We start from the raw sequence: 113804 nt of genomic DNA on the forward strand, positions 1-113804 counted from the left end.
ATCACGTGGTGCTGGTCACCATGGAAAACCGCTCGTTCGACCACTTGATGGGCTGGGTCCCGAACGCCGAAACTGCACAGGCCGGCCGAACCTTCAAGGATGCGTTCGGCGAAACGCACGCTCCCTTTGCGCTCGCAACGAACCCCGCGTATGGCTATCAGGCATGCTCGTTCGCCGACCCCAATCATTCGTACGACGCTGGACGCATTCATCTCGCCAATGGCGCCATGAACGGCTTCCTGCTGACACCCGCCACGAGCCTCACGCGCGGCGATCTGCTGCCGATCGGCTATTTCCAGTCCGCGGACCTCGACTTCTATCGCGGCGCAGTCACCCAGTACACGGTCTGCGACTACTACATGAGCGGCATTCTCGCCGACACCTATCCAAACCGCGTGTATCTGCACAGCGGGGAAACGGACCGCCTGTCGGACACGCTCGACACGTCGTCGCTGCCGACCATCTGGGATCGCCTCGACGCGAAGGGCATTTCTTCGACCTATTACTTCCACGACGTGCCGTTTACCGCGCTGTACGGCACGCGCTATGTGGGCCGCTCCAAGCTTTTCTCCGGGTTTCTCACCGACGCGGCGGCCGGCACCTTGCCCTCGTTCTGCATGGTCGATCCGAGCTTCGGCGGTGAGGCGCAGGGCACGTCGAACGACGACCATCCTCAGCCGACGTCCGCAACGGCCAGGTGCTGCTCGGTCAGATCTACGACGCCTTGCGCACGAGCCCGAACTGGAGCAAGACGCTGATGATCATCGTGTACGACGAGTGGGGCGGTTTCATGGAACACGTGGCGCCGCCGGTCAAGCCTGTGTCCAGTGCGGAAGCTGCGCTCGGCAACGACGGCCGGCTCGGTTTCCGCGTACCGTGCATGCTGCTCGGCCCGCGCGTGCGCGCCAACTACGTGTCGCGCTATCCGTTCGATCCCAGTTCCATTCACCAGCTGCTCGCCTGGCGCTTCGGCCTCGATCCGCTTGGCGTGCGTGCGAGCGATTCGACGACATTCAATATGGCATACGCACTCGACTTTACCGATCCCGCGCGCACCGACGCGCCGGCCATTGCGGTGACTCAAGGCACGTTCGGTTCTGCCTGCTCCAATATCTCGACGGCGACGTCGGGCGCGAGCGGGATCGCGCAACTGGACAAGAGTCAGTTGGTGCCCAATACGGCGATCAGTGCGCCGGGAGGACGTTTTGCGGAGTTGCGGACCAAAGCGGACGCGTTGGGCTTTCCAGCGCCGAAGTAATCAGTTGCAATTGAGAGGATCGGCTTGCCGCTGCTCGCGCCGCGTCGGAAGTCAGAACAACTGCTTTTGGCCGGACGTGAGCCGTGTAAAGTCGTCGCGCAGCAGCGGCAAGATTGCATCGGCAACGGGTTGCAATTGACGCGTGAGGTAGTGTTCGTAGTCGATTGCGGAACGCAGTGTTTCGAGCGGCTCGGGGCCGGCAATCGTCATCACGTAGCTGATCCAGCCGCCGTTCTGGTATTGCAGCGGACGGCCCTGCCGGCGGTTGAATTCGTCGGCCACGCGGGCGGCGCGCACATGCGGCGGCACATTGCGTTCGTAGTCGCCAAGCGGTCTGCGCAGGCGCTTGCGATACACAAGCTGATCGTCGAGCTTGCCGGCGAGCGTATCGCGCACATAGTCGCGCACGTAGTCCTGATAGGGCTGCTGCGTGAAGATGCGCCTATAAAGCTCTTGCTGGAACTGCTGCGCGAGCGGCGTCCAGTCGGTGCGTACCGTTTCAAGGCCCTTGTAGACGATCTCTTCGTGCCCGTCCGCCGACACGGTGAGCCCGGCATAGCGCTTCTTGCTGCCTTCTTCCGCGCCGCGAATCGTCGGCATGAAAAAACGCCGGTAATGGCGCTCGAATTGCAATTCGAGCGCGCTGTCGAGCCCGAAGCGCCGTTGTAAATCTTGCCGCCACCATGCGTTGATATGTTCAACGAGCGCACGTCCGATGCGGCCCGCGTCGTCTTCGTCATGAGCGTGCCTGAGCCAGACGAAGGTCGAGTCCGTGTCGCCGTAGATGACTTCATAGCCTTCGGCCTGGATCAGCTCGCGTGTGCGGTGCATGATTTCATGGCCGCGCATGGTAATCGACGAGGCCAGACGCGGGTCGAAAAAGCGGCAACCGGTTGAACCCAGCACGCCGTAAAACGCATTCATGATGATCTTCAGCGCCTGCGAGAGCGGTTTATTGTGCTCCCGCTTGGCGGTTTCGCGGCCTTGCCAGACCTGGCCCACGATCGACGGCAGACAGTGGCGCGTGCGTGAGAAGCGTGCGCCGAGAAAGCCCGGCACGGACTCATCGTCGCCGGGATGGAGCATGCCTTCCACGAGCCCGACCGGGTCGATCAAAAACGTGCGAATGATCGACGGATACAGGCTCTTGTAGTCGAGCACCAGGACCGAATCGTAGAGGCCCGGGCGTGAGTCCATGACGAAACCGCCCGGACTCGCGGCGCCGGCCACATCGCCGACGTTGGGCGCCACATAGCCTTGCCGGTGCATTCGCGGCATGTACAAATGCGTGAACGCCGCCACCGAGCCGCCGCTGCGATCGGCGGGCAGGCCGGTTACGGTGGCGCGTTCGAGCAGAAACGGCAGCAGTTCCGTTTTGGCGAAGATGCGCGTGACCAGTTCGCAGTCCTTCAGGTTGTATTGGGCGAGGGCGGGCTTGTCCTCGTCGAAGCGGCGCTGGATTTCATCCATGCGCTGATAGGGATTGTCGATGGATTTGCCTTCGCCCAGCACGGCTTGCGACACATGTTCGAGGCTGAACGACGGAAAGCTCCACGTGGCTGAACGCAGCGCCTCGATGCCGTCGATAATCAATCGTCCCGCGGCGCCCGCGAAATAGTGGTTCTGTTTCAGTCCGTGCTCGCGCCACTCCATCACGGCGCCGCCGCGTCCAAGCCGCAACGGCACGCGGTATTGTTCGGCGTGCTGCTGCAGCACCCGCAAGTCGAACTGCACGAGATTCCAGCCGATGATCGCATCGGGATCGTGCCGCTCCATCCACGTGTTCAATTTTTCCAGCAGCTGTGCGCGCGTTTCACAGTATTCGAGGTCGAAGTCGAGCTTGCCCGCATCGCCGTTCGGCGGCCCGAGCATGTACACCTGGCGCTGGCCGCAACCTTCGAGAGCGATCGAATACAGCTCTGCGTGAACACTGGTCTCGATGTCGAGCGACACCAGCCTCAATGAAGGCCGATAGTCCGCAGCCGGTTTCAGCTCGCCATTCACGAGCGCCTTGTCGCTCTTCCGCTCGCCGCTGAACCATACCGGCGCGGTGATGAAGCGCTCCATCATATAGCGCTCCGGCGGAAAGACATCGGCCTCGTAAACCTCCACGCCGCCTTGCTTCAGGCGCTTCTCGTAGCCGGTCAACTGGCGATATTGCGGGCAGTAAAGTCCCAGCACCGGCCGGTGATGAAAGTCTCGCAGTTCGAGGGAGCGCAGATCGCGCGGTGCCTCGCGGCGCAAAATCGTTTCTGCGCGTTCGCGCTGTTCCGTAGGAATGAATGCAACCGATGTTTGATGGCGCAAACGGATGTGACGGGGCCCGGCGTCCGTTGCCAGCCAGAAATCGACTTCGGTACCGGCGGGCGTGTCCCGCCAATGCCGCGTCAAGATGAAACCCTGCTCGAACTCTGTCAAACCCACCACCTGTGCCATGGAAACGGCGCGTCGTCGCCTGATGCGATTTTACCGCCAGGCGCACACAGCGGCGCCCGGTGCTCGCGGGCGCTCATGTCACCGGGCATGCAGCCGCGCGGCGGAGCCGGTATGATGGTTTCGCAGCGTGTGTTTCGGCGCGATCATGCGCTGGTGAGTCTTCTAAAACAGCGGAGTATATGAAATGACTTTGGGCAAACTTCTGGTGGCGGCTGCGGTGGCCGCAGCGAGCTTCGGCGCGCACGGGCAGGTCGCGGGCACGCAACCGCTTGGCGTGACTGTCGAGCAATCGAATGCGTTGTTAAGCGGGTGGAGCGTGAAAAAGAGCATTCTCGGCAAGGCCGTGTACAACGATCAGAACGAGAAGATCGGTTCTATCCGCGATCTCGTGGTGGCGCCGGACGGCTCGCTGTCCGCAGCGATTGTCGCCGCAGGCGGGTTTCTCGGCGTTGCGTCGCATGATGTAGCGGTGCCGATTGCCGCGCTCGACATTCGTTCGGGCAACTTTTATCTGGCCGGCGCGACGAAGGCGGCGTTGAAGGCCACGCCCGAGTTCCAGTACAACAAGGTACAAACGCCGCCGAAGCCGAAGAAGCTGTCGGCGCAGTGATGCACAGCGCACGGTGACTTCGGAACGGGACCGTCCCGTTTGCAGGCCGGACGCACGCGCCGGCCTGCACGTCTCTTCACGCCTCGAGGGCGAGCGTCGCGAAGGTGCCCAGCCAATGCTCGCCCATGTAGTCTCCGGCCACATGAGGCAGCGCACTTTGCAAATGCCGCTCGGCGGAATCGAGCAGCGCGGCCCGGCGGATGTCGCCCGCGGGCAATGCCCGGGCGAGCGAGCGCTGGCACCAGGCGCGACTCAGATTGAGGCCGTCCAGGTGTGCAATCTTGCCGTCGGTGCGGTCCGTGACGGTGACCGGCTCGAATAACGTAGTGGGCTTTTTCGCGCCCAGATCGGGCAGAAAGCGTCCGAACCAGTCGACGAATTGTGCGGGCGGCAAAACACGCCGCATCAATTCCGCTTCCATCAGCGAGGGCGAGAGGAATTCGTCGCCGGCAGGCTCCCACGCCTGGCACCCCACGTCATGCAAAAACCAGCGCTCCGCGGTGCTGACGATCAACGCCTCCAGCGAGCCGTGCGAGGTTTGTCGCGCGAAATCGAGCGTAAGCGCGAGCGCGAAGGCCATGTTGAAATGCGTGCCCACCCGCAACGGATAAGTGGCTTTGGGCAGGAACGTCTCGAAGCGCTCGACGAAAACCTCGGTAAGCGGCGCAAAGGTCTTCGACCAGCGCGCGCCGTGCGAGAGCTTCAACGCATGCAGTTGGGCGCTGAGCGTGAGCAACCACGCCCAGCCATACGGCCGTTCGAAGCCGAGGTTATGCGGCAGGTCGAGGTAAGCCCGCTCGCCGGCGACGTTCGCAGCCGTGAAGTGCTCGTCGACCACAGCGACGATACGTTCGGCTTCCGGCAGATCCGGAAAGCGCTCGATAAGATGAAGAACCAGCCAGTAGCCATGCACGCAGGAGTGCCAGTCGTAGCTGCCGTAAAAGATGGGATGCAACGCGCGGGGGCTTTGCACATCTTGCGGGCCGGCGAGCGAGTGTGTGAGTTTGTTCGGATATTCGCGCGTGAGGTGAGCGAGCGCGAGATTGGCGAATCTGGAAGCGAATTCGCGGGTGAGCAGGGCGGTCATCGGCGGTTCCTCGAAAGCGGAATACGAACAGGCCACTAGTATCGTATTGGCGGCGCGCAATAGCAAAGCTCTGAACGTTGTGCGCTAGCGGATGCGCTGTCGATATTCTAGTCGCAGCAGCGGGACTGCCGCGATATCGGCATTTGCCGAAGCGAACGGCGCGTAATTGCGGCTAAATCTGCCGTTAGCGTTTTTTGCTGGTGCGCGCGCAAGACTCTCGCGGGAGACGGCGAGCGGATCGTGTTTCTTTCCGGTTCTTTGCGCGGTGGCTGCGGTTTATATGTGCGTGCTATGGTCGCGCTCCGTCCCAAGTCATGCGTCTTTCCGCCGACAACACGAAGATGGAGCAGTTCTTTATGCGGCGCGCGAGCGCCGTCAATTTCCTGCTGGCGCGCCGGCGCGTGTGCCTCGATAAGATTGCGTCCGCAACGAGTCCGGAATGGGAGCGCGAGCGCGAAGTGGAGTTAATCGAGCGTCTCGTACTCGACGTTCGCGCCGGGCGGCTCAGTACTTTCGAAATGATGCATGCAAAAGCGGTGACGGTGGTCGTCACCGATTGAGCGCCCGCTATAGGGGCGGCTTCAGAAGCGATAGCCGACGGAGACAAACGACACGATCGGATCCAGCTTCAGCTTGGTCGTGCTCGTGACCGTGCCGACCGAGGACTTCGTGGTCAGCGTCGCCCGCGTGGAGAGCCACATATACGAGAGCGACAGGTCGACCGACCAGTGCTTGTCGATGTCATACGAGAAGCCCGCATTGACCACTGGTGCGAATGAGCTGCCGAGCCTGGCGGTTGTCGTACCCTCCAGTGCGGTGCCATATGTGGATGAATAAAGGAAGCTGCCGCTCGACACGGCCGGACTCAATTTCACGCCGCTATACCAGACGTATGCTGCCCCAGCGCCGAGATAAGGACGGAACCGGCTCTGCGGATCATTGAAGTAGTACTTCATCAGCAGTGTCGGGCTCCATTCGTATGCGGACCCGATCTGCCCGAGTGCCGCCAGCGAACCGGTACCGGTCAGATTGAACTTCGGCGGAATGCCGAACACGACGGTGGTCGCAATATGATTGGTGAAGAAATAGGTCGCCGTGAGGCCGAACGTGTCCGAATCGTCGACGCTCGCGCCGGTGCCGGTTCTCGTGGCGCTCGTGCCCAACGCATTGACCGTCAGCGGTTTGCTCGAGTCTTGGGGCGCGAGATGGAACCACCCCGCGTTCAGCACGAAATCGCCGGCGCTTTGCGCGTGAGCGGCAGTACCCGTGAACAGTGCGGCGGCCAAACCGAGTACCCGTGTGTGCTTCATCTTCGTCTCCTTCTGTCTGTTATGAGTGGTTCGCCAGGGACGATTCTATGCGTACGGTCGTTCGGTTTGTCGCGTGCTTTATTGAACTTTGCCTCTGTAATCTGGTAAGGATTTAAAGCTCGCAGTCGGTCAGGCCAAAGCCAAAAGCCCACTGGTGAGAGCGGGCTTCCGGTTGCCTTTTTTGAAAGAGAGAAATGCGCTCTCGCAGAGAATAAATCGCGATGACGCGGGGCTATTTAACCCTGCCGCAAACATGCGGCGCAAGCGTTAAAGCAGAGTTCTCAGGCTTGTTTGTCTTTTGTTTTCTTACTTGCTGCGAATGGCGTCAACGAGGTGATTGTCATGCCGGAAGATAAGTCATCCGTGCGTCCAGTACTGAAAGCGGAAAGCAACAGAGCGCCTCGCCTTACGCATTGCCCCGCGAATTGGCCCGCGCCGCGCTGCTGCACGCAAATATGCGCGCAAACAAGCCACGCGATACTTCTTGCGCCTCTGCCGCTTCCATCACATGGCGCCACCAACGCTCGCCGCGATGCGGGGCGGCGAGATCGAGCCGCTCGCCCATGCGCGGTGTCGAAAGCGCGACGCCGCGCGCCGCAGCGAGTCCAAGTACGCGCTCGAACGGCTCATACCACCGGTGCATGGCGAGATCGAATGTGCCGTTGTGAATCGGCACGAGCCAGTGGCCGCGCAAATCGACATGGGCCTGCACGGTGTCTTCAGGCTGCATGTGGACATAGGGCCACTGCGCGTCGTACGCGCCGGTTTCCACGAGTGCCACGTCGAACGGCCCGAAGCGCTCGCCGATCGCCCTGAAGCCGTCGAAGTAGCCGGTGTCGCCGCTGAAGAACACGCGCAGGTCGTCGTCGACAATAACCCACGAGGCCCACAGCGTGCTATTGCCGTCAAAGAGGCTGCGCCCGGAAAAATGCTGCGCGGGCGTCGCCGTGAATGCAATACCGCCGACGTCCACGCTTTGCCACCAGTCGAGCTGACGCACCTTGTTCGCGTCGATACCCCATTCGATCAGCCGGTCGCCGACGCCGAGCGGCGTGACGAAGCGCTCGGTCGTGGCGGCGAGCGCGAGCACGGTTTCGCGGTCGAGGTGATCGTAGTGATCATGCGAAAGAAGCACGCCGGCGAGCGGCGGCAGATCGGCGAGCGCGATAGGCGGCGCATGAAAACGCCTGGGACCGACGCGACGGAACGGCGAAGCGCGTTCCGCGAACACCGGATCGGTCAGCCAGAACCGGCCGCGCAACTTGAGCAACAGGGTCGAATGTCCGAGCCGGTAAAGGCTGCGGTCGGGCGCCGCGTGAAGGTCGTCGCGCGTCAATGCGTCGATGGGTAAGGCGCCTTGCGGCACCGTGCCCGAGGGCTTGTTCAACAGCACATTCCACGCAATGCGTAAGGTTTTGCCGAATCCTTCGACGGGACGCGGCTTCACGTTGCGAAAGCGCTCGCCGTCGTGCTGTGCCGAGAGGCCGGACAGCGCGCGCCCGCGCCTCGCGGCGTGAACCCCCAAGGCACGGCTGATGGAGTCGAGAAACGATGTCATGTACGCCGCCCCGAAGTCAGAAAGTAGACTGAGGAGTGTACTTTATAATCTCAAAAAGTAAACTGCCCGGTGTAAAATTTCTGGATGGACCCCACCGTCACTCATCAACGCCTGACCGACCGCAAGCGGGTCGCCGTGATTGCCGCGGCGATCGACGAATTTCTCGCGGCGGGCTTCGACGGCACCAGCATGGACCGCATCGCCGCGCGCGCGAACGTCTCGAAGCGCACGGTCTATAACCATTTCCCGAGCAAGGAAGCGCTGTTCGCCGAAATCCTGCGGCAGTTGTGGGACGCGAGCCATGCCGGCGACGCGTTTGCCTATCGGGCGACGATACCGTTGCGCGAGCAACTGGTCGAACTATTGATGCGCAAGCTGCGGCTTCTCAACGACGAATCGTTCCTCGCGCTTGCCCGCGTGGCGATCGCCGCGGGCATTCATTCGCCGGAACGCGCGCGGGACATGGTCGCGCGCCTCGGCGAACGCGAAGAAGACATTACCGTATGGATACGCGCGGCCGCAGCGGACAAACGTCTGCGGATTGCGGATCCGGTGTTCGCCTCATCTCAGTTGCAGGGCCTCGTCAAGGCGTTTGCGTTCTGGCCGCAGGTGACGATGGGCCAGCCGCCGCTCAGCGAGACCGAACAGCAGGCCATTGCCGATTCCGCCGCCGACATGTTTCTCGCACGCTATGCCTGAGTATGCCTGAGCACCGGCGCGCTTACGCTTCGTCCTCCCAATCGTGCCATTCGACGCGATAAGCCCGCACATAATCGCTGACTGCGGCACCCACGGTCGGCATGAAACACCGTTCCCCGAGCTGCTCGAAAATGCCGTAGCGTTTGAGGCTGTCCTTGACCGGCCCCTTCAATTCCGCAAAGCAAAGATCGATGTGCATCGCCTCGAGCTGTTCGACGAGTTCGGCCAGCATGTCCGCAGCGGTGATGTCGATGTCGGTCACGGGCTCGGCGGCAATCACGATGCGGCGTGTGGGCGCGGGTGCAGCGTCGATCGCCTGTTGCACACGTTCGCGGAAAATCTGCGTGTTGGCGAAAAAGAGCGGCGCGTCCCAGCGCAGGAGTACGAGCCCCGGCACGCGCCGCGCATCGGGATGCCGCGCGATATCGTGGTATCCCTTCACCCCGTCGAGGCGCCCCAGCACCGCCGCATACGGCCGCCACGCGCGCCACAGAAACATCAGCACGGCGAGCGCCAGGGCGATTCCCACGCCTGTCACGACGCCGGACAGCACGACGCCGAGGAAACAGACGACTGCCTGCACGAGCTCGCCGCGCCGCAGGCGATATAGCCGCAGCACGCCGCGCGTTTCGAGCAGGCTCAGCGAAGCGGCGATGACGACAGCCGCGAGCGCGGCCTGCGGCGTATTGCGCAGTGCCTGCGGCGCGAACAGCAAAAGGCCGGCGACGATTGCGGCGGCCACCAATCCGGTGAGTTGCGTCTTCGCTCCGGCGGCCTCCGCGACCGGCGTGCGCGAGCCGCTTGCGCTGACGGGAAAGCCCTGAAACAGCGCGGCAGCCACGTTCGCGACGCCGATTGCGAAGCATTCCTGATTGCGATCGACGTGTTGCCCGCCGCGCAGTCCATAAGTTTGCGACAACAGGCTGACGTCGGTCAGTGTGACGAGTGAAATCGCCAACGCGGTCGTGCCGAGCACGAGCCACTGGCTCAATGCGAGCAGTGGAAATTCAGGCGCCGGTAGACCGCGCGGCACGCTACCGACGACGGCAATGCCCGCACGTGCCGCCAGATCGGCCCACGATGCGGCCAGCGTGGCCGCCGCGACCGCGATAAGAACGCCAGGCAGTCTGGGCGCCCAGCGCCGACAGGCCAGAATCACGACAAGCGAGCCCGCGCCGATGGCGAGCGCCGCGCCGTTGATCTGGCCCGCCAGTACGCCGCCCGCCAGTTCGTGGACCCGCGCGAGGAACGATTCGCCCTTCACCGGAAGCCCCAATATCTTGGGTAACTGACTAATTATGATGGTCAGCATGATGCCGTTGAGATAGCCGTGGCGTATCGGCGTGGAAAGGAGATCGGCGATATAGCCGAGTTTGAGGAGGCCCACGGCCATGCACAGCAGGCCAGAGAGCAGCGCAAGAGCGCCCGCCAGCATGACCGCCTGCGGGCCGCCGTGCGGTGCGAGCGGTATCGCGGCCGCGAGAATCAGCGCGACCAGCGCGGAATCCGGTCCTACCACGAGGATGCGGCTCGAGCCAAACACGGCGTAGGCGACGAGCGCCGCAAGCGACGCATACAGGCCCGCCACAGAAGACATGCCCGCAGCCTCCGCATACGCCATCCCCGCCGGGACCAGCACCGCGCTCAGCGTGAGGCCCGCGGCAGCGTCGTGCGGCAGGCAGGCGAGCCGATACTCGCGCATCCACGTGAGCGCCGGAACCCAGCGCGCAAGCCGCGCGAGAATGCTGGCGTGACGCCGCGTCGCCGCCGGCTCTGTGTGAACTTTGCCCATCTGCACGCAGAATCACCTCGCAGGTTGCATGTGCGGACGTTCGTCTCCATGCGAGGCGGGCTCAAAACGGGCGCAAGTCATGCATGGGTTAACCGTATGCGTTGCCGTCTTTACCCTGCCATGCGAACTCGCAAGCATTGAACCATCCGCACGAGGTTGTACTGGCGACCTTGCGCTACCCGAAGCAATACCAGGCCTGAGCGCCTACAGCCTACAGATTGCGCTTTTTACATGGCATTGCAAGTTGTACAGGGACAGAAGGCGGTCGCATATTGCGAAGCCGTGCCGTGTCGGCATGCGGGCGATGCGTCTATTTGCAGGCGCTTTTGCGGCAAGTGGCCGATGTGCGCACGATCTGTCGAAGCAGCCGCGCCTCGCCAAGGGCGAAAAGCGTGACATTCGATGCTCACCAGCGATGAGGAGATTATGATGGAACCCGTATTGAGGAAGGCGATGGCCGCCGTATTGATCGCGGCGCTGGCAGGTGGCACTTTGGGCTGCAAACGCTCCGGCTCGAACGATACGGCGGGAACCGCGGGCATGAGCGGGCCGGCTGCGACGAGCAACAGCATGGCGCCGCCAGCAACGGCCGCGTCCGGCGCGAGCCAGTAAGCCGGCAAAGCGGGCCTTGCCTCGCGTGACGCGCCATGCGTCGCGCGCGGCGATCCGCAAGCACTGGGGTTCGACGCCGCGCCATCCGCCATGCAAGAGGGGAATGACATGCGCGCAATGGTGTTCGACGGGACCGCTCCGGTGCTGCGTGAAAGGCAGATGCCCGAGCCGCGGCCGGCCGCGGGTCAGTTGCTGATCGACGTTCACGCATGCGGCGTGTGCCGCACTGACTTGCACGTGATCGACGGAGAACTCGCGCATCCGAAAGAGCCCCTCATTCCCGGACATGAAATCGTCGGGACCGTGGCGGCGCTGGGCGACGGCGTCACGGGCTTCGCGGCAGGCGATCGCGTCGGCGTGCCGTGGACAGGCTTTACCTGCGGCCACTGCCGCTATTGCGCGAGCGGCCGCGAGAATCTATGCGACGAGCCCGGCTTCACGGGTTACACGATCGACGGCGGTTACGCGGAACGCACCGTCGCCGATAGCCGCTACTGCCTGCACCTGCCCGAGCGCTATGCCGATGTCGAAGCCGCCCCGCTTCTGTGCGCGGGCCTGATCGGCTACCGCACGCTGAGCATGGCGGGCGATGCCCGCGCAATCGGCATCTACGGGTTCGGTGCGGCCGCGCATATCGTCGCGCAAGTGGCGCTGCACCAGGGGCGCACGGTGTTCGCCCTGACGCGCCCCGGCGACACCGCCGCGCAGCAGTTCGCGTTGCGGCTCGGCGTGCAGTGGGCCGGCGGCAGCGACGAGACGCCCCCGGAGCAACTCGACGCAGCGCTGATTTTCGCGCCTGCCGGGCCGCTCGTGCCCGCAGCGTTGAAGGCGGTGGCGAAGGGCGGCGTGGTGGTGTGCGGCGGCATCCATATGAGCGATATTCCGTCGTTCCCGTACGCGCTGTTGTGGGGCGAGCGGCGCGTGTGTTCGGTTGCCAACCTCACGCGCGCGGATGGTCACGCTTTCATGCAACTCGCGGCGGATGTGCCGCTCGACATCGAGACCACGCCCTATGAACTCGCGGATGCAAACCGCGCGCTAAACGACCTGCGCGACGGCAGCGTCAACGGCGCGGCCGTGTTGTGTATGCGGTAGGGCGAGCGGGGTACCGCTAAAAAACTAGCGCGGTTCGGCGGCAGGATCATAGGGCACGACGCGTTCGTGTTCGTCTGGCTGATTGCGCGCCACGATTGCTCGCGCGGCGACCCGCTCGTCGAGATTGAACGGCTGGTGCGGCACGCCCGGCGGAATGAACAGAAAATCGCCGGCCTCGGTAATCACGGACTCGCGCAAGCCGGGACCATAGCGCGTCTCGACCCGGCCTTCGAGCTGATAAATCGCCGTTTCAAAGTCGGCATGATAGTGCGGCTCCGCGTGAGCACCCGGCGGCACGACGACCAGGTACATCGACAAACCCGTGGCTCGCGCAGTGCCGGCCGAAATGCCCACGAAATAGGGCAGACGCTGGCTCGTCGCCATCGCGTTGCCGGGACGAACCCTGACGACGGTGGGTTCTGCATCGTGCAGGACGTTCGACATGGCGGCTCCGTTGGCGGGTGCGGGAAGGGTCGTGGTTCAGGCGTGTAGCGAAAAGTCTAGTCGATAGGTGCGGGGTTTGCCGGACCTTCCGCGGGGCATTATCGGCCCGGCGAGGCCCGTTTGCGCTTGCCGCGCGCCGGGTCCTGACTGCGCAGGATGTCCTTGTCGCGAGCCAGTGCGGCGCGCAAACGCGGCACGGTGAAATCGATAAAACTGCGGGTTTTCAGCGGCAATTTTCCCTGACCTGCATGCATGACGCTGACAGGCACGGGCTCGGGTTCGAAGTCGCGCAGCACCCGTTTCAGTTTTCCTTCGCTGACGGCGCCGGCCGCCTGATACGACAGCACGTTGGTCAGGCCGACACCGGCAACGGCGGCATCGATCGCCGCCTCCACCGTGTTCACCGACAGTCGCGCATAAACCTGCACCGTCTGCTGCGGGCCGCGAGCGGACGCGAAATTCCATAGGAATGCAGAAGGCAGCGCGTCCGAAACAATGCATGAAAAGCGCGCGAGATCGGCAGGTGTTTTTGGCTCGCCGGCTTGAGAAAGGTAATGCGGACTCGCGCACACGACGCGGCCAACGGTGCCCACCTCGATCGCGACCATGCTACTGTCGGGCAGCTTGCCGATGCGCAGCGCAACGTCGATATGCTCGTCGAGCAGATGCAGATTGCGGTCGGCCAGCACGAGCCGCACAGTAATCTCCGGAAAAGCCGCGAGAAAATCACTGACGATGGGCAGCATATGCAGCCGCCCGAAGACGACAGGCGCGGTCACCACCAGTTCGCCGCGCGGCGTGCTGTACTCGCCTGCTGCGGCGCTTTCGGCTTCGCTGACCTGCTCGAGAATCTGCTTGCAGGCCGCGAGGTAGGCAGCGCCCGCGTCTGTCAGCGTGAGCTTGCGCGTGGAGCGCACAAGAAGACGCGCGTTCAGATGCGCCTCCAGTTCCGCGACTTTGCGGCTGACGGTGGGCAGCGGCATATGCAGCTTGCGGCTCGCGGCGGAGAAACTGCCGCTTTCCGCCGCGGCGACGAGAATCGACATTGCTTCGAGACGGTCCATGAACCCCCACGCTCATCGAGGAAGAATCGGTGAAAAATACCCGATTGCCGCGCGTTCGGGAAGCGTGCGAACACCTGTGGACCAAGGAGATGCGCGCGGTGCGGCCAATCCGCGCGAGCGCTACAATCGTCATCACCTATCGCGCGATCACGGAGGCACAGCATGGCAACGCTTCAGCCGATCAGCCGCTACCCGGTGCCCGACCCGAGCGAATGGCCCGACGACATCAGCGCGCGGATTCTCGAAGTGCAGCAGAAGGCCGGCTTCGTGCCGAATGTGTTTCTGACGCTCGCGCATCGGCCCGACGAGTTTCGCGCGTTCTTTGCCTACCATGACGCGTTGATGCTCAAAGAGGGCGGCCTCACAAAAGGCGAACGTGAAATGATCGTGGTGGCCACGAGCGCCGTGAACCAGTGCCTCTATTGCGTGGTGGCGCACGGCGCGATTTTGCGCATCTACGAAAAGGCGCCGCTGCTGGCCGATCAGGTGGCGGTCAATCACCGCAAGGCCGACATCACCGCGCGGCAGAAGGCCATGCTCGACTTCGCGCTGAAGGTATGCCGGGAATCGGGCCGCGTGGACGAAGCCGATTTCCAGGCCTTGCGCGAACATGGCTTCTCTGACGAGGACATTTGGGACATCGCGGCAATCACCGCATTTTTCGGCTTGTCGAATCGCATGGCCAATGTGATTTCCATGCGGCCCAACGACGAGTTCTATTTGATGGGTCGCGTGCCGAAACCCGCGCCGGATGCCTCGCAAAAATAGGCGTATTTTTTTTAGCCGCCGTTCATGCGCCTGCAGGTTCTGACTGCAATGCGGGCGTATGCAGCGCGGTGTCGTCGATCGGGAAATGCAATAGCGCCGCGACAAGTCCGCTCGCCACTGTGGCCTGCCACAGCAGCGAATACGAGCCCGTCATGTCGAAGACCACGCCGCCCAGCCATGCGCCGAGAAACGAGCCGATCTGATGGCTCAGGAAGCAGACGCCGAACAGGCTGCCCAGATGCCGCGTGCCGAAAACTTTCGCCACGAGCCCGCTCGTCAGCGGAACGGTGCCGAGCCACGTGAGACCCATCACGGCTGCAAACAGCACGACCGTCATGGCACTTTTTGGCAGTACGAAGAATGCGCCGATCGTCACGCTGCGAATCAGATACAGCCAGCCGAGCACGTAATGCTGCCGGAACCGGCCGCCCAACCAGCCGCACGCCCAGCTTCCGATCATGTTGAACAGGCCGATCAACGCGAGCGCCGTTGCACCGAGCCCGAGGGGCATATGGCAAAGCGACAGATAACCGGGCAAGTGCGTGGCGATGAACGCAAGTTGAAACCCGCAGGTAAAAAAGCCGATTGTGAGCAACCGGTAACCGCGATGTCGCGCGGCTTGTGCGAGCACTTCGCGTAACGGTGTGGCGAGTGCTTCCTGCCGAGGCGCTCCGGTGTGCGCGCGCCGGTCCAGGATCATGCCGAGCGGGGCCACCATCAGCATCAGGAAGGCCAGCACGAAGAGCGAGGTGGCAATGCCCGCATTGAGCCGGATGCCTTGCACGAGCGGGACCATCAACACCTGTCCGGCAGAGCCGCCGGCGCTGACAAGACCCATCGCCATACTGCGTTTTTCCGGCGACGCCACGCGGCCGACCGCGGGCAGCACGACGCCGAACGTGGTGCAACTGACGCCGATGCCGACCAGCAAGCCCATGCCGACGATCAGCAATGGGCCACTCGGCGCCACGGCCGAAAGCGTGAGGCCCGCCGCGAACGTCGTGGCGCCGAAGGCGACCACCGGGGCTGAACCGTAACGGTCCGCCGCCGCGCCGGCGAAGGGTTGCGCGAAGCCCCACACGAGATTGTGCAGCGCAATGGCGAACGCGATGAGCGTGACGGGCAAGCCGCGATCGAATGAAAACGGGCCGATAAAAAGCCCGAACGTTTGCCGGATCCCCATTGCCGCGCTGAGGATGAGCGCGGCGGCGAGAATGACGAGTGTGGTGTGATTGAAAGCGGGCGCGAAGCGCTTGCTGCTGGCGGTCGACATGGCTCTGATCTCCTTTGACGCCATGGTCGCAGCGAGAACCCGAAGCAGCAAAAGAAAAGTTTTTGACGACAGGTGAGCGGGGCTCACCTGCGTGCGGTTACCGCCGGCGCTTATTGCGCCGCGGCCGCATCGACGCTCGTGTCGCACGAGAACTGCGCCGCCTCCGCCAGTATCCATTGCCGGAAATCAAGCAGTTCGGGCCGACGGTCGGCGTTCTCCGCGCTGACGAGCCAATAGGCAGTGGCCGAGTTGACCGTGTTGAATGCGGCTTGCACGAGCGCGCCGCTTTCGAGGTCGCGATTCACCAGCGGCCTGCGGCCGAGTGCAACGCCAAGTCCCATGCTCGCGGCTTCGAATGCGAGTTGGATCGTGTCGACCCGCAAGCCGGCGTCCGGATCCACGTGCTCCGCGCCCGTGGCTTCGAGCCAGGTCTGCCAGTCTTCGCTCGCGGCATTCACATGAATCAGTGTCGCATTGCTTAACAACGGCGTGCCGTGCACATCGCGCAGCGACTCCAGATAGCCGGGACTGCATACGGGTACGAGCTGTTCCCCAAAGAGCCGCGTCCACGCGGAGCCCGCAACCGGAGCGCGGCTCAGGCGGATGGCGAAATCGAATCCGTCAACAGGAAAACCGACCTGACGATGCGACGTGTCGACCGTCACATTCACTTTCGGCCAACGCGCCCTGAAATGCGGCAAGCGCGGCAGCAACCAGCGCGACGCAAATGTCGGCGCGCAACTCAGCGCAATCGGGCGGTTCGCGCGATGATTCGGCAGACGCTGCGTGCCGATCGCGATCAGCGAGAACGCCTCGGAAACATACGACAGATAGTCGGCGCCCGTTGCCGTCAGCGAAATGCCGCGCGGCTCGCGCACGAAGAGTTCGACCCCAAGCGCCTCCTCGAGACCGACAATGCCGTGACTCACGGCACTGGGCGTGACGTTCAACTCGGCGGCGGCGAGCTTGAAACTTTGATGCCGGCCCGCCGCTTCAAAAAAACGAAGCGCGGGCAAGGGCGGCAGACGGAGCGGCATGTTGCATCCTCATATGACGGCGCCACGCGAGCGAGGCCGCGTGCGTGCGGTTTGGCGACAGCATACCGCGACGTGCGGATCATTTTCCGGCGGCTTTTCATTGCAGTGCGCAAAGGCCCGCCTTCAGCGCCCTCGTGAAAAATTCTTCGCGCGGGATGTCGATTCGCTGCAGAGTAGATCGTCGTGTGCATAGGGCGGCTTTGCGCATACCGCGGGCCGCCTGCTTGTTCTTCTTCTCGACAGGAGATGGCAGATGACTCAACCGAACGAAGCCGCACCCAAGCTCAGGCCGGCCCGCGAACTGGCGGACTCGCCGTGCCGTTTCCCCGGCGAAAGCGCCGAATATCGCCGGGCACGCAACGACCTGCTTGCTGAAGAAATAGAATTGCGCCGCCATATCGAGCGCGTCGCCGCACAGCGCCGCGCGCTGCCGCTGGGCGGCGTGGTGCCGGAGGACTACCGCTTCGAAGCCGAGGCGGGACCGGTCACGCTCAGTGAAATGTTCGGCGCTCACGACACGCTCGTCACCTATAACTGGATGTTCGGTCCGAGGCGCGAGCGCCCTTGCCCGATGTGCACTTCGCTGCTGAGCGCTTACGACGGCGAAATGCCCGACATTTTGCAGCGCGTCGCGTTTGCGGTCATCGGCCGCTCGCCTATCCAGAAGCTCGCCGCTTTCGCGAAGCACCGCGGCTGGCGGTATCTGCGGCTCTATTCGTCGGCGGGGAACACGTTCAACCGCGACTATGCGGGCGAAGATCCCGACGGAGACGACGTCCCGGCGTTCAACGTGTTCACGCGGTCCGGCGGCACGGTGCGGCACTTCTGGGCCCAGGAAATGGGCCCGTGGACCGCCGACCCGGGGCAGGATCCACGCGGCGCGCCGGACGTCATGCCTTTGTGGACCGTGCTCGATATGACGCCGGGCGGCCGCGGACGCGACTGGTATCCGAAGCTCGAATACGACGCTGCACCGCGTTAGCCGGCTCGCGGCATCGCGATCAGTGCGGGGCGTCGTTCGCCTGACTTTGTTCGCGCGCCGATTGCAGATAGCTGGAGATGGCGCCCGAACGCATGGGCGGGCTGAACAGATAGCCCTGCACCGCGCGGGCGCCCAGTGCCTTGACGACCTCCGCTTGCGACGACGTTTCGAGCCCCTCCACGACGCATTCCAGCCCGAGGTTCTTGCACAGATCCAGCACCGATTTGACAATCTTCTTCGACGCGCTATTGGAATCGACGTCCGTCATGAAACTGCGGTCGATCTTGATCGAATCGAACGGCAGGCGGTGCACGTAGCTGAGGCTGGAATAACCGGTGCCGAAGTCGTCGAGCGAAACGCGGCAGCCTGCCGCCTTGATCATCGTGAGGGCGGAGCGGGCCTGTTCGAAATCTCGCGTGAGCGCGGTCTCTGTAATTTCGAACGACACGCGGTGCGGCGGCACGCTGCTCGCCGCGACAATGTCGATCAGCCGGCGCGCACGTGCCGACGTCGAAATATCGATAGCCGAAAGATTGAACGACAGATAAAGCTCGGACGGCCAGTGCGGCACTTCCGCGAGCGCCTTGTGCAGCAGCACTTCGGTGATGCGCAAAATGAGTTCGGTGCGCTCCGCGATGCGGATGAACTCCTCCGGCTTGACTGCGCCGAGCCGCGGGTTGTGCCATCGGCCAAGTGCTTCGAGCCCGATCGTGCGTCGCGTCACGACATCCGAGATCGGCTGAAACTCGAGAAACAGTTCGGACTCCAGATCGGCATGACGCAGTTCCTGCGTGACGAGGCTCGAGCGTCGAATGCGCGTTTCGTGTTCGGTCGAGAAAATCACGGCGGTGCCGCGGCGGCTTTCCTTGCCCACGTACATCGCGGCATCGGCGCGCTCGAACACCTGCGTGACCGTCTTGCCTGCGTCCGGAAATGCGGCCCAGCCGATCGTGCCCGACAGTTCCGCAATATTGCCCCCAACGCGATAAGGCTGGCTCAGTGAGTCGCAAATGCGCTGGCCTAATTCCAGCAGCGCATCTTTCGATTGCCGGTCTTGCGCGAGCACGCCGAACTCGTCGCCGCCGAGCCGCGCAAAGAAAATGCCGGGCTCCGCGAGCGCAAGGAGCCGCGCGCCCACTTCCTGCAGCACGAGGTCGCCGCTTGCGTGGCCGTAAATGTCGTTGACCTGCTTGAAGCCGTCCAGATCGATGAGTCCCACGTTGAAGGCCCCGTCCGTCGCGAGCGCCTGCTCGGACAGCGCCCGCAGGGAGGCGAAGAAACTGCGGCGGTTGGGCAGATCGGTCAGACTGTCGATGCTGGCGAGGCGAAAGTTCTCGTCGCTGAGCCTTTGGGTTTTCTCCTGACTCGCCTGCAAATCGCGCTGCGTATGCACGACGCCGGCAAACGACCGGTAATACAGTTCGATGATAAACGCGAGGGCGAGTCCGACGAGCGACATGTCGACGGCCATTGCGATGAAAACCGGAGACCCCGTGAAGACGAGAAACGTCGCAAAGCTGAGAATGACAATGGAGAGCAACAGCAACGCGGCCACGCGCAGGTGCATCAGGCAGAACACGCAGCCCACCACGGTCGTCGCCATATAAAACGCCACCTGTGCCTGTTCGTAGGGCGTGCCGTAGGGCAGCAGCATGAGCGACCAGGCGGTGAACGCAATGCCGAAAATGCCGGCCATCCAGATGAGTTTGCGCAGCTCCGGTACGGCTTTGTCATGAGTGAGCACGCGATTGCGGCCGCGCCACCAGCGCACGCATCGCACGATACACAGCGCGCATAGCACGCCCGGAACGTACATTGTCATCCACGCCGGTGCACTGCGCAGATGCGTGACCGTGACGGCCATCGTATTGACGATCAGGATGAAGTAAAGGAGCGGAATCTGGCGGCCGAATGCCTGCACCTGCGAACGCACGAGTTCGGGGTCTCCTTCGGCAACAGACAACGCTTCCCTCAATCTGGCTATTGCAACCATTCCTGTCCTTTAACGTTTGCGCCGCATACGCAGCTAGATATATCGGCAGGGCCGGTCGGACCTTGAGCGCGCTAGACCCGGTGCTCGGTGTCGGTATTCGGTAATAACGACGCGCGTGTGCCGCGCGGCACCGTGTTATACCGCATCATTTCAGTAAATTTGACCCGTGATGGCGCTCAAAGCGTCGGGCAGGACAGCACGCGCAACGGGCCGAGCGTCGTTCCGGGTTCGCCGTGCGTGGCCGGGCTGCCTTGCGGCGGAGTGGAAACGAGGCGCACGGCATTCTCGCCGGCATTCGCCAGAACATACTTTTCGGCGCTGTTCTCCGGCTGCCAGTAAGCGCGAAATACGCCATTTGCGCCGAACACGAGCAACTTGCCGTGCACCGTTTTCGCCCCGCTTATGAGGTCCACCGCCTCACCGTCGCGCACCTGGAAAGGCTGCGGGGTGCTTGCGGTGCCCGCGCGCGCGAGCGTCGCGCAGCCGTTTTCATCGGCAAAAACGCTCGTGCAAAAGAGCGTGCCGACCAGGACACCTGTTGCAATATGGCGAAATTTCATTTTTTCTTTCTCCCGATTGCCGGCTTGCACGGCGCCTTGCAAGGCGAGTGCCGGCGCTCGCGCGCGGCACGCCAACCCGGTCAAAAAGCGCTGTGCGCGCGCTTTAACGCTCGCTAAAGCCCTGAAATTGCAACGGATTGTGATTCAAGGCTCGTGCCGGTCAAGCCGGAGAAACACGTAAGCGCGCGATTCTTATGGCACTTTGCCCGCGAAAATCGTCAAATCGCCCGTGGACGGGTGAAACAAGGCTTACACGCAGGGTTTGCGCGAAAGCGCGCGGATGCGTTAGTGTGTCGGTCCCGGCGCGACAGATGTAGCGCCGGTTCCATGATTACCATACGGGAAGTGCTATGAACAAACAGGAACTGATTGATGCAGTCGCCGCAGCGACGGGCGAAAGCAAAGCGGCCACTGGCCAAACCATCGACGCTATCGTTGAAGCGGTGACCAAAGCCGTGGTCGGTGGCGATACGGTGCAACTGGTCGGTTTCGGTTCTTTCTCGACCGGCGCGCGTGCAGCACGCGTGGGCCGCAATCCGTCGACGGGCGCCGAGATCCAGATCGCCGCGGCCAAGACGGTGAAGTTCACCGCAGGTAAAGCGTTCAAGGAAGCGGTCAACGCGTCGTAATGCAACGCGCTTCGCGCCGGAGCGTCCGCACTGCCCCCCGCATCATGCTGTCAGGGCACTGCGAGCGACGCCTCGGGTGCGAAGAATCACGCGCTGCCCAGCCCCGATCAGACGAATTCATCGGCGGATGGCGCGGCGCGTGTGCGCGGCTTGTCTCGAGCCGGCTTGCCGCACTCAGGCGGCTTGTGGCATCAGCCCGCGCGGCGCTTGCGGGTCGCCTCGGCGAGGGTTTCCAGCACCGGTTCGGTTTGCGCCCAGCTGACGCAGGCATCCGTAATGGACACGCCGTAACGCAGCGGCTCTCCGGCCTTCAGATCCTGACGGCCTTCTTCCAGATGACTTTCAAGCATCACGCCGATAATGCGGCGCTCCTGCGCCGACAATTGCTGCGCGAGATCCTGAACCACATCCAGCTGACGCAAATGCGATTTGCCGGAATTCGCGTGCGAGCAGTCAATCATTACCTGTTCGCGCAAGCCCGCTGATTTGAGCGCCGCACAGGTTGCGGCCACGGAAGCGCTGTCGTAGTTCGGCCCTTTCTTACCGCCGCGCAGAATCACGTGGGCGTCGTCGTTGCCGCGCGTTTCGAAAATCGCGGCCATGCCCATTTTCGTCATGCCCATGAATGCGTGGCTCGCGCGTGCGGCGACGATTGCGTCAGCAGCGATCTGCACGCCGCCGTCGGTGCCGTTCTTGAAACCGATGGGGCAGCTGAGGCCGGAAGCCAGCTGCCGGTGACTCTGGCTTTCCGTTGTGCGCGCACCGATTGCGCCCCAGGCGATCAGGTCCGCAATGTACTGCGGGCTCAGCAGGTCGAGAAATTCGGTGGCGGTGGGCAAGCCGAGACCGTTGATGTCGAGCAGCAATTGCCGCGCGAGACGCAGGCCCTCGTTAATGCGGAAGCTGCCGTCCAGACGCGGATCGTTGATATAGCCTTTCCAGCCGACCGTGGTGCGCGGCTTTTCGAAGTACACGCGCATGATGATCAGCAGGTCGTCTTTGTACGCATCCGCGGCGGCTTTCAGTTTGTGCGCGTAGTCGATGGCCTGGTCGTGGTCGTGAATCGAGCAGGGCCCGACGATCATCACGAGGCGGTCGTCGCGCTCGTGCAGAATGTCCGCGATTTCCACGCGGGTGTGTTCGACGAGCGATTGCACCGCGGGCGGCACGGGTAGCTCGTCTTGCAAGAGAGCAGGGGAAATCAGCGGGCGGACGGCGCCGATGCGCACGTCGTCGATGCGCGTGGTGTCCTGGGTGGCGTCGGCCGAGCCGACTTCCTGGTCGTGCAAAGGATTGTCGATGGCGCTCAAGGTATTCTCCCGGACTTGTCGATGTGAGCTGGCCTCGCGGCCTTGAATATGAATGGGGTGGCGTGTGATGCGCTGCCGGGATTATGACATTCGCGTGCCGCTGCCGAGAAACGGCGCTGTGCGAGGGTGCTGGGCGCTGCTTAAAGCCGCCCGATTAGCGCCATCGCCGCAGCCGGATTGCGTTCCTTGAAGCCGCTGATCACATAGAGATAAACGTCGCGCGCGGCGGCTTTCGCGGGAGCCTTGCCGCAGGTCTCCAGATCGCCGGGCGTCGTGCCCGCCGCCAGTTGGCGCGCGCGCTCGGCCCATGCGTCGAGCGCTTTGGTTGAATAGCCCATGGCCTGTTTGTCGGTGGTGCCCATGATGCGCGCGTAGACGAACGGCGCGGTGACGTCGGCGATTTGCGGGTAGTCGCTGTCCCCGGCCAGCACCACGGCGACCTTGTATTTGCGTGCCAGCGCGATGAACTCAGGCGTCCTGAAGCTTTCGTTACGCACTTCAATGGCGTGGCGGAGTTTCACCCCTTCGATGCTCGCCGGCAGCAGCTTCAGAAAGGCCTCGAAATCTTCGCTGTCGAATTTCTTGGTTGGCGCGAACTGCCAGTTGATAGGCCCGAGCTTCTGCTTGAGCAACAGCACGCCGCTCGCGAAAAAACGCTCAATGGTCTCGCCGGCGTCCGCCAGCACTTTTCGATTTGTCGCGTAACGCGGCGCCTTCAGCGAAAAGACGAAATTCTCCGGCGTTTCCTGATACCACTTTTCATAGCTCGCCGGTTTTTGCAAACCGTAGAACGTGCCGTTGATTTCTATGGTTGTCAGCTGGCGGCTCGCGTATTCGAGCTCGCGCTTTTGCGTCAGATCCGGCGGATAAAACGCCCCGCGCCATGGGCCATAGGTCCAGCCTCCAATGCCAACCCGGATTCGCGGTTTCGTGGGTGTCGCCATATGCCGTTATCCTCGTAACCCGCGTTGCCTTGGGGCGCTCAGGTGTCGACTACACCTCGATAGCTGTACCGTGCGTCCATGCAGGCATGAGCTGCGGGTCGCGTTAGTGTTACTGCACCGTCTTAAGCTAGCGCCTAGCGTAGCAATCGGCAGTTCGCCATGCAAGCGCGGAACGCTTAAAACAAGGGATATTCTTCGTGGAAAAAGTCAGCGATTGTTTTTCCGACCGTGGGCATGCGGTTCGCTCAGCTATTATGCAGCGACGCTTCCCGTGTATAACGGTCCCAGGACAAGAAAACGGGCATGATCGCGCCTATAGGTCCAGCGATCGACTTGCTAGTCAGCAAGTTTATAGATTGACGGGCTGATGTTTAATCGGACGAAGCACCGACGCCGGACCTGGCGACGTGCGAACCCCGCATAGAGTTGAACAGACTGTTGACGCGAAAACAGAACTATTGCGATGAGTAACCTCGATCTGAACTTGCTGCGTGTGTTCGATGCGATCCTTCGGGAACGGAACGTTCTTCGTGCAAGCGATGCGATCAATCTAAGTCCGTCCGCAGTCAGCCACGCACTGTCGCGTCTGCGAGCATTTCTCGATGATGATCTGTTTGTGCGAACGGCGACCGGGATGGAACCCACGGCCCGCGCGCTGGAGATGGCGCCGCTCGTACGGGACGCACTCGTAGTCATTGAGCGTGCAATCGGACCGAAGCAGTTCGACCCCGCCAGCACGCAGCGGCAATTCTGCATCGCGGCGACCGACTACGTCACCGCGGTGATTTTGCCCAGATTTCTTCGTGCGACGTCGCTCGCCGCGCCCAACGCGGGCATCGCGCTGTTGCCTGCGAGCAGGATCGATCTGACCACTCAGATCGATGTGGGCCGGGTCGAAATCGCACTTGGATCGTTTTCGAATGTGCCACCCCGAATTCAAGAAAAGGTGTTGTTCGAAGAACGGGACATGATGGTGATCGCCTCCGATCACCCGCTCGCGGGATGGGAGATTGGCCTGAAAGATTTCGCCAGTCTGCCACTGTTGGTGGTCTCAACCGGAGTTTCCGAGGATGGCTTCCTCTCCGAGCGCGGACTGACGAGAAGGACAGAGATGTTCGATCGCACCGCGCTGGAAGCGGCCTTCGAATCGATCGGCAAGCGGCCCGACTTCAAGATCGTCCAACCACACTTCCTCGCGATCCCGAGCTTGCTCGCCGGGACGCAAATGGCAGCGATCGTGCCGGCGCCGCTCGCCCGACTTTTCACGCAATCGCGCACGGTCTACGCAGCGGAACTGCCATGGGAACCGACGACGCGCGCGCTGCAGATGATCTGGCACGAGCGGCATACGGAGGATCGGGGTCATGCCTGGCTGCGTGCCATGTTGTTAGACGCGGCCGTGGCGGCGGCCGCGACGAAGGCCGCGTAGCGCGGGTGGGCAGGCTTACAGAGCTGCATGTCATGCATTTAGCTCTTCAGAAAAATGCACTTCTTGGAACCGGGCTGGCCGTGTAGCCTGCAACCAGGTATCCATTGAAGGGCTCTTGACATGTTGACCGATGAAATCGAAACAGCACTTGATTTGACCGAACTCGAAAGAGTCATGATCAGCCGATTTGCCAACCGGTTCTTTCTGAATCGTGAGGTCGACCCGGCAATTGTGAAGGGAATTCTCAACTCGGCGCGTTACGCCGCTACAGGTGCCAACGTTCAACCCTGGCGCGTTCACGTCGCGGCCGGCAGCGCAAGAAGGCAGCTGATTGATGCGATCAGTACTGCGCACGAGACTTCCCCAGGTGATCACTCGTCCGAGTATCGCTACCTTCCGAAGACATTACCTGAGCCGTTCGCGTCGCGTCTACGCGAGTTCGGCGCGGTTTTTTTCGGGTCCCTGGGTATCGGTCGGGAAGACGTTGCAGCCCGCGCAGCCAATACGGCGCGGAACTGCCGATTCTTTGACGCGCCCGTCGCGTTAATCTTTACGATCGATCGGCGTCTGGAGAGAGGCAGTTGGCTGGACCTCGGCATGTTCATCCAGAACGTCATGCTCGCGGCAAAGGCACGGGGATTGGACACCTGCACACAGGAGTTTCTTTCGCGTTATCACGCAGTCATTCGGGAAGAGCTGACTCTCGGCCCCGAGGAGCTGGTAGTCTGCACGATGGCAATGGGTTACGGCGATCCTGACTGGGCAAAGCGACGCCCGCAGATGCCGAAGGTACCCGTTGACGAGTTTGCATCGTTTTACGGGCTCTAACGAGGCAACGAAGCTTACCGCTTGGGAAAAGTCGCTGCTGCCCGACCACGATCGGTTCAGGGCGACGTGTTCGGGACGGCGCCTGCCGAAAACGACGTGGCTTGACGTCGCACCCGATGCGTCTGACGGACATCGGCTACATGCGCGTGATGCGCCAGCCTCTCACGCGCATATGTTTGCTGGTTGCTCGTCGCGGCGTGTATCCACGGCAGCACCACGCCGCAACTGAATGCGCCGTCAACGAACGCGGCGGCCAGCCGCGCGGGAGCGATGACTAGGCGCAAGCGCATGGGCAGGCGGCAGTAGGGTGTCGTGCCCGATTGCCGGCACGGCCATGCCGAAGGCCATGGCGGTACAGGCGGCTCTTGCGATGGATCGAATGTTCATGAAAATCGGGCTCCCGTGTGTGCTTCCGCATTCCCGTGTGTGGGCTGAGCACGCGAAAGCACCAGGAACGAACATTTTCGATGCACCAAGATGCGAGGCAGAGGCAGGTTGTCGCTAGTCCGTCAATGGCGCCCGCGAACGAGTTCCTGCAGGCGGGAACAGTTGGCGGCCAGCGTTGTTTCATCCAGATTTGTCACGCCCAGCAGTAGCCCCTGCCGCCTTGGATCGTCCATGTACCACGGGGAGAGAGGAACGGGAGCCAACCCGAAAGCTCGCGCCCGCAAAGCGATATCGACATCCGATACGGATGGGGCAAGCGCGGCCACGACGGTCATGCCGGCGGCCGCCTGCACCTTGAGGGAATCCGTCGCCTGGTCCTGCAGGCAACGAACGAGGGCCGCCTGCCGGGCAGCGTAGAGACGCTTCATCCGTCGCAGATGGCGGAGATAGTGTCCCTCGTGCATGAACTCGGTGACGGCGTGCTGCACGGATGCAGCCGGGGCGGGCGCGAGGCACGCCGCGACGTCGCCGAAGCGGCGCGCCATGTCCGGCGGGACAATAATAAATCCCAGGCGCAAGGCCGGGCTGATTGTCTTGCTGAAGGTTCCGATGTGCAGCACTCGTCCATCGCGATCGAGCGAGGCCAGCGCCGGTGTGGCCCGTCCTTTTAGCTGGAGCTCGCCGAGATAATCGTCTTCGACGATCCACGCGTCGTGCCGTTTGGCCCAGCTGAGCAGTGAAATCCGTCGAGCGAGGGACATCGTCATCCCGAGCGGCGCCTGCTGACCCGGTGTCACCACCGCGAGGGCGGCTTCGGGCGCGATCCGCGTGCCAGCGTCGATATCGATCCCCTCCGGGTCCACCGGCACCGCTGCCACAGTCATGCCTGCCAGCCCGAGCGCCATGCGCGTCAGCGGAAAGCCCGGGTCTTCCAGCCAGGCCTGTCTGCCTTCCACCCTGAGGGCGCGAATCGTGAGATTGAGCGCGCCGGAGAAACCTGCCGTAACGAAAACCTGGGAGGGACTGCATCGAAGCCCGCGTGAGACACCGAGATATGCGGCGATCTCCCGCCGCAAATCCGGTTCGCCTCGTGGATCGGGGTAGCCGACGGGAGCCGCTGCCGCCCGGCGCGCGGCGCGTGCCTGAATACGTGACCAGAGCTTGAACGGAAAGGCGTCCTGGGAAGGCACCCCCATTTGAAACGCCAAAGGCGCCGAACTGAAATCGTAGAACAGGTCTGGCAGCGGCGGCGCCTCCGGCGACCATCCGGCCGTCGCGGGAACCGGCCGCGCGGCTACACGGGTGCCGGCCGCGCCCAGGCCGATGGCGAACTGCTCGTCGATCAGTCGTTCATAGGCGGCCCGCACGGTGCCCCGGGACACGCCCAGCTGCGCGGCAAGATCCGACCACGAGGGTAGCCGCGCGCCCGCGGCAAGCTGGCCCGATTGGATCGCATCGCGAAGGGAGCCATAAATTTGCGCCGATAGAGAGGTGCGTCCGGAGCGATCCAGGCGGACAGAAAGCGTTGTCATGGACGCGATGGTACATGCGGATCGTTCGAACTTGGGCCTTTTCCATAACCCGACGAAAGCGTAACTTTCTCCGTATAACGCCGCCGGGCAGTTCCCCGGCGGGATCAGCGACGAGGCGGTGAGGTCAGAAAGTCAGGCGTGCTGCAGGAATCGCACGCTCCCTACAGTTGGAGGAGGAATCCGATGAAGCAGGATAAACCCGCGCTGGCGCACGACATGCCCGGCGTCGTCATTCCGGACAGCCAACTGGCGCGCGAGGTAGCCGAGCTCATTCGCGACACCGAAAGCGAATTGCTGTTTAACCACTCGACACGGGTCTACCTGTGGGGCGCGCTGCTGGGAAAACGCAAGAGTATCGCCTTCGATCCGGAGCTGCTCTATGTCGCGGCCATGTTCCACGACATCGGCCTGACGTCGGCCTATCGCGACAGCGAACTGCGTTTTGAAGTCGACGGCGCCAACGCCGCGCGCGATTTTCTGCGCAGTCATCATATCGACGAGGTGGACGTGGCCAGGGTGTGGGCCGCTGTGGCGCTCCACACGACGCCGGGCATTCCCGAGTACATGGACGGTGAAATCGCGCTGGTGCAAGCAGGCGCCGGTATGGATGTGGCGGGACGGGGCTTCGATGCGTTTTCGGAGGAACAGCGCGCGGCGGTGGTCGCGGCCTATCCGCGCGGCGCCGATTTCGCCGGCAAGATGATTGATGCTTTCTACGACGGGATGAAGCATCGTCCGGGCACCACGTTCGGCACGTTCAACGACGATTTTCTGGCGCACAAGGATCCCAGCTTCGAGCGCGTGAACCTGTGCAGCATCATTCTGAATTCCCGGTGGGGTTGACTGGGCCGCAAACGGGCTCAACTCTACATCTATAAGGTTTTGCAATGCCCAAAAGAACATTTTTGGTCACCGGCGCCAGCAAGCTCGTGCCGATGAAGCGTTTCGGCAAGCCTGAGGAACTGGCCGCGTCCGTGGCGTTTCTTCTGTCCGAGGATGCCGGCTTTATCACTGGACAGACCTTATTTGTTGACGGTGGTGCGTCGGTAGGGAAGGCGTCATTCTGACAGCCCCGTTGCTCTCGAATACGCGAGGGCAACGACACCCCCTCGATTCATATTACCCGAAGCGATCTCTACAAAACCGCTTCGGCGACGAGTTGCAAAGCGGGCGCAAGCTTCAGATACACCTCGGGCCGCTCGAGAGCGTAGGTCAGATTGCGTTGCGCGATCTGCACGTGCTCAGTGGCGAGCGATTGCGCCCGCGTGCCTTCGCCGCGTTCCATCGCCTGCACGAGGCTGTGATGCTGCTGGTGTGCCATGAAAAGCCATTGGCGGCCTTCCTCGATCGCGGATTGCATCGGCAGCATTGCGCTGGCTGCGGCAAACGGCAGACGGTTGTTCATGTCGATTGCACGAATCAGCGCCGCGTTGCCCGAACCTTCGACGATCAGCTTGTGAAAACGGTTGTTCATGTCCGTGTATGCAGCGTAATCGTCGAGATCGAGTTCCGACTTCGCGAGCAGGCGGTCGCCAGCGCGCAGACATTCGTTCAGACTGTTCGCTAACTGACGCTGCACGCCGTGCTCGGCGACGAGGCGCGCTGCCATGCCTTCCAGATGTCCACGCACGGCGATCGCGTCGGCGATTTCCGCCGCGGTGATACGCCGCATCACGTAACCGCCTGCGGGCGACGGCTCGACGAGTCCTTCCTGTTCCAGCGTGGTGAGCGCGAGCCGGACCGGCGTGCGCGACGCTTGCAGCCGTTCGGCAAGGGCCACCTCGCCGAGGCGCTCGCCAGGGGCGAATTCACCCTTGAGTATGAGGTCGCGCAGATGCACCAGCACCCGCTCCTGTTGCGTCTCCATTTCTGCTTCTCCTTTGCCCCCGAAGGCGTCGTGCCGTCTTGCGCAGTGCCCGGCTTGCTTTTGCATTGTAGCTGAGCGTTGGTTCAACGGTGAAGACAACTGAAGGGTCATGTTCTTAACTGTATGCAAAGACGGGGAGAATCCTAGGCATTGGCTAGAGAGACTCGCACCAGGGAAAACGACTAATCTGTCAAAAATATACGCAAAATCAATAAATTAAGTGCGATCACGGCCTCAGGGTGCAAGCTGAAAAGCAGTCGCGGGCAAGCAGTAATGTATGCAGGGATTGAAAACGTGGATTCAATGACATAGTCTTTGCATAAATCAAGCGAGACGCTGCATGCAATGCACGATCGTTTGCATCCAACCAAGGAGACAGTGTCATGATGAGTTCCGCGCAAAACGACGCGATCACGCGCGTCGGCAAAGGCACGCCGGCAGGCGAACTGTTACGCAATTACTGGCAACCGGTCGCGCTCGTGGAGGAGCTCCCCGACGTGCGGCCGGTACGCGCGGTGCGACTGATGGGTCAGGACTTCGTCGTATTCAGGGACCAACAGGGCCGTTACGGAATGCTCGACCGGGATTGCCCGCACCGCGGCGCGGATCTCGCCGCCGGCCGACTCGAAGCAGGGGGCTTGCGCTGCGCTTTTCATGGCTGGCTTTTCGACGTCGACGGCCAGTGTCTGTCCACGCCGGGAGAACCGGTTGGGAGTTCGCTGTGCAAGCGGGTTCGTCAGAGCGCGTATCCGGTTATCGAGCGCAGCGGCATTCTGTTCGCCTACATCGGCAAAGGTGAGCCACCGGCATTCCCCCAGTTCGACTGTTTCGCGGCGCCGAACGAGTACACATTCGCGTTCAAGGGACTATTCGAATGCAACTGGTTGCAGGCACTCGAGGTAGGCATCGACCCCGCGCACGCATCGTTTCTTCATCGGTTCTTTGAAGACGAAGATGTGAGCGCAAGCTATGGCAAGCAATTTCGCGGCGCGTCGGCGGACTCGAATATGCCCATTACCAAGGTGCTGCGCGAATATGAATCACCTGAAATTCTCGTCAGCCCCGCCGACTACGGTCTTCGGCTAATCGCAAAGCGACCGATCGACGACGAGCACACGCATGTGCGTGTAACGAACGTCGTGTTCCCTCAGGCCTTTGTGATTCCGATGAGCGCTGAGATGACCATTACGCAGTGGCACGTTCCCGTCGACGACGAGAACTGCTACTGGTACGCGATCTTCACGAGCTTCGGCGCGCCGACGAACAAGCAGCAGATGCGTGAACAGCGGCTCGAACTGTACGAATTGCCCGACTACACATCGCGCAGGAACAAGCGCAACCACTACGGCTTCGACGTGCACGAGCAATTGACGCAAACGTACACAGGTATGGGCTTCGACATCAACGTGCACGATCAGTGGGCGGTGGAATCGCAAGGGCCCATTCAGGATCGCACGCGAGAGCATCTGGGCACGACTGACAAGGGAATCATTGCGTACCGGCGGCTGCTCGTCGACGCAATAGAAAAGACGCAAGCCGGCGAGAAGACGTTGATGGTGATCGATGATGAGGCGGCGGCACATCTGACCGGGCCCGCGTCGATCGACGGCATTGCTCCCGCTGAGCGGTGGGACGAGTACTGGAAGGAAGCAGACGCCAGCCGCCGCGCTGCCGCCCCTTGGCCCACGCCCAAGGCCTGAGCCCCTGTCCCAACCGGAACGGAGCGCGCGGCTTTCAGGCTGCGCGGAAGAGACATGTCTTTCGTTAAAACCCATGGTCTTTGGACCGACGCGCAGAACGCGGCCTTCGCGCAGCTTCTGGAGCGCCTGAAGGAAAGTGCCGTACAGGTCGTGCGATTCTCGTTTCCCGACCAGCATGGACTGCTGCGCGGCAAGACGCTTGTCGTCGACGATGCAATCAAGGCCTTCGAATCCGGCGTGACGCTGACGAGCACACTGCTTGCCAAGGATACGTCGCATCGCACCGTGTTTCCGGTCTTCACCGCGGGCGGTGGATTCGGCATGCCCGAGATGCAGGGAGCGTGCGACACGCTGATGATCGCCGATCCGCAGACGTTTCGAATTTTGCCTTGGGCACCGCATACGGGCTGGGTGCTCTGCGATCTCTACTTCCCTAACGGCAGGCCTGTGCCGTTCGGCACGCGGCATCTGTTTCGTCGCGCGCTGGAGCGGCTCGCGAATCAGGGGTTCGAACTGGTCAGCGGCCTCGAGGTCGAGTTTCATGTGTTCAAGCTCACGAACCCGAATATGAAGCCCGAGCATTCCGGCCAGCCCGGCTTGCCGCCCGATGTCGAACTGCTGTCGCATGGCTATCAGTACCTGACGGAGCTGCGATACGACGCCGTCGATCACGTCATGGAAATGCTGCGCAACGGGATCGACGGACTTGAGCTTCCGGTGCGGTCACTCGAAGTCGAGTACGGACCGAGTCAGTTCGAGTTCACCTTTGCGCCGACGAAGGGGATCAAGAGCGCCGACGACATGATCCTCTTTCGCAGCGCTGTCAAACAGATATGCCAGCGCAACGGCTATCACGCGACTTTCATGTGCAGGCCGCGTATTCCGAACGTGGTGTCGAGCGGCTGGCATCTGCACCAGTCGCTCGTGCATATCGACAACGGCAGCAACGCGTTCATGCCGTCCGATGCGACTGCTCCGCTGTCGTCTGTTGGGCAAGGGTACCTTGCGGGGCTGCTCGCCCATGCGCAAGCGGCGACCGCTTTATCGACGCCCACAATCAACGGTTACAGGCGGTATCGGCCGTATTCAAATGCGCCCGATCGCGCGAACTGGGGATGTGACAACCGCGGCGTCATGCTGCGCGTGCTGGGCGGGGCGAACGATCCGGCGACGCGCGTGGAGAACCGCGTCGGCGAACCTACGGCGAATCCGTATCTGTATTTCGGCACGCAGGTGCTATCGGGGCTCGACGGGTTGCAGCGCAAGCTGGAATTGCCGCCTTCAGCGGATACGCCGTATGAGACTGAAGCGCAATCGCTGCCCCGTTCACTCGGCGACGCGCTCGACGCACTGCGTGCGGACGAATGCCTGCGCGAAGGTTTCGGCAGCGCCTTCATCGACTACTTCTGCAAGCTCAAGGAAGCAGAGATCAACCGCTTCAATCTCGAAGTAACCGACTGGGAACACCGCGAGTACTTCGAAACGTTCTGAGTGCGCTCAATCATCAAGGAGACATGTGATGCCTATCGTCACTTATATTCTGCGCGACGGTCAACGCACTGAAATAGAAGTACCCGCCGGTACCAGCGTGATGGAGGCCGCGATCCATAACAATGTGCGCGGCATCGAGGCCGAGTGTGGCGGGTGCCTGTCGTGCGCGACATGCCACGTCTATATCGACCCTTCTTCGACGGCCGAGCTTGCGGCGCCCGACGATGCAGAGGAGGAACTGCTCGAAGGCGTGGCAGCAGAACGTCGTCCGGAAAGCCGGCTCAGTTGCCAGCTCGTCGTCGCGTCGACGATGAGCGGACTTGTCGTGCGGATCCCCGAAAAGCAGGGATGAGATCATGAAACCCAGGCTTGTGATTGTCGGCGCGTCGTACGCGGGGCTGCAACTCGCGGCATCCGCGAGAGAGTCGGGTCACGACGGCGATATCGTGTTGATCGGCGACGAACCTCACGCGCCCTATCAGCGTCCGCCGTTATCCAAAGGTTTTCTGACGGGCAGCTTCGCGAAAGAACGTCTGCCGCTGCGTTCGCCAGCGTTTTACGGTGAAATGCAAATTCAGTGGATGCCTTCGACGCGCGCACTGCGCATTAACCGCGAACGCAAAGAGATCGAATTGCATGACGGTGCGCGGCTCGCCTACGACCATCTTGCGCTGACCACAGGGGCGCGTGTGCGCAAGCTCGATTGCAAAGGCGCGTCGCACGATGCTGTTTACTACTTGCGCGATCTGCGTGATGCCAGACGCCTCGTTGAGCGCACGCAAACCGCGCGGCGTGCGGTCGTGGTGGGTGGCGGATACATCGGCCTCGAAGCAGCTGCATCGCTACGTCAGAAGGGCCTCGACGTCACGGTCGTCGAGACCGAGGCGCGCGTGCTTGCCCGCGTTGCTTCGCCATCTATCTCCGTCGTCATGCAGCGCGCTCACACGAGGCACGGCGTGTCGCTTGCGCTGGGACGGAAAGTAGTCGCTATTCACGATGTAGCAGACGGCGTCGCCGTCGAGCTGGATGACGGTGCGCGGTTGTCGTGCGATCTCGTCGTGGTCGGCATTGGCGTGCTGCCGAATACAGAGCTGGCTGCGGGCTGCGGATTGGAGGTGGCGGGCGGCATCGTCGTGGATGCGTGTGCGCGCACCAGTGACCCGTCGATCGTCGCCGCCGGCGATTGTGCGGCTTTTGTGCCGTACTGGGCGCCGGCTGGCAGCGCCGCCTGCCGCATCGAGTCGGTGCAGAACGCAAACGATATGGCGAGGACAGCGGCCGCTTCGGTCCTCGGGCGATCCGAGCCCTACCGCGCGGTGCCCTGGTTCTGGTCGGATCAATACGATCTGAAGCTGCAAATGGCCGGTGTCAATACGGGGTTCACCGATTTCGCGGTGCGCGGCTCTATCGACGAAGGCAAGTTTTCGCTGTTCTACTTTCGCGACGACACGCTCGTCGCTGTGGACAGCATTAACCGGCCACAAGACCATATGCTCGCACGCAAGCTGCTCTCAGCCGGTACGCGGCTAAGCGTGGAAGACCTCGCCGACCCTGGGTTCGACCTCAAGGCATTCGCGAACCGCGACGTCGGCGTCGCGCATGGAGCGGCATCATGAGAGCGGGTGAGAGCCATGTCCGCTAACCGGATCGACCTCAATTTGCTGCGCGTGTTCGACGCGGTATTCGAGGACCGCAACCTCGCACTGGCGGGCAAGCGTCTGAACCTGAGCCAGTCAGCCATCAGCCATGCGCTCGCGCGCATGCGTGAGGTAGTCGGGGACGATCTGTTCGTGCGCACCGCGAGAGGAATGGAGCCGACCGTGCGCGCGCTGCGCATGGCAGGCCAGGTGCGCGGCGCGCTACAGCAGATTGTGGCCGCGTTGGGTGTGGATGACTTCGATCCGCAGGTCGCGCAACGCAAGTTTGTCGTGGCTGCGAACGACTACATCACGTCCCTCGTATTGGGGCGGCTGAGTCAGCGCCTATGCGCGGAGGCGCCGCTCGCGGACCTGGTCGTGCGGCCGTCTACGCGGCTCGATCTGGCAGGTCAGATTGACGTAGGCCGAATTGATATTGCAATCGGCATCTTCGCGGACGTACCAGCGCGCTTTCGCTCGATGGCGTTGTGGGAGCAGACAGACGTACTGCTGGTGAACCGCGACCATCCGATTGCCGAGCGGCCGGTTACGCAGCAAGATCTTCTCGCGTATCCACTCGTGGCGATCTCGCAAGGCGGCTCGGAAGAGGGCGCCGTAAGCGGCTTTATTGTCGAACGTGGCCTGGCGCGGCAATCGGAGATGTTCGATCGCGATGCGCTCAACCGGGCGTTCGCCGACACGCCCGACATGCCGCGCATGCGCATGTCCGTCGCGCACTCGCTTGCGATTCCCGCACTGCTTCGCCATAGCGAGATGCTCGCACTGGTTCCGTCGTCGCTCGCTCGGGAACTCGAACGTTATGGCGAACTGAAGATGTGCGCAACGCCCTATGAATGTCCCAACGTGACGGTGCGGGCCGTATGGCATGAGCGCAATGACGCGGATCCAGCGCTGCAATGGCTGAGACAACAGCTTGCGGATGTCGCGCGACAGGTTCGTGCTGGCTGAACCCATTCGTTCAAGATACCTATGCAAACAATTCACGGCTCGCGAGCCGGCGAGCAGTGCTGTGTCAACATCGCCGAGACCCTGCAAAGCGCGGCCTTTTTTTACGCAACGCGCACGCATCGCGCGAACGAATCGGCGATGCGCGTGCTTGCTCATTGCCCCCTTTGCGCGATTTGCCGGGTTGTAGAGGTGTTTTGGCGATCCTAAGCTTGGTCCCCGTCGATACCTGCCATCTCATCAGGTATCGGCATTCTGGCGAACCGCGAGAGCGGATGGCTTTTCAATCAAACCGGCAAGCGTCACAACGAGCGGGCCGCGCCGGCAGTTCAATCTCCGCGAGGACGCAATAGAAGAGACAAGACCAGTCGATGTACAAGTGCTCATCAACGAGCATCCCTTTTCGCCGTTTCAGCGGCTCATCTTTGCAATGTGCTTACTGATCGTGCTGATGGACGGATTCGATACCGCCGCGATCGGTTTTATCGCACCTTCGCTACTGCAGGAATGGCACATCGGCAAAGCAGCGCTCGCCCCGGTGCTCAGTGCGGCACTGTTCGGTCTCGCGTGCGGCGCTGGTTTCCGCGCTGTTTCCGCTTGGCGGCGTAGGCACAGTGCTATGCGGGATGCTGATGGACCGCTTCAACCCCAATCGCGTCGTAGCCGCTGCCTATGCGCTCGGCGCGGTCAGTGTGTACGCGATCGGCCAGGCGGTCGGCAATCTCGGGCTGCTGATGTGCGCGGTGTTCGTCGCGGGCGCGTTAGTGAATACGGCACAGGCGTCGATGCCAGCGCTCGCCGCGGCCTTTTATCCCACAGCGGGGCGCGGGACAGGCGTTGCATGGATGCTCGGTGTCGGGCGCTTCGGCGGAATTGCCGGTTCGTTTCTTGTCGCGGAGTTGTCCCGACAGCAAGTCGGCCTGGAAAGCATCTTTACGGTGGTCGCCATAGCGGGCGCGGTGTCGTGCGTCGCGTTACTGATCAAGCAGGCGACGAGTTCGAGCACGGCCGCAGTGGAATCATCGGAGCGTGAATCGCTTTTACATTGACGGCGGACGGTGAGCGGGAACAAACAGGCGAGCCTCCAGCGAGGCTCGCTTTACTTTATTTCGCCGGCGCATCGTAGTTGTACGAGATGCGGCCTGCCGGCAGGAAAAATAGCGCAATCACTGCGCCGCCTTTCGCCTCGGGATAGTGATGACTGCCCGGCGCGGGCGCCGTCCAACCGCCATAGCACCAGCCGTTCGGCCCGGCGAGTGCGGCGCCTTCGTCGACTGGCACGACCATATTGAACTCGCCATACGGGTGAGCATGATAGTCGCCGCGGAAGCTGTTCTCCGGATTGTTTTGCGTGTTGCCGGTGCTATCCATCAGCACTGCGGTGATGCTGAAGAAGAAAGTAGCCGCGCAAGGATCGACGAGTCGAGCGCGCCGATATCGGGGGCCCGCGATTTCGACGTCGGCGGCCCAACCCTCTTGCACGCCGATCTTGATCAGTCGCGCAAGGTCCTTATACAAATCGCTATCGACCCCATACTTCGAGTTCAGCCATTGCTCGACTTCCGTATTCGTCGTCATGTCTTTCACTTCCTCAAGAAACGGCAGACAGCGCGCGACGAGTTGATCCTTATTGCTGATGGTTGCAGTTTGCGACATTCCAGTTTCTCCTTGAAATGCATGCCGCGTTCACGATGCCATAGGGGAGACGGCTAATAAAGCGAACTTTCTGCAACGCCGGATTGCACGGGATTCATATGAGGCTGAGTGTCTTAAACGTCGTGCGTGAGGCGCGGAACCCATCGATTCACATTGTTCAATATTGGATTGAAGACATTTCAGCGCAGAACTGGAATTGAGGCGTCCTTGGCGGATGTTCGTTTTTTTCATCTGAGATTTTTTGAGTGTTTTGGACCATTGAGAGAAAACCTGGCTTGCCTGCTCCAATCGGAGAAGGATTTGCCCGACGCATTTTTCCTCTTCATTGCGGACGGCCTCTCGCTTTAGGGGTTTCCCCGTTGTCGTGTTCACTGACCGACCTTAATCTCGCCGCCATGCATTCGTGACGAGCAGCTTCGTCATTCAAACATACGAGACGCGGTCGAGGAGACTTCATGAAATGTGGCAGGTCGGCGATATTGGCGGCGGGACTGTTCAGCGCTTCGGCATGTGCACAAAGCAGCGTGACGCTCTACGGCGTGTTGGATACGGGCGTCGAATACGTGTCCCACGCGAATGCTGCAGGAGGCTATGTCGTGCGCATGCCGGGCATCACCGGGGAATTGCCGTCGCGCTGGGGGATGCGTGGTTCTGAAGACTTCGGCAGTGGACTGAAGGCGTCTTTCGTTCTTGAAAGCGGCTTCAACATGCGTGGCGGCGACTCGGGGCAGGGCGGCCGCCTGTTCGGACGACAGGCGTGGGTGGGACTGGAAGGGCCATGGGGTGCGCTGAGTTTCGGCCGCCAGTACACGATGACGTACTGGGCGATCTCCGATGCGGACATTCTCGGTCCCGACATCTATGGCATCGGCGCACTTGACGCGTATATACCGAACGCCAGAAGCGACAACACCATCGTCTACAAGGGCAAGTTCCACGGCTTAACGGTCGGGGCGTCATGGTCGTTTGGACGCGACAGCACGGGCACGGGCAATTCACCCGGGCAAGGCACTTGCGCGGGTCAGGTGCCCGGCGACGTCAACCAGTGCCGGCAATGGAGCGCGATGCTCAAGTACGACGGCACCTACTTTGGCGTCGCGACCGCGTATGACGAGCAGCGTGGCGGCACCAATGCGGCCGCCAGCTTCTTTGACGGCGTAGTGCCATTCAAGACGTCTTCTAGTGGCGATAAGGACGCACGTCTTCAGGCAAATGGCTATGTGAATGTTGCGGGTGTAAAGCTCGGCGCCGGATGGTTAAGTCGTCGCGTGGAAAGCAATGCGCCCGGCGGCGACGTGCACTCAGATCTTTTCTTTATTGGGGCGCAGTACTACGTGACCCCCGCATTTGCGCTTGATGGAGAGGCGTATCGCGTGCTCGTCGAGCAGCACAATGCACGCGCAACCATGGCGAGCATGCGGGCAACTTACTTCCTGTCGAAGAGGACAGCGGTATACGGCAATGTCGCTTATCTGTGGAACAGCGCGCACGCCCGCTATTCGGTCAGCGCGGGCGGCGGCGGGACGACGCCTGCGCCGGGCGTCGGACAGCTCGCAGCAATCGTGGGTATGCGGCACACGTTCTGATCCGGTGCAGTACCTCAACTTTTCACGGTATCGCGATGTGTTCAGTTGCGATGCCTTTTACGAGTGCGGATTCGCATCCATTTATGCAGCCGCCACGCGCTTCGTTATCTGCAAGTGGTGTGGGCGGCACTCTATCAATTGGCATTGACCTATGAGAACCGACCGTAACACCAACCCTGACGCGCGTGTGGTTGACTCGGTGATTCGATCACGCCGGGCCGTCAGGGCTTTTAGACCCGATCCAATTGCGCGACACGTCATTGACCAGATTCTTGAAGTGGCAAGCTATGCGCCGAGCAATTCGAACACGCAGCCCTGGCGGGTCGATGTTCTCGCCGGGCCGGCAAAGTCCGCTTTGAGCGATGTTCTGAAGCAGGCGCACGAAGAGAATCGCCACCCTCCGCTCACGCACATGCCCGAGGTTTTGCCGGAAGCGATGAGAAGAAGGCAGGAAGCATTTGGCGCCGCATATTACGGTGTGCTCGGTGTGCCCAAGCACGATGTACAACAGCGTGCCCGTGTGACTGCGAGAAACTTCGATTTCTTTGGCGCGCCTGTGGGCCTGATCTTTTCAATCGATTCAGCGCTGACAAAGTTCAGCTGGCTGGATTACGGCATCTTTATACAGACCGTCATGGTGGCAGCACAAGCGGTAAGTCTCGACACGTGTCCGCAGGTTTCGTTTGCGAGATTCCAGAAGGTGATTGCGGAACACCTGGCGCTTCCTGCGAACTATGAAGTGGTGTGTGGAATGAGTATGGGATTGTCTGACTGCAACTCCCCAGTCAGCCGTCTGGAAACCGGACGCGAACCCGTTGAGAACTTCGCGCGGTTTCTCGGGTTCGACTCGTAGCTGTTCGTCTGGTGTCGTCGCGCATTCGCCTCGGATGAGGACGGTGGCCTCTGCATACGAGAGGCTGCAGGCGCGCAAATTGGTTCAGCGGGCCACATGGTCAATCTGGTCACAAGCGATCAATCGTCAACACCGAAATGCATGGCATGCAACCCACCATGAATTGAAAAGCAGCCTCTGCAGCGTGACCACATGCTGCGTCCTGCTTGTAAGCCTGCCAGGCCCGCACAAGCCGGCCTTGGCAGAAAACACTGTTTCGTTGGCCGTGTTCCGGGCATCAATCGAATTGAAAGTCGGCTGTCGCAGTCCGATACTTGGCTTGTGGTTTTGCTCTGTCGAAGTACTCGGCAATAGACACACCGGCTGGACAAACGCAGTGAAAGACTCGCAATCCGAACTCCGGGGCAGGCATGTCCCGATTCTCAACATAGCTTGCTGAGCCGCTCATAAGACGCGCGGTTCGACCAGGCAGATATTGGAGCAACGAACATGACGACCATCGCAGGAATCAAGATCCCCGATAGCAAACTGGCGCGTGCGGCCACCGAACTCGTTCGCGACACGGAGTCGGATCTGCTTTTCCACCACTCGACTCGCGTGTTTCTTTTCGGCGCTCTCACCGGTGAGCGCAAGCAATTGAAGTATGACCCGGAGCTTCTGTACATCGGCGCCATGTTCCACGACATGGGGCTTACCGAACAATTCAGGACGTCACAGAACCGCTTCGAGGTGGACAGCGCGAATGCAGCGCGTCGGTTCCTCGAGCAGCACAGTATTCCCGAGGGAGATGTCGACCTCGTGTGGGACGCGATTGCGTTGCATACCACGCCGGGTATTCCGCCATTCAAGAAGCCGGTGGTTCAACTGGTGACGGCAGGCGTCGAGATGGACGTGCTCGGCTTTGCATTTGACGAATTCACCGAGGAACAGCGCAAGGTAGTGGTTGCTGCTCACCCTCGCGGGGAGAACTTCAAGGAGCAGATCATCAACGCCTTTAACGATGGAATGAAGCACCGGCCGGACTCGACCTTTGGCACTGTCAACGACGACGTGCTTGCGCTGAAGGACGTGGGTTTCCGTCGGAAGAACTTCTGCAGCATCATTCTCGGGAATGCGTGGAACGACTCGAATTACGCGTGCACTTGCAACGATCCGGCACATAAGCACGGTTGAACACGCATGCATGACTAACGCGTAGCGCAAGCTTCAAAGCCAAAGAGCCGGCGAGGCGTGTCCCACAACACTCGTCGGCAGGCGATCACCGAGTTATCGGTTGCCTTGATAACATAGAAGATCAAGCGTTGATACAGAGTCGTGCCGCCGGTAACGGGCAAGGACGACACAGCTGCATCTACCGGAGTAAGTCCTTCCGGAAGCCAGGCAAGGACGGTACTCGTGATGCAGCTACCGTCATCCCCGGGTGGAGGTCACCCGGTGTGTCGCCGGATCAATTGGCGCAGCGACACCGCGTGCAACAGGATCGACGCTGGCACGACGAACGCGGGAGTCAACACGGCCGGATAAGCGCCGGCACCGATGCTCGGCATGCTCGGAACCATCACCTGCAATGGTCCAGGTGAAGTGATTATCCCCAAAGTAATCGCGACGGCGAAGTCGGCGAGGCCGTACAGGTTCCAGACGATCGCTGCCTTGCGCCCTTGAGCCGCACCGCTCGCCACGGCGATCGCCGCTGGCACGGCGAACACGCCGGTCAACACATCGCCGATTCCCGCCGGCAACGCGAACACGCCCGGCAGCAAGCCGTGCAGCCACGCAGCGAGCGCCCAACTGCCGAATACGCGGTAGAGCTGAAGAGCGACAAGCCAACTTGCCGGCATCGCGTCCAGCATCGACCCGACCCGCTTTGACAATAGCAGCAGCGGCGCGCCGATCATCACCGGCACGAAGATCGCTAACGGCAAAATCGGCAATGGCGACGCGCCCGCGCGGAAAGCGCCGTTGATCGCCGCGCTCCATGCAACAGCGAACCAGAGCGTGTCCGGGACCATGATCGCCAGCCATGTCGTACGGCGTTGGCCGGGCGTCAAATCGGTGCTTTCGAGGCCGAGCCACAAACCAACTGCGATCAACGCGTGGGCCGTCAACTGGTGAGCCGTGGTCGGAACGCCGCTCGCCGGGATTGCCGGCTGCCAATAGATCAACACGATCCACAGCGCCACGAACAGGATGACCCAAAGCAGACTGCGCCGCGCGTGACCACGGAGGACGATATCGACGGGGGCGGGGACGGTGGTCATCAGCGGTGCTCCAGGTGATTTGCAGCCTTCGGAGATGCGTTCTCGAACACCGCTGTCAATACGCCGAGCCGGCCTTCCATGAGATTTCGGCCCAGGTTCTTCGTGAGCTCGGCGAAGTCCGGCCCAATCACCACGCCGAGATGGGGCGAGGGCGGTGGCCCTGACGCACGCAACTGGGCGAACCAGGCCTTTGCGGTCTCGCTGTCGTCCTGCAATGACAGCGTGCGGAACCCGGCGTGTTCGATCGCCGCGCGCGTTGCCTCGACCGTGAGGAGAAAACTCGTCGTGGGCGTGCGCGCCCAGGGAACGGGATAGAGCGGTTCGCCGCCGTTTGCGACGACGTCGAACGTCGCGAACCTGCCGCCCGGCTTCAGCACGCGTTGGATCTCCCGGTAAAGCCGTGTGCGCTCGGCGATGTTCATTGCGACGTGCTGCATGAATACGGCGTCGAAATGGTCGTCGGCAAACGGAATATCGAGCGCGCTGGCAACACGGAACGACACCTGCTCGCTCTGCTCGGTGCGCTGAGTAAGATAGCGTGCGGCATCCACGAACGGCTCGCTGATGTCGATACCCGTCACCCGGCAGCCATAGGTTGCAGCGAGAAAACGGGCCGGCCCGCCAACCCCCGAACCGACGTCCAGCACGGACATTGCAGCGGTGATGCCAGCCGATCCGGCAAGCTCGGCGGTCGCAGCAAGCCCACGGGTGTGAAACTGGTCGAGACCCGCGAGTTGGAACGGTGTGAGCGGCTGATCCTCCGGTCCGAACGCCGTGAGCGTACTCTTCAGCCGCTCGGTCAGTCCCGTCGCGCGATAGTGATCGCGCACGCCATCAAGTGCATCTTTCATTGCAAGATTCCTCCAGGGGCCTGGCAGATTGTCGAGAGCTTGCGAGCGGGCATTGCCACTACTTTCCGCTCACGGACATAGGTGTACCATCGTCTATCGCGAGCGACTATTCATCACAATGTTGACGGGTCATGAAGCAGATCTTCACAGTCAGGCAGGGCGCACTCGATGGCGTTGAGGCGTTCCTGTGCGTTGCCCGGCATCGCAGTTTTCGCAGGGCGGCCGCGGAACTCGGCGTGACGCCGTCGGCGATCAGCCAGGCGGTGCGTGTGCTGGAAGAGCGCATCGGCGCAGCGCTCTTCGTCCGCACCACGCGTAGCGTAGGCCTGACCGAGGCTGGCCAACAATTTCTTTCGCGCGCAAAGCCTGCCTTCGAGGAGCTCGTCGCCGCCAGCGACGCTGCACGCGATCTCGGCCAACGGCCCCGCGGACTGTTGCGTCTTTCAGTGCCGCGTGCGGTGGTGCCACTCCTGCTTGATCCCCTGATTGCATCGTTCCACGAGGCTTATCCCGAGGTCCAAGTGGAGATCGCCGCAAGCAACCAGCTCATTGATCTCGCGAGCGAAGGGTTCGATGCTGGTATCCGGCTGGGTCAGTTCGTCGAAGCGGACATGGTCGCGCTCCCGTTGACGCCACCGCTGCGTTTGGTCGTCGTTGGGAGTCCAGCTTACTTCACGGGGCGCAGCCGACCCGAGCACACGGATGATCTCCGGCAGCATGCCTGTTTGCGATGGCGCAAATCCAGCGGTGCGCTCGCGCCATGGTCGTTCAACAATGACGGCAACGCAGTCGAGATCGCCGTAAGCGGCCCTTTCATCGCCCACGATTTTCCCACCATGCTGGGTGCGGCAATGGAAGGTATAGGCCTTGCACAGTTACCCGAGCCGATGGTCGCCGAAGGGCTGCAAAGCGGAAAACTGATAGAAGTGCTAAAGCCGTTAGCGCCGGTGATACCGGGCGTGTTTCTGTACTATCCAAGCCGCCGGCAGCTAATGCCGAAGCTGCGCGCGTTCATCGATCATGTGAAAAGCCGTGAGGCGGTTCACGGCAAAGGCCCGCATAACAAATGACGGTTGTGCACCATAACGTTCAGGACAAACAGGTAAGCCCGGGGCACATCAAAAGTCCATCATCGTCCGGACGCCACGGTCCGTGGAAAAAGCTAGGATAGAAGCTGCGGGTTCCTTGGGCGCCAGAGAGCATCTACCTGCGCGGACCGATATGAAATCGCGCGCAGCGCCAGCGCAAGGAATCAAGGAATTCACGAGTTACGGGGCCGACCAATCAAGCAACGTCCGTCTCCTTGCCAAGCCCTTCGAAAAATGGCTCCGCGATCTCCGCGTACAGCGCAAGCGTCAAGGCATTGACGGGCGACCGGTCGAGCGTGACGACCGCCTGTCGCCGTCACTGCGCAACGCCCGGTTGGTTTCTGCGAGGTGCGCTACAGACTCCAGAATCGTGGCTAACGCAGAGTCTCCGATAAGTTCAAGATGTCTGTCGTTGCCTGATTCGTTGACGTCGAGTGAGGCGCTGACGTTTAGCACCGTCCCAGCGCGTCTCGCCCATGTGCGGCACCTGGACGATCCGACCATCGATACAACGCGACAACCACAAGTCCCACCACTGCCAGAGCCACGCCGGCGTACACCGTCGTAAGGGCGCTCACACCGGAGATGGTCAGTCCGCCGAGGAAGGACCCGCCAGAAATGCCGAGGTTAAACGCGGCGACGTTGAGCCCTGCCGCCGTACCGACCGCCTCGGGCGCCACGCGTCGAGCTACGAGCACGACAGTCGCCTCGCCCATGGCAGCCACTACCAGGAACGGCAGCCGCCAGTTCATCAGATCGCCAAGCCATGTCCCGCCGGGGACGCCGGTCACCATCGCGACCGTCAGGCCGCTTACCATGATCGCCACGGCCCTGCCTGACTTTTGCGTCGGCACGAGTGCCATGGCAACGGTTGTCCCGAGGCCGAAGAATACGCCGTGTGCGACCGCCATGACGATCCGGATCGTGAGCAGCGCCGCGAAGGCTGTCGAAAGTCCCGCCCCCAGATTGCACAGCGTGAAGAAGCTCATCAGCGCTAGCAGCAATGCGCGGCGCGGCAAGCGCGCGGTCAAGGCTGACACTACAGGCGTGCCGACCGTAATGGCCAGCGCGTAGAAACTCACCAGCAAACCGGCCGTCGACACGGAGATGCCGAATGCTCTTCCAATGTCAGGCAACAAGCCGACGATGACGAATTCTGTCGTTCCTATTGCGAACGCGGCGCACGCGAGAGAAAACAGTGCTGCGCGCATGATGAGCTCCTCGATAAAATCATTCCGGTTGCTTCGCCGTGATTGGCGCGGACGAATCAGAGCCCCTCTCGCCCGCCCGCGCTCAGCCACGACAACACCGCCTTTCAGAAGTCCTGAACGGTGGGACGAATCACGATTTCATTGACGTCGACAGACCTGGGCTGCTCGATTGCGTAAGCGATGGCTTGCGCGATGGCGTCGGCGGGAATAGCCATCTTGTAGAAGTCGACGACAAAATTGCGGCTGTCGTCATGGCCCGAACCGAACTTCAGCTCCGTGTCAATTGCGCCCGGTGAAATGACGGTCGTGCGAATGTTGCCGCCCACTTCGTGCCGCAGACCTTCGGAGATCGCGCGCACCGCGAACTTCGTTCCCGAATACACCGTGCCTCCAGGGCTGAAGACCTTCAGACCCACGACGGACGCGATGTTGACGAAGTGACCCGACTGCTGCTTTTCGAATACCGGCAACGCCGCGGCGACACCGTACAAGAGGCCCTTGACGTTGATGTCGATCATCCGGTCCCATTCGTCGGTCTTGCGCAGTGACAGCGGCGCGATTGCCATCAGACCAGCATTGTTCACCATGACGTCGAGGCGCCCATGTTGCGACACGACGTCGCTGATCAGGCGGTTGACCTGCTCCTGGTCTGTCACGTCGACCTGATGGACCGATACTCGCCCGCCTTTCGCGAGGATTTCCGCGGCGACGCGTTGCAACTTGTCGAGGCGGCGAGCGGCCAGAGCGACGGTCGCGCCCGTCGACGCAAGACGTTTCGCGGTGGCTTCACCAATTCCGCTCGAAGCACCCGTAATGACGACGACTTTGTTTGCCATGATTTCTCTCCAAAAAGTTGAACTGTGTGAAGAGAAGTGTCGTCCCGATGAGCATTTTTGATTAGACTGGAATGTCTGGAATGTCTTTTCCACTCCTGCAAAAATCGTTAACGAGCCGCACATGACCCAACTAGCCGACCTGAACGACATTGCCGTCTTTGTGCGTGTAGCGCAGTTCGAGAGCTTCAGCCGGGCCGCGCGTGCGCTCGGCATGCCTGTCTCGACCGTCAGCCGCAAGGTGAGCGCGCTCGAGGAACGGCTCGGCGTAACGCTGTTGCAGCGCACGACGCGCAAGCTCAGTCTGACGTCGCAGGGTCGGGCCTACTTCGATCAATGCGGTGAGCCGCTGAGTCACCTGTACGACGCGGAGCGTGTCATCACCCAGACGCAGAAGCAGCCGGAGGGCGTGCTACGCATCTCCGGTCCTGTGATGCTCGAACAGGAGCCGTTCTATGCCTTCCTGTCGGCATTTCTGAAAGACTATCCGCAGATCCAGGTAGATCTGTATTTCACGAACGCGTTCCTCGACCTGATCGCCGAAAACGTCGACGTTGCGATTCGTTTTGGTGAATTGCAGGATTCGAGCCTCGTCGCGCAGCGCGTGGGAAGGAGCGTGCGGCAGCTCGTGGTGTCGGCCGACTATGCGCGCGAGCACACGCTTCCCTCGCGGCCCGACGAGCTGAGCCAGCATCCCTGCGTGCTGATCAACGCCCGCAACAACGAGACGGAATGGCAACTGGTCAGCGGCCGTAAAGCGGCCAGGGTACACGTGAGCGGCCCTGTCGCTGCCCGCGACTTTCACGTCGTCAATGCATTCGCACTTCGCGGGCACGGCATCGCGCTGCTTCCGTCGAGCTATTGCAATCCGCATATCGCGAGCGGAGAGCTCGTCCGTGTGCTGCCCGAGTGGTCGTCACCCGAGATATTCGTGCATGCCGTTTATCCGACGCGGCGCTTCATGCCGTCGAAGTTGAAGGCGTTTCTCGATGCGCTGAAAGCGTGGGAGGGACCGCTTTGGCTTCCGCTGCGCTGAAGCCAAAGCGATCTGGTACTAACGCCAGCCAAGCGCAGGAGCAACGTGCGTAAGGATCGATTCGATCACGTGGGCGCAGTACTCCACGCCGAGCTGATTCGGCACGGTCAACAGTAGCGTGTCGGCTTCCGCAATGGCCTCGTCGGTTGCGAGTTGCGTGACGAGCACGTCCGGCTCTGCCGCATAACGGCGGCCGAAGATCGTCCTGATGTTGCCGTCCAGCAGTCCGATCGTGTCGTCGCTGTTCGCGTCGCGTCCAAAGTACATACGGTCGCGATCGTTCATCAACGCGAAGATGCGGCGACTGACCGACACGCGCGGCACGCGCGCGTGACCTGCCTCCTTCCACGCCTGCCGGTATGTGCGAATCTGCTCCGCCTGCTGGACATGAAGGGGGCGTGGATTGCAGCAGGACATCGGATGCCGAACGCGCAAGCGAATGCGACGAAGCAGACCAGTGGCCAAACGATAGAAAACCGATTTTTTTCATGTCAGTGTCGCGCGCAAGCCTGAAAGGCGATGAGCGTATGTTGCCCGAGTCGGGCAGACGCCGCTTGAACGTGCGCCGTCTGCCCGTTCCTTCTTCGCGGATCAGGAGGGGAAATCAGTGGACGCGGCAAGCGCCTTCCAGGTTTCCGTTTCGGCAGTCACGTACGCGTTTTTTTCCGCGAGCGCCTTGAGCGTGTCCGTGCCGAGCGGCAAACGTAGCGGCGGCGTCTGTGCATCGACGAGCCTGACCATCGCGGTTGCCAGTTTTGCGGGGTCGCCTGGCTGATTATGATTGATCTCGCCTGCGAGGTGCCGCAGTTTGCCCGACGTGTCTTCATAGTCGCCGATGATCGTCTTGCCGACGACTAGCGACGACGCATCCAGAAAGTCAGTGCGAAAGAATCCGGGTTCGATCATCGTTGCATGAATGCCGAGCGGCTTGAGTTCGGCATGCAGTGCTTCGGTGATGCCTTCCACAGCGAATTTGGTCGAGCTATAGACGCCGACGCCTGCCGCCGCCTGATAACCGACGATAGACGACGTGTTGATCACATGACCCGAACGCTGCTTGCGCATCACCGGCAGCACGGCACGTGTGACGTTGAGCAAGCCAAATACGTTTGTCTCATAGATGCGCCGAACCTCGGCATCGCCCGATTCCTCGATGGCCGCGAGCAAACCGAAGCCCGCATTGTTCACCAGCACATCGATGCGGCCGAACCTGTCGATCGCGGCTTCGACGGCCACCTTCGCCTGTGCCTCGTTTGTCACGTCGAGTGACACAGTGAGCAAAGCGGGCGACTCTCCTAAGCGCTCGGTGATCGTGGCAGCGTTGCGGCCGGTGGCGACCACAGCGTTGCCGTCGTCAAGAGCGGCTTGCGCAATCAGTGCGCCCAGACCGCGCGAGGCGCCGGTGATGAACCACACGCGTTTGAACTGCTGGTTTGTGACGTTGTTCATGGCACTTCTCCTTGGTTCATGATGAATGTGAAACCAACTGCATGGAGAGTAGTGTCGGCGTGACAGGGATGTCTGATTAGACGGGTATGGATGGAATGACTTTTCCATCTGCGGAAAAGTCTCGACAGTGAACGCAGAGTGCGCAGTGCTGGGGGGCGATTGACTGAGGGCTTACGAGCGGCCGCTGTTCGACCCTGAGTCGCCTTTCGAACGCCCGACAGCGCGACGGCTGCTTCAGGGGCGCACACTGTCGTCTGTTGTATGGCAATGCCTCGAAGGACCGGGCGAATGGTCTAAACTGCAGAATCGACGGATAGGGCACTCACGCCCGGCTATCCTGCCATGGTGCGCATCTTCTTCGCTGCTTCGATTCAACGGCATATCGCAACGCCCGAGCGAGAGATCGACGCGCGCACGCTCGGCGAAGCACTGGAAGCCGTCTTCGCCGCCCAGCCTCGACTGCGCGGCTATATCCTTGACGACCAGGGATCGCTGCGAAAGCATCTCGCCGTGTTTGTCGACGGTCGGCCGGTGCGCGACCGGCGACATCTGTCCGATGCACTCGGCGAGGAAAGCCGGGTTCACGTCATACAGGCGTTGTCAGGCGGATAAGAAGGTTCCACTTTTACCTCAGGGAGACACCCGACATGAGCGATCGATTGCTTGTCGGCACCCGCAAGGGATTGTTCGTTCTGCAAGGCGACGGCGAGGGCGGCTGGACGCTCGGCGAGCCGCATTTCGTCGGTGAGCCAGTGAGCATGGTGCTGCCTGATCCCCGCGACGGTTCCCTGTATGCCGCGCTCAATCTCGGCCACTTCGGCGTGAAGCTGCATCGGCGGCGTGCGGGCATGAAGGAGTGGGAAGAGTGCGCGGTCCCCGTCTACCCGCCGCAGCCTGCCGATGAGACGCATACCGGTGACGGCGTGTGCACGAGCCCGGACCATGCAAGTGCGACCGTGCCCTGTCCGCCGGGCCCTGCCTGGACGCTCCAACAGATCTGGTCGTTGGAAACCGGCGGCCCAAACGAGCCGGGGGTCCTGTGGGCTGGCACAATTCCCGGCGGGCTCTTCCGCTCGGACGATGGCGGCGACACATGGGTGCTCAACCGTTCGCTGTGGGATCGCCCCGAGCGCAGAGAATGGTTCGGGGGCGGCTACGACGCGCCTGGCATCCATTCCGTGATGGTTGATCCGCGCGACAGCCGGCACGTGACGATCGGCGTGTCGTGCGGCGGCGTCTGGCAAACCATCGACGGCGGCGCGAGCTGGCGCGTAAGTGCAGAAGGCATGGAGGCCGACTACTTGCCTCCGGAGCGGCGCGGCGATGCCAACGCGCAAGACCCACACCGCGTCGTGCAGTGCGCCGCCAACCCGGAGGTGCTGTGGACGCAGCATCACTGCGCGATATTCCGCTCCACTGACGGCGCGGCGCACTGGCAGCGGATCGAAGCCCAGCCATCGAGCTTCGGCTTCGCGGTTGCCGTGCATCCGCACGAGCCGGATACCGCGTGGTTCGTGCCTGCCGTGAAGGATCAGTGCCGGATCCCGGTGGACGGCCAGTTCGTCGTCACACGCACACGCGACGGCGGCCGCACGTTTGAGCGTTTCTCGAACGGGTTGCCGCCTGCACCGGCGTATGACCTCGTGTATCGGCACGGGCTCGCTGTAGATGACTCCGGCACGCGCCTCGCGATGGCCTCGACTACCGGCGCGCTATGGACGTCCGACGACGGCGGTGAAAGCTGGCATCTGATTTCGGCGCATTTGCCGCCAGCTTATTGCGTCAGGTTCGGATGAGTCGCAACCTTGATGGCAAAGGCTGCGCTTGCACGCACTGCGGCTCTAGCCGTGGTTCTAGCCGTGGTAAGTCTTCGCCGGGAAAGATTCGATACTCGCGGTGATAGGTCCGTACTCGCGGCCAGCATATTCATTACCGGGTTACTTGATCGCCGGGCGGATTTCCGCGGTCAGGCTTATCGCTGCACGCTCAACGTGGGAAGCCAGGGGCCCGTTCAACTGCTCGGCGTGACGGCCGCCAACACGTCGCTCGCTCCGGATGCGGGCGGTGGCACGGTGAGCATCACGCATACCGTGTTGCAGGACGCATTCGTCCAGATCAACGACGCCGCACCGTTTTCGATGACCTTCAGCCAGGCCACGCACCTGAACGTCACGCCCATTGTCCGCAATGGCGTGACGACTTATCAGGCCGGCACGAACGGCTACCCGCGCCTGAGCAGGTCGGCAACCGTGAAGGGCAATACGTTTGTCGACTCGGCGGCCTTCGCTTTCGATCCGTCGGTCTTCGTGCAGAACAACCTGTTCATCAACATGGTCGATGCGCTCGTGCTGATCGACGCGTTCCCGGCCAACGGACAGGCGCCCACCGGCATCGCGCAACGCAACTCGTTTCTCTTCAAAGGATTCACCGAATGTGAATCGCATCGTGATCGAGTCACACGGCACTTATGACGCGTCGACGGTTCATTCGCTACGCGCCGCCGCTGCAGAGTGCCGATCCCGCCACACCGGCGGACCCGCAGAGCGTGACGCCGAATATGTAAGCCTGAGATAGCGCGACCGGAGTGGGGACGTGCTGCCGGGAGGGTGTACCGTTGTCCGCACAATTCGTCGGTGACGGGCTTGCCGCGCGTTGCCACTCTGTCAAATGGGCGCGTCCCCCGTACGGTGAATCGACTGCCGTCGAATTGACCCGGGCGACGCGCCTGATCCGCTGAAATGCGCCCCGTCTCATGGCATGGATCGAGGCAGAGTTCCGCCGCTCAGTCGCGGCAGCTCTGTATGAAGCGGTGAGCGCCCCAGATCTGCGCGGCATGGGTTCCGTCAGCCAACGGGACCGGTAGTACCGTCGCCAGGCCGGTACGGCGATGCTGACGACCCGGTTTGTGGCGACTGCGTCGCAGCATTGAGTGGGCGCGTTGGGCGTTTGTCCGCTTAAGGTAAAAGGCGCCTTAAGTTCTGACGCCGCGCGCCGATATACAAAAAAGGAGACAACACCCCGCCGGGTGTGGCATTCGGCGCGATGTCGCGCGCCCATGCGGTCGCCTGTGAACACGCGCGGCGTGGCCATTCCGCTGCCTCAGCCCTCAATGACGCTCGTTCTGTCTTTCCATATCGCCCGGCGTGTCCGGCATCTGTTGCGGCGCAATTTGCTCGCCAACGCCCGCCCGTCTGTGACTGCCGTGCTGGCGCTGCTCGGGCTCGCACTGTTCGCGTTCGCTTTGGCCCATACGGTGGTATGGCGTCACGAGTTGGACGCGCAGCGAAGACATGCGCTGAACGCCCGCAAGGATCTGGATGGCCTGCAGGCCATTTTTCTGCAAGCAAACGCTGATTTTCTGCAAGGATTTGGTAGTACCCGCCTCGCCTCATTCGCATGGCCCGTCTCGCGGGTTGGGGCTGCGGTCGCCTGTTTCCAGCGGCTCGAGCAAAGCTATGCCGCCGACAGCGCAGGCGCCGAGTCCATCCAGTCGCTGCGGCAGGAGACAGCGCGATGGGCGTGGCTCCTGGCGGAGATCGCGGTCAACGCGCGCAGGGCAAACGGTCATGTTTCAGTCGACAGCGCGCAGCTTCTGGAGGCCAACCGCCTGCTCGCCCACATCGCGACCCAGTTGACCCGGCTTCGCGAGGCACAGACCGCCATACTCCGATCCACGTCCGACAGCGCCAGCCGCCGCGCCGCGGTTGAAGGCACGGTCCTCGCCCTGATTACGCTGCTCGCCTGCGCGCTTCTCGGCTTTGCGCTTTCGGCTCGTTTCCGGGCGGGGCTCGAGCGGCAAAGAGTCCATCTGGTGGCCGCGGAGAACGCACGTCGGTTCCAGCAGTATTTTGACCACCACCCGTTGCCGATGCTTATCTTCGACGTCGACACCTTGGCCATCATCACGGCCAATCTTTCGGCAGCGTCCCAGTACGGGTGTACCCGGGATGAGCTCGGGGCGCGAGACATGGCGTCGCTCTATTCACAGGAGGATATGCCTGCATTCCTGCGTGATTTACGTTGCCTTCGGCAGGCCGGAACGGGCAGTGGATCGGCGGGTTTATGCCGGCAACGGCGTAACGACGGCCGGTCAATCTATGTCGAGCTGTCCTATCACTTCCTCACCTATGCAAAGCGCGACGCGTGCTTCATCACCGCCATCGACGTGACCGAGCGCAAGAATGCTGAGCTCGCATTGCGACTGCGCAGCCGCGCCCTCGACGCGATCGGTAATGGAGTGCTGATTACTCGCGCTACGGAGCACGGGGAAGTTTTCGAATATGCCAATCCGGCGTTCGAGCAGATCACCGGCTATGCGAACGCGCAGATCGTAGGCCGTGATCAAGTGTCGCTGTCGCGCGCGAGCCAGCATGGGATTCTGTTTGAGCAGATCCGGGAGGCGCTCGCTGATAAACGCGACGGCGCGAGGCTCGTGCGAAGCCGGCGCGCGGACGGGAGTGCCTTCTGGGGCCAGTTTTATGTGGCCCCCGTACGCGACGAGCTGACCTACCACATATGCGTCGTTAGCGATCTGACGGAGCTCGTCGATTCACGTGATAGGCTTGTGCGGCAAGCGCGGCGAGACGCGCTAACCGAACTTCCCAACCGCGTCGCGCTGCGCGAGTTGATAAAAGAGGCGATCGTGACGCGTCGGGAATTCGCGCTGCTCTTCATGGATCTCGACCACTTCAAGGATATCAATGACAGCCTTGGTCACGCCGCGGGCGACCGTCTCCTGCGAGAGGTCGCCCGACGGCTTCTTGCGGCGATAGGCAACGACGGAACGGCGACGCGCTACGGGGGAGACGAGTTCGTGTCGATGCTGGATTCTCCGCAGGAAAATGGAAGGCTCTCTGCGTTGCTTGGACGCATCGGACAGGCTTTCGAGCACCCGGTGCAGATCGACGATGTGCAACTCCGCGTGCAATTGAGCACTGGCATAGCCTGCTACCCCGCTGACGGGCTGGATGCGGACACACTGCTCAAGCACGCGGACCTTGCGATGTACGACGCGAAGGCGCATGGGCGTAACCGCGTCGAGCGCTTCAAGCCTTCGCTCGCCAATGCTGCCGACCGTCGCATCGCCTTGTCTCACCGCTTGCGCGCGGCGTTGGATCAGAATGCTTTCGAGCTCGTCTACCAGCCCCAGGTCGACGTCCGGACCTACAGGATCAGTGGCGTGGAGGCCTTGCTTCGCTGGAATGACGCCGAGGTCGGCACCATTGGCCCGGCCACCTTCATTCCGCTTGCCGAAGACATCGGGCTGATCGAGCAGTTAGGCGAGTGGGTGCTGCACACCGCCTGCGCACAGGCAAAACGCTGGGAAGAGGCGCAGATCCCGCTGCGCATGTCCGTGAACGTGTCCCCACGGCAGCTCGTAGTCGGTGACTTCTGCGCGGTGGTGCAGCGTACGCTTGCAGCGTCGCGCCTCGCCGCTAGCCGCCTGGAACTCGAGATCACTGAAGGTGCGATGGTCGCCTCTGGGGCATTGCCGGCGTTGCGCAGGCTTAACGAGATCGGTGTGTCCATTGCCATTGACGATTTTGGAACAGGGTATTCAAGTCTGTCGTACCTCCGTGCTTTTCACGCCGACCGCTTGAAGATCGACATGTCGTTCGTCCGTGGTATCGGCGCCAGCCGCGAGGACGAAGCGATCATTCGCGCGATTATCGCTCTGGCCCACAGCATCGGCTTCGAGGTCGTAGCAGAGGGAGTCGAGCGTGCCGATCAGCTGGCGTTCCTGGCGGATGACGGTTGCGCGTTTGTTCAGGGCTACTACTTCTGCAGGCCGCTGGCGGCGGCCGAAATCCCTCATTTCGTCACGCAGTTCGCGCGCAAACCGCGATATGCGCAGCACGTAGGTCACGGATCCTCATGACGGCGGTTTCTTTGCACATGCGCCCCCGAAAAGGATGCGACGGTGCAACCACAACGTCGCTTCCGTCGCGCGACCGTTGTGACGACGGCGCACGATGGCGACCCTCAAAGGCAAGAATCGCAGACGTCGAACAGTTCAAGGACGACTTGGAAAACAACGCGAAGGCCAGATCGGCGGAAGCCGCGGTGACTTCATGGAAGCGCTTGGCGAAGCCGTGTATGCGGGGGTAACTGCGGCTCAACTCAACGGCATCGTTGCAGCCGATTTAACGCTGCAGGATGTTATCGATGCGAAAGTCGACAACCTGGACGAAGAGGCCGATGAGGCAATTGATGGGGCGACGTCCGAGTCTAATGAAACCGTCGGCACGATTCTCGGCGTCTGACGATGTACCAATTCTATCGGCGCGCGAGCTGCTCCCGCCAGGCGGTCATCGCGCGACGCACCACCGACTTCGCATCGCCCGTCAGTACCTGGAAATTTGTCGTCGCTCCAGCCAGGAAGAACCGGATGTCAAAGCGGTGTTGCGTCAGCAGTGCCATAGTATGGCGTGTGGGGAATCAGCTTTAGCTTCGCGAGCTCCCCGAGGCGAAGCTCGTGCATGATCTTGCCAGGTTCAGCGTCGCGATAGTCGTCGCGTTCCGTCGCCTGCACGGAGCCAAGCACATCCAGCACCGCGCGAGCGAAGCCGGGATGGACGAGCGCCGTCTGCAGCGAGGCGATGAGGCTGTCGCGTCCGAACAGGGCCACGAACCACGGCAATGAAATCCCGGTTACGGTACATCGTCGTGAGGCGCTGCTGGTGCTGGGACCAATCGGTGGCAATGCGGCCACGCCGGATCATCGTTCCGGACTTGACGTCGAAGATGTCGGCAAAATCGCTGCGCGGGGCGATCTCAAGATTGATGCGCACCGTCGATCTGCCGTAGTTGGTCAGATCGAGATCCTCGTGCAGCCCGCCGCTCCTGAGCCTATGCCGGATCGGCGACGCCGCCTGATACCGCGCGATCGAACGCAAAACGCGACGGCTGCCGTCAGTGCGCCAGAACCGACGCCGCGATCCGGTCGGCCAGATCGCCGAGACCGTGGCTTAGCGCAGCGGCTTGCGCAATTGCATCGTGCCCGCGGATCGCGGAGTCCAGCGTCACCTGCTGCCGCAGCGCTGCCTCGTCCGGATGACCGGCCAGAAGGGTCCACTGTGCCTGGAGGGTGAGGGTGCCGCTCGCTTCGGCAGTGGCGCTCAGTACGGTGACGACCAGCTTGCGCGTGCCTGGCGGCGCGGGTGCGTCCGGAACGATGAACGTCCCGGGCGGCAGGCGCATGAGCAAGTCCTGCGCGAGCGTGCCGCGTATCATCTGGGCGAGCGGCGCGCCCCAGCGGTCGCTATCGTCGATCGTCAGACGGTTCGGCGAAGCGAGCTTGACGACCTCCAGCCGGTCGAGCACCGCGGGAATATGCACGGCCGTCAACTGAATCGGCGTGATCGACCTGGTGGCGAGCGGCGTCCCGGCGGGCACGGCGTTCAAGGTCACGTAGCGGGTCGGCATGCTGCGTCCGCATCCGGCGAGCGTCATGGCCGCGACCGAGAAGAGCACTGCCGTCGTCCTGGCGCTCGCCGCGATCGATATCGCGAGGCTGCGTCCAACGGCGAACGCGGGCGTCCTGATCATTGCGCCTCCTTCTGTCTGCCCTCGACGAGTGCCTCGGGGTGGCGATCCAGATAGTCGGCCAGCGCCCTGATCGAGCGCGCCGTGTCGGTCAGTTCCTGCAACGTGGCAGGCAGGTCGTTCTGGCTCGACGCATCAGCTCCCAACGTCCGATTGGCCGCAGCGACGGTGCGCTCGGCCGAGCTCGCAGTCTCGCGCAGCTGTGTAACGAGCGGACCGATCTGCGGCGTCACCTGCTGCAGCGTGCGGTCGATCTGCGCGACGGAGTGGTCAATGTGCGTCAGGCTGTCCCTGATCTGCGGCGAGCTACTCAGCGCGTTGATATGCGCGGCGATACTGCGGACCTGTTCGCCGGTTTGCCGGATCGGAAGGTCGTCGATTTTCTGGATCACCTCGTTGGCTTTGGCCATCGTCGTATCGAGGTTCGCGGCCGGGGCGCTCGGGATCACGGAGAGGCCGTCCTCGCTTGCCAGCGTCGCCGCCGGCGCGCCTTGCACGAAATCCAGATTGATCTTGTCCGCGCCGATGACGGGCGGATCCTGCGACAAGCGCGCGCGTAACCCCGTGGAGACGAGGCGGCCGAGCATGCCGTCGACGAGCGGGCGCCAGTCGCCGTTAGCCGGGGGGGGCGCGCCGCCGATGCCTAGCTGCGACGGATTCAACGCGATCTGGACCGGAGTGCTCAGCGCGCCCGTGCGCGCGTCGTAGTTCAGGCGCACGCTGGTGACAGTGCCCACATCGAAACCGCGCAATTGCACCTTGGCACCATTCTTCAGTTCGCCGACCGCACCGTCGAAGCGCACGAGATAAGTGACGATGGGGCCATGCCCCGGCGCGAGCGCGGGACGGCGATCGAGCCCGTCAAAATGCGACGCGGGCTCGCCGGAGCCCGGGTCCACCACGATCTCGGGGCCCGAGAGCATGGCTTTCATCGACGCTGGATCGCTCAGGTCCACATGTGCGCCGCGCAGAAAAAACTTCGTACCGCTACGCAAATATTTTTTTTCGGCGCGATCGATCCTGAGCTCGGCTTGCACGTGCTGACCATCGGGCGCGAGCGCGATCTGAGAAACGGCGCCGACCTTCACGCCGCGCAGCGTGACGATCGTGTCGTCGGGCTTCATGCCGTACGCGTTGTCGAAGCTAACGGTGACAGTCGCGCCCTCGCGCACGAACGCGCGGACGCCGAGCCATCCTGTCACTGCGAAGGCGGCAATCGGCACGGCCCAGATCCAGCCGGGCCACGCGCTGCGCCGCACCTGAGCTTCTGAACGGCGAGCACGCGTGCCGTTCATCGCTCACTCCGGGCGTGGACGTCCCACATGAGGCGCGGGTCGAAGGCGCGAGAGGCAGCCATCGTCAGGAACACGACCAGCGCGAACGCGGGTGCGCCGGTGGCGGGGCGCGCCGAGGCGATGCCGTCGAACTGGATCAGCGGCACAAATGCGGCGATCGTGAACACATCGACATACGACCATCGGCCGAGCTCGTCGATCAGGCGATACAGATGCGCCTTCACGCGCAGATGGCGGCGCGAACGCCGCCGGACGGAGACGACGAACCATGCCATGCCCGCGATCTTCGCCACCGGAATGACGATGCTCGTACAGATGATGAGAATGCCGAGCGGCCACAGGCCCGCGTGAAAGAGCTGGTAGACGCCGTCGATAATCCGGTGCGACTCGGTCCGGCCCAGTTGCAGCGAACTGGTCATCGGAAAGAGGTTGGCCGGGACCGTCAGCACAAGCGCCGCGAGCGACAGCGCAGCCGCGCGCACCACTGCGTCCGTTTTGCGCGCGCGCAGCGTCAGGCCGCAGCGCGGGCAGGGCCGCCCCTCGTGCGACATCGGCATGATCAGATCGCAGACCGTACACGAGAGCGGCGCTTCCCCCTCCGGCAACGCGTTTTCCCCACCGATCGCGCGCCACACGGCTCTGCGATCGAGCGAGGCGCGCGTGAGCATCGACAGCAGCGCCGCAGCGATAAAACAGTAGCCGCCCGAAGCGATCGTGCCGTTCAGATTTTGCGTGACCCGCGCGTAACCGACGAAGCAGCCGACCAGGTACACGTCGGGCATGGTCCAGATATCGAGCGACGTGGTCCAGCGAAACAGCGCGCCCATTCCGCGCGCGGGTCGCCCGAGCCGCAGCGCGGTGAGGACGATCACGAGGCCGCCGAATCTGACGAACGGCAGCACGATACCGAACGTGCCGAGCAGCACGGCAAGAATGACCCAGCCCTCTTTCCACATCGCCACGATGCCCGACGATAGCAGTGACGAGTGCTCGACGCCGAGCATGCGGACGTACATGAGCGGTGCGAGGTTGGCCGGAAACAGCAACGCAAAGGTCGATGCCGCGCACGCGAGTGCCGCATCCTGACTTCGGCCGCTTCGCCGCTCGAGCGGATAGTGGCAGGTCCGGCAGCGCGCGTAGCTATGTGCGGCGAGCGGCGGGATGTCCTCTAGCGCGCCGCATTCCGGGCAGCCGATCGTCATGCGACGTCCTCCGCTGGCCGTACGCTTTCACGGGCGCACCGTTTTGCAAATGAAAGTTTGCCGATCATCTGCTTCACTCCCGCTTGCCGGTTGGTCCGTGTATGCGCGGCAGGCGCCGGGGCATGCGCCTGCGCCGTGTCCTTGTGCCAGCATTGCGCGTTCCCGGGGCCGCAGCGACGCACCCCTAACGGCCGCAACAGGTCATTCGATACAGCTGGGCGATGCTCGACGATTCGGAGATGAGGTCCGAAGCGACAAGCCTTGATCAACCTAAGCACGGTAGATCGGAGATCGCTTGATCCCGATCGCGCAGGAGATCAGGTGGCAGATCGCACCTTCAATCAGAGGAGAATGCAATTGTAGACAGCAGCGCCAGTTCGGCCTGGCGAGAATCGAGGCGTGTGTGCTGTACGACTATAGGAACGTCCGATTCGAACACGCTGGCATACTCGGTGCCCGTCGGGATCGGCTCTGGTTCCCTCAGGTCGTTAAAGCGCATGTGCAATGTCCGTTTCGCAGGAACTGTCAGGTGGTATGGCCCGGCCGGATCACGATCTCCGAATACGATCGTTAACTCGATATGCGCGTCGTCCTCACCTGCGTTCAAGATGCACGCCGCCTCGTGGCTGGTTAGCTCCGGACCTTCGCCCGTGCTGTATTGGGGCAGATAGCCCTCAGCGATCGCCCATCGGGTTTTTCCAATTGCCTGCATGACCCCTCCCACTTCCTGACTCTGTGACTCTGCGATGTCGCGCGCCCCTGCGCCGTTCAGGTCGCGCAAGCACCATGCCCGACGGGCATGGGCCAACCGCGAGAGTCGCTGAGACTCCCATCACCCGCGCGTCGCAATGGAAGCGGCAAGCCACACCACTGTCGCCGGTTTTCGAAAACCAACTCTCGCCCAGAATCGCATTTTTAGTCGCAGCGTCAAGGCCACCGATGAACGGAGCGGCCGTGCTCGTTTCCACGAGGGCCAGTCTCGACATGCCGCCCTAATCTCCCCACGGCGAAAGGTTTTCGGTTTGTGGGCACGACAGCGTGCGCGTTGCGACGCAGGAGCCCTGTGTCGTCCCGCAAGGTTTCCCCGAGGACAGGAACACCGGCTGCTGACGACGATGTCTCGAGTTGCTCGGCTTTTTGCAGCTCGCCCCCCTGGTTCCCATGAGACAGTTCGATGAGCTATAGAACGTTTCCGGTCTGGCTGCACAGCCTTTCAATCGCGTGGCTGGCGCTCGGCGCGCTCTGCGCCGTTGTCATCGCGGTTGATGAATTCCGCTGTCCACAGAAAATGTGGGTGATGAATCTGGTATGGCCCCTGACCGCATTATTTGGCACCCTTCTTTGGCTGGCTGCTTACTATGCGTGGGGCCGTAACGCACCGGAGGCGGGAAACAGGGCCAGCGACCCAGCCTTTCCACCCATGGTGCTTAAAGGCACTAGCCACTGCGGTGCCGGGTGCACCCTGGGCGACATCATTGCCGAATGGACGGCATTCGCCTTCCCGAAGGTAGCAGTGTGGTTCGGCTGGCAGACGCTTTTCGCCGAGAAGACATTTGCAGTCTGGATCATCGACTTCGTCGTAGCGTTTCTTCTGGGTGTCCTATTTCAGTACTTTACTATCAAGCCGATGCGCGAGCTTTCCGTCCGTCAAGGCGTGGTTGCCGCGCTTAAAGCCGACATTGCCTCGATAAGTGCATGGCAGATAGGCATGTATGGGGTGATGGCGGTCATTCAGTTTGCGTGGTTCAGGTCGAGCTATGGCAGCCTCGCAAAGGTCGACAGCCCGGAGTTCTGGTTTGCAATGCAGCTTGCGATGCTGGCGGGTTTTGCCACCAGCTATCCGGTCAACTGGTGGCTGATCCGCGCGGGCGTGAAGGAAAAGATGTGAGGCGATGACGCGGCGCAAGATCCGATGGGCCCGGACTTACGTCTGCCGCTTAAAGCGGTGCGTCAGCCGAATGCGGGCTGGCTACCCACCATCATCGCTCGCGGAGGGCTTTAATTACAATCCGTTTGAAAAAATGGCATGACGTGACATATATGCCCGGAGCGCCGTGGCGCACAACCGCATGAGAGGGCGCTCGCGCTCATCGCCATGGACTTACGACTTGGAATGTACTTTGCTGCGCGGAGATTCGCCGCGGCCACACAGGGCTCGGGGTGAAGGGCATTTGTACATCGTGCGCAGGGCGCCGCAGTGCAAAGCTGCCGAGCCGTATGCGCATTTGCATTCTTAAATGAATGCAAATGAACGCGTCGCACTTGCCATTTGTGCTTTCGCCTGCATTGGCAGCCAGGAGGGCCGCTTTGACTCTAACTGCCGCACCGGTTCTTTGGCCCGCGCACGATGCGGTCAATCCACGCAGATGCGTCACGCTGCATACGGCCCTACCTGAAGGAGAAGATGTGAATCGTGCGCGCCGACTTTCGCTGCGCTCTGGGCAGGCGGTAGTGACGCTCGCGCTGCTGCCGGCTGTGCGGTACGCGTGGGCAGATGCCGTTGTCGCGTCTTCGACGGGCTCCACTGCGAACGACGCGCCACCGCTTGCCTATTTTCTGCGCGGCGTGGGCCCCGCCGCGAAGCCGGTGTTGCACCTCGGCTGGGCGCTGGCTGCCGTTTGCTGCTTCGTCTGCATCGTGATCGCCGTGATGCTCGGCATTGCATTGTTTCGCCGCCGCAGGCGTCAGGATCACGAGGCGCTCACTTCGGGCGGTGGGCTGCGCTTCGTGTACGTCGGGACGGCGCTCTCTACCGTCGCGCTCCTCGCCATTGCGGTTTATATGCTGGTCGTGCTTGCACAGGTCGCCGACCCGCCGCGGGAGCCGGCGCTCACCGTCACGGTCACGGCTTACGACTGGTGGTGGAAAGTGGACTATGGAGACGGTGATCAGCAGTTCAGTACAGCGAACGAGATCCACATTCCAACCGGGGTGCCCGTGCTGGTGATGCTGAAAAGCGCCGATGTCATCCATGCCTTCTGGGTTCCCCAGCTTTCCGGAAAGACACAAACCATTCCTGGTGTCGTCAACCGTCAGTGGATCCAGGCAGACAAGCCAGGCATTTACCGCGGTCAGTGTACGCAGTATTGCGGCGTGCAACACGCACACATGGCCTTCGAAGTATTGGCGCAGCCGCAAGCGGATTTCGAGCGTTGGTACTCAGCGCAGCAGCGGACCGCTCCCGCGCCGGCCACGGCGCGAGCGGCGCGGGGCGCGAAGCTCTTCGAAGAGCGCTGCTCGGGCTGCCATGCGGTCCGGGGCAGCAAGGCCGCTGGTGTTCAGGCGCCGGATCTCACGCACGTCATGTCTCGCCGACTTCTCGCGGCCGGTACGCTCGTCAATTCGCCCGAGAACCTGATGAACTGGATCCAGCATACGCAGGAGATCAAGCCGGGTGCGCTGATGCCGGACATGAAGCTATCACCGGCGGAGGCGGGCGACCTCTTCGCCTATCTCTCTACTCTCAGGTAAGGAAAGACGATGTCGACGACCGGTGATCGAAGCGTGGGGCAACCGGGCCGGATGGCGTTCCGACGAGCGCCCGACTTTGGAAGCGTTCCGCAAGGCTCCGAGGCTGAGAAGCGCTTGCGCGAAATCTGGGAGGGCGAGTCCGGCTGGCGCGGCTTCCTCACGACCGTCGATCACAAGAAAATCGGCCTGCGCTACATAGTGACAGCCTTTGTGTTTCTGCTGATGGGAGGCGCCGAGGCGCTCGTCATGCGCTTGCAGCTTGCCCAGCCGAACGAGACCTTACTCACGCCGGAGCAGTACGCGCAACTCTTCACGATGCACGGCATCACCATGATATTTCTGTATGCGCTGCCCGTATTGAGCGGTTTCGCCAACTTCCTGTGGCCGCTCATGCTGGGATCGCGGGACATGGCGTTTCCGAGGCTGAACGCGCTGTCTTACTGGGTGTTTCTATTCGCCGGCATCTTTCTGTATAGCAGTTTTCCGCTTGGCGAAGCCCCCAATGCGGGCTGGTTCAACTATGTGCCCTTTGCGTCGCTGGAATACAACCGCGGGCCGAACATCGACGTCTATTCGCTCGGTATGGTGCTGCTCGGCATTTCCACCACCGTCGGTGCGGTCAACTTCGTCGTCACGCTGTTCCGGATGCGCGCAGTCGGCATGTCGGTGGACCGCTTGCCTATCATCGTCTGGGGCACGCTCACCATATCGTTTGCCAACCTGTTCGCGGTGCCCGCGGTCAGTCTCGCGTTTTTGCTGCTGTGGATGGACCGTAACATCGGCACACACTTCTTTGACGTCGCGAGCGACGGCCGGCCGCTGCTCTGGCAACACCTGTTCTGGATGTTCGCCCACCCATGGGTGTACGTGGTCGTGCTTCCTGCGATGGGCATCGTCTCCGACGCGCTCCCCACGTTTTGCAGGCGGCCGCTCGTCGCCTACGCGGCAGTCGCGATGTCGACGGTCGCGACGATGATCATCGGCTTCGAAGTGTGGATCCATCACATGTTCGCGACGGGAATTCCGCCGCTGGCACTCGCATTCTTCGGCGCGGCAAGCGTGTTGATCTCGATTCCGAGCGCGGTGGCCGTTTTCGCGTGGATAGCGACGATCTGGACCGGGCGACCGGTATTTACCGTACCGTTCCTCTACTTTGCGAGCTTCGTGTTGATGTTCGTGGTGGGGGGGGTGTCGGGCGTGATGACCGCGGCGGTGCCGCTCGACTGGCAACTCAACGAGACCTACTTCGTGGTCGCGCATTTGCACTATGTACTGCTGGGAATCAATGTATTTCCCGTGTTGGGCGGCATCACATACTGGTTTCCGAAATTCACAGGGCGTTTGATGAACGAACGAGTGGGGAAGGTCGCATTCTGGATCGTGTTCATCGGTTTCAATCTGGGCTTTTTCCCGATGCATATTTCCGGCCTGCTCGGCATGCCGCGGCGCGTGTACACCTATCCCGACGGAATGGGATGGGACACATCGAATCTCATTACGACCATTGGTTCATTTCTGCTCGGCGTGGGCGTGCTGCTATTCGCGATCAATGCGTTGATGTCGGCGAAGCGTGGACGACAAGCACCGCCGAATCCATGGGACGCACCCGGTCTGGAATGGTCCACCGCGTCTCCGCCGCCGCCCTACAACTTCGCGGTGCTGCCGGTTATCGAGTCCCGGCATCCGATGTGGGAAGACCGACTGCAACCGTCAGGTCGTCGTTCGAGTCTTGAGTCGGGCTATCTGCTGCATCAGGGGCGCGAGGCGCTCGGCGTGAATCCGTTAAGCGGCAAGGCGGATGTCATCCTCAAGATGCCCGAAGACGCGTGGTCGCCGTTCTTTCTCGGGCTCTTCGCCGCTTTCATGTTTTTTGCCATGCTGCTGCATTCGCCGACGCTGACCGCCGTGGCACTCGTTGCGTGCGGCGCTACGCTGATTGCATGGCTGTGGCCTCGGCGTTCCCTCGCACAGCGCGAGCCGCCGACGCCGAAGCAGATCGTGCCCGCACATGACGAACAAAAGCAGAACCTGTTGCCGGTTGGCAGCGCGGGCGAGCATTCGGGCGGATGGTGGGGCGTGCTCGCGCTCGTGCTCACTGAGGCCAGTCTGTTTGGCTATCTGATCTTCTGTTACTTTTACTCTGAATCGCAGACGACGCTCGCGTGGCCGCCGGAAGGCATGCCGAAGATCGGTGTCGGCGGTCTCAGTACGGGGGTTCTCATTCTGAGCAGCGTGTTCGCGTGGCTCGCCGAGCGCACGCTCAGAAAAAGCCGCAGGTGGCGAGCCTTGGCATGGATGCTGGTCGCTATCGTGCTCGGCTGCCTGTTCGTGGGTATCCAGATGAAGGAGTGGCACGATCACCCGTATGGCATTTCGGCCCATCTATACGGGTCCCTCTATTTCACGATCACGGGCTTTCACATGGCCCACGTGGTGGTCGGCCTCGTCATTCTCGTTGTACTCGCCGTATGGATCGCGCTTGGCTATTTCGACGAGAACCGCACTGCACCGATGCGGATCGGCGGCCTGTACTGGCACTTCGTCGACGTGGTGTGGATTTTCATTTTCACGTCGCTGTATGTCACGCCGTTCTGGCTGAGGGGCCACTGATGGAAGCTCGTCCGCAGAACGAAGCCCGGTTGAGTAGTGGTGAACGGCGGCGGCTGATGCTGTGTGCGTGCGCCGGGTTCTTTCTATCGCCCGGCGCGTGGCTCCTGCAGGTCATTATTTCGGAAACCGTTTCGGCCCAGGAGTGCTACGGCGTATCGGCTCCACGGGCGAGGCCGCTGTTTGCTCATTTGCATGCACTGCTTTATGGAATTTCCGCGGCGGCTGTGCTTGTTTCGCTCGTGTGTGCCGCGTTGGCAACGCACGGTCTGCTTTTTATTGCAAGAAAGCAAAAGCGGATAAAAGCCGCCCGCGAAAACGCCGGCGATCAGCAGAAGGCTTCGCGCGATGAAGAACGGGTGGCCCGCATGCGCTTCATCGCGGTGTGCAGTTCATTGATTGGCTGGGGGTTCTTCATCGGGCTGGGGTTTACGATTCTGGCTGAAGTCTTTGTCACTTCCTGCGATCCATGGCACTGACTATGAACACCCCTCGAAGAATGAGCCGGCTTGCCGCATGCCTGCTTGCCATCGTCGTCGCGCTGGGCGGATGCTCCGGCGGCGAATCGGACAAGATTCCTGATAACGTGACGGCGCAGTCGCCCCTCGTGAGCGATCCGAAACTCATCGCGCGCGGCGAGTACCTTGCCAAAGCGGGCGATTGCAGCGCCTGCCACGATGCTGCGGACCATTCGCCGCTCGGCGGCGGAATGCCGGTCAACTCTCCGTTCGGGCCCATTTACGCAAGCAACATCACGCCGGACCCGACCTACGGCATTGGACGCTACACCCTTCGCGAATTCTCCGATGCGATGCGTTTCGGCAAACGCCGCGACGGCAAGCGACTGTACCCCGCCATGCCGTACCCCTCGTTCGCCAATCTGACCGACGACGACGTCACCGCGCTGTACGCCTATCTGACGCATGGCGTGATGCCGGTGGCGAGGCGCGCGCCCGAGACGCACCTGCCGTTTCCGTTCAATCTCCGATGGGGCATGCTCTTCTGGACACTGATTGTCGGTAATCGGGATCAGTACGTGCCCGATCCGAAGCGCAGCGTACAGTGGAATCGCGGCGCGTACCTCGTGCAAGGGCTCGGGCATTGCGGCGCATGTCATACGCCGCGCGGGCCCGCGTACAACGAACTCGGCTACAGCGAACGCTCGCGCTGGTATCTGACCGGCGGCGTGAACGATCATTGGCTCGCGCCCAATCTGACGGGCGATCCCGCAAGCGGTCTGGGTCGCTGGTCGACGGACGACATTGTCAAGTTTCTGCGCACGGGCCACGGCGCCGGTGCGATCGCATTCGGTGCAATGGCGCCCGTCGTCGGCGAGAGCACGCAGTACCTGTCCGACGACGACCTGCGCTCCATCGCCGTCTATCTGAAAGCACTGCCGCCGCATGAAACGAACGGCACCTTCGCCAACACGGAGCACGCCAGAACGCTGACCATGCGCAGCATTGAAACCGGGGAAACGGAGCGTCACGGGGCAGGTATCTATCTATCGTTCTGTGCGCGTTGCCATCAGGCGAATGGGCAAGGGCAGCCCGGCAAAGTAGCGGCACTTGCAGGAAATCCGCTTGTACTCGCGGCCGATCCGACTTCCGTCATGCGCATCGTGATCGAAGGCAGCAAAAGCCCGACGACGGACACAGGCCCCGCGCCGCAGAAAATGCCGGGCTTTCACGGGCAATTGACCTCGGCACAGATTGCTCAGGTCGTCAGCTTTATCCGCAACACGTGGGGAAATCACGCGGCGCCGGTCTCCGATCGTGAAGTGGAGCGGTTGCGTGCAAAGATCCACCAATAGCGGCAGCGTTTCAGCGATGTGACAGGCGCGTCGCGGCTGGCATCACGCAATGTCGTACCATGGCCGCGTAGGGCGGAACCGTCAGGCGGCGCTCGAAGTACTCCACTACCGTGGTGCCGGAGCGCTTCTTCAGTCTCACGCCAATGTTCACGCCTCTATAAAAGGATTGCGCCTGCAAATCGATGGTGTCGCCGATGCAGCTCGAATGCAGGTGGCGGGCCGCGGTCCTCCATCTCGATGCAATGCACTGGTAAATCGAATCGACGGACACGTGCGAATGCAAGGTGAAGATCGGCGGGCCGGAAAAGAGGCGATCTGTCTGCGAGCAGGCAGTGGCAATAACTGACGAAACCCCGAGGACCAGGAGCAGACGATACGTCGGTCGGGCTCCTCGAAACATTGCAGGGCTCTCGCTGACAGGGATGGCTCGCCGCAAGAAAGTGCATGTCTGGGCAGTTTACCCGCCGCCGCGTTGCAAGGTGGGTCCGCACAATCCCAGCGCCGTGTTGACTACCGCAAGGTGCGTTAGCGCCTGAGGGAAGTTGCCGGCCATCTGGCGATGCTGCGTATCGTACTGCTCGGAAAAGAGGCCGAGATCATTAGCCACTGTGAGCACGCGCTCGAACTGCTCGCGTGCTTCCGAATCGCGGCCTTGCATACGCAAGCAGTCTGCCATCCAGCAGGAGCAGGCCAGAAACACTCCTTCGTTCCGGGCGCCAGGCGCCTTCTTGCGACGCCGGATCAGACCGTCGTCGTTCAACTCGCGGCGAATGGCTTCGATAGTCGATGCCATGCGGGGATCGTCAACTGGTAAAAAGCCGATGAGCGGCATTAGCAGCAGGCTCGCATCGAGCGTATCGCTGCCGTAATACTGCGTGAACGTCCGGAGACCTTCGTTCCAGGCCTCGCGGCAGACCTCTTCGTGAATCGTTTCCCGCAGAGCGCGCAGGCGCTCGTCAAGCGGTGACGCCGCGTTGTCACCGGCTGAACGGTGCGCGATGAATCGATCAACGGCGACCCAAGCCATGACGCGAGAATACGTGTAGTGACGAGGTTCCGAGCGCGACTCCCAGATGCCCGCTCCGCGCGTGTTCCATACGGTCTCGACATGCGCGACGATCAGTCTTTCGATCTCCTCCTCGTGACTGGACGACGGCAATCCCGCACGCCGCGCGACGGAGAGGCAGTCGATGATCTCTCCGAGGATGTCGACCTGATGCTGCGCCGCTGCCGCGTTACCGACCCGTACCGGGCTTGCATAACGGTAGCCTTGCAGCCAGTCGATAGTCCGCTCATGCAGATGGCGGTTGCCATCGACGCGATACATGACGCGAATATTTTCGGGCGCACCGCTAATTGCCAGTAACAACCAGTCGCGCCACGCGATTGCCTCTTCATGGAGCCCAGCATTGAGCAATGCGACTAACGCGAAACTCGTATCGCGGAGCCAGCAATAGCGGTAGTCCCAGTTGAGCTGTCCAGCCGGAGCTTCCGGGAGGGACGTCGTCGGCGCGGCGACTATCGCGCCTGTCTTCTGGTAGATCAGCGCTTTGAGCGTTAACAGGGAACGCCTGACCTGGTCCGGCCACGCGGTCCTTGTGTTGTCAAACTGGCCGATCCACTCACGCCAGTGGCGTTGCGTAGCGAGCAGCGCGGATTCCGCGTCGAGAGGTCCGGGTGCGGGCTCGTGCGAAGGACTGTAGCTGGCGCAGAACGCGACCCGCTTTCCCGCTTCGACCTCAAAAACGGCGTCGACCGACTTGTTGTTCACGTCGAGGCCGACGTCTGAATGCAATACGACAAGGTCGGGCCCCACGCGGGCCTGCACCGTCCCATTGACTTGCTCGATCCACGGCGATAACAGGCCATAATCAAAACGTAGTCGAAGTTGTGACCGCATCCTTACGACGCCGCGCAGTCCGACTACAATTCGCACGAGCGAGCTTGGTCCGTCGCCCACGGGCATAAAGTCGATCAACCGCACTGCACCGTCGTCCAATTCGAAGTCAGTTTCAATGATGAGCGTGTCTTGCTGGTAGCGGCGCCGCAACTGGGCGACGCGGTCGACCGGCGCGATTGCCCAGCAGCCGTTCTCGGCAGTGCCGAGCAGCGCGGCAAAACAGGCGGCGCCGTCGAAACGCGGCCAGCACAGCCAGTCTATGGAGCCGTCCCGACTCACCAGCGCAGCCGTCTCACCGTCGCCAAGCAGCGCATAGTCTTCGATCGCGGCGCGGCTCATCGCGGTGCGTCCCGTCGACGCGCAACGGCAGCCACCGCTATGGCGACCGCGCTCGCGCCCAGGACCCCGAGCAAAGCTGGTCGATGGCGGTCCACAAACATCGACCAACTGCGCTCCCTCGCCTCGCTATCGAACCGTCCGTGCGCGCCGTAATCGCCAGACACCGGCTGAAAGAGGTTGCTCGGCGCGCCTGGCGGCAGGGGGTCCTCAGTAAGTTGCCCGCTATATCCGGAGCGCGCGAGATATCGATCGATGAGTGCGGGCGCGACGCGATCAGCAAGTATCGCCTTGGCGGTCGAGAACCCCACCCATAGTTGACGGCGCCGATGTGTCGCGGCATAGAATATCGCGCGAGCCGCAACCTCTGGCTGATAAACCGGCGCGACAGGCCGCGCGCAATATCCCATTCTGTTGGCCGACCAATCGAACTGCGGCGTGTTCACCGCGGGCAAGTCGACCATCGTCAAATGGATTTTCAGTCGGTCATGCAAGATCTCCGACCGAAGTGCGTTCGTGAATCCGCGGATCGCGAACTTTGCGCCACAGTAGATCGACTGAAGCGGCACCGAACGGTAGCCCAGTGCAGAGCCGACATTCACGATGGTCCCCCGATTGCGTGTGCGCATACGCGCCAGCGCCGCCATCATCCCATGCACCTGCCCAAGGTACGTTACTTTTGTGCCCCGCTCGATTTCTTCCGCTGTGAGCAGTGAAACGGGCGCGAAGACAGTCGCCATCGCGACGTTCACCCATACGTCGATGGCGCCGAGGGTCTTTTCGACGCGCGAGGCGGCAGCATCAACGGCTTGCGCGTCCGCGACGTCGGTCGGGATCGCAAGCGTCCGGACGCCATGCTTGCTGCTGAGTTCGGACGCTGCGTGATCGAGCCGTTCAGGATCGCGCGAAATGAGCGCGACCTGGTAGCCATTCCGCGCGAATTCTTCGGCCGTCGCACGGCCTATCCCGGCGCCGGCACCTGTGATAACCACGATCTTGGACATTGGGCTGGCCTTATCTAGCTGAACATCGTTGCGCTGTCGGACACCGCTCGGTGAGCTCTCAGCGACGCCAGAGCGGACTGCTGTGCACGCTCGTGAAAAATGTGGGCTGCAGCGGTTGCGCCTATCGATAGGCCGAGGCAAGTACCGCTCGTTCGCGATGCGCGCCTGGTGGACGAAGCGATGCTGGAACTCCCTTGGCGCCATGCTAAATCTCCCCGCGAGCGGCGAGCGCCTCAATTCGGTCGGCAGTACGGAGCGCGATTGCCTGAATGGTCAGCGACGGGTTAACGCCGCCTACCGTCGGGAACACCGAGCCGTCGCAGATCCACAGGTTGTCGATGTCCCAACTGCGGCAATCTGCATTCACGACGCTCGTTGCCGCACTGTCGCCCATGCGCGCGGTGCCGTGAAGATGCGCGGTGTCGTCGGTCTGCATCCATAGATCCCGGCCGCCAGCCGCTTCCATTGCCGTGCTCATAAACTTCAGCGAATGCGCGATCAGACGGCGATCGTTGTCGCAGTAAGAATGCGTGACGCGGGTAACCGGCAGCCCGTACTCGTCTTTTTCATCGGCGAGCGTCACCTGATTGCGCTCCTGCGGCAACGTCTCGCCGACAATCCGTAAGCCCGCCTGATGGTTGTATTTCTTCATCTCGTCGATCAGCGCGCGGCCCCACAGGCCGCGACCATTCTGCACGGCAGCCCATGCAGACGGCAGCGGTCCCTGGCTCATGAATGCATAGCCGCCAAAAAAGTCCTTCCCTCGGTCCTCGTAATTCCAGTGCTCCGTGAGTGCGAGCGAGGGCGGCCCCTTGTACCAGCGAATTTCTTCATCCATGGTGGCCCAGACTGCCTGGTTGCTCTGCACCATCAGGTTCTTGCCGACGAGGCCCGAGCTATTGGCGAGCCCGTCTGGGTAGCGGTCAGTCGCGGACATGAGCAGCAAACGCGGCGTTTCGATCGCGTAGCCCGCCACCACGACATGGCGCGCGCGCTGGAATTGCCAGCGTCCTTCGCGGAAATATTCGACGCCGCTCGCGCGGCCGTCGTCGCCCATGACGACGCGGCCCACCATCGCAAGATCGCGAATTTCAGCGCCCGCGCGCACGGCGCGCGGAATCCAGGTGACGAGCGCGCTCTGCTTCGCGTTAGTCGCGCAGCCGGTGACGCAGAAGCCGCGATAGACGCAGGGGTGCGCCTCGCCGCGCGGCGCGGAAATGGTCGCGAGCGGCGTCGTGGTCCACGGAATGCCGAGCGCTTCGCATCCGCGCGCCAGCACCAGTGCAGCGGCGTTAGGCTCATGCGGCCGATAGGGATAGCGCGGGCGTTTCGGCCCCCACGGATAGTTGACAGGCCCGGCGATTTTCAGCGCGTTCTCGACTTCCCCGTAGTAGCGCCACATCTCGCGCCAATCGAGCGGCCAGTCCGCTCCGTAACCGAGCAAGGTGCGGGACTTGAACCATTCCGGGCGAAACCGCAGCGACACCATCGCGAAATGAACCGTGCTGCCGCCGACTGCCTTGCCGCTGTTATTCTTGCCGAGCTCCAGCGGATCGTCGCCGTCGCAGAGGCGCTCGTCGGTCCAGTACAGCTTGCTTTGATGCGTTTCGTCCGACGCGAATTCTTCAAGCGGGCGCCACCATGCGCCGGCATCGAGCGCGACGACCTTGAAGCCTTTCTCAGCGAGCCGGCAAGCCAGCGTGCCGCCGCCTGCGCCGGTGCCGACTATCGCAAAGTCGACAGCCTCGTCCTGCCTGTATTCGCGCATCGGCAGCCATGCGCCGGGGCGCATCACATCGGGCGCGCGTCCGTTCTTGCCGCGCGGGGCCTCGCGCGCGTCTTCGTGCGACGCTCCCGTCTCCTTGTGCTTCTCAGCGGACACGGCCATTCTCCTTGCGGGCTTTGTCCTCGTGACCGGCCTTTGCTTCCGCGGCTTCCCATGGATCGCGCCGGTCGAAGTACAGGCGCACGTAGCCGCGCGGATTCGCGGGGCCCCCAAAGCCGATCTCGCTCCACGCATGCGGATGCGCGTAATACAGGGTGCAGATGTCGTGCAGCACGCGCTTCGAGAAAAAGAGCGCCGGTGGCATGCCCTGCCATGCTTCGCCGCCCAGCTTGCCTTGCTGCATATCGGTGAGGAGTGCGATGCGTGCCGCCTCGTCGAGGCTGGCAAACGGCAGTTCATGGCGGGCGCGGCTTTCGGCATCGATCGCTGCGAGGCCGATGCGCCAGGCGTCGCGCATGGGCGGCAAGGAGGCATTGCGATAGCCGTCGCGGCCATTTTCGAACAGGCGGGCGTCCAGCAGAGCAGCGGCCGGCACTTGTGGACGCTGCGGATCCTGCGGCACGATGCACGCGCACACTACGCACAGCGCACGCCACTCGACGGCATTCAGGAAGCGTGGCTCGCATGGGGTCGCGAGTCGTTCGTCGATGACCTTGCGCGTGATGTCGTCCCATGACGGCGTATCTCGCTTGTCGAGCACGTCGTAGCCGGGATACGTGGGGGAGCGTGGCACGTCGGTCATCGTTCTGTCTCCCGCAGGCGTAGCGCGGCCAACCCCGCGAGCGCGAGCGCGGAAAAGCTCGGCGGCGCGGGCAACGGCGGGCCGTTGAAGAGATTCTGGCTCCAGTTGCGCCAGCCGCCCTGATTGCGCGCGATCCCGCGCGCATGGAAGCCGACACCAGCGAAACCGAGCGCGGTCGTAATGCGTAGCCAGACGCGCGAGAACCATCGCGGCTGGGGCGCGGCGAGCGCAGTATTGAGCAGCAGCGCCGACGCGACCGGGGGCACGAGGATGGGCGCGTACATCACCGGGTTGTGGAACGCGCCGCGAAAATGCAGAAGCGCAACTTCGCCCACGGTGCCGGCCAGGCCGGCACTGGTCACGAGCGCGAGCGCTTGCCCGGCGGGCAGACCAAAGAGCCGCGGCTCACGCGCGGGCTGCTCGCGCAGCTTTTCGGCGACTGCGCCGAGCGCGCCCGACAGGAGCAGCGCCATTGGCGCACCGATCGGTGCGGCGTAGAAAAGATTAGGCCAGCTCCATCCACCGGGGCGCTTCGTGATGTTGTACAGGTGAAAGCCCGTGCCCGCCACACCGGTCAACGCCGCACCGAGATAGATCGGACTGCGTAACGGATGGCGAGCCGACTCGCGGTCCGAGCCGCCATGCAGGCCGGCGAGCAACGACAGAGAGGAAACAATCAGCGGCGCGTACATCGCGGGGTTGTCGAACGAGCCGCGGTAGTGTTCCATCGCGCTGTCGGCGAGCACGGACAGCGCCAGCAAGGCCGAACTGCGGTTGAAGGTACACGCCGTGTCGATATGCGTCTGAACCGCCGTGCCATGCCGGTCGCGCCGGCTCGCGAAGAACGCGAGGGCGCCGGCGGCGAGTCCGCAGGCGAGGGCGATTGCGCCCGCATCGCTTGTCGTAATCTGCTTCATCGATCCTCAGCGTGAGTGTTCGCAGCGTTCGAATGCTTACACCGCGTATTGCTGCGCGTCAGCCTGCTTCAGCTCGAGACCGCAGCCGGGACGCGTGAGGTCCGGCGCCATGGCGCCGTTCTTCACACAGGGCGCACCGTCGAACAACATCTGCTCGATGCGCACGTGATCATGAAACCATTCCTGATGCCGCAGGCGAGGCGCCGCGCAGGCCGCATGGAGATGCAGGGCCGGCGCGCAATGCGCGGACAGCGGTGTATGGAAGGCTTCGCAGAGCGCCGCCGCGCGCAAAAAGCCTGTCACTCCGCCGCAGCGGGTGAGGTCCGCTTGCAGAACGTCGACAGCCTCGTGGGCGAGCAGCGCGCGAAAATCGTCGAGCGTGTAGCCGTATTCGCCAGCGGCCAGTTCCATATGCGGCGGAAGCGCACTTCTAAGCGCCGACAGGCCGCCGAGATCGTCCGATGAGACCGGCTCTTCGAACCATTCGACACCGTGCTCGGCGAAACGCGTTGCGTAGAACAGCGCCTGCTTCCGATCCAGCGCGCCGTTGGCGTCGACGAACAGACCCGCATCGTCGCCAATGGCCTCGCGCGCGACGCACACCCTATGCGGATCGCGCGAGGGCTCGCTGCCGACCTTGATCTTGACCCAGCGGCAGCCGTTCTCTTCTACCCAGCGCGTGAGCTGAGCGCGGATCTCGTCGTCGCTGTAGGTCGTGAAGCCGCCGCTTCCATAAACCGGAACGCGTCCACGCATTGCGCCGAGCAGCCGCACGAGAGGTACGTCCGCGAGACGCGCCTTGAGATCCCACAGGGCGCAATCGACCGCCGAGATCGCGTTGGCCGCGAGCCCCGAGCGGCCGAGATTGCGCACCCGCCGCTGCATGCGCAGCCAGAGGGCGTCGATGTCGAGCGCGTCCTGGCCGCGCAGCGTTTCGGCCAATGCGCCTTCGATCAGTTTGCCGGCGCAAGCATCGGTATAGGTGTAGCCAATGCCGGTCTGGCCCGCTGCGTCGACTTCGGCGATGACCAGCGTCGTCGAGGTCCACGCGAAGGTGCCGTCCGCCTCGGGACGATCGGTGGGAATGGTAAAGGCGCGCGCTCGTATCGCGTCGATGGGCGCCTCGGGAAGGGAGTGCGGCATGGCGCGCTACCTGTCTTTGTGCCCGGGCAGCACCGCGCCGAGCACCTGCTTCGCGGTATCGATCAGCACGCTGCCTTCGTTCGGATCGCCCTTCATCAGCGTCGACGCAAACGCCTTCGCCTGCGTAAGCGTGATGTGCGGCGGCAGCGGCGGCACATTCGGGTCGGCTTTGACCTCAATCACGACGGGCCGGTTGGCGGAAAGCGCTTCGTCCCACGCCGCACCCATCTGCTGCGCGTCGTCGACGTAAATGCCTTTTAGACCGATCAGTTCTGCGAAGCGGTGATATGGCACCGAAGGTATGTCCTGCGAGGCCTCGAACTTCGGATCGCCGCTCATCACGCGCTGCTCCCACGTGACCTGGTTCAGATCCTCGTTGTTTAGCACCATGCAGATCCAGCGCGGATCAGCCCAGCTTTTCCAGTACTTCGATACGGTAATAAGCTCGGCCATATTGTTCATCTGCATCGCGCCGTCCCCGACCAGCGCGATCACCGGCCGGTTCGGATGCGCGAACTTCGCGGCAATCGCATACGGCACGGCCGCGCCCATCGATGCGAGCCCGCCGGAGAGCGAGCACATCATGCCGCGCTGAACTTTCAGATCGCGCGCGTACCAGTTGGCGCATGAGCCCGAGTCGCTCGTGACGATTGCGTTCGCCGGCACGCGCGGCGACAGTTCCCACACGGTGCGCTGCGGATTGACGCATCCTTTGGAGGGTTCCATCGCGCGCTTCTCGAGCTTTTTCCACCAGTCGGCGTTCCAGCTTTCGATATCCTCGCGCCAGGCCCGGTCGGTTTTTTGCTGCAGTAGCGGCAGCAGAAGACGCAATGTTTCCGCGCTATCGCCGACGAGGTTCACTTCCATGGGATAACGCAGGCTCAGCATGTCCGGCTTGATATCGATCTGAACGCCGCGCGCAGCACCGTCCTTCGGCAGGAATTCGGCGTAGGGGAACCCTGAGCCGATCATCAACAAGGTGTCGCATCCGGTCATGAGCTTATAGCTCGGCTCGGTGCCGAGCAGGCCGATAGAGCCGGTCACGAACGGCAGATCATCGGGAAGGGCAGCCTTGCCGAGCAGCGCTTTGGCGACGCCTGCACCCAGTTTTTCGGCGACGGCGATGACCTCGTCCGTGGCGCCGAGGGCGCCCGCGCCTACCAGGATCGCGACCTTCCTGCCCGCGTTGAGCACGTCGGCCGCGCGTTGGAGATCGTCGGGGTAGGGCACGGTTTTTGGCGCACGGTATCCGACGCCGGAGTGCAGCGTGCCGTGCTTGCGCCCGGGCGGCTCATAGTCGAGTTCCTGCAAATCGTTGGGCAGAATGATCGCCGTGACTTTGCGCTCACCGAGCGCGGTGCGCACTGCGCGATCCACGAGATGGCGGATTTGCTGCGGCACACTCGCCTGCTCCACGAAAGCACCGGCGACGTCCTTGAACATCGCCGCGAGATCGAGTTCCTGCTGATAGTGTCCACCGAGCCCGGCGCGCGCCTGCTGACCGGTAATTGCCAGCACCGGCATATGGTCGAGCCGCGCGTCATACAGACCGGTGAGCAGGTGCGCTGCGCCGGGCCCCGAAGTCGCGATGCACACGCCTAGTTCGCCGGTAAATTTCGCGTGCGCGGATGCCATGAATGCGGCCATTTCCTCGTGACGCGTCTGGATGAATTCTATCTTGCCTTCGGCGCGGTTCAGTGCACCAAACACACCGTTGATTCCGTCCCCGGGATAGCCGTAGATGCGGCGGACACCCCAGGCGTGAAGCCGTTCGACAAGAAAGTCGCCAACTGTGGCTGCCATTACTCGATCCTCCGGCGGATACCCGCGATGGCACTGCCGCCGCATTTTTTGGGCCACACGGTCGCCCGTCTACTGTAACGGGGGCCTGTCGCGCCAAATGAGCATGGAGCCAGATCGCGCACCCAGCGGCCTCTGCGCCGGATGCCGCTCGATGAGCAAGTCGCGACGCCCGACGGCGCTTGACGCGCTGCCCAGCGGCGGAGCGGGGACGTGCGAAAGGCGCGCTTTTTTCAAACGATTGAAAAAACGGCATACTGTGACATGTTTGAAGAGACGCAACCCGGAGGCTGTCGGCGGCTCGTCGCGAGCATCATCTTAATGCTCGTGCCAGAGGCAGATAGGGACAGGTCTCTGTCATTCAATTTCGGGCGTTCCTTGTCACTAAGTTAAACAAGGCCATTCGTTTTACATCACCCAATGCGTTTCCGGTCAAGGCGTTTCAGCTTCCAGCCATTATCAACGAGGCCTGGCCGACTGCCGCGATTGCGCTCGCGTGTGGTGGGAGGGGCATTCTCCATCGGGTTTGCCGTCCTTGCCGCGCGTGCAATGTGGGTACAGGGCATCAACGACGGGTTCTATCAAAAGCAGGGTGAACTCCGGCAGGTGCGCGAATTCCCCATTCATGCCATGCGCGGACGAATTCTGGATCGCGATGGCCGGGCGCTTGCGGTGAGCCTGCCGACACGTACATTGTGGATGGATGCGGCCGACGGGGACGCCGTCTCGTTCGAACAGGCATCTGCAGTCGGCAAGTTGCTCGGCATCGACGCAGAGTCGATCGAAGCGATCGTAGCGTCCCGGAAATCATTTGCGTATCTCAAGAGGCAGGTACCCGAGCACATCGCGCAGGAGGTGATGCGGCTCGGCGTGCCAGGCGTCTACGCTCAACCCGACTACCGCCGGTTCTATCCGGAGGGCAACATCGTCGCGCAGGTGACGGGTTTTGCCGGCGTCGACGGCAGCGGCCTCGAGGGGATCGAAAAAATCGACGATGGTGTACTGACGGGCCGCGATGGAAGTCACCGCGTATTGCGAAACGCGGGAGGGCAGGTCATCGATACGCTCGGACTTCGGGCTCCTGCGGCGGGCAAAGACGTGAAGCTCACGATTGACCAGCCGATCCAGTATGCAACCTTCAAGGCGCTGCGTGAGGCCGTGCAGCGCACGGATGCCCGGTCGGGTTCTGCGGTCGTTCTTGACGCGCACACCGGTGAAATCCTCGCGATGGCGAACTGGCCGAGCTTCGATCCAAACAGCCGGGCCAGAAGAGCAGGAAACGCAGTACGCAATCACGCGGTCACCGATGTGTTCGAACCGGGCTCGGTCATGAAGCCGGTGACCATCGCCCTGGCCTTGCAGCGCAACGCTGTGTCGCCCGAGTCGCTCGTCGCAACGAACGGTGGAAAGCTGCATCTCGACGGCGCGGTGATCCACGACGATCGCGATTTTGGCACGCTGACCGTGGGCGGCGTCGTGCAGAAATCGAGTAACGTCCGCGACACACGCTGCCCGTGCGTGGCCGCCGCATTTTTTCTCCGCGCGTCGCGGCGCAGGTGCTCACCATGCTCGAGTCGGTGGTCTCAGAGGACGGCACCGCACCCGAGGCGTCGGTGCTGGGCTATTCCGTCGCAGGCAAGACCGGAACGGCTTATCGCTAGACTAGCCATGGCTACAACCGCAGTCAGTATCGGGCGTCCTTCGTTGGAATCATTCCCGCCGAAAGTCCGAAAGTCGTCATCGCGGTGTCGATCGACCGACCGCGACGAGGTTCGCATTTTGGCGGGGCTGCCGCAGGACCCGCCTTCTCGGACATCGCAGCGCAGACGATGAATCTGCTCGGCGTGACACCGGATCGCCCTGGCTTGCCACTCGTGCAAGGCGAGCGAACGCCGGTCATCTAGACCGGCTGCCGGGCCTGACCTAATAACGGTAGAGAGTACTCATGCATCCAGTTCGCAAGCAGATGTGAGCCTGTCCGCCTCCCGAATGCGGGTACAGTCGCGCTGCCGGAGCACAGAGCGTGACAGCCAGCCGACCCAGGCCACGCTTCAATTCAGGCACGAAGTGACGTATTTTCAATGGTGATGGCGGTCGCAATGGGAGGGGCAATGGGTTCTCGCAAAGCAGCAATGGTTCCGGGCAAAGAAGATCTGGAGGCGATGTCTGAGTTCCGTTATCAGCTACGGCAATTTTTGCGGTTTTCCGAGGAGATTACTCATGCAGCGGGAATCACACCGTTGCAGTACCAGTTGCTGCTTCACGTACGAGGGTTTTCTGGGCGTGAGTGGGCAACAGTCGGTGAACTGGCGGAGAGGTTGCAGGCTGCTCCAAACGGCACGGCGGCCCTGGTCTCACGATGCGAAGCGGCCGGCTTTGTAACGCGTAAGCCGGGACGGGTGGATCGTCGTCAGGTCCAGGTGCATCTCACGGCTAAAGGGGAGCGGTGCCTGCTCAAGCTGGCGGCGCTTCACAAGTCGGAGATGGAATCGTTCGGATGGGCCTTCGCCGGAAGAGTCAGGCAATAGTGCTGCATCCGCTTCGGCCGCGCCAGCGCGGGGAACAACGGGGCTGGGCTTCGCGCGTATCTCATGGGGTGCCAGACAGTTCCCCGATTGTTTTGAGCGCTCGGTGACCGGGGGGCGCCGAGGGCAAGCAGGGACCTGCAGTTTGTGCACTGCCTGACGCCCGTTCCATGACGGTCAGGACAGCTTTCGGCCACTCATAGGCGTCCATTGACTTCATTGGTCGCGATCTGTTTGTGCTGGACGGGTTTCAGGATCGGAAGTTTTCCTTTTTGGGCGCGTTCATCGGTTACGTACTAGGATGTAATAGCACCGTAGCTCCTTCCTGGAACTAATCGATGACAGACGAAACAACCCAGCCTGAGCGGGGCACTGGCAGTGGTGATCACCATGTCAAGGTCGCGCCGGTGCAGCCGCGGCCGCTCACCTACGAAGAGGGCGATTCGGCCGTGCAGGTTGCGCTGTACTGGCTATGTTTCCTCGCGTTCATCGTCGGGATCGTGACCGGCCTCGGCGCCGTAGTGTTTCGTGGGCTGATAGGGCTGGTGCACAACGCGTTTTTCCTTGGACATCTCTCGTTTGAGTACGACGCCAGCCGTTTCACCGCCCCTGCCCCGTGGGGTGTGTTCGTGGCGCTGGTGCCCGTCGTAGGCGGACTCGCCGTTACCTGGATTGTGAGCACATTCGCGCCCGAGGCGAAAGGACACGGCGTGCCCGAGGTAATGGACGCCATCTACTACAAACGCGGCGCGATCCGACCGGTCGTGGCGGTCGTAAAATCTATTGCTTCCGCGCTAGCGATCGGGTCCGGCTCAGCGGTCGGCAGGGAAGGGCCGATTATCCAGATCGGGTCTGCGCTCGGGTCGACCCTTGGCCAGTTCGTAGCGATGACGGCAGGCCAGCGAATTACGCTGGTTGCGGCCGGAGCCGGCGCAGGCATAGCGGCGACTTTCAACACGCCGATCGGTGGAGTGCTTTTCGCCACTGAACTGATGATGCCGGAGATCAGCGTCAACACCTTTTTGCCGGTAGCGATTGCGACGGGCACGGCGACTTTCCTTGGTCGACTCTTCTTCGGCGCGGCGCCGGCGTTCTTGGTACCGGCGCAACTTGGAGCAATTCCGAACCAGCCGGGCAGCGCGCTCACATTGATGCTTTATGCGCTACTGGGTGTCGTGGCGGGGGCCGCGGCCGCGCTATTGATCCGCGCGCTGCATTGGGCCGAAGATGCATTCGAAAGGATTCCCGGGCGATACGGCCGTCACGCCCTTGGCATGCTGATTGTCGGTGTGACCATGTATCTCCTGTGGCGCTACGCGGGTCACTATTACGTCGAAGGCGTGGGCTACGCAACAATTCAGGCGACACTGTATGGACAGTTGAAGGGCGGGATCTTCCTTTTGCTGTTGGCGCTTTGCAAGACACTGGCAACATCGGTCAGCCTGGGCTCCGGCTCTTCAGGCGGCGTCTTCTCGCCATCGCTGTTCATCGGCGCTACGCTGGGAGCGTCATTTGCATCGGTTGTCGCAATGGTGTTTCCGCACGCGCCCATCAGCGCTCCAGCGTTTGCGATGGTGGGTATGGGGGCGATGGTCGGCGGGGGCACGGGTGCCGCCATGACTGCGGTCGCGATGGTCTTCGAAATGACTCGGGACTATGACATGGTGTTGCCCATGATCATCGCGGTCGCGTTTAGCTTGGGCGCCCGGCGGCTACTGTCACCGGAAAGTATTTATACGCTCAAACTGGTGCGGCGCGGACACCCGATTCCAAACGCTTTGCACGCGAACATGTTCCTCGTACAAAACGCGGCCCAGATTATGGAGACCGATGTCTTGGTGCTCGATGAGCATGTACCGTTCAGTGACGTGCTTGTCGGGTCGGAAGGCGCGGCGTTCCGCCATGTCGTCGTCACAAGGGCGCATGAGATATACGGCGTTATTCGACTCAACACCGGCCTGCGACGTGCGGTTAGCCGCGGCGCGCCCGACATCCCCGTCGGTGCACTCGCGCAGCGCAATTTTGTTGTCGTCCAGGCAAATGATGTCGCTTTTGGCGTCATTACACGCCTTTCGCAGAGCCATGCAGCGATGGCAGTCGTGATAGGGCGGCAGCAAGGCGTTGGCCCAGCTCGCGTGCTTGGCGTGATCGCGAAAGAACATATCGCCGACGCTGTCGCCAGCAGCATTCGGGTCTTTCCGGGCCAGGCTGAGGATCGGCCGGGGCGCAACACTGTTTGGCCGTTCGACCGCAAAGCTAAGAAGTGATGGAAGGGCGCCGGCGGCAATGGAGCAAGAAATGAAGCTGACACGTGAATTGAGCGGCCTGCGAGACCGTTTGGGCAAGGCGCTCCGTCTCGACGGCATCGAACAAGTATTTGCGCGAAAGGGCTTAGCCCACGCCGAGGATGCACCGCAATGGGCGATCGTGTACCGGACTGCTAACGGTTTCTGCTGCGTTTATCGGGGGCAAGCCGTTGAGCTTCCAGAGATGCTCGATGTACAGATCTGGGCCGAGGAGATGGATGTGCAGACCTGGTTCATTGGTCTTTGATCGCCTCCTATTTCCACCTTCGCCCGACATGGGTGAGCGCCGCGGGGCCGCCAGGGCTTTCGGTTTGGCAGACGCGCAGCTGCAGTTGATGGCGGTCGCTGGTCGTTTGTCCGCCGCAGCCGTTAGTAGTCGCCTGGGCCTGTCCCTTCCGGAACTTGCGGCTTTTGAGCCGCGAGCCGCAGTCTGAATGTGGAATAGGCGCAGCGGGCGTCGAATCGTTCAAGGGAAGTCTTCCTCGTGCCCTAGGATCGGCGCAGCCGTCGCTTTAATGAGTCACGGGCATGCTCTAGGGCCTGACCTAGCGCTGCTCGGTCGATGTCTTCGGATTGGCCCAACCCCGGGAACGGTTCGACGCATGCATAGATGGTTTCGCCGGATACCGCGTGCCTCACCACAGTGTCGACCCAAACGCATGCGCCGACCGCGCATCCTTCTTCTCTTGTCTCACTGATAATTTCAAAATCAGCGTAGACGACCGACTCCTTCATATCGTCTCCACCACGAGGAAACTGGCTGGCTGCCGCCAGCAAACGCGCAGGCCGGAGATGCTTCGCCCGTCGATCCGTACGCTGTCGAGCCACTGTCCAGCCGGACGCCCCAAAATGGCCCGCTGCGGCGCACAGTCGGCCGCAGCGCTCACCCATTGCACAAAACCGCTGTGCAACGGCGGTTCATGTCTCAGTGACACCTTACTCTTAATTATGTCACCGTGTGCCATAAATTTCTCAACTGTTTAGCGTCTGTTTTAAGTAACAACGAAGGCGCCACCGCCGCGATGCAGAGGGACGGTCAATGAATTCGGTAGCCAGTGCGTGCGTCGACTGGTTGTGTTTCTGCGCGACCGACGGCTCGAGCACAGTGGCGTGGCGAGGAATCCACGACAAGAAGGGGCATTATTGAGTGAGATGCGGGCCGCGCCACGGCGCGTAAGTCCAGCCGCCTATGCCGATGCTGATCTTGCCGGCTTTTGCGGAGCGGGAGCTTGTCGTGTTCGTCGATGATGTTGCGGCTTTCGCGGGCTTGGAATCGGCCACCTGATGTTCTCCTTCAGGCTGCGCCGGAGCTGACGGTAGACGCGTAGATTAGCGTTTTTTGCCGCGCCGGGCAGAGCCTAAGAAAAGCATAGCGGCGACACCCGGTGGTGCCCATTCGCACCTATTCGCCGCGAGCCGGGTGAGCGGCGTGGGCGGACGCTTCACGCGTAGCATCTTCAAAGCGCCGGCTCGCTTCGGCGACTTCCGCGCGAAACTGCTGCAACGCATGGACTGCGGGGTTCTGAGGCGTCAACGCGGCCCACAGTACTTCGATCAATTGGTCGGCGGTTGCCTCGATGTCGGTATGCCGGTTGGCGAGCGTGGCGTCCCACAACACGTGTTCCATGGGGCCGAACACCATGGAGCGCAGCAGACGCAGCGGCATGTCCGAGCGAATCTGGCCGCTTTCCTGGCCTTGCGCCAATACGCGCATCAATGGTGCGGTGTAGCGGCGCTGCAATTCGGTGAGCGCCTCGCTCAACTCGTGATGGCGCGCGCGTCCTTCCGAGAGCACGAGCGCGCACAGGTCGGTACCGTTCACGAGCATGAGGCGCAAATGCGTCCGCACAATGAACGCGAACTGTTGGCGCACACTGCCGTCGCGCGGCAGCCCAGACTCTATCGCGTCGATGATTTCGTCATACCAGTCGCCGATCACTCGCGCGCACAACTCGCGCTTGCCGCGGAAATAGCTGAACACCGTGGCTTCGGACACGCCGAGGCGCTGGGCGATCTCCGCGGTGGTGGCGCGTTCATAACCCTTTTCGGAGAACACGTCGCGGCCCGCCTGAAGAATCTCCTTCACGCGCTGCTGCGACTTGCGCCCGGCGGGCTGGCGCCGCGACGCGGGCAGTTCGGGCTTGAGAGCGACCGTCATATGAGTTGAAGTCAAGTTTGTCGGCGGATCGGGCGGTGAAAACCCCGTGGACTCGATGCTATCACAGTACCGGCGGCAATAAACCGGGTGGATCTACTTTCTGAGTATCACTCAAAAATACCTATTGACGCTTACGTAAATCTGGCGTGAAATGCGCGTTGAACGAATTCGCCGGCAGCCATGCGCCGGCCGTCAACGAACTCTGGAGACACCGCAATGAGCAACCTGCCCGGTTTGCAATTCCCGCTCGGCGAAGAAGTCGAAATGCTGCGCGACAGCCTTGCCGGCTTCGCTGCGAAAGAAATCGCGCCGCGTGCCGCTGAAATCGATCGCACGGATCAGTTTCCGATGGACCTGTGGCGCAAATTCGGCGATCTTGGCGTGCTCGGCATGACGGTCTCCGAGGAATACGGCGGCGCGAACATGGGCTACACCGCGCATATGGTCGCGATGGAAGAGATTTCGCGCGCGTCGGCCTCGGTCGGTCTCTCGTATGGCGCGCATTCCAATCTGTGCGTGAACCAGATTCATCGCAACGGCACCGAAGCGCAAAAGCAGAAGTATTTGCCCAAGCTGGTATCGGGCGAGCATGTGGGCGCGCTCGCCATGAGCGAGCCGAACGCCGGCTCGGATGTGGTCAGCATGAAACTGCGCGCGGACAAGAAGGGCGACCGTTACGTGCTGAACGGCACGAAGATGTGGATCACCAACGGGCCGGATTGCGACACACTGGTCGTCTACGCGAAGACCGACATCGAAGCCCAGTCGCGCGGCATTACGGCGTTTATCGTCGAAAAAGGCATGAAGGGTTTTTCCGTTGCACAGAAGCTCGACAAGCTCGGCATGCGCGGCTCGCATACGGGCGAACTCGTATTCGAAGACGTGGAAGTGCCGCAGGAGAACATCCTCGGGCAACTGAACGGCGGCGTGAAAGTGCTGATGAGCGGGCTCGACTACGAGCGCGCGGTGCTCGCGGGCGGCCCGACCGGCATCATGGTCGCGGTGATGGACGCGGTCGTGCCGTATATCCACGACCGCAAGCAGTTCGGCCAGTCCATCGGCGAATTCCAGCTGATTCAGGGCAAGGTCGCCGATCTCTACACGACCTTGCAGGCGTGCCGCGCCTACCTGTATGCGGTGGGCCGCCAGTTGGATACGCTCGGCAAGGAACACGTGCGCCAGGTACGCAAGGACTGCGCGGGCGTGATTCTCTATACGGCCGAAAAAGCCACTTGGATGGCCGGCGAAGCAATCCAGATTCTCGGCGGCAACGGTTATATCAACGAGTATCCCGTCGGACGCCTGTGGCGCGACGCGAAACTCTACGAGATCGGCGCAGGCACGAGCGAGATCCGTCGCATGCTGATCGGCCGCGAGCTGTTTGCGGAAACGATGTAAGCCGAGCCACGAACAGGAGAACGACGCGATGCCCGTCATCGAATCGAGGTTGAATCCGCGCTCAGACGATTTTCGCGCGAACGCCGCGGCGCTCGAGGCGTTGGTCGACGATCTGCGCGCGAAGGTCGAGAAACTCGCGCTCGGCGGCGGCGAGGCCGCGCGTCAGAAGCACACCGGGCGCGGCAAGCTGCTGCCGCGCGAGCGCATTGAGAAGCTGCTCGATCCGGGCACGCCGTTTCTCGAGTTCTCGCAACTCGCGGCGTACGGCATGTACAACGACGACGCGCCGGGCGCGGGCGTCATCACGGGTATTGGACGGATTGCGGGTCACGAATGCGTGATCGTCTGCAACGACGCGACGGTCAAGGGCGGCACGTACTACCCGATCACGGTGAAGAAGCATGTGCGCGCGCAGGAAATCGCCGCGGAAAACCACTTGCCGTGTGTGTATCTCGTCGACTCGGGCGGCGCCAACCTGCCGAATCAGGACGACGTCTTTCCGGATCGCGATCACTTCGGCCGCATCTTTTACAACCAGGCGAATCTGTCGGCCGCGGGCATTCCGCAGATCGCCGTCGTGATGGGTTCGTGCACCGCAGGCGGCGCGTATGTGCCGGCCATGAGCGACGAGTCGATCATCGTGAAGAACCAGGGCACGATTTTTCTCGGCGGCCCGCCCCTCGTGAAGGCCGCAACCGGCGAGGTGGTGAGTGCCGAAGACCTGGGCGGCGGCGACGTGCACACGCGTCTGTCCGGCGTGGTCGATCATCTTGCGCAGAACGACGCGCATGCGCTCGCCATCGCGCGCAGCATCGTCGGCAACTTGAATCGCACGAAGCACGTACCGGTTTTGCTGCAGGCGCCGAAGCCGCCGCGCTACGACGTGAAGAGCATATACGGCGTGATTCCCGTGGATACGAGAAAGCCGTTCGACGTTCGCGAGGTGATCGCCCGCATCGTCGACGATTCGGCATTCGACGAATTCAAGGCACGCTACGGCACCACGCTTGTGTGCGGCTTCGCGCATATCTGGGGGCATCCGGTCGGCATCATTGCAAACAACGGCATTCTGTTTTCGGAGTCCGCGCTCAAGGGCACGCACTTCATCGAACTGTGTTGCCAGCGCAAGATTCCGCTCGTGTTTCTGCAGAACATCACCGGCTTCATGGTGGGCCGCAAGTACGAAAACGAAGGCATTGCGCGTAACGGCGCAAAGATGGTGACGGCCGTTGCCACGGCGAAGGTGCCGAAGTTCACGGTGATTATCGGCGGCTCGTTCGGCGCGGGCAACTACGGCATGTGCGGCCGCGCGTATTCGCCGCGCTTCCTGTGGATGTGGCCGAATGCGCGCATCTCGGTCATGGGCGGCGAGCAGGCGGCCTCGGTACTCGCCACGGTTCGGCGCGACGGCATCGAGAGCCGCGGTGGATCATGGAGCGCCGAGGAAGAAGAAGCCTTCAAGCAGCCGATTCGCGAGCAATACGAGCACCAGGGGCACCCGTACTATGCAAGCGCGCGCTTATGGGACGACGGCGTGATCGACCCGGCGCAAACGCGCGATGTACTCGGCCTGGGTTTGTCAGCCGCCATGAACGCGCCGATCGAAGACACGCGCTTCGGTGTGTTCCGGATGTGACAGCGCGCGACGCATGGGAGCCGCCACGATGCAATACGAAACACTGAACGTCGACATCGCGGGATACGTCGCCACCGTCACGCTGAATCGCCCGGACGTGCGCAACGCATTCAACGAAACCATGATCGCCGACATCACGTCGGCCTTCACCGCGCTCAACACGCGCGACGACGTGCGCGCAGTCGTGCTCGCCGCAAACGGCAAGGCGTTTTGTGCCGGCGCGGATCTGAACTGGATGAAGAAAATGGCCGGTTACTCGGACGACGAGAACCGCGCCGACGCCATGTCGCTCGCCAACATGCTGTCGTCCATTTATCGCTGCAACAAGCCGGTGATCGCACGCGTGAACGGCGATGCCTACGCGGGCGGTATGGGCCTCATTTCCGCGTGCGACATTGTCGTGGCCGTAGAAAGCGCGCGCTTCTGCCTGTCGGAGGCGCGCCTCGGCCTGATTCCGGCGACCATCGCACCGTATGTGATCCGCGCGCTGGGCGAGCAGGCGTCGCGCCGCTATTTCATCACCGCCGAGCAATTCGATTGCGCGACGGCGTTGCGCCTCGGCCTCGTGAGCGAAGCGGTCAGTGCAGAGCAACTCGACGCCACCGTCCAGCAGATCGCGCAAACGCTGTGTGCAAACGGGCCGCAGGCGGTGTGCGCCTGCAAGCAGCTCGTGCAGGACATGGCCGGCCGCGAGCTGAACGGCGCATTGATCGAAGACACGGCGGCGCGCATTGCCCGTACGCGAGCCGGCGCGGAAGGCCGCGAAGGCGTCGCGTCGTTCCTCGAAAAACGTAGTCCGGCCTGGCGCGACTGACACCAGAAAAATATCCCGAGATCGAGACAACTCATGTTCAACAAGATCCTGATTGCCAACCGGGGCGAGATTGCGTGCCGCGTCGCCGCAACCTGCAAACGGCTCGGCATCGCGAGCGTCGCCGTCTATTCGGATGCGGACGCCAATGCCAAGCATGTAAGCGCATGCGACGAAGCCGTGCATATCGGCGGCGCCACCGCGGCGGAAAGTTATCTGCGCGTGGAGCGCATTATCGAAGCGGCGCGCGCGAGCGGTGCGCAGGCCGTGCATCCCGGCTACGGCTTTCTGTCGGAAAACGAAGACTTCGCTCGGGCCTGCGAAGCAGCGGGCATCGTGTTCATCGGACCGCCCGTCGACGCGATTGCAGCGATGGGTTCGAAGGCCGCCGCGAAGGCGCTGATGCATGCGGCAGCGGTGCCGCTCGTACCCGGTTATCACGGGGATAATCAGAACCCCGAATTATTGCATCGCGAGGCCGATGCGATCGGCTACCCGGTTCTGCTGAAGGCGAGTGCGGGCGGCGGCGGCAAGGGCATGCGCGTGGTCGAGCGCAGCGACGATTTCCTCGCGGCGCTCGCGTCGTGCAAACGGGAGGCGGCGAGCAGCTTCGGCAACGACCGCGTGCTGATCGAAAAATATCTGACGCGGCCGCGCCACGTCGAAGTGCAGGTTTTCGCGGATCGTCATGGCGGCGCGGTTTATCTGTTCGACCGCGACTGCTCGGTGCAGCGTCGTCACCAGAAAGTGCTGGAAGAGGCGCCCGCGCCCGGATTGCCGGCGCAAATCAAGCGCGAGATGGGCGAGGCCGCGGTCGCCGCCGCGCGCGCGGTGAAGTATGTCGGCGCGGGGACCGTCGAGTTCATCATGACGTCCACCGGCGAGTTCTATTTCATGGAAATGAACACGCGCCTGCAGGTCGAGCATCCCGTTACGGAAATGGTCACCGGCCAGGACCTGGTGGAATGGCAACTGCGCGTGGCCGCCGGCGAACCGTTGCCGCTTACGCAGGAACAGCTTAGGATCGACGGGCATGCCATCGAGGCGCGGATTTACGCGGAGCATCCGGCGCGCGGCTTCCTGCCGTCCACCGGCACGCTCAAGCATTTGCGCATGCCGGAAGGCGTGGAATTCGTAATCGACGCCGCCGGTCTCGGCGAGCCGGGCCGCAAGGCGCCGGTGCGCATCGACAGCGGTGTGCGCGAGGGCGACACGATCACCCCGTTCTACGATCCGATGATCGCGAAGTTGATCGTGCACGGTGCGACGCGAGAAGAGGCGCTCGCGCGAATGAGCCGCGCGCTGCATGCTTGCGAAGTGGTCGGCCCGCATACCAACGTGGAGTTTCTGCAGCGTATTGTGCAAAGCGAGCCGTTTGCGAGCGGCGATCTCGATACCGGTCTCATTGAACGGCATCATGACGCGTTGTTTGCGCCCGTCAAGAAGCCGTTCAAGGAAGCGTTGGCGCTCGCGTGCGCCGCGCTGCTCACACGCGAGGGCGGCACCGCGCACGGCGCGTCGCCGTGGGACGCACTGTCGCACTGGCGGGTCAATGGCGGCTACACGCAGACGCTCGGCTGGCGCAATGTCGAAGACGAGAGCGTATTCACGGTCACGTTCGCGCGCGACGGCGCCACGCAAACCCTGGAACACGACGGTGTGCGCGAAGGCTTCGCGTGGTCGAGCGGCGCCGGCCTGCACGAATATCGCGCGACGATCGGCGATGCGCGAGCCACGGGCCGCGTGTTCATCGACGGGGATACGTTCCATGTGTTCTGCCTCGGCCACGCGCTGGCGTTCGAATGGCAGAACCTGCTCGCGCACGCCGCGGATGTCGAACATGGTGAAGGCCGCCTGACCGCGCCGATGCCGGGCAAGGTCATCGCCGTGCTCGTCGAGCCGGGCACGGTGGTGGAAAAGGGCACGCCGCTCATCGTGATGGAAGCGATGAAGATGGAGCACACCATCGGCGCGCCGGCAGCCGGCATGGTGTCCGAGGTGCTGTATGCGGTGGGCGATCAGGTCGCCGACGGCGCGCAGCTTCTGGTGCTGGACGTGCAGTAGCCGGCCGCGCCCTCAACCGAGCCGCGTGTAGCCCACTGCACGCGCCTCGTTTTCCAGCTGAGCGATGCGCTCGTAGTCCGCGAGCGTCAACGCGGAAAACCCCTGCAGACGCAGGCGTTTTGCGCGCTCGGGATGCACGGCGAGCGCTTCGTTCAGCGCCTCGCGCAGCGCGCCCACGGTTGCGGCGGGCACGGTGTCCGAGGCGATCAGCGGCAGGCCCGGCGACGCGGCCGTCATGCCGATGCGCCGCACGCGAGGCGCCAGCTCCGGCATTTCATCGCAGACGAAAGCGAACGTTACGCAGTCTATTGCGGCGACGTCGGCGCGATTGTCCGCGACCGCCTGCAAGGAACCGACATGTGAGCCGGTGCGCAGCGCCGCGCGGAAGAACGCGCCTTCCTGCGCATACGGCGCGACGGCGTGGCGCAGCGCATTCATGCCGCTGTTCGAGTCGTCCTGATTGTAGGCAACGCGTGCGCCGCGGCATGAGGCGAGCGTATCGAACGGTGCGTCGGCGCGCGTGACGATCACGCTCGCGTAATCCGCACCTTCACAGCCGGGCGCGTCGAAACGCGGCGTCGCGATGAGTTGCACCTGTTCGCGCAAACCGTGCATCAACGGGTAGCCGCAGGTTTGCGACATCAGCAGATTCGGGCGCCGCCAGAAGCCGTGCAATTCCTCATCCGGCTCGACGATGCGGCACGCCGGCTTGACCATGCGCAGCACGTCGGCGAGCCACCCGCGCCATTCGCTTTCCAGCGAAGGCGTGACGTTGTACATCGGCAAAGCGGCGATCCAGGTCATGATGCGGTGCGGGCATGGCAAATGGGCAGACTAATGCATGATCATACGGAATTCGTCGACGCCGAGCCGCACCGGCTCCGTCGGCCGGAACGTCCACTTTCGCGCGGCCACCGTGAGAATCTCGCTTTGCGCGCCCTCGAAAGCGAGCAACAGATCCTTCTTGCGGGCGCTCGCCGCGCCGCAGTAGGCGATGAGCGCGTCCGCACTGACTTCGAAAATCTGGGCCCGATCGTCGCAGCACACCCTGAACGCGACCGTTGCGCACTCCGTGACACAGGGCCGGAATCCTTCATCCACATAGACCGACATGGCGACCTCCTTTCGCGCGCGCGCCTGAGTCGTCAGCATGACAAGCTGAGCGCCTCCGGTATGTGGGAGAGCCAGCATTCGCCGCAAAGTGGCTGTGCATGCGCCCCGGCGCGCGTCGCCGATTGTTGCGGCGAGGCAAGGTTTTGTAACCGCAGCCGCTTTCGCAGCCGGTATTCGACCGTTCGCCTCGTGACTTGCTGACTACGCTCGCCTTGTTCGATCCATCAAGACGGGGAGAAGATGTCCGATACCAGCCGACCCAATCATGCGATGCCGCTCGCAATCCGGCAGGCGACCCTCGTCGCCGCAATGGCGGTGCTGCTCAGTCTGCAGGGCTGCGCAACCTCGCTCGAAACCTTCGGCCTGGGCGCAGGCGTGGGAATCGTCGGCGCATTCAGTCTGCTCGGCTGCGCAATAGGGTGCCATTGAAGAAGCGAAGGCCTGAAATAGTCAGAAAGGGAAGCTCGCATTAATAATCTGAAATAAATAACGCTCTATTAAGTTTTGGAAAAGATTACGAAAGGCAGGTCAGTCGTTAATGACTTGACTCGGCGCCTTCTGCGCGGGATAAATCCCGCCGTTCGGTTCTTTCTCCGTGTCTCCACGCAGGGAAAGTCGTTGCGCCGGACTCGGGGCTATGTGTTCGCACATGGCCCCTCATTACTCGTGTATTAATCTGTCATGCTAATGGTGTGGCAATCTGCAAACACTTTTATTGTATTTTTAATTGATCGATGTATGCTGCGCATCCCTAATGCCTTTCTCAACCTGAATAAAGGAATAACAAGGATGAAAAAAACAGCATTGACCTCGGCGTCTCTCGCACTGCTCGTCGCGACGGGGTCCGCGCATGCACAAAACAGCGTGACGTTGTATGGCGTGATCGACGCCGGCGTCGGCTACGTGCATAACGCCAGCTCCAGCAGCAACCTCGCCGGCATGCTCAACGGCAATCTCAGCGGCGACCGCTGGGGCCTGAAGGGGCAGGAAGAACTGGGCGGCGGGCTGAAGGCGATCTTCACGTTGGAAAACGGCTTTGACGTCGGCACCGGCAAGCTCGGGCAAGGCTCGCGCGAGTTCGGCCGCCAGTCGTTCGTCGGCCTGACGGGCGCGACGTGGGGCACGGTCACGGCAGGCCGCCAGTACGACCCGATCACGGACATGGTGCAGGGCGTCACCGCGGACAATTTCTTCGGCTCCGCGTTCGCCACGCCGGGCGACGTCGACAACAACGACAACAGTGCTCGCGTGTCGAACGCGATCAAGTACGTGTCGCCGAACTACGCCGGCCTGCAGTTCGAAGCGCTGTACGCATTCAGCGGCGTCGCGGGTCAGGCGGGCCAGGGCTACACCTATAGCGGCGCGGTGTCGTACACGAACGGTCCGTTCTCGCTGGCGGGCGGCTACCTGCGTGCGACCAACGCATCGGCCACCGCCGCGCGTTCGAGCTGGGCAAGCAGCACGACCGATTCGATTTTCGACAGCCATATCAACGACGGCTACGTGACGGCGAAATCGGTCAGCATTGCGCAGATCGGCGGCCAGTACGTGGTCGGTCCCGTGACGCTGGGCGCTTCGTACAGCAACACGCAACTGAAGAGCGACGGCGCGTCCAGCTTCACTGGCACCGAGAAGTACAACAGCGGCAAGGCTTTCGTTGCGTATCAGGCGACGCCGGCACTCGTCGCGGGTCTGGGTTACGCGTACACGGCCGCGTCCGGCGACACGTCGGCGCATTATCACCAGTTCAGCCTGGGCGCGGACTACTCCGTCTCCAAGCGCACGGACTTTTACGCGGTCGCGGCGTATCAGCATGCAAGCGGCACGCAGCGTCTCGCCAATGGCACGACGCAGGACGCGCAGGCGTCCATCGGTTCGTATGGCTATAACGGCACCGACTCGCAGGCGCTCGCGATTGTGGGTATCCGTCATAAGTTCTAACGTGAATCGTGCTGCGATAGCTGCCGGCCGGCGGCTTCCCGCGCAGTAGAACAGGCGATGACCCGGATGCGCGAGCCTCCGGGTCGTTGTCATTGCGGCGGCGAAAACGGCAAAGCCGGATCGGCAATCACGCGCTCGTCCTGCGACGCAAGCAGCTCGGGCAACTCCATGAACGAGTCGATCGAGGCATCGCTTTGCAAAGCCGCCGCGCCCTCCGGCCCGCCATAGCCATAGCTCACGATCCACACCGGCATGCCTGCGGCGCGCGCCGCGCAGACGTCGACCGGCGAGTCGCCCACCATGACGCTGCGCCCCACCTCGACGCAGAGCAATCGGCACGCGTGCCACAGCGGTTGCGGCGCGGGTTTCATGCCGTCGATCGAATCGCCCGCAACCAGCACGTCCAGATAGCTCGCCAGCGCAGTGATGCGCAGCAGCCGAGCGGCCAGCGCCTCCGGTTTGTTCGTGACGCACGCGAGCCGGTAGCCGAGCCGCCGAAGCTCGCGGAGGCCCGCCTCGACATGCGGATAGACATGCCCGAAGCGCCCGTTGGTCTCGTCATAGTGCCGATGAAAGACCGCGAGCGCCGCCTCGCGGTCCACGTGTCCAGCCAGGGCCGCCGCTTCGAGCGTGCGCGTCACGAGATTCGGCACGCCCTTGCCGATAAAACCGCTGACGACGTCGAACGGTAGCGGCGCCTCGCCGAACTCGGCCAGCATGCGGCTCGCTGCTTCGACGATATCCGGCGCCGTGTGGACCATCGTGCCGTCCAGATCGATCAGCACGGCACGCGTCAAGGCGCACGCCAACTCCGCGCTTCGCGGCGAAAGAAGCGGCTGCATGCTCATGCCGCGGCGGCTTCGCTCGACGCCTCACGATGCCAGCGGCGCAACGTGTCGAGGGTCACCCACGCGGGCCGGTCATGGGCGGGGCTGGACGGGAGGGGCGCATCAGGGTCGCCGAGATGACAGAGCACGGCGAGCGCGCCCTCGAACGAATGATGCGCTGTGTACGCGGTCGTCGTCACGACTGTCGGGACGAGCGCCGCACGCGCGGCACGCAAGCCGTTGGCGGAGTCTTCGAACGCAATACACTCCGGGCCTTTCAGGCCGAGTTGCCGGAGCACGTCGAGGTAGACGTCAGGTGCGGGCTTTTTTAACTGCGTCGTGCTCGCATCGCAGATGGCGGCAAAGCGGCGGCGCCATTGCGGGCCGAACGGCGCGTGCAGGAGCGCGTCGAGGTTGGCGGGCGTGGTGGTCGTCGCAATCGCGACGGGAAGGGAGGCCGCGCGGGCTTCATCGATCAAGCGCGCGATGCCCGGCCGCAACGGCAAGCCGCCCCCGCGCACGCGGGCTGTGTAGTGGCGCGTCTTGATCGCATGCACCGCGTCGATCACGCGGCTCACGCCGGGCCCCTGTGCCTCTTCCGGATCGGCGATACGCCAGTAATGCAATAGACGCTCCTTGCCGCCCGGCACGTCGAGCAGACGCGCGTAGAGCGCTTCGTCCCAATGCCAGTCGAGCCCAGCCTCCACGAACGCCGCATTGAACGCGTGCCGGTGCGCGCTTTCGGTATCGGCAAGGGTGCCGTCCACGTCGAAGATCAGGGCTTGCATGGGGCGCTCCGGAACTGATGCGAGGCCGGCTTCCTGTTTGCCGGCGGTTTGCAATCACGATAGCGGAGCGAGCCTGAGAGTTGAATTCAGAGATTCTTTGAGGGGCGATAACGCATCGTTTAACGGTTGCGTGCAGGCGGCCGGAACCCGTGGTTCGTCACGCGTGCGGCAACTGCAGCCCCGTCACGAAGTACGCGTGCAGTCCATGCGCAAACCGCTTGAGCCGCGTGACGATCGACTTGTTCGCGCGCGTGAGGCCGTTATAGCCGAGCACGGCCGGTATCGCGACAAAGAGCCCGAAGGCGGTCATGATCAAGGACTCGCCGACCGGTCCGGCGACGCGATCGATAGAGGCCTGCCCCGTTTCGCCGATCACGATCAGCGCGTGATAAATGCCCCACACGGTGCCGAACAGGCCGACGAACGGCGCGGTGCTGCCGATCGAGGCCAGCACCGCGAGGCCGCTTTGCATGTGCGCCACGGCGTCGTCGATGCTGCTTTGCAGGCGGCGCGCGATCCAGTCGGACACGTCGATGCGGTCCTGCAGATGCGGTTTATTGTCCCGGTGATGCGCGGCCGCCTCGGCCGCAGCCATCGCAAGCGCGAGCAGCGGATTGTCGCGCAGCGCGGCCGCGGACGCTTCATCACTGCAGCCGCCGCGGCCGCCGTGATTTGCGTGGCCACTGCCGCTGCTCAGCCCGCCCAGGTTCTGAAGCCCGTGTTCGAAACTGTCGGCCTGCCAGAACTGCGCGTCGGTGCGGCCCGTCAGCCGTTTGATGCGCAGCACGTTCCACAGCTTCACGACAATGACCGTCCATGACAGCACCGACATGACGAACAGCAGGCAGAGGATCGCGCGCGTAACGAGATCGCCGCTTTGCCAGACATTCGCGAGACCATAGTGCTGCATGAACGTTTCCTTCGGCTCGACGAGCCGCCGCCTTCATTGTCCGCCACCAGGCAGCGTTTTAGAACCGTCGCCCGCGTGGGCGCGTCAATTCGGGAAAATCTCCCGCCCCTTCGCCGTTGTCAAACAATCCTCTCATGAACTACTTTGCCTGAATGCCGGACTCGCGCGACGTCGCGCTTACATAACGGAGCACAACCCATGCTGGAGACACGCTTTCGCAACGCAACACGGGGACGTCCCCTTGTTTTAGCCGGAATTGCAGCGGTGGTGCTGGCGGCCATGGCGGCAACCCGGCCGGGTTGGGCGCAGGCCGCGGTGCCGACGGCCTATGTGACGAGCGAGAAGGCCGGCGTCGGCGTGATCGACCTCGAGCAGATGACGCTGTCCAGAACCTTCCCGGTGGGCGCGGCGGGCCCGCGCGGCCTGAGTCTCAATGCGGACGGCTCGCGCCTGCTCGTGGCCAACAAAAACACGGGCGACCTCGCGGTGATCGACACGGCTTCGGGCGAAGTCGTGCAGCGCGTGAAGATCGGCAAAAACCCTGAGTTTGTGCGCGTGCACAACGGCTACGCCTACGTGACCTACGAGCCGGGCGAAGAAGGCGGCCCGCCCGCTACCCCACCGCAGGCCGGAAAGCAAACGGGGCAACCGCCCGACCAGCACGCCAACGAGGCCGGAGAGGCCAGCAAGCCCCACGCCGACGACGATGACGACGCCAACAAGCCGCCAGCGGAAATCGCGCTCGTCGATATGAAAACGTGGCGCGTGGTGCGCTCGGTGACGAGCGGGCACGAAACCGAGGGCATCGAATTTTCGCGCGACGGCAAGAACATGCTCGTCACGAACGAAGGCGACGATACCGTCTCCGTCTATCACGCGCGCACCGGCGCGCCGGTGAGGACAGTGAAGCTCGCGCCCGGGGGACGTCCGCGCGGCATTCGCCTGTCGCCGGACGGCAAGGAGTATGTGGTGACGCTGGAGTCGCTGAGCAAACTCGCCGTGATCGACGCGCGCACGTTCAAGGTGCTGAAGACCGTCGACACGAAGCTCGGCCCTTACGGCGTCGCGTACAGCCCGGACGGTAAACGGCTCTTCGTTGCGGCGGCGCGCGAGCAGACGGTGCAGGTATTCGACGGCCACAGCTACGAACATCTCGCCGACGTGCCGGTCGGACAGCGTTGCTGGCACTTCAGTTTCACGCCGGACGGCGCGAAGCTGCTCGTCGCCTGCGGGCGCTCCGACGCCGTGTATGTGCTCGACGCGCGCAGCTATCAGCCGATTACGCAGATCGGCCAATTGCCGCTTGCATGGGGCATCGTCACCTATCCGCCCGGCGACGGCTCGATCGAATCGCGTTAAAGCGGAGCGTGGCCCAAGTGAGTCATGCGCGAGGCGGGCAGGCCGCGCCTCGTCGCATGAGGACGTTCATTTCCACGCGTAGCGCAAGCCGACCCAGAAGCCGCGCGGCGCGCCCGGTCCGACGAACTGTTCGTTGATCGGGTTCGCGCCGTCGAAGGTATGGTTCGGGCCGTTAAAGAAGTTTTCGCCGAGTGTGCCGAAGCTCGCGTAGCGCTTGTCCAGCAGGTTCGTTACGCTGGCAAAGACCTGCAACTGCTTGCTGATCTGATAGGACGTGTCGAGGTCGACCAGCATATAACCGGCGATCTTGCCATTGACGTCCTGATTGTTTTCGTCGCCCTGTGCATAGATGCTGCCCCGCCAGGTGACGTTCGCGCCGACCTGCCATTTCGCGGTGGCCGCATAGTCGAGCTGCAGCTTCACCGTGTGCGCCGGAATGCCCGGCACATGGTCGCCGGGCTTCACGCTGATATTGCCGGTTGCGTCCGCGCTGGAGTTGCTCGGGCTGTTTTCGGTCCATGCCGAACGGTAGGTGGCGTCGATATAGCTGTAGCTCGCCGTCACCGTAAGCGGCCCTGGCTGGCTGCGTGCCGACAGTTCGAACCCTTGCCGGCGCGTGCGCCCCACGTTCTGAAAAAAGCCCCTATTGCTCGCCGCGCCGTTGCTGGCGATGAATTCGATGTCGTTATCGAGCGTGGTTCGGTAGACGGCGGCGCTCCAGCTCGTCGCGTGGCCGATTCGCCCGCGTGCCCCAATTTCGAAGGTTCTGGAAATGACCGGTTGCAGCGACGGGTCGGATACGAAATCGTTCGGCAGCGAGCACGGCGCGGCGGGGTCCGCGCACGCGAGTTCGATTGCGGTCGGCGAGCGCATGCCTTCGTTGTAGGTGGCATAAGCCGTGAATGTGGAGGTGGGATTCCAGTTGATGCCGACAGCCGGATTGAAGCGCGAAAACGTATGGTGACCGTTCAGTTGGGGCTGTACGCCGCTTTCGTCGCCGATGGTCGCATCCGCCCAGTTATAGCGTCCCGCGAGCGTCAGCGACCATTGCTTCGTTAGCGATAAGGTGTCCTGCAGATAAATGCCGTAGTTGCCGTTATGGGTTTTTGCCGCGGTTTGCTGGGTGAAATCGTCAATGCCGACCGTCGCGCGCGAAACCGTAAACACCGCGTCCTGCGACGATTGCGTGTAGCGCGAATTGGCAATGTCCGCGGACACGCCGGCAACAAACTGATTCTCCATGCCGCCGAGTTTGCCTAGCAGCGTGAGCTGCAGGCTCGCGCCGTAGCTGTCGGTGGCAACGACGGATTGTTCGTTGGTCGCCTGGGTGGTGTCCAGGTTACCGTTGTCGTCGACGGAGCCGAAGTTCGGATTGACGTTGCTGCTCAGGTTGCTATTGCGGAAGTGCCGGTAATACGCATTGCCGCTTAACTGCACGTTATCGTTGAAATAGTGCTCGCCCGCCAGCGTCACATAGCCCGCGCTGTTCAGGTTCTGATCCGGGTACGTGTAAGGCTGCTTCGGATCGCCAAGGAATGAGCGCGGAATGGTCTGTGCGCCATGCAGGTCATTGTCCGCGCCGCCCGCCGACAGCGACAGCGTGGTGTCGGCGTCGGTATAACGCAGTTTGCCGAAAATCTGCCGTACGCGGCTCGCGTTCTGCTCGGCCCAGCCGTTGTCGTTGGCGACGTTGCCGGTCACGTAGTAGTCCAGATTGTGACCGATGGTGCCGCCCTGTTCGATCTGCGCGGTCTTGCGGCCCCAGGAGCCGAGCGCTACTTCGGCCTCGCCGCCGGGGCTCGTCTTGCCGTCTTTTGTCGTGATGGCCAACGCGCCGCCGAGCGTGTTCAGCCCATAGGTCGGGTTCGAACCGGGGATCAGTTGAATGGTGTCGATAGCCTGTTGCGGCAGCACGTCCCAGTTCACCACGTCGCCGAACGGCTCGTTCACGCGCACGCCGTCGACGAACACCGAAATGCCTTGAGGCGTGCCGAGGAGCGGCGACGCGGTGAAGCCGCGATAGTTGACGTTCATCTGATACGGATTGCCCTGCGCATCGGCGATATCGACGCTCGGCAGGTTCTTCGCGAAGTAGTCGGTCAGCGTATTGCGGTGCTGCGCCTCGATGTCGCGCGCGCGCACGGTCTGGACATTGGCCGGCACCTGCGCGAGCGGCGTGCCGATGCCGAGAAGCGGCGTCGTGCCGATCACTACGACGGGTGCAAGCGTGGTGGACGGCGTGTCGTTGGCGGCATCGGCGGTTTCCGCGGAGGGCGCTGCGGGCGGCGACGCCGCCACCGCGGGCTCTGCCTGTGCCCATGCGCCCGCTGACAGGCTCGCGAGCGCGCTGCCGAAGCCGAGCGTGATGCGGGCGCGCCGCCGCAGGCTCAGAGCGGGCTTCGCACGGCGCGTGCGGGACGAGAAGGTCATGGGTATGTCTCCTGCCGGTTGGACGCTTTGTTCGTGGCGCAGCCGCGGGCGGCATACGTAGCGCTTTTTTTCAAGGTGTGCAAAGCTTCGCATGCGCCGCCGCGCGAAAGCTCGGGAGCTTTTCCCGAAATCGCGAGGAAGCGTGCCCAAACGCGTTGCAATGACGCTTCGTGTCCGACCGGCCTGAGTAGAATGCAAACGTGATGTCGAGCGAACCCGTCCAACCTTCGTCAGTGCGCCGCGATCCGCCGTCCTCGGCGGTTCCGCGCGATCTCGCCTGCGTGCTCGCGCTGACCCTGCTCGCGGCCACGCTCGGGTCGCTGTTCGATGTGAGCGAGCGCGCGTACCGGTGGACGCGCGGGCTCGAGCGCTTTCAACTGGACGAGTTGCCGCTGACGCTCTGCGTGCTGTCGTTGGGGCTTGCATGGTTCGCGTGGCGCCGCTATCGCGAGACGCGCCGCGAACTCGCGCATCGCCGCGTGCTCGAGCAGGAGGCCGAACGCCTGCTCGCGGACAACCGGCGCCTCGCCACAGAAGCGTTGCAAGCGGAGGAACTCGAGCGTCGCCACCTCGCGCGCGAACTGCACGACGAACTCGGCCAGTATCTCAACGCCATTTCGCTCGACGCCGCGCGCATCCGCGATCTGTCCGATGCGCGCGAGCCTGAGATCCATCGCATCTCGCTCGCTGTGATGCAAAGCGCGAGCCACGTGTACCGGCAGATCGGCGGCATGATCCGCCGCTTGCGGCCCACCGGTCTGGACGAGTTCGGCTTGCCGAGCGCGCTCGAACATTGCGTCGACGGCTGGCGCGAGCGGCTGCCCGAGGCGTCGTTCTCGCTGACGATCGAAGGCGATTACACCGGACTCAGCGACACGCTCACCATGACGCTTTACCGGCTCGTGCAGGAAGGGCTGACGAATGTCTCGAAGTTCGCGCGCCGCTCGCGCGTGGAAGTGTTCATGGTGCGTGCGCCGCGCGAGGCGCAGTCGCCCACAAAAAACGTGGGGAAAACCGTGCCGATCGACGAAATCGTCGTGACCATGGCCGACGACGGCCCCGGCGTGGACCTCGATGCGCCGCGCGCGGGGTTGGGTCTCATCGGCATGCGCGAGCGCGTCGAGGCGCTCGGCGGCGAGTTTCATGTTGCGAGCAAGCCCGAAGGCGGCTTCCTCTTTTGCGCGCGCTTGCCCGCTCACGCGGGACTGGCGGACCCGGTGAACTGAAGGCCGAGGCGGCTCGCCATTTGCGCGAGCTGCACGCCGTTGTCCGCGCCGAACTTCTGCCGGATCACCGACTGATGATTGGCCACCGTTTTCTGGCTGAGTCCCAGCTTTTCCGCGATGCTCGGCAGCGTATAGCCTTGCACGAGCAGGCGCAGCACCTCGAATTCGCGCGCGGACAGCTGCCGGCCAGGCGGGCCCTCACTGAAAGCATTGCGCAACGCAAGGGCCTGCGAAATGTCGGGGCTCAGATAACTGGCGCGCCTCGCGATGGTGCGCACCGCTTCGACGAGCACGTCGGGCGCGCTTGCCTTCGTCACGTAGCCGAGGGCGCCCGCGTCGAGCGCGCGGCGCACGAAGATCGCCTCTTCGTGGACACTAAAAATCAGCACGCGCGCATCCGGCTCGCGCGCGAGCATGCGCCGCATCGCTTCGATCCCGCTTGCGCCGGGCAACGAGACGTCCATGACCACGACGTCGGGCCGCAGTGCGCAGAAGCGCTGATAGGCCTGCGCGGCGTCGGCTGCTTCGCCGCACACATGCACGTCGACGTTCAGTTCCAGCAGGCGGCGGTAGCCCTCCCGCACCACGGCGTGATCGTCGACGAGCAACACTGAGATGTCCGCCGTTGTCATGCTCAGTCTCCTGTGGGGCCGCCGTTGTTCGGCGCGCTGTCTGGTGCGTGATGGGCCAGATTGTCAGCCGCTTGAGCCGCTCGCGCGGCCGTCAGCTTGCGCGAGTTCGCATCGTTACGGAACACAATGGGCTGCTCGCGCGGCTCACGCGCCAGAGCGGCGAGGCGTGTCACATCGACTACTTTTTCGTGCGACGGCGACTTGTCGCAGACGGGGTCCGCATTGGCCGCATCGCCCGTGAGCAGGTACGCCTGGCAGCGGCAGCCGCCCAGGTCGCGCTCTTTTTCCTCGCAACTGCGGCACGGTTCTTTCATCCATTGCAGGCCACGAAAGCGGTTGAATGCATCGCTCTCATACCAGATGTCGGAGAGCGGCGTGTCCTTCACATTCGGCAGCACGAGTCCGGGCAGCGCGCGCGCCGCATGACAGGGCAGCGCCGCGCCATCCGGCGCGACGCCGAGAAAAACCGCGCCCCAGCCGTTCATGCAGCGCTTGGGGCGCCGTTCGAAATAGTCCGGCACCACGAAGAAGATCTTGCAGCGCTCGCCGTGCGTTCGGCGATAGCGTTCGACCACCGCTTCCGCTTCGTCGAGCTGTTCGCGGGTCGGCATCAGTTGCGCCTGATTGTGATGCGCCCAGCCGTAATACTGCGTGTTGGCGAGTTCCAGATATTCGGCGCCCATGGCGAGCGCCATCTCGATGATCTTGTCGACATGCGGCAGGTTATAACGATGCAGCACGCAGTTGAGCACCATCGGAAAGCCATGCCGCTTGATCGACGCCGCGACGCGTTGCTTGAGGTCGAAGGTGCGCGTGCTGCTCAGAAAGTCGTTGAGCTCCTGGGTCGAGTCCTGAAACGACAACTGGATGTGATCGAGGCCAGCGGCTTTCAGGTCGCCGAGGCGTTTATCCGTGAGACCGATGCCCGAGGTGATCAGGTTCGTGTAGAAGCCGAGCGAGCGTGCTTCGCGCACCAGCACTTCGAGATCGTCGCGCATGAGCGGCTCGCCGCCCGAAAAACCCAGTTGCGCGGCGCCGAGCGCGCGCGCCTCGCGCAGCACGCGGAGCCACTCGTCCGTGCTCAGTTCGCGGTTATGCCCGGTATAGTCGACCGGGTTGTAGCAGAACGCGCAATGCAGCGGGCAGCGATACGTCAACTCCGCGAGCAGCCATAGCGGCGGCGCGACGCCGCCCGGCGCGGCTGCCGGCTGTGCGTCGGCAACGGGTTGCGAGAGATCGGTCATCGCGCTACTCCAGCCATCCGCGCGAGTGTGCTTCGGTCACGAAGGCGCGTACTTCGGGACCGAGCCCGCTCGCGTTGAACGCCTGTTCCAGGTCGGCGATCAGCGCGTTCATGTCGCGCGTGCCGTCGCAACGTTTGAGGATTTCCGCCGCGCTCTGGTTGAGCTTCACCATGCCTTCTGGATAGAGCAGCACGTGAGCGTTCTGCGCGGGTTCCCATTGCAGACGGAAGAGCTTGTTGAGCGCGGGACGGTCGGCGTTGAGCATGTCGTTCATTGCGGAAAAGCCTTTTCGATGGAGTCCAGCATGGTCCACAGAATGTCGAGCTTGAACTGCAGGATCTCGAGCGCGCGTTCCTGCTGTTCGCGCCGCGTGAAGTAATCCAGCGTGACTTCCAGGCCGTGCTCCACGTCGCGCTGCGCGAGCGTAACGCGCGAGCGGAAATACGCGAGACCGGACGCCTCGATCCACGGATAGTGTTCGGGCCAGCTCGCGAGCCGGTCGCGGTGCACTTGCGGCGCGAACATTTCCGTCAGCGACGAACACACCGACTCCTGCCACGGCGCGCGCCGCGCGAAATTCACGTAGGCGTCCACAGCAAAACGCACGCCGGGCGTAACGTGCCTGAGCGACCAGAGTTCGTCGCGCGACAGGCCGACCGCGTCGGCGAGGCGGGCCCACGTTTCGATGCCGCCTTCCTCGCCGCCGTAGCCGTCGTGATCGAGAATGCGCTGCACCCAGCGGCGCCGCGTTGCGCGGTCGGGACAATTGGACAGCACCGCCGCGTCCTTCAGCGGAATATTGATCTGATAGTAGAAGCGGTTCGCGACCCAGCCGCGAATTTGTTCGCGCGAGCATCCGCCGCTATTCATCTTCACATTGAACGGATGATGAATGTGGTACGCGGTGCCCTTCGCGCGCAACTGCGCTTCGAACTCCTCGCGCGTCCATGCGGGTTGGCCGGCGCTGTCGCCGCTGGGCGCACTGTACTGTGCCGCTGTGCCCAAGGTGTCTTTCGCGTTCATGCAATCTCCAGTTCATGCGCGGCGTGCGCTGCGTGCGCGCGCCTCATAGTTCGAAGGTCATGCCGTCGTGCGCGACTTCAATGCCGTGCTCGCCAAGAATGCGCTGCTCCGGGCCGTCTTCGACGAGAATCGGATTCGTGTTGTTGATGTGGATCAGGACCTTGCGTGTGTCCGGGGTGCCGAGCGAATCGAGTACTTCGATCATGCCGCCGGGTCCCCATTGCTGCAAATGTCCCATATCCGCAGAGGTTTTCTTCGAGAGCCCGAGGCGGATCATTTCGTCGGCAGTCCACAATGTGCCGTCGACAAGCAGCAGATCCGCTTTGCGCATCGCCTCGAGCACATGGGGTTCGATCGCGCCGAGTCCAGGCGCGTAGAACGCGCGCTTGCCGGTCTGCCGGTTCGTGAAGAGGAGTCCGATGTTATCGCCGAGCTCGGGCGCGTTGCGATGCGGCGAATAGGGCGGTGCCTTGCTGGACAGCGGCAGCGCGTCGATCTGCACGCCGGGCAGCGCATCCACGGCGAGCGGCGCGCCGTCCAGCGCAATGCGGCGATGCTCGACGCCGCAGTAGTGCGAGAGGATCGGCGCAATGGGAAAGCCGCTTGTGAGGTCCTGCCAGACGGCGTCGGTCGCATGGAGCGGCAGCGGCGTGTCGCGCTCGCGCAGCATCAGGAGTCCAGTGACGTGATCGATCTGCGCGTCGATGACGAGCACGGCTGCAATGCCGCTGTCGCGCGCGCGGCGGGCCGGCTGCAATTCCGGGTTGGCGGCGATCTGCGCGAGCAGGTCGGGCGACGCGTTCACGAGCAGCCAGTCCTCGCCGTTCTCGCTCACCGCAATCGACGATTGCGTGCGGCGGGTGGCCCTGACGGTGCCGCGCCGAACGCCGTCGCAATTGCTGCAGTTGCAGTTCCACTGCGGAAAACCGCCTCCCGCCGATGAGCCGAGTACCTTGATCTTCATGCCGCGCGGCGCAGCGTGCGCCCCTCGTGAGTGGTTGAAAGAAACAGCGTGGCAAGCGCGCGGGCCACGCCTGCGTGCAACGCGGGGTCGCTGGCGAGATGGCCGCCCTGCACGCATTCGATATGTGCAGCCGGAACCGCCCGCGCGAGGCGTCGCACGTTATGTGGCGGACACACCGGATCGCGCGAGCCGTGCACCGCCGCAAGCGGCACGCCGGCCGCGGCGGCGCGGCGCGCGAGCGACAGCACGCGCGTTTCTCCGAGCCAGCAGCGATGCATCAGGTAATGCGCCTGAATGCGGTACTTGTCGACGAGTTTGCGCGCATCCTTGAGCGAAAGCCTCGCAGGCGACAGCTTGCGGCGCGTGCCTGCACTCGCGAGCACGGCGTTTTCATAGCCGCGCCATGCGAGGGCGAGCACGCGTTGTTGCGCGTCGCTCGCGCCGCCGCGTTGCAGCCGCGCATGGCAACGCGCGAGCAAAGCCGCGGGCCGCCAGCAGCGCGCGGCGGCGCGGAGTTTTGCAAAGGCACGCGGCGCGCGCTTGCGCGACGTGACGAAGAGTCCGCGAACTTCGCGCGTCGACGTGAGAAAGAGGCCGCGCAGCACCACGCCTGTTACTGCTTGCGCATGCCGCCCCGCATACGCGAGCGCGAGCGCGGCGCCCCATGATCCGCCGAGCACGCCCCAGCGTTCGATGCCGAGGCGCAGCCGCACGGCTTCGATGTCTTCGATCAGCCGGTCGGTGCGGTTGCGGCGCACGCCGCCGCGCGGCGTCGAGCGGCCGGTTCCGCGCTGGTCGATCAGCACGACTCTGAAGCGCGTGAGATCGAAGAGCCGCGTCGCCTCCGGCTGGCTGCCGCTGCCCGGGCCGCCGTGCAGGACGACAACCGGCACGCCGTCGGCGGCGCCCGTAACCGCGAACGCCACACGGTGAGCGTCGCGCGTGCGCAGTGTGCCGTGCGTCAGCGTCGGCGCCGGCACACGCGCCTCGCGCGCTTGCGGCTGGCCGGCAGACGAGCCCGCGCCCGCGCCCGCGCCAGAAGCTTTGCGCGCGCGTCTCACGGCAACATCCTCGCGAGCAGATTGTCGCGGTCGATCCACTGATGCTTAAGCGCCCCCGCCACATGCAGCACGATCAGCGCGATCAGCACGTAGGCTGCAATCTCGTGAATGCCGAAGAACAGTTCGCGCAGACCCGCGTCGTCCCAGCCCCACTTCGGCAGAGGAAGTCCCCAGAAGCGCGTCCCATAGCGATTGAACGACGAACCGAGATAGCCCGACACGGGCATCGCCACCATTGCTACGTATAAAAGACCCTGCGTAGTGCGCGCGGCGGCGCGTTGCCACGGTCGCATCGGCGGCAGCGGCGGCCGGTGAAAGGCCGCACGCGCCGCGATGCGCAGAAGCACCAGCAGGAAAACCGTCAGTCCGATGGATTTGTGAAGGTTCAGCAGAGTCGCCTTGACCGGCAAACCCTTCGGCAGTCCGACCATATAGAGCCCGAGTGCGAGCAGTCCGATGATGCCGAACGCAATCAGCCAGTGCAGCGCGATCATCGAGCCGGCGTAGCGCGGCGCGGATGCGTCGGCGCGACGCTCGGGGCAAGAAGTAGGCACGGTCGTCATCTCTGTCTCCCTGGTTCGCCCACCACGAGTATTTCGCCGCGCCCGTCGACGGCGGCGTCGCCCGCATAACGTCGCGGCAGCGCGGCCGCGCGCCACTGCGAGAAGGGCGCGATTTCGCCCGCGAGGCTCCGGACGAGCAATGACCAGAACACGTCGAAGCCGCAGCCGCCGTCGGCGAAGGTCGGCGGCAGATAAGTGGGACGCTGCGCAAGCAGCAGGGTTCCGCGTCTCATACCGTACGCATAATGCGCGCCCACCCGGCCGGCGATGCCGACAGTGCCCGCCACCAGCCGCGACGCCGCGAAGTCGCCCGCATCGCCGCCCACCAGCACGAGCCCGCGACGCATCCGGTCCGCGAGGCGCGCACCCGCGTTGCCGTGGATCGTCAGCGTGCCGCCCGTCATCCCTTCCATGTCGCCGGCAAGCGCGCCTCCCGCGAAGTCGCCGCAGTGGCCCGCCACCGTGAGGCGTCCGCTGCGCATTTCGCAGGCGGTGAAGTGACCGGCGTCGCCGTCGATACGCAATACGCCGCCTGCCATCTGGAAGCCGCTTTGATCGCCCGCTGTGCCGCGCACGATCAGATGGCCGTGCGTCATGTGCGCGCCGAGACGGTCGAGCCACGGCACCGCATCTTCGATCACGAGCGCGGGCTCGGCGCCCTGAGCGTCGGGCGCCGGGTCGCCGCTGCGCGCCACGTCGAACAGATCGGCGACGACGCAACGATCGTTGCCGGCAGGCAGCACCATGCGTTCGATTTCGGCGACGGCAAGCGCCGCGAGCGGCGCCGGCAGCAGCGCCGACGCATCGACGCGAAAACCAGGAGCCGTCTTCACGCGCAAGGTGGTCACGACGCTCATGCGCTGCTCCCGCCGAGACCGGCCGCCAATTGGTGAAGGTGGAAGTGATGCGGGCCGAGCTTGCCGCCGTAATTGCCCGCGGAAATGCGCAGCAAACCGCCCGCGTGCCCGCGCCCCGCAGCGGCGAGGATGCCTGCCGTCATCGCCGCCCCGACGTCCGCTTCAGTGAGTCCGTCGATCACGATCTCCAGCACGCAGCCCACGTCCGCGCCCAGTTCGCTGCGCGGCGAGAGGCCGGTGAGCGTGGGGCAGAACGCGTCGTTGGTGGATGCGCTCGCGCCTTGGTACTTCGACCCGACTTTCGATCCCGAGCGCACCACGCCGCCGGGAAACGGCAGAATCACGTTCGGCAGCCTGCGCATGGCGGCGACGGCGGCCTCGGCGGCGGCGAGCGCCGCGTCCATGTCGCGCGCGAGCAGGATCAGGTTGCCGCCGCCCACCGCCTTCACGGTGGGCGCGGTTTCTTCGCAGACGAACTCGCCGTCCATGACCGGCACGCGCCAGTAGCGCGTGTCGCCGAGCATCTTCGAAATTTGCCAGCCGTCGCCGAAAAAGCGCAGGTTTTTGCCGAGCGGCGCGAGGTCCGACAGCGGCGCACGGCTTGTTTGCGGATCGATGCCGCGATACACGGCGGTGGTCGGGCACGTCAGCACGCATTGGCCGACGCGCCGCTCGATCTGCCTCGCCAACTCCTTCGACGACACCGCAAACAGCAGCACTGCAACGCCGGGCCGGCCGTCCGGCGTTTCCTCGTTTTCAAGCGTGCGTTCGACGCCGGCCTCGCAGCCGCAGCCGATCACCGAGGTCGCGAAACCTGTCAGCGAGTGCGCGGCCTGCATCGCCCACGCCGGCGTATGCGCGGTGATGACGAGCCGCGTCGCCTTCATCGGGAACGCTTCCGCGAAGGTGGCGTCGATCGTCGTGCCGTTGATCTGCAGGGTCGGCGTGTCGCTCATCGTGTGCGGGTCACCGTTTGGGGCAGCGAGTTCAGCCATATCAGGCGTGCGCGAAGCATTCGACCGGCAACAGCTTGCCGCCGCGGCAGCACTGGCAAATCTCGTCGTTGCTGATTGCGGCATGGGCGAAATTGCTCGCGAGATTCGCTTCGCTGTAGGCGCGCACGCGCTTTTCGATGCCGCGGTCGAAGGCCGGCGAGACGAAATGAATGCCGCCTGTCGGCGTGGCCACGAGCGTGCCGTCGCGCGCCACCAGTTCGCCGTCCTTGAACACATAGGCGGGCGATGTGAACATCCGCTCGCGGTCCGGCTCGTCGCGATACACGGCAATGTCCGCCGCCGCGCCCACTCCCAGATGGCCGCGGTCGCGCAAGCCAAGCAGACGCGCCGGTCCCGCGCGCGTGATGATCGCGATCTCGTACAGCGAGAATTCGCGCGTCAATTGCGGCAAAGCGCTTGCTACCTGCGCGTCGGCGTGCAGCTTCGAGAGCTGTTCGTCGCGAAACGACTTGTCCATCAGAAGGCGGATCAGATGGGGATAACTCGTGAAGGGGCCGCCGTTCGGATGATCGGTCGTCATCGCGACGCGCCACGGGTCGTCGACCAGCAGAAAGATTTCGAGCCCGATGATCCACTGCAACGCATTCACATAGCTCTGCTCACGATAGCGGAACGGCACCACGCCGCAGCCCGCGTCGCATTCGATATCGCCGACCACCCACTTGTGCGGCCGCGCAAGCGGCGCATTGCGGAACTGCATCATCGTGTCGCTGGACGCGGTAACCGTCTGTCCAAAGATGATCTGGCCCACGTCGATCGACACATTGGGCCGCCCGTTCACGGCTTCTGCAATACGCCGCGCGCCCGACGAAAATTTGAGCGGCCCCTCGGTGCCGTAGCTATGAAACTGGATATGCGTGAGATGGACGGGCAGGCCGTCGGCGGCGTCCATTGTCGCGATGGTCGAATCGATATTGCCCGGCACGCCGAGGTTGCTCGCGTGCACATGCAGCGGATGCGGCACGCGCAAGTCGGTCAGCGCGCGCGTCAGCGTGTGCAGCACTTCGCGCGGCGTGATGCCGTAGTGCGCGTGCGGTTCGTCGACATCGAGCGAACGCTGGTTGAACTTGAACGCCGAAATGCCGCCCGGATTGACGACCTTCACGCCGAGCGCCTTGCTGGCATGAATCGTCCAGCCGACGTAGTCGCGCAGACGCTCGAAGTCTTCGCGCGCGGCCAGCATCTGCAGGAACAGTTCGTCGTTGCCGAGCATCACGTACGCGCCGTGGTCGATGATCGGCGTGTCGCCCATTTCGAGGTGCGTATGGCGCGCGTTGGACGGCATCATCGCCGGTTCGAATGCGGCGGTGTAGCCCATTTCGGCATAGCGGTAGCCGGTGGCGAGCGTGCCCGGCGCGCACACGCCGCAAGAGGGCAGCCGCAGGTAGCGGCCGTCGGCGTCCTGCACGGATTCGTAGGCGGCATCGCGTGCGGGATCGTTACGATGATCTTCGGGCAGCAGGAGCCGCGACAGATTGGTCTTGCCGCCGCCGATATGCGAATGCATGTCGATGCCGCCCGCCATCACGATCATGCCGGAGGCGTCGTATTCGCAATCGGCCGGGACGTTCGCGGGCACATCGACGATGCGGCCGTCGCGGATTGTCAGATCGCGGCGTTCGCCGTCCACGCCGTTAGCCGGGTCGAAGAGCGTGCCGCCTTTGAGCCGGACGAGCGTCATGGCCGCACCTGCGCGGAGGAGGGGGGCGAAGCCGCCGACTGTGCAGCCAACTGCGCAGCGGACAGCGCAACAGCACAAGGCGCCGGGAGCCGCGCGGCAAGTTGCGCGGCGACGGTGGCGACCGACGCAAGCCCGGCGCCGCGCGCGGCGGCAAGCGGCATCACGACGGAACTGTCGACGCGAAACAGATGCCCGCCGCTGTCGATGCCCGGCGTCGCGACCGGAATGAACACGGTGCCCTTGCCGCGTGCCGCCGCCGTCTGCGCAAGCGCCGGGTGGCCGAGCACGATGGCCGGCAGGCCGTCGGCGAGGCCTTGCGGCCAGGCGGGGGGCGCAAAGCTCGCCACCCACAGGAGCGCGTCGATTGCGCCATCGGCGAGGAGTTTTTCCGCGCGATAGCGATACGGATCGTGATCGAGCGGGGCGCTCCCTGCCATGCGCGCGGGTGTCGACACACGAGTCCGTAGCGGCAGGCCCGACAGCCACGTCACCGTCTGGTTGACCGTCAAGGCGCCGTCATCGCCGCCGAGCGCGAGGCCGCCTGCGCGCGTGGTCAGATTCGACGCCTTGACGATCCGGTTCAACGCTTCGATCAGCAACGCGGCGTGCGGGCCGGGCAGCGAAGCGGGCTCATAGACGAACACCGTGTAGCGTGCCGCGTCGATGCGAGCCTGCAGCGCCTGCAATACGGCGAGTGTCTGCTGCACGTCCGATGCATGCGCGACATCCTGATGCAGCGCGGTCGGCGGACGCCTGTCGCTCACCGTGGACCACAGCGCGAGGGTGTCGAACGGATCGGCGTTCGCCAGGATCGACTCCACGCGCACGTTCTCACGGCCGCTCGCCGCCGGGTCCGCTTCGCAGCCGATGAACACGAGTTCGCGCGGCGTCGCCGTTGCGTCGATGGTGCGCGCATAAAAGCGCGGATAGCGCCGCGACGCCTGGCAGCCGAAGAACAGCAGCAGATCGGCGCGCGCGCGTACTTCGGAAAGCGTCGTGAAGAACAAGCCGCGGTCCTGAAACGCAAGCGTCGCCGCACTCAGCGCGTCGCCATGCTGGTGATCGAGTATCGCGCCGCAGCCCGCGGCCAGCGTGTACAGCGCGCGCGCGCCGGCCACATCGGTCGCGAGGCCGCCGAACAGGGGCCGCCGCGCCGCCGACAGCAGGTGCGCCGCGCGCGAGAGCGCCGCGTCGAGTTCCACTTCGTCGCCGTCGACACTCGCGGGACACGACGCGTCGCCCGCACCGTAGCAGCCAAGCGCCTGCGCAAGGCGCGGGCAGTCGGTGTTGTGCGCGCAGAGCGTGGCGTCGTCGTGCGATTCGATGGTCAGGTCATCGCACAGCAGCGGACAGAAGGGGCAGGTCCAGTCGCGTGTGACCGCTGAGGCGCCGGCGTGGGGCGCGCCCGCGGGGCTGGTCGTCGACGGATCGGTGGGCGAGAGGTGCATGGGCCGACTTTTAGCAAGCTCCATGCCGATGAGTTTCGTCGCCCTGCCCGAACGTGCTGTCGAACGGGGCGCGTCAATGTGATGCCGCGCTTAAACCATTGCACGTGATGGGCAGCGCGTGCCGGTGCGCTGCGCCAGGTCGACGCTGTACCGCCGCGCCACTGCGTCAGTCTGGCGCAGCGCACAGGTTGTGTGTCGTTCTGGAGCAGAGTGTCACGCGCGGCTTGCCAAAGGGCGATAAAGCTCGCCGGTGGTTTACCGCGACCCGTTATCCGCCGATTGGCATAGAACTTGTTTTGCTGGCCTACGTCGATGCGGCGAGCGGGATGCCGATGCGGCGGTCGTGCAGCGCGGACGCCACAAGCCACGCGCTTGCGCCGGTGCGCGCCGCGGCCGCCATGTCATCGGAATCGCGGATGCCGCCGGCGCCGATCACCTCGGTATCGGCGGGCGCGTTGGCACGAATGTGTTCGAAGGTCACGAGATCCGGGCCGTCGTAGCTGCCGACGTGGTCGAGCGTCATGGCGATGACCCGGCGCGGCCACCACGTGCGCGCGGGCCCGGCACCATCGTGAAGGTCGGGCGCGCCGAGCAGCCGGCCCGCGCGATGGTCGAGCGAGAGGATCGGCGAGAAGCCCGCGGCTTGCGCGGCACGCGGCGCACGAATGTCTTGCAGCGATTCCGTGCCGAAGACCGGCACGAGCGTCGCGGCGGCGTGCGGCGCGGGCGGGCCGCTGCCGTCGATGCGCGCGAACAGCGCCTGCATCGACGGGGAGTCGGCATAACCCGCGTCGAGCCAGATGTCGATGCCGGGCAGCGCGGCGCGCAACGCAGCGAGCGTTTCCACGTGAGCGCGCTGCTGAAGGATGGCGCCGAGGTCGGCGATATAGAGCGTGCGGGCGCCGCTGGCCGCGAGCAGCGCGCGGGCGATGGCAAGCGGCTCGCTGCCGGCGGCCAGCGACGAACGTATCGGCAGATAAGCGGCCCGTTCGCCGCGCACGGCGCGCACGACGTGGCCGTCGAGCAGATCGAGAACCGGTATCACCTGCATAGGGGCGCATCCTTTGACCAAGATCTTTGTCTTCGAGTATCTCACCGGCGGCGGCATCGACCCCGCGCTGGCCGACGCGGGGAGTCTGGCGGACCTGAGCGCGCTGATCGTCGAAGGCCGTGTGATGCGCGACGCGCTCGTCGCGGATCTGCGCAAGCTCGACGGTATCGACGTGAGCTTTGCGAGTTCGCGCTTCGAAAATGTCGATCCGGCGCTTGCTCATTGTAGGGCCGCGCCCGGCGAATCGATGACGGCCTTTGTCGCGCGCGCGGCTCGCGAGCACGACTATGCGTGGATCGTCGCGCCCGAATGCGACGGCTTGCTGCTGCATCTTTACGACGCGGTCGGCGCGGCGCGCTGGCTCGGTTGCGCGAAGGAGGCGATCCGCGTCGCGTCGAGCAAGAGCGCGACTGCCGCGTGTCTCGCGGCGCACGGCATTGCGACGACGCCGGCCATCGAGCCCGGCGAGGCGGCGGCCTACACGGACAGCAAGTGGGTCGTCAAGCCGGACGACGGCGCGGGCGGCCTCGACACCTTCGTATTCGACGATTTCAGCTACGCGTGTGCCGAATACGACGCGCGCGCGGCGGCCGCGCGCAATCCGGTGCTGCAGGCGTGGGTCGACGGCGAGCCGCTGAGCCTTTCGCTGATCTGCGACGGCGCGCGAGTCGAACTCGTCAGCATCAACCGGCAACGGATCGGTCTGTCCGAAAGCAAAGGGCCGGGGCTGCACGCGAGCATCGTCGAATTCGACGGCGTGACGGTCAATCAGGTCGACAGGGCAAGCGACCAGGGCAAGGCGCTCGGCGAGCTCGCCCAGCGCGTCGCGAAGGCGCTACCGGGGCTGCGCGGCTTCGCCGGAATCGACGTGGTGTGGCATCCGTTGCGCGGGCCGGTCGTCATCGAGGTCAATCCGCGCCTGACGGTCGCGTACGCGGGGCTGTCTGCCGCGCTTGGGCGCAATCTGTCGGCGAGCTTGCTGGCGGCGCACGGCGTGCGCATTCGGGCGCGCGAGTCCGCGCAAACGCGTGACTCCGGCGAGCCGCCCGCTGCGGCGGCGCGCGCCTTCGAAACTCAGTCCGCTTGCGGAGCACAGCCATGAACGCACCTCGCATGGAATCCATGGGCCGCTCGCCGGTATTCGGCTGGGACGTCGGCGGCGCGCACGTGAAGGTGTCGGTGACCGGCGCGGGCGGCGGCGTCCTCGATGTCGCTCAGTGGGCGTGCCCGTTGTGGCAGGGCCTCGAACATCTCGAACGCACGATCGATCTCGTCTTCGAGCGCTGGCCGGTCGCGAAGACCTACGCGGCGCGCCATGCCGTGACGATGACGGGCGAGATGGTCGACCTGTTCGAGGACCGCGCGCAAGGCGTGCGCGCGATTGCCGCGGCGCTCGCGCAGCGGCTCGGGCCGCGCGTCGCTTTTTATGCGGGCGACGCCGGCTGGTTGACGTCCGAGACCTGCGCCGCCGGCTGGCGCAGCGTCGCCTCGGCGAACTGGCTCGCTACCGCGTGCTGGGTCGCGACGCGCGTGCCGAACGCGCTGCTGGTCGACATCGGCAGCACGACCACCGACATCATTCCGATTGCCGACGGCCGTGTGGTTGCGCGCGCATCGACCGATGCCGGGCGCCTTGCGACCGGCGAGCTCGTCTATCAGGGCGTGGTGCGTACGCCGCTGTGCGGGATCGCGCGGCGCGTCGAATTCGGCGGCGCGGCGGTCAATGTCATGAACGAATGGTTCGCGACCACGGCCGACATCTACCGGCTCACCGGCGAACTCGCGCCGCAATACGACCTGTACCCGAGCGCCGACAATGGCCCGAAGACCGAATTGGCGAGCCGCAGGCGGATTGCGCGGATGATCGGCCGCGACGCGCATGAAACGAGTCCCGCCGAATGGCGCGCGTTTGCGCTGCGCTGGCGCGAACTGCAGTTGCGCGAGATCGGCGCGAACCTGATGCGCGTGACGGCCGCGCATCCCGATCTGGCGGCCGCGCCGCTCGTGGGCGCCGGTTGTGGACGGTTTCTCGTGGCGGCGCTCGCGCGGGAGGAGGCGCGCGGTTACCTTGATTTCGGGGCGCTGGCGGCGGGCTGTTCAGAAGGGCCAGGTGCGGCAGCAGGGGCAGAGAGAGCCGACCGGGACGACTGGGCGGCGACCTGTGCGCCGAGCATCGCGGTGGCGTTGCTTGCAGCGACGCGTCATGTCGAGGCCGGCGAGGGGGCTCATCACGCGGACGCGGCGTTTCGGACGGCGTAAGGAGGCAAGCGCATCAGCGAACACGCAGGGACGCGGACAAGCAAACGAGGTTAATCGCAAACGAGGACAACGATCATGTGGGTGGTCAAGATCGGGGGCAGCCTGAGTCACGAGCCGGCGCTGCGCCAGTGGCTCATGGAGCTGTGCGAGGTGGGGGGCGGGCGCATCGTCATCGTCCCGGGCGGCGGCGATTTCGCAGACAAGGTGCGGCAATACCAGAGCGAATGGTGTTTCGACGATCTCGCCGCACACAACATGTGTCTGCTGGCGATGACCCAGTACGCGCTCCTCATGCAAGGCGTGCTGCCCGAACTCGTGCTTGCGTCGAGCGAGGCAAAGATCCGCCGCGCGCTGCGCGACGGCCATGTCGCCGTGTGGGTGCCGACGGCGTTGATGCGCGACACGCCCGACGCGATGAGCAACTGGGACACGACCTCGGACAGCCTCGCCGCCTGGCTCTCGACCATGCTCAACGCCGAGCGGCTGATCGTGGTGAAGTCGTGTCCGATAGCGGGCAACGAGCGGCTCGACACGCTCGCGGCCGCGGGCGTGGTGGACCGCCGCTTCGTCGATTACGTGAATGAAGCCAACTACGTGGTCGAGCTTTTCAACAAGGACAATGTCGAATTGATGCGCGACCGGCTGTTGAATACGCCGGTGATTTGAAGGGAAGGTGCGCTGGCGGCCGTGAAGTGATGAGGCCGCGGCAGCATGCGTCGCAAAGGAGGGCGGGCGCGCCTGTCGCGGGCAATGCGCGTGCAATGCGCCCGATAAGCACCCGCTAGCCACGCGCGAGGCGCGCGAGAGCGCCTGGAGCGAAGCGCCCGCAATTT

At 63.2% G+C, this 113804-nt stretch carries 101 protein-coding genes and 5 pseudogenes (1 of these 106 running past the window's edge); 50 read left to right on the forward strand and 56 right to left on the reverse strand.

Annotation, left to right across the window (positions count from 1 at the left end):
• A pseudogene (locus HV711_RS01840) lies at positions 1-1258 on the forward strand (alkaline phosphatase family protein) (it extends 235 nt beyond the left edge of the window).
• A gap of 51 nt (positions 1259-1309) precedes the next feature.
• Here the strand turns inward: HV711_RS01840 and HV711_RS01845 are convergent.
• The gene (locus tag HV711_RS01845; protein ID WP_175144965.1) at positions 1310-3694 is read right to left on the reverse strand and encodes a DNA polymerase II; all 2385 of its coding nucleotides are present in this window, start codon (positions 3692-3694) and stop codon (positions 1310-1312) included.
• A 184-nt stretch (positions 3695-3878) separates the two neighbouring features.
• On the opposite strand from HV711_RS01845, the gene HV711_RS01850 reads away from it, so the two are divergent.
• Positions 3879-4304, forward strand: coding sequence for a PRC-barrel domain-containing protein (locus HV711_RS01850; RefSeq protein ID WP_028360776.1), 426 nt, complete (start codon positions 3879-3881; stop codon positions 4302-4304).
• Positions 4305-4380: 76 nt separating this feature from the next.
• Here HV711_RS01850 and HV711_RS01855 read toward each other — a convergent pair whose 3' ends face one another.
• Positions 4381-5391: a DUF2891 domain-containing protein gene (locus tag HV711_RS01855; RefSeq protein WP_013590576.1), complete on the reverse strand. Its 1011-nt coding sequence runs from the start codon at positions 5389-5391 to the stop codon at positions 4381-4383.
• Positions 5392-5705: 314 nt separating this feature from the next.
• Between HV711_RS01855 and HV711_RS01860 the strand changes: the two genes are divergently transcribed.
• Positions 5706-5951, forward strand: a complete 246-nt coding sequence (locus HV711_RS01860; protein ID WP_244142618.1) for a hypothetical protein — start codon at positions 5706-5708, stop codon at positions 5949-5951.
• A 21-nt stretch (positions 5952-5972) separates the two neighbouring features.
• Here HV711_RS01860 and HV711_RS01865 read toward each other — a convergent pair whose 3' ends face one another.
• Both HV711_RS01865 and HV711_RS01870 read right to left on the reverse strand, forming a co-directional pair.
• On the reverse strand, positions 5973-6701 hold the full coding sequence (locus tag HV711_RS01865) for an OmpW/AlkL family protein (protein WP_035480305.1): 729 nt from the start codon (positions 6699-6701) through the stop codon (positions 5973-5975).
• A gap of 406 nt (positions 6702-7107) precedes the next feature.
• Positions 7108-8259, reverse strand: coding sequence for an MBL fold metallo-hydrolase (locus HV711_RS01870; protein ID WP_035480307.1), 1152 nt, complete (start codon positions 8257-8259; stop codon positions 7108-7110).
• Between the two features lie 84 nt (positions 8260-8343).
• Here HV711_RS01870 and HV711_RS01875 point away from each other — a divergent pair, with 84 nt between their 5' ends.
• Positions 8344-8958 carry a TetR/AcrR family transcriptional regulator gene (locus tag HV711_RS01875; protein WP_013590572.1) on the forward strand — a complete coding sequence of 205 codons (615 nt, stop codon included), beginning with the start codon at positions 8344-8346 and terminating at the stop codon, positions 8956-8958.
• Positions 8959-8980: 22 nt separating this feature from the next.
• On the opposite strand, the gene HV711_RS01880 is transcribed toward HV711_RS01875, so the two are convergent.
• Entirely contained in the window at positions 8981-10750 is a 1770-nt protein-coding gene (locus HV711_RS01880; protein ID WP_035480310.1) for a SulP family inorganic anion transporter, read from the reverse strand.
• Positions 10751-11152: 402 nt separating this feature from the next.
• On the opposite strand from HV711_RS01880, the gene HV711_RS01885 reads away from it, so the two are divergent.
• Together HV711_RS01885 and HV711_RS01890 are read left to right on the forward strand one after the other, a co-directional pair.
• Positions 11153-11362: a hypothetical protein gene (locus tag HV711_RS01885; RefSeq protein ID WP_244142619.1), complete on the forward strand. Its 210-nt coding sequence runs from the start codon at positions 11153-11155 to the stop codon at positions 11360-11362.
• Positions 11363-11470: 108 nt separating this feature from the next.
• Positions 11471-12457 carry a zinc-dependent alcohol dehydrogenase family protein gene (locus HV711_RS01890; RefSeq protein ID WP_035480312.1) on the forward strand — a complete coding sequence of 329 codons (987 nt, stop codon included), beginning with the start codon at positions 11471-11473 and terminating at the stop codon, positions 12455-12457.
• Positions 12458-12481: 24 nt separating this feature from the next.
• Here HV711_RS01890 and HV711_RS01895 read toward each other — a convergent pair whose 3' ends face one another.
• Together HV711_RS01895 and HV711_RS01900 are read right to left on the reverse strand one after the other, a co-directional pair.
• Positions 12482-12901: a cupin domain-containing protein gene (locus tag HV711_RS01895; protein ID WP_028360783.1), complete on the reverse strand. Its 420-nt coding sequence runs from the start codon at positions 12899-12901 to the stop codon at positions 12482-12484.
• Positions 12902-12999: 98 nt separating this feature from the next.
• The gene (locus HV711_RS01900; RefSeq protein WP_035480313.1) at positions 13000-13965 is read right to left on the reverse strand and encodes a LysR family transcriptional regulator; all 966 of its coding nucleotides are present in this window, start codon (positions 13963-13965) and stop codon (positions 13000-13002) included.
• A gap of 162 nt (positions 13966-14127) precedes the next feature.
• Between HV711_RS01900 and HV711_RS01905 the strand changes: the two genes are divergently transcribed.
• Positions 14128-14733, forward strand: a complete 606-nt coding sequence (locus tag HV711_RS01905; RefSeq protein WP_035480314.1) for a peroxidase-related enzyme — start codon at positions 14128-14130, stop codon at positions 14731-14733.
• A gap of 22 nt (positions 14734-14755) precedes the next feature.
• Here HV711_RS01905 and HV711_RS01910 read toward each other — a convergent pair whose 3' ends face one another.
• Positions 14756-16006, reverse strand: a complete 1251-nt coding sequence (locus HV711_RS01910; RefSeq protein ID WP_035480315.1) for an MFS transporter — start codon at positions 16004-16006, stop codon at positions 14756-14758.
• A 110-nt stretch (positions 16007-16116) separates the two neighbouring features.
• Positions 16117-17043, reverse strand: a complete 927-nt coding sequence (locus HV711_RS01915) for a LysR substrate-binding domain-containing protein (RefSeq protein ID WP_028360787.1) — start codon at positions 17041-17043, stop codon at positions 16117-16119.
• Positions 17044-17296: 253 nt separating this feature from the next.
• On the opposite strand from HV711_RS01915, the gene HV711_RS01920 reads away from it, so the two are divergent.
• Complete coding sequence (locus HV711_RS01920; protein WP_028360788.1) at positions 17297-18025, forward strand: DUF899 family protein; 729 nt, start codon at positions 17297-17299, stop codon at positions 18023-18025.
• 19 nt (positions 18026-18044) lie between these two features.
• On the opposite strand, the gene HV711_RS01925 is transcribed toward HV711_RS01920, so the two are convergent.
• Complete coding sequence (locus HV711_RS01925; RefSeq protein ID WP_035480316.1) at positions 18045-20018, reverse strand: putative bifunctional diguanylate cyclase/phosphodiesterase; 1974 nt, start codon at positions 20016-20018, stop codon at positions 18045-18047.
• A gap of 176 nt (positions 20019-20194) precedes the next feature.
• A complete protein-coding gene (locus HV711_RS01930; protein WP_035480354.1) occupies positions 20195-20578 on the reverse strand; it encodes a hypothetical protein in 384 nt (127 codons plus the stop codon).
• A 350-nt stretch (positions 20579-20928) separates the two neighbouring features.
• Between HV711_RS01930 and HV711_RS01935 the strand changes: the two genes are divergently transcribed.
• Positions 20929-21207, forward strand: coding sequence for an HU family DNA-binding protein (locus HV711_RS01935; protein ID WP_006049832.1), 279 nt, complete (start codon positions 20929-20931; stop codon positions 21205-21207).
• Positions 21208-21398: 191 nt separating this feature from the next.
• Here HV711_RS01935 and HV711_RS01940 read toward each other — a convergent pair whose 3' ends face one another.
• A complete protein-coding gene (locus HV711_RS01940) occupies positions 21399-22517 on the reverse strand; it encodes a 3-deoxy-7-phosphoheptulonate synthase (RefSeq protein ID WP_028360791.1) in 1119 nt (372 codons plus the stop codon).
• Between the two features lie 140 nt (positions 22518-22657).
• Positions 22658-23461 (reverse strand): DUF72 domain-containing protein, encoded by an 804-nt coding sequence (locus HV711_RS01945; protein ID WP_035480318.1) that lies wholly within the window; start codon positions 23459-23461, stop codon positions 22658-22660.
• A 463-nt stretch (positions 23462-23924) separates the two neighbouring features.
• On the opposite strand from HV711_RS01945, the gene HV711_RS01950 reads away from it, so the two are divergent.
• Together HV711_RS01950 and HV711_RS01955 are read left to right on the forward strand one after the other, a co-directional pair.
• On the forward strand, positions 23925-24890 hold the full coding sequence (locus HV711_RS01950) for a LysR substrate-binding domain-containing protein (RefSeq protein WP_035480320.1): 966 nt from the start codon (positions 23925-23927) through the stop codon (positions 24888-24890).
• Between the two features lie 120 nt (positions 24891-25010).
• Positions 25011-25718 carry a nitroreductase gene (locus HV711_RS01955; protein WP_035480321.1) on the forward strand — a complete coding sequence of 236 codons (708 nt, stop codon included), beginning with the start codon at positions 25011-25013 and terminating at the stop codon, positions 25716-25718.
• A 509-nt stretch (positions 25719-26227) separates the two neighbouring features.
• Here the strand turns inward: HV711_RS01955 and pdxR are convergent.
• Complete coding sequence (gene pdxR / locus HV711_RS01960) at positions 26228-27637, reverse strand: MocR-like pyridoxine biosynthesis transcription factor PdxR (protein WP_035480322.1); 1410 nt, start codon at positions 27635-27637, stop codon at positions 26228-26230.
• Between the two features lie 183 nt (positions 27638-27820).
• Between pdxR and HV711_RS01965 the strand changes: the two genes are divergently transcribed.
• Both HV711_RS01965 and HV711_RS01970 read left to right on the forward strand, forming a co-directional pair.
• On the forward strand, positions 27821-28480 hold the full coding sequence (locus HV711_RS01965) for an HD domain-containing protein (RefSeq protein WP_082201449.1): 660 nt from the start codon (positions 27821-27823) through the stop codon (positions 28478-28480).
• Positions 28481-28563: 83 nt separating this feature from the next.
• Positions 28564-28704 (forward strand): annotated as a pseudogene (locus tag HV711_RS01970) (SDR family oxidoreductase); the annotation flags it as partial.
• Between the two features lie 68 nt (positions 28705-28772).
• Here HV711_RS01970 and HV711_RS01975 read toward each other — a convergent pair.
• A complete protein-coding gene (locus HV711_RS01975) occupies positions 28773-29504 on the reverse strand; it encodes a GntR family transcriptional regulator (protein WP_014972101.1) in 732 nt (243 codons plus the stop codon).
• 383 nt (positions 29505-29887) lie between these two features.
• On the opposite strand from HV711_RS01975, the gene HV711_RS01980 reads away from it, so the two are divergent.
• The 6 genes and pseudogenes from HV711_RS01980 to HV711_RS02005 all read left to right on the forward strand — a co-directional run.
• On the forward strand, positions 29888-31204 hold the full coding sequence (locus tag HV711_RS01980) for a Rieske 2Fe-2S domain-containing protein (protein ID WP_035480323.1): 1317 nt from the start codon (positions 29888-29890) through the stop codon (positions 31202-31204).
• A gap of 54 nt (positions 31205-31258) precedes the next feature.
• The gene (locus HV711_RS01985; protein ID WP_014972099.1) at positions 31259-32695 is read left to right on the forward strand and encodes a glutamine synthetase family protein; all 1437 of its coding nucleotides are present in this window, start codon (positions 31259-31261) and stop codon (positions 32693-32695) included.
• A gap of 28 nt (positions 32696-32723) precedes the next feature.
• Positions 32724-33047, forward strand: a complete 324-nt coding sequence (locus HV711_RS01990) for a 2Fe-2S iron-sulfur cluster-binding protein (protein WP_028360799.1) — start codon at positions 32724-32726, stop codon at positions 33045-33047.
• A 4-nt stretch (positions 33048-33051) separates the two neighbouring features.
• Positions 33052-34311, forward strand: a complete 1260-nt coding sequence (locus tag HV711_RS01995) for an NAD(P)/FAD-dependent oxidoreductase (protein WP_175144967.1) — start codon at positions 33052-33054, stop codon at positions 34309-34311.
• Between the two features lie 15 nt (positions 34312-34326).
• Positions 34327-35301: a LysR family transcriptional regulator gene (locus HV711_RS02000; protein ID WP_035480326.1), complete on the forward strand. Its 975-nt coding sequence runs from the start codon at positions 34327-34329 to the stop codon at positions 35299-35301.
• Between the two features lie 566 nt (positions 35302-35867).
• Positions 35868-36347 (forward strand): annotated as a pseudogene (locus HV711_RS02005) (MFS transporter); the annotation flags it as partial.
• A 55-nt stretch (positions 36348-36402) separates the two neighbouring features.
• Here the strand turns inward: HV711_RS02005 and HV711_RS02010 are convergent.
• Positions 36403-36954, reverse strand: coding sequence for a 4-hydroxylaminobenzoate lyase (locus HV711_RS02010; RefSeq protein WP_035480328.1), 552 nt, complete (start codon positions 36952-36954; stop codon positions 36403-36405).
• Positions 36955-37409: 455 nt separating this feature from the next.
• On the opposite strand from HV711_RS02010, the gene HV711_RS02015 reads away from it, so the two are divergent.
• The 3 genes from HV711_RS02015 (at position 37410) to HV711_RS02025 (ending at position 40566) form a co-directional block, all read left to right on the forward strand.
• Complete coding sequence (locus tag HV711_RS02015) at positions 37410-38540, forward strand: porin (protein WP_013590548.1); 1131 nt, start codon at positions 37410-37412, stop codon at positions 38538-38540.
• A gap of 151 nt (positions 38541-38691) precedes the next feature.
• The gene (locus HV711_RS02020) at positions 38692-39393 is read left to right on the forward strand and encodes a nitroreductase (protein ID WP_035480330.1); all 702 of its coding nucleotides are present in this window, start codon (positions 38692-38694) and stop codon (positions 39391-39393) included.
• A gap of 489 nt (positions 39394-39882) precedes the next feature.
• The gene (locus HV711_RS02025; protein WP_035480332.1) at positions 39883-40566 is read left to right on the forward strand and encodes an HD domain-containing protein; all 684 of its coding nucleotides are present in this window, start codon (positions 39883-39885) and stop codon (positions 40564-40566) included.
• A 254-nt stretch (positions 40567-40820) separates the two neighbouring features.
• Here the strand turns inward: HV711_RS02025 and HV711_RS02030 are convergent, their stop codons facing one another.
• Complete coding sequence (locus tag HV711_RS02030; protein ID WP_035480333.1) at positions 40821-41651, reverse strand: DUF8737 domain-containing protein; 831 nt, start codon at positions 41649-41651, stop codon at positions 40821-40823.
• The gene (locus HV711_RS02035; protein ID WP_035480334.1) at positions 41651-42502 is read right to left on the reverse strand and encodes a class I SAM-dependent methyltransferase; all 852 of its coding nucleotides are present in this window, start codon (positions 42500-42502) and stop codon (positions 41651-41653) included. The genes HV711_RS02030 and HV711_RS02035 overlap by 1 nt, the downstream gene beginning before the upstream one ends.
• A gap of 131 nt (positions 42503-42633) precedes the next feature.
• On the opposite strand from HV711_RS02035, the gene HV711_RS02040 reads away from it, so the two are divergent.
• A complete protein-coding gene (locus HV711_RS02040) occupies positions 42634-43572 on the forward strand; it encodes a LysR family transcriptional regulator (RefSeq protein WP_035480335.1) in 939 nt (312 codons plus the stop codon).
• 467 nt (positions 43573-44039) lie between these two features.
• On the opposite strand, the gene HV711_RS02045 is transcribed toward HV711_RS02040, so the two are convergent.
• Together HV711_RS02045 and HV711_RS02050 are read right to left on the reverse strand one after the other, a co-directional pair.
• On the reverse strand, positions 44040-44801 hold the full coding sequence (locus HV711_RS02045) for an MFS transporter (protein ID WP_035480336.1): 762 nt from the start codon (positions 44799-44801) through the stop codon (positions 44040-44042).
• 104 nt (positions 44802-44905) lie between these two features.
• Entirely contained in the window at positions 44906-45637 is a 732-nt protein-coding gene (locus tag HV711_RS02050; RefSeq protein WP_028360808.1) for an SDR family oxidoreductase, read from the reverse strand.
• A gap of 121 nt (positions 45638-45758) precedes the next feature.
• On the opposite strand from HV711_RS02050, the gene HV711_RS02055 reads away from it, so the two are divergent.
• Positions 45759-46670 (forward strand): LysR family transcriptional regulator, encoded by a 912-nt coding sequence (locus tag HV711_RS02055; protein ID WP_035480337.1) that lies wholly within the window; start codon positions 45759-45761, stop codon positions 46668-46670.
• Between the two features lie 18 nt (positions 46671-46688).
• On the opposite strand, the gene HV711_RS02060 is transcribed toward HV711_RS02055, so the two are convergent.
• Together HV711_RS02060 and HV711_RS02065 are read right to left on the reverse strand one after the other, a co-directional pair.
• Positions 46689-47087 (reverse strand): hypothetical protein, encoded by a 399-nt coding sequence (locus HV711_RS02060; protein ID WP_244142620.1) that lies wholly within the window; start codon positions 47085-47087, stop codon positions 46689-46691.
• A gap of 174 nt (positions 47088-47261) precedes the next feature.
• Positions 47262-48119, reverse strand: coding sequence for an oxidoreductase (locus HV711_RS02065; RefSeq protein ID WP_035480338.1), 858 nt, complete (start codon positions 48117-48119; stop codon positions 47262-47264).
• A 342-nt stretch (positions 48120-48461) separates the two neighbouring features.
• On the opposite strand from HV711_RS02065, the gene HV711_RS02070 reads away from it, so the two are divergent.
• From HV711_RS02070 to HV711_RS02090, 5 genes are all read left to right on the forward strand, one after another.
• On the forward strand, positions 48462-48731 hold the full coding sequence (locus tag HV711_RS02070) for a MoaD/ThiS family protein (protein WP_028360812.1): 270 nt from the start codon (positions 48462-48464) through the stop codon (positions 48729-48731).
• 35 nt (positions 48732-48766) lie between these two features.
• On the forward strand, positions 48767-49915 hold the full coding sequence (locus HV711_RS02075; RefSeq protein WP_013590539.1) for a WD40/YVTN/BNR-like repeat-containing protein: 1149 nt from the start codon (positions 48767-48769) through the stop codon (positions 49913-49915).
• A gap of 195 nt (positions 49916-50110) precedes the next feature.
• Positions 50111-50590 carry a hypothetical protein gene (locus tag HV711_RS02080; RefSeq protein WP_244142621.1) on the forward strand — a complete coding sequence of 160 codons (480 nt, stop codon included), beginning with the start codon at positions 50111-50113 and terminating at the stop codon, positions 50588-50590.
• A 638-nt stretch (positions 50591-51228) separates the two neighbouring features.
• Positions 51229-53997: a putative bifunctional diguanylate cyclase/phosphodiesterase gene (locus tag HV711_RS02085; RefSeq protein ID WP_035480635.1), complete on the forward strand. Its 2769-nt coding sequence runs from the start codon at positions 51229-51231 to the stop codon at positions 53995-53997.
• Positions 53998-54091: 94 nt separating this feature from the next.
• Complete coding sequence (locus tag HV711_RS02090) at positions 54092-54382, forward strand: hypothetical protein (protein WP_244142622.1); 291 nt, start codon at positions 54092-54094, stop codon at positions 54380-54382.
• A gap of 13 nt (positions 54383-54395) precedes the next feature.
• On the opposite strand, the gene HV711_RS33355 is transcribed toward HV711_RS02090, so the two are convergent.
• The 7 genes and pseudogenes from HV711_RS33355 to HV711_RS02115 all read right to left on the reverse strand — a co-directional run bounded on the left by HV711_RS33355 (position 54396) and on the right by HV711_RS02115 (position 58873).
• Positions 54396-54539 carry a hypothetical protein gene (locus tag HV711_RS33355; protein WP_244142623.1) on the reverse strand — a complete coding sequence of 48 codons (144 nt, stop codon included), beginning with the start codon at positions 54537-54539 and terminating at the stop codon, positions 54396-54398.
• Entirely contained in the window at positions 54511-54759 is a 249-nt protein-coding gene (locus tag HV711_RS33360; RefSeq protein WP_035480638.1) for a hypothetical protein, read from the reverse strand. Before HV711_RS33360 ends, HV711_RS33355 begins: the two co-directional genes overlap by 29 nt.
• Positions 54760-54805: 46 nt before the next feature.
• A pseudogene (locus HV711_RS33365) lies at positions 54806-55015 on the reverse strand (glycogen debranching N-terminal domain-containing protein); the annotation flags it as partial.
• 16 nt (positions 55016-55031) lie between these two features.
• Positions 55032-55667: a PqiC family protein gene (locus HV711_RS02100; protein ID WP_035480639.1), complete on the reverse strand. Its 636-nt coding sequence runs from the start codon at positions 55665-55667 to the stop codon at positions 55032-55034.
• Positions 55664-56959 carry an MlaD family protein gene (locus HV711_RS02105; RefSeq protein WP_035480641.1) on the reverse strand — a complete coding sequence of 432 codons (1296 nt, stop codon included), beginning with the start codon at positions 56957-56959 and terminating at the stop codon, positions 55664-55666. Before HV711_RS02105 ends, HV711_RS02100 begins: the two co-directional genes overlap by 4 nt.
• Positions 56956-58161, reverse strand: coding sequence for a paraquat-inducible protein A (locus tag HV711_RS02110; protein ID WP_035480643.1), 1206 nt, complete (start codon positions 58159-58161; stop codon positions 56956-56958). Before HV711_RS02110 ends, HV711_RS02105 begins: the two co-directional genes overlap by 4 nt.
• A 337-nt stretch (positions 58162-58498) precedes the next feature.
• Positions 58499-58873 (reverse strand): sensory rhodopsin transducer, encoded by a 375-nt coding sequence (locus HV711_RS02115; protein WP_028359653.1) that lies wholly within the window; start codon positions 58871-58873, stop codon positions 58499-58501.
• 462 nt (positions 58874-59335) lie between these two features.
• On the opposite strand from HV711_RS02115, the gene HV711_RS02120 reads away from it, so the two are divergent.
• The 5 genes from HV711_RS02120 (at position 59336) to HV711_RS02140 (ending at position 66052) form a co-directional block, all read left to right on the forward strand.
• Positions 59336-60049 (forward strand): DUF4396 domain-containing protein, encoded by a 714-nt coding sequence (locus HV711_RS02120; RefSeq protein WP_035480645.1) that lies wholly within the window; start codon positions 59336-59338, stop codon positions 60047-60049.
• Between the two features lie 518 nt (positions 60050-60567).
• Positions 60568-61632 (forward strand): cytochrome c oxidase subunit II, encoded by a 1065-nt coding sequence (coxB, locus tag HV711_RS02125; RefSeq protein WP_035480646.1) that lies wholly within the window; start codon positions 60568-60570, stop codon positions 61630-61632.
• A gap of 9 nt (positions 61633-61641) precedes the next feature.
• Positions 61642-64242 carry a cytochrome c oxidase subunit I gene (gene ctaD, locus HV711_RS02130; protein ID WP_051224150.1) on the forward strand — a complete coding sequence of 867 codons (2601 nt, stop codon included), beginning with the start codon at positions 61642-61644 and terminating at the stop codon, positions 64240-64242.
• Positions 64242-64718, forward strand: coding sequence for a hypothetical protein (locus HV711_RS02135; protein WP_014972078.1), 477 nt, complete (start codon positions 64242-64244; stop codon positions 64716-64718). The genes ctaD and HV711_RS02135 overlap by 1 nt, the downstream gene beginning before the upstream one ends.
• Positions 64719-64720: 2 nt before the next feature.
• Complete coding sequence (locus HV711_RS02140) at positions 64721-66052, forward strand: c-type cytochrome (protein ID WP_035480649.1); 1332 nt, start codon at positions 64721-64723, stop codon at positions 66050-66052.
• Between the two features lie 10 nt (positions 66053-66062).
• Here HV711_RS02140 and HV711_RS02145 read toward each other — a convergent pair whose 3' ends face one another.
• From HV711_RS02145 to HV711_RS02180, 8 genes are all read right to left on the reverse strand, one after another.
• A complete protein-coding gene (locus HV711_RS02145; RefSeq protein ID WP_175144969.1) occupies positions 66063-66323 on the reverse strand; it encodes a hypothetical protein in 261 nt (86 codons plus the stop codon).
• Between the two features lie 186 nt (positions 66324-66509).
• A complete protein-coding gene (locus tag HV711_RS02150) occupies positions 66510-68291 on the reverse strand; it encodes a glycoside hydrolase family 15 protein (RefSeq protein WP_035480652.1) in 1782 nt (593 codons plus the stop codon).
• On the reverse strand, positions 68288-69292 hold the full coding sequence (locus HV711_RS02155) for an SDR family oxidoreductase (protein WP_035480653.1): 1005 nt from the start codon (positions 69290-69292) through the stop codon (positions 68288-68290). Before HV711_RS02155 ends, HV711_RS02150 begins: the two co-directional genes overlap by 4 nt.
• 205 nt (positions 69293-69497) lie before the next feature.
• On the reverse strand, positions 69498-71084 hold the full coding sequence (locus HV711_RS02160; protein WP_244142632.1) for a GMC family oxidoreductase: 1587 nt from the start codon (positions 71082-71084) through the stop codon (positions 69498-69500).
• 79 nt (positions 71085-71163) lie between these two features.
• Entirely contained in the window at positions 71164-71820 is a 657-nt protein-coding gene (locus HV711_RS02165; protein WP_035480656.1) for a gluconate 2-dehydrogenase subunit 3 family protein, read from the reverse strand.
• The gene (locus HV711_RS02170) at positions 71817-72737 is read right to left on the reverse strand and encodes a hypothetical protein (protein ID WP_035480658.1); all 921 of its coding nucleotides are present in this window, start codon (positions 72735-72737) and stop codon (positions 71817-71819) included. Before HV711_RS02170 ends, HV711_RS02165 begins: the two co-directional genes overlap by 4 nt.
• Positions 72738-72773: 36 nt before the next feature.
• Positions 72774-73880 (reverse strand): enolase C-terminal domain-like protein, encoded by a 1107-nt coding sequence (locus HV711_RS02175; RefSeq protein WP_035480659.1) that lies wholly within the window; start codon positions 73878-73880, stop codon positions 72774-72776.
• Positions 73881-73886: 6 nt separating this feature from the next.
• The gene (locus HV711_RS02180) at positions 73887-75683 is read right to left on the reverse strand and encodes a thiamine pyrophosphate-requiring protein (RefSeq protein WP_035480662.1); all 1797 of its coding nucleotides are present in this window, start codon (positions 75681-75683) and stop codon (positions 73887-73889) included.
• Between the two features lie 627 nt (positions 75684-76310).
• Here HV711_RS02180 and HV711_RS02185 point away from each other — a divergent pair.
• The 5 genes and pseudogenes from HV711_RS02185 to HV711_RS02200 form a co-directional block, all read left to right on the forward strand.
• Positions 76311-77117: pseudogene (locus HV711_RS02185) on the forward strand (peptidoglycan D,D-transpeptidase FtsI family protein); the annotation flags it as partial.
• A 275-nt stretch (positions 77118-77392) separates the two neighbouring features.
• Positions 77393-77584: a hypothetical protein gene (locus HV711_RS34060; RefSeq protein WP_425195014.1), complete on the forward strand. Its 192-nt coding sequence runs from the start codon at positions 77393-77395 to the stop codon at positions 77582-77584.
• A gap of 207 nt (positions 77585-77791) precedes the next feature.
• Positions 77792-78208 carry a MarR family winged helix-turn-helix transcriptional regulator gene (locus HV711_RS02190; RefSeq protein WP_013590520.1) on the forward strand — a complete coding sequence of 139 codons (417 nt, stop codon included), beginning with the start codon at positions 77792-77794 and terminating at the stop codon, positions 78206-78208.
• A 335-nt stretch (positions 78209-78543) separates the two neighbouring features.
• Positions 78544-80472 (forward strand): chloride channel protein, encoded by a 1929-nt coding sequence (locus HV711_RS02195; protein WP_244142626.1) that lies wholly within the window; start codon positions 78544-78546, stop codon positions 80470-80472.
• Positions 80473-80503: 31 nt separating this feature from the next.
• Positions 80504-80758 (forward strand): hypothetical protein, encoded by a 255-nt coding sequence (locus HV711_RS02200; protein ID WP_013590518.1) that lies wholly within the window; start codon positions 80504-80506, stop codon positions 80756-80758.
• Positions 80759-81913: 1155 nt separating this feature from the next.
• Here the strand turns inward: HV711_RS02200 and HV711_RS02205 are convergent.
• Entirely contained in the window at positions 81914-82669 is a 756-nt protein-coding gene (locus tag HV711_RS02205) for a TetR/AcrR family transcriptional regulator (RefSeq protein ID WP_028359669.1), read from the reverse strand.
• 216 nt (positions 82670-82885) lie between these two features.
• Here HV711_RS02205 and HV711_RS02210 point away from each other — a divergent pair, with 216 nt between their 5' ends.
• The 4 genes from HV711_RS02210 to HV711_RS02225 are packed head-to-tail and all read left to right on the forward strand — an operon-like array spanning position 82886 to position 88578.
• Positions 82886-84067 carry an isovaleryl-CoA dehydrogenase gene (locus HV711_RS02210; RefSeq protein WP_028359670.1) on the forward strand — a complete coding sequence of 394 codons (1182 nt, stop codon included), beginning with the start codon at positions 82886-82888 and terminating at the stop codon, positions 84065-84067.
• 28 nt (positions 84068-84095) lie between these two features.
• Positions 84096-85703: a carboxyl transferase domain-containing protein gene (locus HV711_RS02215; RefSeq protein WP_014972062.1), complete on the forward strand. Its 1608-nt coding sequence runs from the start codon at positions 84096-84098 to the stop codon at positions 85701-85703.
• Positions 85704-85731: 28 nt separating this feature from the next.
• Entirely contained in the window at positions 85732-86517 is a 786-nt protein-coding gene (locus HV711_RS02220) for an enoyl-CoA hydratase/isomerase family protein (RefSeq protein ID WP_035480741.1), read from the forward strand.
• A 33-nt stretch (positions 86518-86550) separates the two neighbouring features.
• Entirely contained in the window at positions 86551-88578 is a 2028-nt protein-coding gene (locus HV711_RS02225) for an acetyl/propionyl/methylcrotonyl-CoA carboxylase subunit alpha (RefSeq protein ID WP_035480665.1), read from the forward strand.
• Between the two features lie 12 nt (positions 88579-88590).
• Here HV711_RS02225 and HV711_RS02230 read toward each other — a convergent pair whose 3' ends face one another.
• The gene (locus HV711_RS02230; RefSeq protein WP_014972060.1) at positions 88591-89382 is read right to left on the reverse strand and encodes a phosphate/phosphite/phosphonate ABC transporter substrate-binding protein; all 792 of its coding nucleotides are present in this window, start codon (positions 89380-89382) and stop codon (positions 88591-88593) included.
• Positions 89383-89412: 30 nt separating this feature from the next.
• Complete coding sequence (locus HV711_RS02235) at positions 89413-89691, reverse strand: DUF1488 family protein (protein WP_013590509.1); 279 nt, start codon at positions 89689-89691, stop codon at positions 89413-89415.
• A 240-nt stretch (positions 89692-89931) separates the two neighbouring features.
• Here HV711_RS02235 and HV711_RS02240 point away from each other — a divergent pair, with 240 nt between their 5' ends.
• A complete protein-coding gene (locus HV711_RS02240) occupies positions 89932-90120 on the forward strand; it encodes a hypothetical protein (protein WP_035480669.1) in 189 nt (62 codons plus the stop codon).
• Positions 90121-90480: 360 nt separating this feature from the next.
• Complete coding sequence (locus HV711_RS02245; RefSeq protein WP_028359676.1) at positions 90481-91632, forward strand: porin; 1152 nt, start codon at positions 90481-90483, stop codon at positions 91630-91632.
• Positions 91633-91721: 89 nt separating this feature from the next.
• On the opposite strand, the gene gph is transcribed toward HV711_RS02245, so the two are convergent.
• The 3 genes from gph to HV711_RS02260 form a co-directional block, all read right to left on the reverse strand.
• Entirely contained in the window at positions 91722-92480 is a 759-nt protein-coding gene (gene gph / locus HV711_RS02250; RefSeq protein WP_035480670.1) for a phosphoglycolate phosphatase, read from the reverse strand.
• Complete coding sequence (locus HV711_RS02255; RefSeq protein ID WP_035480673.1) at positions 92477-93247, reverse strand: HAD-IA family hydrolase; 771 nt, start codon at positions 93245-93247, stop codon at positions 92477-92479. Before HV711_RS02255 ends, gph begins: the two co-directional genes overlap by 4 nt.
• Before the next feature lie 157 nt (positions 93248-93404).
• Complete coding sequence (locus HV711_RS02260) at positions 93405-94157, reverse strand: MotA/TolQ/ExbB proton channel family protein (RefSeq protein WP_035480676.1); 753 nt, start codon at positions 94155-94157, stop codon at positions 93405-93407.
• Positions 94158-94355: 198 nt separating this feature from the next.
• Between HV711_RS02260 and HV711_RS02265 the strand changes: the two genes are divergently transcribed.
• Positions 94356-95516: a YVTN family beta-propeller repeat protein gene (locus tag HV711_RS02265; protein ID WP_035480680.1), complete on the forward strand. Its 1161-nt coding sequence runs from the start codon at positions 94356-94358 to the stop codon at positions 95514-95516.
• Positions 95517-95582: 66 nt separating this feature from the next.
• On the opposite strand, the gene HV711_RS02270 is transcribed toward HV711_RS02265, so the two are convergent.
• Positions 95583-97946, reverse strand: coding sequence for a TonB-dependent receptor (locus HV711_RS02270; protein WP_035480682.1), 2364 nt, complete (start codon positions 97944-97946; stop codon positions 95583-95585).
• A 203-nt stretch (positions 97947-98149) separates the two neighbouring features.
• On the opposite strand from HV711_RS02270, the gene HV711_RS02275 reads away from it, so the two are divergent.
• Positions 98150-99172 (forward strand): histidine kinase, encoded by a 1023-nt coding sequence (locus tag HV711_RS02275; protein ID WP_035480686.1) that lies wholly within the window; start codon positions 98150-98152, stop codon positions 99170-99172.
• On the opposite strand, the gene HV711_RS02280 is transcribed toward HV711_RS02275, so the two are convergent.
• The 12 genes from HV711_RS02280 to HV711_RS02335 form a co-directional block, all read right to left on the reverse strand.
• The gene (locus HV711_RS02280) at positions 99142-99804 is read right to left on the reverse strand and encodes a response regulator (protein WP_013590500.1); all 663 of its coding nucleotides are present in this window, start codon (positions 99802-99804) and stop codon (positions 99142-99144) included. The genes HV711_RS02275 and HV711_RS02280 overlap by 31 nt on opposite strands.
• A 2-nt stretch (positions 99805-99806) precedes the next feature.
• Entirely contained in the window at positions 99807-101048 is a 1242-nt protein-coding gene (gene pqqE, locus HV711_RS02285; RefSeq protein ID WP_035480689.1) for a pyrroloquinoline quinone biosynthesis protein PqqE, read from the reverse strand.
• 4 nt (positions 101049-101052) lie between these two features.
• Positions 101053-101322 carry a pyrroloquinoline quinone biosynthesis peptide chaperone PqqD gene (gene pqqD, locus HV711_RS02290; RefSeq protein WP_013590498.1) on the reverse strand — a complete coding sequence of 90 codons (270 nt, stop codon included), beginning with the start codon at positions 101320-101322 and terminating at the stop codon, positions 101053-101055.
• On the reverse strand, positions 101319-102071 hold the full coding sequence (gene pqqC, locus HV711_RS02295) for a pyrroloquinoline-quinone synthase PqqC (RefSeq protein WP_035480692.1): 753 nt from the start codon (positions 102069-102071) through the stop codon (positions 101319-101321). The genes pqqD and pqqC overlap by 4 nt, the downstream gene beginning before the upstream one ends.
• A gap of 43 nt (positions 102072-102114) precedes the next feature.
• Positions 102115-103035, reverse strand: a complete 921-nt coding sequence (gene pqqB, locus HV711_RS02300) for a pyrroloquinoline quinone biosynthesis protein PqqB (RefSeq protein ID WP_035480695.1) — start codon at positions 103033-103035, stop codon at positions 102115-102117.
• Positions 103032-104096 carry an alpha/beta fold hydrolase gene (locus HV711_RS02305; protein ID WP_175144971.1) on the reverse strand — a complete coding sequence of 355 codons (1065 nt, stop codon included), beginning with the start codon at positions 104094-104096 and terminating at the stop codon, positions 103032-103034. Before HV711_RS02305 ends, pqqB begins: the two co-directional genes overlap by 4 nt.
• Entirely contained in the window at positions 104093-104659 is a 567-nt protein-coding gene (locus HV711_RS02310) for a cytochrome b (protein ID WP_028359687.1), read from the reverse strand. The genes HV711_RS02305 and HV711_RS02310 overlap by 4 nt, the downstream gene beginning before the upstream one ends.
• On the reverse strand, positions 104656-105516 hold the full coding sequence (locus HV711_RS02315) for a formylmethanofuran dehydrogenase subunit C (protein WP_035480697.1): 861 nt from the start codon (positions 105514-105516) through the stop codon (positions 104656-104658). The genes HV711_RS02310 and HV711_RS02315 overlap by 4 nt, the downstream gene beginning before the upstream one ends.
• Positions 105513-106472, reverse strand: a complete 960-nt coding sequence (gene fhcD / locus HV711_RS02320) for a formylmethanofuran--tetrahydromethanopterin N-formyltransferase (RefSeq protein ID WP_035480743.1) — start codon at positions 106470-106472, stop codon at positions 105513-105515. The genes HV711_RS02315 and fhcD overlap by 4 nt, the downstream gene beginning before the upstream one ends.
• A gap of 40 nt (positions 106473-106512) precedes the next feature.
• Positions 106513-108213 carry a formylmethanofuran dehydrogenase subunit A gene (locus HV711_RS02325; RefSeq protein ID WP_035480701.1) on the reverse strand — a complete coding sequence of 567 codons (1701 nt, stop codon included), beginning with the start codon at positions 108211-108213 and terminating at the stop codon, positions 106513-106515.
• Positions 108210-109661 carry a molybdopterin-binding domain-containing protein gene (locus tag HV711_RS02330; protein WP_035480704.1) on the reverse strand — a complete coding sequence of 484 codons (1452 nt, stop codon included), beginning with the start codon at positions 109659-109661 and terminating at the stop codon, positions 108210-108212. Before HV711_RS02330 ends, HV711_RS02325 begins: the two co-directional genes overlap by 4 nt.
• Positions 109662-109965: 304 nt before the next feature.
• On the reverse strand, positions 109966-110712 hold the full coding sequence (locus HV711_RS02335) for a HisA/HisF-related TIM barrel protein (RefSeq protein WP_035480708.1): 747 nt from the start codon (positions 110710-110712) through the stop codon (positions 109966-109968).
• A gap of 13 nt (positions 110713-110725) precedes the next feature.
• On the opposite strand from HV711_RS02335, the gene HV711_RS02340 reads away from it, so the two are divergent.
• The 3 genes from HV711_RS02340 (at position 110726) to HV711_RS02350 (ending at position 113637) form a co-directional block, all read left to right on the forward strand.
• The gene (locus HV711_RS02340) at positions 110726-111814 is read left to right on the forward strand and encodes an ATP-grasp domain-containing protein (RefSeq protein WP_035480713.1); all 1089 of its coding nucleotides are present in this window, start codon (positions 110726-110728) and stop codon (positions 111812-111814) included.
• Entirely contained in the window at positions 111811-112971 is a 1161-nt protein-coding gene (locus tag HV711_RS02345) for a hydantoinase/oxoprolinase family protein (RefSeq protein ID WP_035480716.1), read from the forward strand. Before HV711_RS02340 ends, HV711_RS02345 begins: the two co-directional genes overlap by 4 nt.
• 75 nt (positions 112972-113046) lie before the next feature.
• Positions 113047-113637, forward strand: coding sequence for an amino acid kinase family protein (locus HV711_RS02350; protein WP_014972040.1), 591 nt, complete (start codon positions 113047-113049; stop codon positions 113635-113637).
• Positions 113638-113804 lie beyond the last annotated feature (167 nt).

Origin of the sequence: Paraburkholderia phenoliruptrix, from assembly GCF_902859825.1 — a bacterium.
In the GTDB taxonomy this organism is placed as follows: domain Bacteria; phylum Pseudomonadota; class Gammaproteobacteria; order Burkholderiales; family Burkholderiaceae; genus Paraburkholderia; species Paraburkholderia phenoliruptrix.

What these genes read in the sequence shown, in the direction of transcription:
- HV711_RS01845 (WP_175144965.1), bottom strand. Translation starts at nt 3,694, where the DNA reads ATGGCACAGGTGGTGGGTTTGACAGAGTTCGAGCAGGGTTTCATCTTG.
- HV711_RS01850 (WP_028360776.1), top strand. Translation starts at nt 3,879, where the DNA reads ATGACTTTGGGCAAACTTCTGGTGGCGGCTGCGGTGGCCGCAGCGAGC.
- HV711_RS01855 (WP_013590576.1), bottom strand. Translation starts at nt 5,391, where the DNA reads ATGACCGCCCTGCTCACCCGCGAATTCGCTTCCAGATTCGCCAATCTC.
- HV711_RS01860 (WP_244142618.1), top strand. Translation starts at nt 5,706, where the DNA reads ATGCGTCTTTCCGCCGACAACACGAAGATGGAGCAGTTCTTTATGCGG.
- HV711_RS01865 (WP_035480305.1), bottom strand. Translation starts at nt 6,701, where the DNA reads ATGAAGCACACACGGGTACTCGGTTTGGCCGCCGCACTGTTCACGGGT.
- HV711_RS01870 (WP_035480307.1), bottom strand. Translation starts at nt 8,259, where the DNA reads ATGACATCGTTTCTCGACTCCATCAGCCGTGCCTTGGGGGTTCACGCC.
- HV711_RS01875 (WP_013590572.1), top strand. Translation starts at nt 8,344, where the DNA reads ATGGACCCCACCGTCACTCATCAACGCCTGACCGACCGCAAGCGGGTC.
- HV711_RS01880 (WP_035480310.1), bottom strand. Translation starts at nt 10,750, where the DNA reads ATGGGCAAAGTTCACACAGAGCCGGCGGCGACGCGGCGTCACGCCAGC.
- HV711_RS01885 (WP_244142619.1), top strand. Translation starts at nt 11,153, where the DNA reads ATGCTCACCAGCGATGAGGAGATTATGATGGAACCCGTATTGAGGAAG.
- HV711_RS01890 (WP_035480312.1), top strand. Translation starts at nt 11,471, where the DNA reads ATGCGCGCAATGGTGTTCGACGGGACCGCTCCGGTGCTGCGTGAAAGG.
- HV711_RS01895 (WP_028360783.1), bottom strand. Translation starts at nt 12,901, where the DNA reads ATGTCGAACGTCCTGCACGATGCAGAACCCACCGTCGTCAGGGTTCGT.
- HV711_RS01900 (WP_035480313.1), bottom strand. Translation starts at nt 13,965, where the DNA reads ATGGACCGTCTCGAAGCAATGTCGATTCTCGTCGCCGCGGCGGAAAGC.
- HV711_RS01905 (WP_035480314.1), top strand. Translation starts at nt 14,128, where the DNA reads ATGGCAACGCTTCAGCCGATCAGCCGCTACCCGGTGCCCGACCCGAGC.
- HV711_RS01910 (WP_035480315.1), bottom strand. Translation starts at nt 16,006, where the DNA reads ATGTCGACCGCCAGCAGCAAGCGCTTCGCGCCCGCTTTCAATCACACC.
- HV711_RS01915 (WP_028360787.1), bottom strand. Translation starts at nt 17,043, where the DNA reads ATGCCGCTCCGTCTGCCGCCCTTGCCCGCGCTTCGTTTTTTTGAAGCG.
- HV711_RS01920 (WP_028360788.1), top strand. Translation starts at nt 17,297, where the DNA reads ATGACTCAACCGAACGAAGCCGCACCCAAGCTCAGGCCGGCCCGCGAA.
- HV711_RS01925 (WP_035480316.1), bottom strand. Translation starts at nt 20,018, where the DNA reads ATGGTTGCAATAGCCAGATTGAGGGAAGCGTTGTCTGTTGCCGAAGGA.
- HV711_RS01930 (WP_035480354.1), bottom strand. Translation starts at nt 20,578, where the DNA reads ATGAAATTTCGCCATATTGCAACAGGTGTCCTGGTCGGCACGCTCTTT.
- HV711_RS01935 (WP_006049832.1), top strand. Translation starts at nt 20,929, where the DNA reads ATGAACAAACAGGAACTGATTGATGCAGTCGCCGCAGCGACGGGCGAA.
- HV711_RS01945 (WP_035480318.1), bottom strand. Translation starts at nt 23,461, where the DNA reads ATGGCGACACCCACGAAACCGCGAATCCGGGTTGGCATTGGAGGCTGG.
- HV711_RS01950 (WP_035480320.1), top strand. Translation starts at nt 23,925, where the DNA reads ATGAGTAACCTCGATCTGAACTTGCTGCGTGTGTTCGATGCGATCCTT.
- HV711_RS01955 (WP_035480321.1), top strand. Translation starts at nt 25,011, where the DNA reads ATGTTGACCGATGAAATCGAAACAGCACTTGATTTGACCGAACTCGAA.
- pdxR (WP_035480322.1), bottom strand. Translation starts at nt 27,637, where the DNA reads ATGACAACGCTTTCTGTCCGCCTGGATCGCTCCGGACGCACCTCTCTA.
- HV711_RS01965 (WP_082201449.1), top strand. Translation starts at nt 27,821, where the DNA reads ATGAAGCAGGATAAACCCGCGCTGGCGCACGACATGCCCGGCGTCGTC.
- HV711_RS01975 (WP_014972101.1), bottom strand. Translation starts at nt 29,504, where the DNA reads ATGGAGACGCAACAGGAGCGGGTGCTGGTGCATCTGCGCGACCTCATA.
- HV711_RS01980 (WP_035480323.1), top strand. Translation starts at nt 29,888, where the DNA reads ATGATGAGTTCCGCGCAAAACGACGCGATCACGCGCGTCGGCAAAGGC.
- HV711_RS01985 (WP_014972099.1), top strand. Translation starts at nt 31,259, where the DNA reads ATGTCTTTCGTTAAAACCCATGGTCTTTGGACCGACGCGCAGAACGCG.
- HV711_RS01990 (WP_028360799.1), top strand. Translation starts at nt 32,724, where the DNA reads ATGCCTATCGTCACTTATATTCTGCGCGACGGTCAACGCACTGAAATA.
- HV711_RS01995 (WP_175144967.1), top strand. Translation starts at nt 33,052, where the DNA reads ATGAAACCCAGGCTTGTGATTGTCGGCGCGTCGTACGCGGGGCTGCAA.
- HV711_RS02000 (WP_035480326.1), top strand. Translation starts at nt 34,327, where the DNA reads ATGTCCGCTAACCGGATCGACCTCAATTTGCTGCGCGTGTTCGACGCG.
- HV711_RS02010 (WP_035480328.1), bottom strand. Translation starts at nt 36,954, where the DNA reads ATGTCGCAAACTGCAACCATCAGCAATAAGGATCAACTCGTCGCGCGC.
- HV711_RS02015 (WP_013590548.1), top strand. Translation starts at nt 37,410, where the DNA reads ATGAAATGTGGCAGGTCGGCGATATTGGCGGCGGGACTGTTCAGCGCT.
- HV711_RS02020 (WP_035480330.1), top strand. Translation starts at nt 38,692, where the DNA reads ATGAGAACCGACCGTAACACCAACCCTGACGCGCGTGTGGTTGACTCG.
- HV711_RS02025 (WP_035480332.1), top strand. Translation starts at nt 39,883, where the DNA reads ATGACGACCATCGCAGGAATCAAGATCCCCGATAGCAAACTGGCGCGT.
- HV711_RS02030 (WP_035480333.1), bottom strand. Translation starts at nt 41,651, where the DNA reads ATGACCACCGTCCCCGCCCCCGTCGATATCGTCCTCCGTGGTCACGCG.
- HV711_RS02035 (WP_035480334.1), bottom strand. Translation starts at nt 42,502, where the DNA reads ATGAAAGATGCACTTGATGGCGTGCGCGATCACTATCGCGCGACGGGA.
- HV711_RS02040 (WP_035480335.1), top strand. Translation starts at nt 42,634, where the DNA reads ATGAAGCAGATCTTCACAGTCAGGCAGGGCGCACTCGATGGCGTTGAG.
- HV711_RS02045 (WP_035480336.1), bottom strand. Translation starts at nt 44,801, where the DNA reads ATGCGCGCAGCACTGTTTTCTCTCGCGTGCGCCGCGTTCGCAATAGGA.
- HV711_RS02050 (WP_028360808.1), bottom strand. Translation starts at nt 45,637, where the DNA reads ATGGCAAACAAAGTCGTCGTCATTACGGGTGCTTCGAGCGGAATTGGT.
- HV711_RS02055 (WP_035480337.1), top strand. Translation starts at nt 45,759, where the DNA reads ATGACCCAACTAGCCGACCTGAACGACATTGCCGTCTTTGTGCGTGTA.
- HV711_RS02060 (WP_244142620.1), bottom strand. Translation starts at nt 47,087, where the DNA reads ATGTCCTGCTGCAATCCACGCCCCCTTCATGTCCAGCAGGCGGAGCAG.
- HV711_RS02065 (WP_035480338.1), bottom strand. Translation starts at nt 48,119, where the DNA reads ATGAACAACGTCACAAACCAGCAGTTCAAACGCGTGTGGTTCATCACC.
- HV711_RS02070 (WP_028360812.1), top strand. Translation starts at nt 48,462, where the DNA reads ATGGTGCGCATCTTCTTCGCTGCTTCGATTCAACGGCATATCGCAACG.
- HV711_RS02075 (WP_013590539.1), top strand. Translation starts at nt 48,767, where the DNA reads ATGAGCGATCGATTGCTTGTCGGCACCCGCAAGGGATTGTTCGTTCTG.
- HV711_RS02085 (WP_035480635.1), top strand. Translation starts at nt 51,229, where the DNA reads ATGACGCTCGTTCTGTCTTTCCATATCGCCCGGCGTGTCCGGCATCTG.
- HV711_RS02090 (WP_244142622.1), top strand. Translation starts at nt 54,092, where the DNA reads ATGGCGACCCTCAAAGGCAAGAATCGCAGACGTCGAACAGTTCAAGGA.
- HV711_RS33355 (WP_244142623.1), bottom strand. Translation starts at nt 54,539, where the DNA reads ATGGCACTGCTGACGCAACACCGCTTTGACATCCGGTTCTTCCTGGCT.
- HV711_RS02100 (WP_035480639.1), bottom strand. Translation starts at nt 55,667, where the DNA reads ATGATCAGGACGCCCGCGTTCGCCGTTGGACGCAGCCTCGCGATATCG.
- HV711_RS02105 (WP_035480641.1), bottom strand. Translation starts at nt 56,959, where the DNA reads ATGAACGGCACGCGTGCTCGCCGTTCAGAAGCTCAGGTGCGGCGCAGC.
- HV711_RS02110 (WP_035480643.1), bottom strand. Translation starts at nt 58,161, where the DNA reads ATGACGATCGGCTGCCCGGAATGCGGCGCGCTAGAGGACATCCCGCCG.
- HV711_RS02115 (WP_028359653.1), bottom strand. Translation starts at nt 58,873, where the DNA reads ATGCAGGCAATTGGAAAAACCCGATGGGCGATCGCTGAGGGCTATCTG.
- HV711_RS02120 (WP_035480645.1), top strand. Translation starts at nt 59,336, where the DNA reads ATGAGCTATAGAACGTTTCCGGTCTGGCTGCACAGCCTTTCAATCGCG.
- ctaD (WP_051224150.1), top strand. Translation starts at nt 61,642, where the DNA reads ATGTCGACGACCGGTGATCGAAGCGTGGGGCAACCGGGCCGGATGGCG.
- HV711_RS02135 (WP_014972078.1), top strand. Translation starts at nt 64,242, where the DNA reads ATGGAAGCTCGTCCGCAGAACGAAGCCCGGTTGAGTAGTGGTGAACGG.
- HV711_RS02140 (WP_035480649.1), top strand. Translation starts at nt 64,721, where the DNA reads ATGAACACCCCTCGAAGAATGAGCCGGCTTGCCGCATGCCTGCTTGCC.
- HV711_RS02150 (WP_035480652.1), bottom strand. Translation starts at nt 68,291, where the DNA reads ATGAGCCGCGCCGCGATCGAAGACTATGCGCTGCTTGGCGACGGTGAG.
- HV711_RS02155 (WP_035480653.1), bottom strand. Translation starts at nt 69,292, where the DNA reads ATGTCCAAGATCGTGGTTATCACAGGTGCCGGCGCCGGGATAGGCCGT.
- HV711_RS02160 (WP_244142632.1), bottom strand. Translation starts at nt 71,084, where the DNA reads ATGCGCCCCGGCGCATGGCTGCCGATGCGCGAATACAGGCAGGACGAG.
- HV711_RS02165 (WP_035480656.1), bottom strand. Translation starts at nt 71,820, where the DNA reads ATGACCGACGTGCCACGCTCCCCCACGTATCCCGGCTACGACGTGCTC.
- HV711_RS02170 (WP_035480658.1), bottom strand. Translation starts at nt 72,737, where the DNA reads ATGAAGCAGATTACGACAAGCGATGCGGGCGCAATCGCCCTCGCCTGC.
- HV711_RS02175 (WP_035480659.1), bottom strand. Translation starts at nt 73,880, where the DNA reads ATGCCGCACTCCCTTCCCGAGGCGCCCATCGACGCGATACGAGCGCGC.
- HV711_RS02180 (WP_035480662.1), bottom strand. Translation starts at nt 75,683, where the DNA reads ATGGCAGCCACAGTTGGCGACTTTCTTGTCGAACGGCTTCACGCCTGG.
- HV711_RS02190 (WP_013590520.1), top strand. Translation starts at nt 77,792, where the DNA reads ATGGGTTCTCGCAAAGCAGCAATGGTTCCGGGCAAAGAAGATCTGGAG.
- HV711_RS02195 (WP_244142626.1), top strand. Translation starts at nt 78,544, where the DNA reads ATGACAGACGAAACAACCCAGCCTGAGCGGGGCACTGGCAGTGGTGAT.
- HV711_RS02200 (WP_013590518.1), top strand. Translation starts at nt 80,504, where the DNA reads ATGAAGCTGACACGTGAATTGAGCGGCCTGCGAGACCGTTTGGGCAAG.
- HV711_RS02205 (WP_028359669.1), bottom strand. Translation starts at nt 82,669, where the DNA reads ATGACGGTCGCTCTCAAGCCCGAACTGCCCGCGTCGCGGCGCCAGCCC.
- HV711_RS02210 (WP_028359670.1), top strand. Translation starts at nt 82,886, where the DNA reads ATGAGCAACCTGCCCGGTTTGCAATTCCCGCTCGGCGAAGAAGTCGAA.
- HV711_RS02215 (WP_014972062.1), top strand. Translation starts at nt 84,096, where the DNA reads ATGCCCGTCATCGAATCGAGGTTGAATCCGCGCTCAGACGATTTTCGC.
- HV711_RS02220 (WP_035480741.1), top strand. Translation starts at nt 85,732, where the DNA reads ATGCAATACGAAACACTGAACGTCGACATCGCGGGATACGTCGCCACC.
- HV711_RS02225 (WP_035480665.1), top strand. Translation starts at nt 86,551, where the DNA reads ATGTTCAACAAGATCCTGATTGCCAACCGGGGCGAGATTGCGTGCCGC.
- HV711_RS02230 (WP_014972060.1), bottom strand. Translation starts at nt 89,382, where the DNA reads ATGACCTGGATCGCCGCTTTGCCGATGTACAACGTCACGCCTTCGCTG.
- HV711_RS02235 (WP_013590509.1), bottom strand. Translation starts at nt 89,691, where the DNA reads ATGTCGGTCTATGTGGATGAAGGATTCCGGCCCTGTGTCACGGAGTGC.
- HV711_RS02240 (WP_035480669.1), top strand. Translation starts at nt 89,932, where the DNA reads ATGTCCGATACCAGCCGACCCAATCATGCGATGCCGCTCGCAATCCGG.
- HV711_RS02245 (WP_028359676.1), top strand. Translation starts at nt 90,481, where the DNA reads ATGAAAAAAACAGCATTGACCTCGGCGTCTCTCGCACTGCTCGTCGCG.
- gph (WP_035480670.1), bottom strand. Translation starts at nt 92,480, where the DNA reads ATGAGCATGCAGCCGCTTCTTTCGCCGCGAAGCGCGGAGTTGGCGTGC.
- HV711_RS02255 (WP_035480673.1), bottom strand. Translation starts at nt 93,247, where the DNA reads ATGCAAGCCCTGATCTTCGACGTGGACGGCACCCTTGCCGATACCGAA.
- HV711_RS02260 (WP_035480676.1), bottom strand. Translation starts at nt 94,157, where the DNA reads ATGCAGCACTATGGTCTCGCGAATGTCTGGCAAAGCGGCGATCTCGTT.
- HV711_RS02265 (WP_035480680.1), top strand. Translation starts at nt 94,356, where the DNA reads ATGCTGGAGACACGCTTTCGCAACGCAACACGGGGACGTCCCCTTGTT.
- HV711_RS02270 (WP_035480682.1), bottom strand. Translation starts at nt 97,946, where the DNA reads ATGACCTTCTCGTCCCGCACGCGCCGTGCGAAGCCCGCTCTGAGCCTG.
- HV711_RS02275 (WP_035480686.1), top strand. Translation starts at nt 98,150, where the DNA reads ATGTCGAGCGAACCCGTCCAACCTTCGTCAGTGCGCCGCGATCCGCCG.
- HV711_RS02280 (WP_013590500.1), bottom strand. Translation starts at nt 99,804, where the DNA reads ATGACAACGGCGGACATCTCAGTGTTGCTCGTCGACGATCACGCCGTG.
- pqqE (WP_035480689.1), bottom strand. Translation starts at nt 101,048, where the DNA reads ATGACCGATCTCTCGCAACCCGTTGCCGACGCACAGCCGGCAGCCGCG.
- pqqD (WP_013590498.1), bottom strand. Translation starts at nt 101,322, where the DNA reads ATGAACGACATGCTCAACGCCGACCGTCCCGCGCTCAACAAGCTCTTC.
- pqqC (WP_035480692.1), bottom strand. Translation starts at nt 102,071, where the DNA reads ATGAACGCGAAAGACACCTTGGGCACAGCGGCACAGTACAGTGCGCCC.
- pqqB (WP_035480695.1), bottom strand. Translation starts at nt 103,035, where the DNA reads ATGAAGATCAAGGTACTCGGCTCATCGGCGGGAGGCGGTTTTCCGCAG.
- HV711_RS02310 (WP_028359687.1), bottom strand. Translation starts at nt 104,659, where the DNA reads ATGACGACCGTGCCTACTTCTTGCCCCGAGCGTCGCGCCGACGCATCC.
- HV711_RS02315 (WP_035480697.1), bottom strand. Translation starts at nt 105,516, where the DNA reads ATGAGCGTCGTGACCACCTTGCGCGTGAAGACGGCTCCTGGTTTTCGC.
- fhcD (WP_035480743.1), bottom strand. Translation starts at nt 106,472, where the DNA reads ATGAGCGACACGCCGACCCTGCAGATCAACGGCACGACGATCGACGCC.
- HV711_RS02325 (WP_035480701.1), bottom strand. Translation starts at nt 108,213, where the DNA reads ATGACGCTCGTCCGGCTCAAAGGCGGCACGCTCTTCGACCCGGCTAAC.
- HV711_RS02330 (WP_035480704.1), bottom strand. Translation starts at nt 109,661, where the DNA reads ATGCACCTCTCGCCCACCGATCCGTCGACGACCAGCCCCGCGGGCGCG.
- HV711_RS02335 (WP_035480708.1), bottom strand. Translation starts at nt 110,712, where the DNA reads ATGCAGGTGATACCGGTTCTCGATCTGCTCGACGGCCACGTCGTGCGC.
- HV711_RS02345 (WP_035480716.1), top strand. Translation starts at nt 111,811, where the DNA reads ATGAACGCACCTCGCATGGAATCCATGGGCCGCTCGCCGGTATTCGGC.
- HV711_RS02350 (WP_014972040.1), top strand. Translation starts at nt 113,047, where the DNA reads ATGTGGGTGGTCAAGATCGGGGGCAGCCTGAGTCACGAGCCGGCGCTG.